This window comes from Micromonospora sp. NPDC050495 (genome assembly GCF_040655175.1).
In the GTDB taxonomy this organism is placed as follows: Bacteria; Actinomycetota; Actinomycetes; order Mycobacteriales; family Micromonosporaceae; genus Micromonospora.
In genome coordinates this window covers 1-97,441 of record NZ_JBFAJK010000024.1, presented here as the reverse complement: position 1 = coordinate 97,441, position 97,441 = coordinate 1, and the positions used below count along the sequence as shown (strand labels likewise).

The window sequence follows — 97,441 nt, the reverse complement described above, 5'->3', positions numbered from 1 at the left end:
ACCACGAGGGTGCTCCTTCGACCAGGCGAATCAATTGGTGTGGAAACCGTGATCCTCCTGCTCAGGAGCACCCTCATTCACTCGACACGCCCGACACCGAAGCCGAGTACCGGTGGATCCAGGCTGAGCCGCGGTCAGCGGGTGAGCGCGGCGGCGTGCCGGCCGGCGGCGGCCGCGGCCAGGAAGTAGGCGTGGTCGGCGTCCAGGCCGCGGCCCATCGTGGACAGCCCGACCGGGCTGGCCCGCAGCGCCGCGTCGAGGCCGTCGGTGGGCACCGTGACGATCCGGTGCCGGCCGGCCAGCGGGGCCAGCGCCGCCGCGACCTCTTCGGCCAGCGCCGGGTCGAGGTTGTCGGGGACCACCAGGTCCGCCGGGGCCAGGGCCACCCGCCCGTACGCGGTGAGGCTGTGGTGGGAGACGCCGCGGTGCCGGGGGCGGGGGTCGGCGGCGGAGAGGCGCAGCGAGCCGACCGGGCGCCCGCCCAGCGCGGCGACGGCGTTGACCGCCTCGCCGACGGCCACCCCGGAGAAGCCCCAGCGGGTGCCGGTGCCGAGGTTGCCCGGGCCCTGGGCGACGATCGCGATGTCGGCGCGCAGCACGTGCCGGGCGGCGAGCAGGCCGCTGTGCAGGGTGCTCGCCTCCAGGTCGCCGCCGAAGGCCTGGCCGACGCTGACCGTGCCGGCGAGCCGGTCGGCGAGCCCGGCCAGGGTGCGGGAGAACCAGGCGGGCAGCGCCCCACCGTCGGTGAGCAGGTAGGCCACCCGGGCGTCGGGGGCGTCGGCGTGCACGCCGGCGAGGATCGCCGGCAGCGCGGAGTGCAGGTCGGCGGTGACCACCGGCAACCCGTCCAGGCTCTCCGCGGCGGCGAGCAGCGCGTGGTGCGGGCTGGCCTCCTCGTCCACCCCGAGCAGGATCGGCTGCAGCGGCGTGTAGCGGGCCTTGACCAGGTGGCCGGCGGCCCGGGTGTCGGCGGGCTGCGGCGGGTCGGCGGGGAGCCGGTCGGGCAGGGCGACGACCAGGGCGTACCCGCCGGTGCCGAGCCCCATCAGCAGGGCGCCGGCGTTGAGCAGCACCCGGTCGCCGGGCTGCGGGTCGCCGACCAGCGCCGGGTAGGCCAGGGCGCGCATCCGGGTGCCGTCGGGCAGGTCGACGTCGAGTTCCACCGCGCCGGCCCATCGCCGCCGCACCGCCGTGACCGTGCCGGACCGCCATCGCACCATGCCCGGCACGCTATCGGCCCGCGCCGGGTCGGGGCGCGGCCGGGTCGAGGCGCGGCCGGGTCAGGGCACGGGGTCGGGTCGGGGGCACGGCCGGGTCGGGGCACGGCCGGGTCGGGGCACGGCCGGGTCGTCGAGGGCCGCCGGTCAGGGCGGGCCGGGGACGCCGCCGGGGCCGTCCGAGCGGCCGTCGTCCTCCTGGACCAGCCGGGTCCCGCGCCGGGCCGCGCCGGGCCGCGACCGGGTGGGGTCGAGGAAGACGTACCCGATCTCCGGGAACCGCTCGGTGAGCCGGCGTTCGGCCTGGTCGGCGGCGGCCTCGATGTCGGCGCCGCTGGCCTCGTCGTCGAAGTCGACCTTGGCGGCGACCAGGATGTCCGCCGGACCGAGGAACATGGTCATCAGGGTGTCCACCCGGTCGACGTGCGGCAGGGCGGACAGCTCGCGCTCGATCCGCCGGTGCACCCGGTCGGAGACCGCCCGGCCGACCAGCAGCGAGATGTTGCTGCGGGCCAGGATGCCGGCGACCACCAGCAGCAGCACGCCGATCAGGATCGAGGCGAGGCCGTCGTAGAGTTCCTCGCCGGTGAGGTGGGAGAGGGCCAGGCCGGCGGCGGCGAGCAGCAGACCGATCAGCGCGGCGCTGTCCTCCAGGAAGACCGCCTTGACCGTGGTGTCGGCGGTCAGCCGCAGGTAGCGGTGCGGGCTGGCGCGCCACCGGCGGGACGCGCGGCGGATCTGCCGTACCGCCCGGGCCAGCGAGATCGACTCGATGACGAAGGAGAGCGCCAGCACGATGTACGAGGCCAGGTAGTTGCCGGTGTGCTCGTGCACCAGGATGGTGGTCACGCCGTGGGTGATGGCGAAGCCGGCCCCGACCACGAAGGTGAACAGCGCGGCGAGGAACGCCCAGACGTAGCTCTCCTTGCCGTACCCGAACGGGTGCCGCCGGTCGGCGGGGCGGGCGCCCCGGCGCAGCGCCAGGTAGAGCAGCACCTCGGTGGTGGTGTCGGCGACCGAGTGGGCGGCCTCGCTGAGCATCGCCGCGGAGCCGGAGATCAGGCCGGCGACCAGCTTGGCGACCGCGATGGCGAGGTTCGCCGCGCCGGCCACCACGACCGTGCCGACGCTCTCGCTCCTGACCTCCGTCTCCGACATGCGCTTCACCCTATGGCGGCTCCCGCCGGCCCGCCCGGCGGGCGGGCCGGGCCGCCGGGCGGGGTGACCGGGAGCGCGCGCCCGCGCGCCGCGCCCGCGCGGGTGCGCGCTCGCGGCGTGCGGGCTGCTAGCGTTCTCCACGTGTCGCGGACCCGTACCGAACGCCTGGTCAACCTGGTGATCTGTCTGCTCTCCACGCGACGGTTCCTGACCGCCGCGCAGATCGCCGCGACCGTGCCCGGCTACGAGCACGATCCGGACGACGCCAAGGACCACGAGGCGTTCCAGCGCAAGTTCGAGCGGGACAAGGCGGAGCTGCGGGAGCTGGGGGTGCCGCTGGAGACCGGGACGGCCAGCGTCTTCGACGCCGAGCCCGGCTACCGGATCGCCCACCGGGAGTACGCGCTGCCGGACATCCCGCTGGAGCCGGACGAGGCGGCCGCCGTGGGCATCGCCGCCCGGCTCTGGCAGCACGCCGGGCTGGCCGCCGCCGCGTCGTCCGGGCTGGCCAAGCTGCGCGCCGCCGGCATCGCGGTGGACCCGCAGGCCACCCTCGGCCTGGAGCCGATGGTGACGGTCGACCCGGCGTTCGCCCCGCTGACCGCCGCCGCCCGGGATCGCCGGGAGGTCACCTTCGACTACCGGGTACCCGACCGGGACGCCCCGACGCGCCGCCGGCTGCAGCCCTGGGGCGTGGTCTGCTGGCGCGGCCGGTGGTACGTGGTCGGCCACGACCTGGACCGGGCGGCCACCCGCTGCTTCCGGCTCTCCCGGGTGGTGGGCGTGGTGCGCGCCACCGGCGAACCCGGCGCGTACCAGCCGCCCACCGGCGTGGACCTGATCAGTCACGTGGCCCGCTGGTCCGGGCCGGCGGAGCGGACCGGGCGGGCCACCGTGCTGGTGGCGCCCGGCCGGGCCGCCGGGTTGCGCCGCTGGGCGGTGGAGTCCACCGCCGGGCCCGACGGCGACCGGCTCGTCCTGCCGTACGCGGAGGCGGACTTCCTGGCCGGCCAGCTGACCGGGTACGGCCCGGACGTGCGGGTGCTGGACCCGCCGGAGGTGCGCGAGGCGGTCATCCAGCGGCTGAAGGAGATCGCCGCCCGGCACGACGAGCTGGCGGTGGCCGGGGGATCCCGGTGACCCGCCCGGCGGCGCGGGCCGGTCGCACCTCGGCGGACCGGCTGGCCCGGCTGCTCAACCTGGTGCCCTACCTGCTGGCCCGCCCCGGCATCGAGATCGCCGAGGCGGCGTCCGACCTCGGGGTGACCGAGAAGCAGTTGCGGGAGGACCTGGAGCTGCTCTGGGTGTGTGGGCTGCCCGGCTACGGTCCGGGTGACCTGATCGACATGGCGTTCGACGGCGACCGGGTCACCATCACCTACGACGCGGGCATCGACCGGCCGCTGCGGCTCACCCCGGACGAGGCGCTCGCGCTGGTGGTGGCGCTGCGGATGCTCGCCGAGACCCCCGGGGTGGCCAACCGGGAGGCCGTCGAACGGGCCCTGGCCAAGATCGAGGACGCGGCCGGTGACCTGGCTGGCGCCCCGGTGGAGGTGCGGCTGCCCGGCGACACCGCCCGGGCGCGCGAGCTGCGCGCCGCCGTGGAGCGGGGCCGGGCGCTGCGGATCACCTATTACACGGCGGCCCGGGACGAGACCACCGAGCGGACCATCGACCCGCTGCGGATGCTGATGGTCGGCGGCCGGGCGTACGTGGAGGCGTGGTGCCGCCGGGCCGAGGCGGTGCGGCTGTTCCGGGCGGACCGGATCGACGCGATCCGCGAGCTGCCGGAGGCCGCCGTGGTGCCGCCGCAGGCCCGCCCGCACGACCTCAGCGACGGGGTGTTCCGCCCCTCGCCCGACCTGCCGCTGATCACCCTGCGGATCGGCCGGGGCGAGCGGTGGATCACCGAGTACTACCCGTGCGAGCGGGTCGAGGCCGACGGCGAGCAGTGGCTGGTGTCGCTGCGGGTCACCGACCTGGGCTGGGCCCGGCGGTTCGTGCTGGGGCTGGGCGCGGACGTGACGGTGCTGGCCCCGGCGGAACTGGCCGAGCAGGTCCGCGCCCAGGCGGTGGCGGCGCTCGACGCGTACGCCACGCCGGGCCGCGCCGACCCGGCGGCGGCCGGCGTCCGGGAGTAGGGTGACCGCCGTGGTGACCTGGATCGTGCTCGGCGTCGTGCTGTTCGCACTCGTGGTGCTGGCCCTGGCCGTCCGGCCGGTGCTGGCCCGGCTGCCCCGGCTGCGCCGGGCGGCGCTGGCCCTGCAACGCCAGCAGGCCGGCGCGACGGCGCTGCAGTCCGCGGCCGAGGCGCTCCAGGAGCGGGCGGTGGCGTTGCAGGAGCGCGCGGCCGAGGCGCAGCAGCGCACGGCGCTGATCAAGGCAAAGCGCGGAAAGTGATCGACAACGGTCGGTTCCCTGCTCGGTAGCTGCGCGTTCCGCGGGGCTTCGCGCACGATCGCGCCGCCGCGGGTGGTTGACGGGACGCTGCGAGTTGGTCGAGACTTCACCGGCCGGTCCCGCACCGAGGGACCCGGCGGGGGTGGCAAGCCTCGTCGACGCACGTACGATGGGCTGCGACCATCCCTCACCACACCTGAGCGACTGGAGCTTTCCCATGGGTGCCCTCAAGCCGTGGCACATCGCCGTACTCGTGGTCGTGCTGATCCTGCTCTTCGGCGCGAAGCGGCTCCCCGACGCGGCCCGTTCGCTGGGCCGCTCGCTGCGGATCATCAAGGCCGAGACCAAGAGCCTGCACGAGGACGGTGACCTGGCCGAGAAGGCCGACGCGCAGGCCGGCTACCAGCCGCTCCCGCCGCAGGCCGCCCCGCAGCAGCAGTACGTGCAGCAGCCGCCGCAGCAGCAGTACGCCCAGCCGGTCGACCCGGTGCAGCGCATCCGCGAAAACTGATCCGAGAGGGCCTCACCACCGTGGCCTTCGGGTTGAAGAAGCGCGGCCCGAGCACCTTCGAACGGGCCGCCGATGGCTCGATGACGCTCATGGAGCACATCCGTGAGCTGCGCAACCGACTGTTCCGGGCGTCGCTGGGCATCGTCGTCGGTCTGATCGCCGGTTTCTGGCTGGCCGAACCGGTCTTCATGCTGCTCAAGCGGCCGTACTGCCGGCTGCCCGACACCACGAACGCCGAGGGGAAGTGTCAGGACCTGCTGGCGCTGGCGCCGACGACGGGTTTCCTGCTGACGGTGAAGCTGGCGCTCTGGCTCGGCCTGATCATCGGCGGGCCGGTCTGGCTCTACCAGCTCTGGGCGTTCATCGCACCGGGCCTGCACCGGCACGAGCGCAAGTGGGCGTACGTCTTCGTGGCGATCGCCGCGCCGCTGTTCGCGGCCGGCGGGGTGCTGGCCTACTTCGTGGTCGACAAGGGCCTCGGGTTCCTCATGGAGGCCGGTGTCGGTGGCCTGTCCAACCAGTTCGAGGTCAGCGCCTACATCGCCTTCGTGACGAACATGATCCTGCTGTTCGGGGTCGCGTTCGAGTTCCCGCTGATCCTGCTCATGCTCAACTTCACCGGGGTGGCCAGCGCGCGGCGGCTGCTCAGCTGGTGGCGTGCGGTGATCTTCATATCCTTCGCGTTCGCGGCGATCGCCACACCCGACCCGGGTCCGTTCGGCATGACGCTGCTCGCCAGCGCGCTCTCCCTGCTCTATTTCGTCGCCGTCGGAGTGGCCTTCCTCAACGACAAGCGGCGCGGCCGGGGCCGGGAGATGTACACGGGCGTCGCGGACGACGAGGTGTCGCCGCTGGACCTCTCCGTCGAGCCGGTCGAGGCCGCCGGGCGGGTCGAGGCGACCGCGCCGGTCGGTGCGCCGCAGCCGATCACCGCTCCGGCACCGATCGAACGCCGCTACGACGACATGACATGACCTGACCGGGTCCGGGCCGTACCGGCACGGAACGCCGCTCCCGCTCTCGGGGGCGGCGTCTTCCGTCTTCAGCCGGTGCGCCCGCCGGCCCGGCCGGGAGCCGGCCCGCCGGGCCTGGGCAGCCGGGCGGGCCTGATCGGCAGGTCGGGCGCGGCCCGGGTGACCGGGCCGGGCTCAGGCGATCCGGAGGACGCTGCCCGGCGGCGGGGCCGGCACCGCGTCCGGGTGCAGGACGGCCGCGATCGCCTCGACGCCGTCGACCAGGCGCGGGCCGGCCCGCACGATCAGGGCGTCGGCGTCCATGGCCCAGACCTGCGCGCCGGGGAGGTGCGGGGCCACCGACGCGGCCTGCCCGGCGGCCCCGTCCAGCCGGAAGCCGCACGGGGTCACCAGCACCACCTCCGGCCCGGCGGCGGCCAGGGCCGCCCAGGTGGTCGGCGTGGACCGGGCCCCGGGATGGGCGGCCACCGGCGCGCCACCGGCGGCCCGCACCAGGTCCGGGATCCAGTGACCACCGCCGAACGGCGGGTCGATCCACTCGACGACCGCGACCCGCGGCCGCGGCCGCCCAGCCACCGCCGCGTGTACCGCGGCGAGCCGGGCCCGCAGGCCGTCCACCAGGGCCTCGGCCCGATCGGGTACGCGGGCCGCCGCGCCGACGTCGAGAATGCTGCGCAGCACGTCGTCCAGGGTGTGCGGGTCGAGCGAGAGCACGTCGGCCCGGCAGCCCAGATGCGCCACGGCGTCCTCGACCTGCCCGGACGGCAGGGCGCAGACCCGGCACAGGTCCTGGGTGAGGATCAGGTCGGGGTCCAGCCCGGCCAGCGCGCCGGCGTGCAGTGTGTACAGGTCCGCGCCGGCGGCCACCTGGCTCCGGACGTACGCGTCGATCTCGCCCGGGCTCATGCCCCGGGTGTCCCGGCCGCCGACCACCACGGTGACGCCGGACCGGTGCTCGGCCGGCACCTCGCACTCGAAGGTGACCCCGACCAGGTGCTCGCCGAGGCCGAGGGCGTAGACGATCTCGGTGGCGGAGGGGAGCAGGGAGACCAGGCGCATCCCGACATCCTGCCCGCCCGCGCCCGGGCGGCCGCACCGGCCCCGCAGTTCCCTCGATCAGGCCTGCGCTTCGGGGGCCCGGCGATAGGCTGAGGCGGCGTCGGACCCGGGCATTTCCGGCTGATCACCCGGGCCGGCAGGGTGACGTCCCTGCTCGAGAGGCGGGTGCGGTGTCTGATCCGATCGAGGCGTTCTTCACGTCGCTCGCCGGGCAGGCCCCGGGACGGCTGCACCGCCGCACGGCCGGCACGATCCGCTTCGAGCTGACCGGGGGCGACGCGGTCGAGCACTGGCACCTGACGATCGCCGACGGCCGGATCGCGGTGAGCCGGCAGGAGCAGCCGGCCGACACGGTGATCCGCAGCGACCGCGACGTCTTCGACCGGATGGCGCGCGGCGAGGCCCGGCCCCTCACCGCCTGGATGCGCAACGACTTCACCGCGGAGGGCCGGTTCCGCTTCGTGGTGTTGCTGGCGCGGCTCTTCCCGCCGCCGGCGGTAGCCGGGCGACCGGGCGCCCGGCTACCGGGGCGGGCCGGTGACGCGACCGGGGCAGCGGAATGAAGGACAACCTGGTCCGGGTGCTGGACGGCAACATCTTCGTGCTCAGCGCGGACAACGGTGACCTCGAGGCGACCGTCGCCAACCCGTGCGGCTTCTTCGACTTCGACACCCGCTTCCTGTCCCGGTGGCGGCTCAGCCTCAACGGCGAAGCGCTGCACCCGCTCTCCATCGCCGAGCGGGACCACGTCATGCTCCGCTTCTTCCTGGTACCGGGGCGGCCGACGCACTACGTGGACGCCAAGTCCTCGGTGATCCGGGAGCGCACGATCACCGGCGGCGCCTTCGTGGAGCGGCTCACCGTGATCAACCATCACCACGAGCCGGTGGATTTCACCGTCCGGCTCGACGTGGCCAGCGACTTCGCCCCGCTGCTGTCGGTCGGGCACGAGCGCGTCCCGGCGGGCCGGTTCTACCGGCAGGTCGAGGACGGCCGGCTGCGGCTCGGCTACCTGCGCGAGCGGTTCCGGCGCGAGACGCTGGTGTCCAGCAGCGAGCCGGTCGGGGTCGACGAGCAGGGCCTCACGTACGCCCTGCGGCTGGGGCCGAAGGAGACCTGGACCACGAACCTGCGGGTGGAGGCGCTGGTGCTCGGCCCGGACGGCCGGGACGTGCGGGACCTGCTGGACCGGCCGCCCCGCCGCACCACCGCGCAGCGGCAGGAGGACCTGCACGCGTGGCTGGCCCGGGCGCCCACGCTGAGCTGCGACTGGGACGCGGCGGCCAGCACCTACCGGCGCAGCCTGGTGGACCTCGCGGCGCTGCGCTACTCGCCGCTGACCCTGCCGGACCAGGTCATCCCCGCCGCCGGGCTGCCCTGGGCGGCCACCATCACCGGCCGGGACAGCATCGTGACCAGCTTCGAGGCGCTGTCGGTGGCGCCGGAACTGGCCGCCGCGACGCTGCGGATGCTCGGCATCGACCAGGGCGCCGTGCGCGACGACTTCCGCGACGAGGAGCCCGGCAAGATTCTGCGCGAGTTCCGCTACGGCGAGACGGTGGCCTTCGAGGAGCACCCGGAGTCCCCGTACTTCGGCAGCGCCGACACCACCCCGCTGTACGTGATCCTGCTCGACGAGTACGAGCGGTGGACCGGCGACGCGGACCTGGTCCGCGATTTCGAGGACGAGGCGCGCGCCGCGCTGCGCTGGATCGACGAGTACGGCGACCTGCTCGGCGACGGCTACCTGCGGTACCGGCGGCGCAACGAGCGGACCGGGTGCGACAACCAGGGCTGGAAGGACTCGCCGGATGCGATCTGCCACGCCGACGGCCGGCTGGCCGAGCCCCCGGTGGCGACCTGCGAGTTGCAGGGATACGCGTACGACGCGAAGCTGCGCGGGGCCCGGCTGGCCCGGGAGTTCTGGCACGATCCCGGCTACGCCGACGAACTCGAGCGGCAGGCCGCGGCGTTGCGCGACCGGTTCAACCGGGACTTCTGGATGGCCGACCGGGGCCACTACGCGCTGGCCCTGGACGGCGCCGGCGAGCAGGTCGACGCGCTCGCGTCGAACATGGGGCACCTGCTGTGGAGCGGCATCGTGCCGCAGTCGCGGGCGGCCCGGGTGGCCGCCCACCTGATGGGCCCGGAGCTCTTCTCCGGTTGGGGGGTGCGCACGCTGGCCACCGGGCAGGCCCGGTACAACCCGCTCAGCCACCACCTGGGCGCCGTGTGGCCGTTCGACAACGCGCTGATCGCCTGGGGTCTGCGCCGGTACGGCTTCACCGAGGAGGCCGGCCGGATCGCCGAGGGGATCATCGCCGTGGCCGGGCACTTCCGGGGCCGGCTGCCGGGCTCGTTCGCCGGCTACGACCGCGACCTGACCGACTACCCGGTGCGCTGCCCGACCGCCAACAGCCCGCAGGCGATGGCGACCGGCGCGCCGTTCCTGCTGTTGCGGGCCGTGCTCGGGTTGGAGCCGGCCGGGCGGCACCTGCTGATGGCTCCCCGGGTGCCGGCCCGGTTCGGCCGGGTGGAACTGCTCGACGTCCCCGGCCGCTGGGGCCGCATCGACGTGATCGGCAGCGGACTGGACCGTGCCGCCCGGGACGGACGGTGAGCGGTACCGGGCCGGCCCGGGTGCCGGCGGTGCTCGTCACGTTCGGTGCCCGCCGTCGTCGGGCCCGGCCCGGTCCGTGATTGGATGGCGGTATGCGGTTGACGGTGACAGACGTGCCGGAGCGGGAGCGGTTCGAGGCACGGGACGAGAGCGGGACGACGGCCGGGTTCGTCACCTACCAGCTGACCGGCACGATCATCGCCTACACGCACACCGAGGTCGACCCGGCGTTCGAGGGCCAGGGTGTCGGATCGACCCTCGCCCGCGCGGTGATGGACGACGCCCGGGAGCGGGGGCGCACGGTGGTGCCGATCTGCCCCTTCCTCAGCGGGTGGCTGGAGAAGCACCCCGAGTACGACGGGATCGTGGCCCGGTCGACCCGCCGGGCCAAGTGACCCGGGGCGGCTCGCCGGGCGCCGGTTCGGGGGTCCGCACCATCTGGTGAGCGGGGCGGCCCGTGCCGTACGGTGCTCGCCGTGACCGCGCACGATCATGTCCCGGCCGGCCCCGTCGCCGTGCTCGCCAACCCGACCGCCGGGCGGGGCCGGCATCGTGGCCTGCTGCCCCGCGTGCTGGACCGGCTGGCTGACGCGGGCCGCCCGGTCCGGCTGCTGGAGGCGACCGGCCCGGCGGAGGCCGAGGCAGCCTGCCACGCGGCGGTCGCCGAGGGTGCCGGCGCGCTCGTCGCGGTGGGCGGGGACGGCACGGTGCACCGGGCGGTGCAGGCGGTCGCCGGCACGGCGGTCCCGTTCGGCCCGGTCCCGGCCGGTACGGGCAACGACTTCGCGGTCGACACCGGGTTCCCGGCCGACCCGCTCGACGCCGTCGAGGTGATCGCCGGCGCGTTGCGCGCGGGCCGGAGCCGCCCGGTCGACCTGGCCCGGATGGCCGGCGTCGACGGCGCCGACCGCTGGTACGGGGCGGTGCTGGCGGCCGGGTTCGACGCGATCGTCAACGAGCGGGCCAACCGGATGCGCTGGCCGCGCGGTCCCCGCCGGTACGACCTGGCGATCCTGGTGGAGCTGGCCCGGCTGCGGCCGCGCCGCTACCGGCTGACCCTCGACGGGGTGACGCACGAGTTGGATGCGGTGCTGGTGGCGGTCGGCAACGCGGCCAGTTACGGCGGCGGCATGCGGATCTGCCCGGACGCCGACCCGACCGACGGGCTGCTGGACGTGGTGGTCGGCGGCCGGTTCGACCGGCTCACCCTGATGCGGGTCAAGCCCCACATCTACCAGGGCACCCACGTCACCCACCCGTTGGTGCGCACGTTCCGGGCCCGCACTGTCGAGGTGGACGCGGCGGGCATCACCACCTACGTCGACGGGGAGCGGGCGCTGGAACTGCCGGTGCGGATCAGCGCCGTGCCAGCGGCGCTGCGGCTGCTGCGCTGAGCGCGATCTCCCCGTCCGGGTCGGGCGGGGTGTCGGACGGCGCCGGGGCGGGCGCGCCGGCCCGGACCGCGCCGATGCTCGCCGCGATCACCAGGCCGATGGCCAGCACCTCCACCGGGTGCAGCGCCTGGCCGAGCACGGACCAGCCGGCCAGCGCGGCGATCGCCGGGCCGAGGCTCATCAGCACCGCGAAGGTCGCGGTGGGCAGCCGCCGCAGCGCCAGCAGCTCCAGGGTGTACGGCAGCACCGAGGCGAGCAGGGCCAGGCCGGCGCCGAGCCCCAGCACCGCCGGGTGCCAGAGCCGCCCGCCGGCCCCGACCAGCCCGAACGGCAGGGTGACCAGGGCGGCCACGCCCAGCGCCAGGGCGAGCCCGTCGGCGCGCGGGAAGCGCCCACCGACCCGGGCGGAGCAGATGATGTACGCCGCCCACAGCGCACCCGCGCCGAGCGCCAGCCCGGCCCCGAGCGGGTCGAGCCGGTCGAATCCGCCCTGGCCGAGCAGGGCCACCCCGGCCAGGGCCAGCGCGGCCCAGCACCAGGCGGCGAGCCGCCGGGCGGTGACCACCGACAGCGCCAGCGGCCCGAGCACCTCCAGGGTGACCGCCGGCCCGAGCGGGATCCGCTCGATGGCCTGGTAGAAGATCGAGTTCATGCCGGCCAGGGCCAGCCCGAAGGCGACCACGGCGGCCCAGTCGGCCCGGCCGTGGCCGCGCAGCCGCGGCCGGCACACCGCCAGCATCAGCACCGCGCCGATGGCCAGGCGCAGGGTCACCGCCCCGGCCACCCCGGTACGCGGGAAGATCAGCGCGGCGACCGCCGAGCCGAACTGCACCGACAGCGCCCCGCCGAGCACCAGCCCGACCGCGCCCGTCCGGCTGGTCGAGAGGCGGCCCGGCGGGCGTGGGCGAAAGGAGCGGTCGGCCGGCACGTCCCTGACGCTATCCGTTCCCACCAGCGGCGCCGGCGGCGGGACCGCGGGTCGTCGGGCGGGTCCGCGCCGGGCACCGCGGGTGGTCAGGCGGGCCGGGCGCCGGCCAGCCGGTCCAGCCACTCGCCGAGCAGGGCCCGCTCGGCCGGGCTGAGCTCGGTGCCGAGCGTCGGCAGGGCGGTCCGCAGGGCGACCGCGTGCCGGACCGCGCCGGCGGTGGCGTGACCCTCGGTGCCGTCCGTGCAGACGGCGGCGAGGACGGCTTCCCGGGTGGCGACGGCGAGGGTGGCGTCGCGGTCCGCCGGCGGGGTCTCGATGAGGCTGAGGGTGACTCCCCGGGCGGCGGCGTGGAGCATGCCGGCGGCCCGCTCGACGGTGACGCGCAGCCGGCCCACCTCGGCCACCCGGATGACGAGCTGGCGGACGATGTCGCCGGCCACCCGCGCGGCGGTGGGCAGCAGACCGGGGCGGGGGTCGCCGTACATGAGGGTGTAGAAGGCGGGGTTGGCGAGCCCGAACTCGACGTGCAGGTCCCAGCCGTGTCGCAGGTCGTCCACCGGGTCGGCGGCCGGCTCGCGGTTCGACTGGGCGTGCAGGTAGGTCGCGAAGCCGTAGCTGGCGGCGGCGTCGAGCAGGCCCCGCATGTCGCCGAACTGCCGGTAGATGGTCGGCGCCTGCACCCCGGCCGCCCGGCTGACGGCGCGGGTGGTCACCGCCTCCCGGCCGCCCTCGGCCAGCAGCCTCGCGGCGGCGCGGACGATGCGGTCGCGGGACGAGTTCTCCACCCTGGCCACGATAGCCGTGTTATGCAGGTCATGTTAGCGGCGTTCCGTTATCTCGGATATCGTGCTTGCGTTATCACCGATACCAGGCCGGAGGTAGGACATGAACGAGCAGCTCAGGGTCGCGATCGTCACCGGTGGCTCGCGGGGCATCGGGCGGGCGGTGGCCCAGCGGCTGGCCCGCGCCGGACAGGCCGTGGTGATCGGCTACGCCGGCAACGAGGCGGCGGCCGAGCAGACCGTCGAGGCGATCCGGGCGGCCGGCGGCCGGGCCGTGGCGGTCCGCGGCGACGTGGCCGAGGAAGCCGACGTCCAGCGCCTCTTCGACCGCGCCGAGCACGAGTACGGCGGCGTCGACGTGGTGGTCAACTGTGCCGGGGTCATGGTCCTCGCCCCGGTGGCCGAACTGGACCTCGCCGAGCTGGAGCGGATGCACCGCACCAACGTGCGGGGCACCTTCGTGGTCAACCAGCAGGCCGCCCGGCGGGTACGCGCCGGCGGGGCGATCGTCAACGTCTCCACCTCGGTCACCCGCCTCAAGGCGCCCACCTACGCCGGGTACGTGGCGTCCAAGGCCGCCGTGGAGGCGATCGCCCTGGTCCTCGCCCGCGAGCTGCGCGGCCGGGACATCACGGTGAACACCGTCGCGCCGGGACCGACCAGCACCGAGCTCTTCCTCAACGGCAAGGACGCCGCCACCATCGAGCGGACGGCGAAGGCGAACCCGATGGAGCGGCTGGGCACGCCCGAGGACCTGGCCGAGGTGGTCGCGTTCCTGGCCGGCCCCGGCCGCTGGGTGAACGGCCAGACCGTCTACGCGAACGGGGGCGCCGCCTGAGCCGGACCGGTCAGCCGCGCAGCGCGAGGTCGAGCACCCCGCCGAGCCCGTTGGGGCGGCCGGCGTCGGCGCAGGGCAGCACCAGCACCGCGCAGCCGGCCCGTACCGCGCCCGCGTCGGCCGGCGTGTCGCCCACCATCAGCGTCTGCTCCGGGTCCACCCCGAGCATCCCGCACGCCCGCAGGAAGATCCCCGGGTCCGGCTTGCAGCGCCCGACCTCGTAGGACAGCGCGTACGCGTCGACCAGCCCGTCCAGCCCCCAGGCGGCGAAGAGGGGCCGGATGTCGAAGCCGATGTTGCTGACCACGCCGATCTTCACGCCGCCCTGCCGCAGCGCCTTCAGCACCGCCTCGGTGTCCGGGTACGGCACCCAGCCCTCGGGCACCAGCAGCCGGTCGTAGAGCGCGTCGGCGAAGCCCTCGATGCCCGCGTCGACGGTCTCCGCCAGCCCGGTGAAGGCAGCCCGGTGGGCGTGCGGGTAGAGGTCACGGTCGGCCCACAGCTCGGCCAGCCGGGGCGGCACCCGGGCGGGCAGCGGGCCGCCCGCCCGGCCGGCGGTGAGCAGCCGGTCAGCCAGCGACGTGGCCCGCGCCCGGTCCAGCTCCGCCCCGCAGGACCCGGCGGCGGCCAACACCCAGTCCAGGGGGTCCTCCACCTGGGCGAGGGTGCCGTGGAAGTCGAGGAGCACCGCCGCCACCGGCCGGCGGGACGGGCTCGGGCGGTCGGCGTCGTCGGCGCCGCTCGAGGCGATGGGCGGTTCGGCATGGTCCGGCACGTCGTGCACCCTACCGACCCGCTCCGACCGGCCTGCCGGACGGCCTTGACCGGTGGTCGTCGGCGGCACCGATTAATCTTGACCACATGTCGAGTCCCGCCGAGCGGTACGCCGCGGCGCGCCGCCGGGCCGCGCAGGCCTCCGCCTTCCCGGCCCTGGACGAGTTCGCCCGCGATCTGGGGTTCGACCTCGACGACTTCCAGCGGGAGGCGTGCGAGGCGCTGGAGCGCGGCAGCGGCGTGCTGGTCTGCGCCCCCACCGGCGCCGGCAAGACGGTGGTCGGCGAGTTCGCCGTACACCTCGCCCTGCGGGGCGGCCCCGGCGCGGCGGCGGATGCCGACGGCGGCGAGGGGGCGACCACCCGGCGCAAGTGCTTCTACACCACGCCGATCAAGGCGCTGTCCAACCAGAAGTACCACGACCTGGTCGACCGCTACGGCGCCGAGCAGGTCGGCCTGCTCACCGGCGACAACGCGATCAACGGCGACGCGCCGGTGGTGGTGATGACCACCGAGGTGCTGCGCAACATGCTCTACGCCGGCTCGGCCACCCTCAAGGGCCTGGCGTACGTGGTGATGGACGAGGTGCACTACCTCGCCGACCGGTTCCGCGGCGGGGTCTGGGAAGAGGTGATCATCCACCTGCCCGCCTCGGTCACCCTGGTCTCGCTCTCCGCCACCGTCTCCAACGCCGAGGAGTTCGCCGACTGGCTGGTCACCGTCCGCGGCGAGACCGCGGTGGTGGTCAGCGAGCACCGGCCGGTGCCGCTGTGGCAGCACATGCTGGTCGGCAAACGGATGTTCGACCTGTTCCACGACGCCGACGCCGCGCGCAAGCACGACGTGCACCCGGAACTGCTGCGCTACACCCGGGACACGATGCGCCGGCTGGAGCTGGGGGAGGGGCGCAGTGCCGGCCCCGGCGGCGGCCGGCGCGGCCCGCGCTGGCGCGGCCCGATGCGCCCGGACATCGTCGACCGGCTCGACCGGGAGGGCCTGCTCCCGGCGATCCTGTTCATCTTCAGCCGGGCCGGCTGCGACGCGGCCGTGCAGCAGTGCCTCGCCGCCGGGCTGCGGCTGACCTCACCCGAGGAGCGCGCCGAGATCCGCCGGGTGGTCGAGGCCCGGATCACCGCCATCCCCGGCGAGGACCTCTCCGTGCTCGGCTACTGGGAGTGGCTCGACGGGCTGGAGCGCGGCCTCGCCTCCCACCACGCCGGCATGCTGCCGGCGTTCAAGGAGGTCGTCGAGGAGCTGTTCGTCCGCGGCCTGGTCAAGGCGGTCTTCGCCACCGAGACCCTGGCGCTGGGCATCAACATGCCGGCCCGCTGCGTGGTGCTGGAGCGCCTGGTCAAGTTCAACGGCGAGGCGCACGTCGACCTCACCCCGGGGGAGTACACCCAGCTCACCGGCCGGGCCGGCCGGCGCGGCATCGACGTGGAGGGGCACGCGGTGGTGGTCTGGTCGCCGGAGACCGACCCCCGGCACGTGGCCGGCCTCGCCTCCACCCGGACCTACCCGCTGCGGTCCAGCTTCCGGCCGTCGTACAACATGGCGGTCAACCTGGTCGGCACGGTCGGCGCGGAGCCGGCCCGGGCGCTGCTGGAGTCCTCCTTCGCCCAGTTCCAGGCGGACCGGTCGGTGGTCGGCCTGGCCCGGCAGGTGCAGCGCAACACCGAGACCATCGACGCGTACGGCGCGGAGGCGGCCTGCCACCACGGCGACTTCGACGAGTACTTCGGGCTGCGGGTGGCCATCGCCGACCGGGAGCGCGCCATCGCCCGGCAGGGGCAGACCCAGCGCAAGGCGGCGGCCGTCGCCTCGCTGGAGCGGCTGCGGGTCGGTGACGTGATCCGGGTGCCGTCGGGCCGGCGCGCCGGCCTGGCCGTGGTGCTCGACCCGGCCACCGGCGGCTTCGGCGAGCCGCGTCCGCTGGTGCTCACCCAGGACCGCTGGGCCGGCCGGGTCAGCCCCGGCGACTTCACCAGCCCCGCCGAGGTGCTCACCCGGATCCGGGTGCCCAAGCACTTCAACCACCGCTCCCCGGCGGCCCGGCGCGACCTGGCCGCGGCGGTCAGCGGCACCGGGCTGGACCGGCACGGCGGGCGGCGGGGCGGGCGGTCCCGGCAGGCCGTCGGCGAGGACCACCGGCTCAGTCAGCTCCGCGCCGAGCTGCGCGCCCACCCCTGCCACGCCTGCCCGGACCGGGAGGAGCACGCCCGCTGGGCGGAGCGGCGCCGCCGCCTGGAGCGCGACACCGAGGAACTGCGCCAGCGGGTCGCCGGCCGGACCGGCTCGCTGGCCCGGACGTTCGACCGGATCGTGGCGCTGCTGACCGCGCGCGGTTACCTCTCCGCCGCCGGTGAGGTGACCGACGCCGGCCGGATGCTGGGCCGGATCTGGACCGAGGCCGACCTGCTGGTCGCCGAGTGCCTGCGTCGCGGGGTCTGGGACGGGCTCTCCCCGGCCGAGCTGGCCGCCGCGGTCTCCGTGGTGGTCTTCGAGGCCCGCCGGGACGTCGACGAACGGGCCTCCCTGCCGCGCGGCGCGGTCGGCGACGCGGTCGACGAGACGTTGAAGCTGTGGGGCGACATCGAGGCCGACGAGGCCGCCCGGGGGCTGGCCGTCACCCGCGAGCCGGACCTCGGCTTCGCCTGGCCGATCTACCGCTGGGCGCGGGGGGAGGCCCTCGCCAAGGTGCTGGCCAGCGGCCACCAGATCGACGGGGAGATGCCGGCCGGGGACTTCGTCCGCTGGGCCCGGCAGGTCGTCGACCTGCTCGGCCAGCTGGCCGACTCCGGGGGCGCGTCGGTGGAGCTGCGCGGCACCGCCCGGCAGGCGATCGCGGCGGTCAACCGGGGCGTGCTGGCCTACCACGCCGCCGCCTGACCGTCACCGCCGACCGGGCGTGGCGTCGGTGCCGCCCGGCGGGTGGTCAGCCGCGGTCGGCGAGGGCGTCCACCAGCCGCCGGCACGAGCCGGCGAGGTTCCACCGCTGCGCCAGCTCCAGCAGCCGGTCCGGGTCGGCCGGGGCGGCCGGCAGCGCGGTGCGCAGCGCCGGCAGGGGCACGTCGGTGGCGACCCGCACCACCTTCGGCGCCACGGCCAGGTAGTCGCGCGCGGCGGCCAGCTTGGCGCGCAGCCCGGGGGCGAAGCCGCTCTCGCCGTCGTCCAGGGCGGCGAGGATCCCGTCCAGCCCGCCGTACCGCTCGATCAGCCGGGCGGCCGTCTTCTCGCCGACCCCGGGCACCCCGGGCAGCCCGTCGCTGGGGTCGCCGCGCAGGGCGGCGAAGTCGGCGTACCGGTCGGCGGGGACCCCGTAGCGGGCCCGGACCGCGGCGTCGTCGCAGTCGTCGAGCTTGGACACGCCGCGCCCGATGTAGAGCAGCCGCACCTGGCGGGCGTCGTCGACCAGCTGGAACAGGTCCCGGTCGCCGGAGACCACCTCCACCGGGCCGGGTTGGGTCACCGACAGGGTGCCGAGCACGTCGTCCGCCTCGTAGCCGGTCGCGCCGACCGCGGTGATGCCGAGCGCGTCGAGCACCTCGAGGATCATCGGCACCTGGGGGGAGAGGGTGTCGGGGACCACCTCGCCGCCCTCCGGCGCGACCCGGTGCGCCTTGTACGTCGGCAGCAGCTCGACCCGCCACGCCGGCCGCCAGTCGTAGTCGAGCGCGCAGAGCATCCGGTCCGGCCGGCGGGTGCGGACGAGCTGGGCGAGCATGTCGAGGAAGCCGCGGACGGCGTTGACCGGCTGGCCGTCGTCGGTCCGCGCCGCCGACTCCGGGATGCCGAAGTAGGCGCGGAAGTAGAGGCTGGGGGAGTCGATCAACAGGATCGGGGGTTGCTGGGCCACCCCGACAGCCTGGCACAGCCGTACGACGGGGTGGGGGAGGCGGGTTGTGCCCGCGGTAACCCGCCTGACGTACCTCTCGGGCGGCGGGACACTGTCCGGGTGACCTTCGTACCCGGGCTGACGCTGGCCCACCGGTTCCACGACGAGGTCGTCGCGCCGCTGCTCGCCCGCCGGCTACCCGGCCTGCGGTACGCCGCCGCGCTGCTCGACGGCGGCTCGGAGCTGCTCGGCCTGGACACTCCACGCTCCACCGACCACGACTGGGGCCCCCGGGTCCAGCTCTTCGTCGCCGATGGCGCGGACGTCGAGCCGGTGCGGGCGGTGTTCGACGCGGCGCTGCCGGCGGAGTTCCTCGGCTGGCCGACCCGGTTCGCCGGCGCTCCCGATCTCCGCCTCGGCGTGGTCCGTGCCGACGGGGACCGGCACGGGGTGACCGTCGTCGAGCTGGGCGACTGGCTGCGCGATCGGCTCGGCCTCGACCCGCGCGCCGGGTTGGCGGCGGACGACTGGCTCGCCCTGCCCACCCAGCGGCTGGCGGAGCTGACCGGCGGGGCGGTCTTCCACGACGGGCTCGGCGGCGAACTCATCGCCGTCCGGGCCCGGCTCGGCTGGTACCCAGACGACGTCTGGCGGTACGTGCTGGCATCCGTCTGGCAGCGGGTCGGCCAGGCCGAGCACCTGGCCGGCCGGTGCGCCGAGGTCGGCGATGAGCTCGGCAGTCGGGTGGTGGCCGCCGGACTGGCCCGGGACCTGATGCGGCTCGGGCTGCTGCTGCGCCGGCGCTGGCCCCCGTACGCGAAGTGGCTCGGCAGCACCTTCGCCGCGCTGCCCGGCGCGGCGCCGGTGGTCGACGCCCTCGGCGCCGCCCTCGACGGCGGCGGCTGGCCGGCCCGGCAGGCCGGGCTGGTCCGGGCGCTGGAGACGGTGGCGGACTGGACCAACCAGACCGGGCTGGCCGCGCCGGTCGATCCGACCGTCCGGCCGTTTCACGACCGGCCGTTCCTGGTGCTGGACGCGGGCCGGCTCACCACCGCGCTGCGGGCCGCCGTCACCGACCCGGAGTTGCGGGCCCGCCCGCCGTTCGGTGCCGTCGACCAGTGCCTGGACAACGTCGACGTGCTCACCGACCCGCAGCGGGTGCACCGGGTGAGCGCCGCCGTCCGGGCGGACTGACCGGCCCGCCTCCCGGCCGCGGTCATCCGTTCCGGGTGCGGGCGCGGTGGCTCAGCCGGTCGGGACGCGCTGCCGTTCGGCCGGCTCGCCGACCCGCAGGTCGGCCAGGTCGCGCAGCCCGCGTACCGGGGAGAGCAGCAGCGCCAACGGGGCCAGCACGCTCGCCACGGCGAACGCGAACAGGGTGGACCGGGCACCGGCCGCGCCCGCGAGCGCCCCGGCGGCGAGCCCGCCGACCGGGATCGCGCCCCAGGAGACGAAGCGGACGGTGGCCATCACCCGGGAGAGCAGCTCCGGCGGGCTGGCGGTCTGCCGGTACGTCCGGGTGGTCACGCTCAGCACCACGACGCCGCCGGCGAAGACCACGTTGCCGGCGGCGAAGGCCAGGAACGCCGCCCAGCCGCCGCCCACCGGCACCAGGGCCGCGCCGGCGACGGCGACCAGGCAGGCGACCAGCACGGAGCGGGCGGTGCCCCAGCGGCGGGTGAACCACGGGGTCAGCGCCGCTCCGAGCAGCGAGCCGACCCCCTCGACGGCGAGCAGTAGCCCGACCAGTGCGGCGGGCGCGTGCAGCTCGCGGACCAGATAGAGCGGGTACACGGCGAGCTGCGCCCCGCAGACGAAGTTGACCGCGGTGGCCGACCACATCGTCGGACCCATCACCGGGTGCCGGGTGACGTACCGCCAGCCCTCACCGATCATCGAGCGCAGCGGCGGCCACCGGTCGGGTGTGTCGACCCGGCGGGCCGGCAGCGAGCCGAGCAGCACGGCGGAGAACAGGTAGCTGACCGCGTCGACCAGCACGGCGGGCACCGCCCCGAAGGCCTGCACCGCGAGGCCGCCCAGCGAGGGGCCGCTGAGCTGCGCGGCGGCGTGCGTGGCCGAGGTGAGGCTGTTGCGGGCGTGCAGCTGGTCCCGGCCGACGATGGCCGGCAGGAAGGTGGCGTTGGCGACGTCGAAGAGCACGTTGGCGAAGCTGACCACCAGCGCCACCACCACCAGCTGGGCGACCGTCAGCCAGCCGGACCACCAGGCCAGCGGAACGGACGCCACGGCCACCGCCCGGGCGAGGTCGGCGCCGACCTGGGCGCCGCGCAGCGGGAGCCGCTGCACGAGCACGCCGGCGGGCAGCCCGATCACCAGCCAGGCCACGTAGCTCGCCGCGGCGATCAGACCCATCTGGAACGCGGAGGCGTCCAGCACGGTCAGCGCGGTCAGCGGGAGCGCCACGCCGCCGACCGCCGACCCGACCAGGCTGGCCGTGCCGGCGGCCCACCAGCGCCAGAACACACCGGCCCCCCGTTCGACGGCCATGCCGTCACCCCCGTTCACCAGTGAGTTCCAATCTGAAACGGACTATAGTCGTGGGGGCCGTGGCGGCGGGAGGTGGGACGTGCGGCGTTCGGAACTCGGTGACGCCGACTGCGGGATCGCCCAGGCGCTCGGCGTGCTCGGCGACTGGTGGACCGTCCTGATCGTCCGCGAGGTCGCCGGCGGCACCACCCGGTTCGACGCGCTGCAGCGAGAGCTGGGGGTGAGCCGGCGCGCGCTCACCGAGCGGCTCGGTGGCCTGGTCGAGCACGGCGTCCTGCACCGCCGGCCGTACTCCGCGCACCCGCCCCGGCACGACTACCTGCTCACCGCCAAGGGCGAGGGGCTGCTGCCGGTGCTGGTCGCCCTGCAGGACTGGGGCACCCGGCACGTGATGGGTGACGGCGAGCTGACCGGCGGCGCCGACCCGGACTCCGCCGAGGCGCGGCGGGTGCGCGGGCTGGTCGGCCGCCGGGTGCCGGCGATGACGCTGCCCCGGCACGACGGCGGCGCGGACCCACCGGCCGTGCCGGGGCGGTGGACCGTGCTCTACCTCTTCCCGGGCGCGTTCGCCCCCGGCGGCCAGAGCCTGCCGCCGGACTGGGACCAGATCCCGGGGGCCGTCGGGTGCACGCTGGAGTCCCGCACGTACGCCGACCGGTACGAGCGCTTCCGGGCGGCCGGCGCGGAGGTGCGCGGGGTCAGCACCCAGCGCCCGGACCAGTTGGCCGCGTTCGCGGCGCACGCCCGGCTGCCGTACCCGCTGCTCGCCGACACCGACGGCCGGCTCGCCACCGCCCTGCTGCTGCCCACCTTCCGGGCCGGTGGGCTGGCCCGGTTCAAGCGGCTGACCCTGCTGGTGGATCCGGCGTCGGTGGTGCAGGTCGTGCAGTTCCCGGTGACCGACCCGGCCGGCTCGGTCGACGAGATGCTCGCCGAGGTGCGCCGCCGCCAGCCCCGGCCGTGACCAGGACGGCCGGTGGGGGTCGGGGCCGGCAGCTCGGCGGAGGCGGCCGGCGACAGACCGATTTCCGGAAGGTTTTCCGAAAACCTCGTCGGAAGTTGTTGGTGGACCCGGCCGTGGCGGCCTAGACTCCGAGCCGGGCAACTAGATCCGTGGTTGTCTATCTCGTCCCGAGGGTCCGGGCCGTCGTCGTGGCGCCTCGCCGGCGAGCGCGCAGGTGACCGGGCATCCCTGCGCGGCGTCCCACCACGTCAGGAGATCCCGGAAGGACCCTCCCGTGAGACACAGGATCAGACTGCTCGGCGCGGCCCTCGTCGCCGCCGGGCTGGCCGCGCTGGCGGCCCTCGCCGCCCCCGGCCCCGCCTCGGCGGCCGCCCTGACCGAGGTGACCAACTTCGGCACCAACCCGAGCAACCTGCGGATGTACCTCTACGTGCCGGACCGGGTCGCGCCGCAGCCCGCCCTCGTGGTGGTCATCCACTACTGCACCGGCTCCGGACCGGCGATGTATTCCGGCACCCAGTTCGCCTCGCTGGCCGACCGGTACGGCTACATCGTGGTCTACCCGTCGGTGACCCGCAGCAGCCAGTGCTTCGACGTCTCGTCCCCGCAGGCGCTGCGCCGCGACGGCGGCAGCGACCCGGTCGGCATCAACTCGATGGTCAGCTACGTCCGGCAGCGCTACAACGTGGATCCGAACCGGATCTTCGCCACCGGCACCTCGTCCGGGGCCATGATGACCAACGTGATGCTCGGTCTCTACCCGGACGTGTTCAGCGCCGGGGCGGCCTTCGCCGGGGTGCCGTTCGGCTGCTTCGCCACCACCAACGGCTCGGAGTGGAACAGCGAGTGCGCCAACGGCCAGGTCATCAAGACCGCCCAGCAGTGGGGCGACCTGGTCCGCAACGCGTACCCGGGGTACAACGGCCGGCGGCCCCGGATGCAGCTGTGGCACGGGACCAACGACGAGACGCTGCGCTACCCGAACTTCGGTGAAGAGATCAAGCAGTGGACCAACGTGCAGGGCCTGAGCCAGACCCCCACGTACACCGACAGTCCACAGTCCGGCTACACCCGCACCCGCTACGGCGGCAGCGGCGGCACCGCGCCGGTCGAGGCGATCAGCATGCAGGGCGTGACGCACAACCTGCCGGTCGACGCCGCGCAGGCGATCCGCTTCTTCGGCCTCGACGGCAGCACCCCGACGACGCCGCCGCCCACCACGCCGCCGCCGACGACTCCGCCGCCCACCACGCCGCCGCCGACCACGCCGCCACCGACCACGCCGCCACCGACCACGCCGCCGCCGACGACGCCACCGCCCACCACGCCGCCGCCGACGAGCGGGTGCCGGGTCGGGTACACCGTCAACGCCTGGAACACCGGTCTCACCACGGACGTGACGATCACCAACACGTCGACCGCCCCGGTCAACGGCTGGAGCCTGGCGTTCACCCTGCCCTCGGGGCAGACCATCACCGGGGGCTGGAACGCCACGTACGCGCCGGCCAGCGGCGCGGTGACCGCCCGCAACGTCTCCTACAACGCCACCATCCCGGCCAACGGGTCGGTCAGCATCGGATTCCAGGCCACCCACACCGGTAACCCCGGCAAACCCACCTCGTTCACCCTCAACGGCACGCCCTGCGCGATCGCCTGACCGGCCACGGTCGCCGGGCGCCCGCGCGGGCGCCCGGCGACCGTCGGGTTGGTGACACCCGGCCTGCCGGTGTGGCGGATGCGCCGGCCACCGCGGGCCTGATCAGCTCATCGGTGGTGCTGACCGACGGTCGTCCCCCGCTCACCGGCGGTGGTCGGCGGGCTCGGGCATCGTCGCCGACGAGCCGGATGGACCATGGTGCTCACCACTCGCCAGCTCCGCCCCACCGCCCGGGGCTGGAGCCTCTTCGTCAGCCTCGCCCTGGTCGCCGCCTCGGTGCTGGCGCTCAGCCTCGGCGGCCAGCGGAGCGCCACCGTGGCGGACTTCCTCAGCCGCACCCCGGTGGCCCACCGCGACCTGCGGGTCGGGGTGTTCGGCGACCAGCCGCTGCTCGGCAGCGTCGACTCCCGCGGTCGGCGGGTCGGCTTCGACGTCGAACTGGCCGCCGCCCTGGCCCGGTCCCTGGGCATCCGGCCGGTCTACGTGGCGCTGGCCCCGCAGGAGCGGCTGCGCGCGCTGGTCGAGCGCCGGGTCGACGTCGTGTTCGCCGGCCTGCTGATGACCGCGGAGCGGCGCCGGAGCATCGACTTCGCCGGCCCGTACCTGACCGGCGACATCGTCGCGCTCGCCCAGCGCTCCTGGTCGGGCCGGCTGGCCGGCGCCCGGGTCTGCACGGTCGAGGGTTCCACGGTGGACGACCTGCTCACCGGCCGCCGGGTGACCCTGACCCACCGGCGCGGCCAGCGCGACTGCGTGGACGACGTGCGCGCCGGCCGGGTCGACGCCACCGTCGGCGACGAGATCACCCTGCGTGGTCAGGCCCATGCCGCCGGCGGGGCGCTGCACGTCTTCCCGCTCGGCGGCGGGCTGCCGGAGCAGCGCTACGGGATCGGGGTCACCCCCGGCGACCGCTACCTCCGGGCGCTCGTCGACTCCTTCCTGCTGGCCAGCTACGGCAAGGGGGAGGCCGGCGCCTGGCAACGGGTCGCGGACCGCACCCTCGTACCGGCCGGTTACACCCGGGGCCAGCCACGTCCGGAAGGGACGTTGCTGCGCGGCGCCGACGACGGCGAGCCGGTGGCCGGCGCGGCGGTGCTGCCCGTCCTCGCGCCCGCCGCCAGCACACCGGCGCGACGGCGCCCGGCGCGCCGGCGCCGCGGGGCCGCGCCGCCCCGCCGGCCGTGGCCGCCGAGGCGCCCGGTCGCGGACCCGCCGGAGCACCCGGCCGGCACCACCGGGGTCGACCGCTCGCCGGCCTGGTCCCTGCTGCTGGGCGTGCCGGTGGCGGTGTCCGCGCTGTACCTGTGGATCCAGTCCGGCGGCGACCGGCAGTTCACGCTGATGCTGGCCGACAGCGTGAACCCGATCACCTTCCTGGCCACGGTGAGCCTCTCGGTGGTGTGGATCTTCTTCGCTGTGCCGGCCATGGTCTGCACCGTCGGCGCGGTCGTGCTGGCCAGCGCCACCGACGCCGCGGACCGGCGTGCGCTGTGCCGGCGGCATCCGGTGGCCCGGTGGACGGCGCGTACGCCCCCGTGGGCGATCGGCCTGAGCGTGCTCACCGCGGCGCTCAGCACGCCCCTGGTGCTCCTGCCGGCGTGGGGGTTCGCGCTGTACCTCGCCGTGCGGCCGGCCGCCGCCAGCCGGTGGCGCACGCCGCTGGCGGCGCTGCTGCTGGCTGTGCCGGCCGTCGCGATCGCCGAGGCGGCGTGGCGGGAGGGCGAGGCGGCGCTGGTGCTGATCGCCGGCTGGCCGGTGCCGGCGCTGCTGCTGGCCGGCGCGGGGACCGTGCACCGCGCCGCCGTGGCCACCTTCGTGCGGGCCGGCGGCGCGCTGGCCGCGGTGCTCGCCGCCGGCGTGCTGTACGCGGTGGTGACCACCCCGATCCTGCCGTCCACCGCGATCCAGGTCGCCCGCCCGGTGGCACCCACACCGACCGGCGCTCCCGCCGTCGACCCGGACACCGCCACCGGCGGCACCGCGGTCCGTCAGGTGCGCGGGTACGTGGTCTCGGTGGACGGGGAGACCACCACGATCCTGTCCGACCTGGGCGGTGTGGAGATCCTGCCCAACGCCGACATCGTGTCCCGGATCTCCTGTCCCAGCTTCACCGACCTGCCCGGCGACTCGGCGGCCCTGGCCGGGCTGTCGGTACGCGAGTCGCTGCTCAAGGCCCTCGCCCGCCGGCAACGGCCGGCCGCGTTGCAGGACCCGCGCTGCGTGGTCGGCCGGACCCCGGCACCGGACGAGGGCGCAGGCATGACGCCGGCCCCGACGGGTAGGCCAGGCGGGTAGCCGAGAGTCCAGCCGGAACGGGGTGAGTCTGCGATGAAGGTACGAAGCTCCCTGCGCGGACTGAAGCGGAAGGTCGGCTCGATCGTGGTCCGCCGGCGCGGCAAGCTCTTCGTGATCAACAAGGCCGATCCCCGGCAGAAGTCCCGGCAGGGCTGACGGCGGGCGGGGCGGTGGACATCCTGATCACCGGCGCGGGCAGCGGCCTGGGGCGGGGCGCCGCGCTCGGGCTGGCCCGGGCGGGGCACCACGTGATCGCCGGGGCGGAGATCTGGGACGGGTCGAGCGCGCTGCTGGACCGCCCGGACCTGAGCCACTACCTGGCGCACCAGGACGATCCACAGGAGATGGTCGACGAGATGGTGCGGGTCATCCCGGCCGCGCACCACCCGTACCGGACCACCCGTCCGGAAGGGCTCCGGGAGCGGTTGCGGGAGTTCGAGGCGCAGGTCTGGGACGCCGCCACCTGATCGCGTGCCGAAGCCGGCCGCGGGCTTCGTTCCGGACTTTTCACAAGCCGCGAAAAAAGGCCGTCGGGACCGGCGGTTTCATTGACATGCGTCACCGGCCGGGGAACCCTCCACCCGAACGGGCGGGTCACCCGACGCGGGCCCCGCCCGCCGTCCCGGCTCCCCACCCGTCCCGGAGAGACCCATGTCACCGGTCCCACCCCGCCCACCCCGCCCCCGCGCCCACCGCCTGCTCACCGCCCTGACTGCCCTGCTCACGGCGGCCGGACTGCTCGCACCGACCCCCGCCCGCGCGGCCGACCCGCTGCTGTCGCAGGGCCGCCCGACGAGCGCCTCGTCGGTGGAGAACGCCGGCAACCCCGCGACCAACGCGACCGACGGCAACGCGGGCACCCGCTGGTCCAGCGCCTTCGCCGATCCACAGTGGCTCCAGGTCGACCTGGGCGCCGCCGCCACCATCTCCCGGGTCGTGCTGACCTGGGAGGCGGCGTACGGCCGGGCGTACCAGATCCAGACCTCGACCGACGGCGCCGCCTGGACCACCGTCTACGCCACCACCAGCGGTGACGGCGGCACCGACGACCTCACCGTCAGCGGCACCGGCCGGTACGTGCGGATGTACGGCACCGCCCGGGCCACCGCCTACGGCTACTCGCTCTGGGAGTTCCAGGTCTACGGCAGCACCGGCGGCGGCAGCGGCTGCGACACCACCGGCAACGCCGCCCAGGGCCGCCCCGCCACCGCCTCCTCCACCGAGAACGCCGGCACACCCGCCAGTGCGGCGGTCGACGGCAGCACCGGCACCCGCTGGTCCAGCGCCGCCGCCGACCCGCAGTGGCTCCAGGTCGACCTGGGGAGCGTGCGGACCCTCTGCCAGGTCGTGCTGACCTGGGAGGCGGCGTACGGCCGGGCGTACCAGATCCAGACCTCGACCGACGGCGCCGCCTGGACCACCGTCTACGCCACCACCACCGGCGACGGCGGCACCGACACCCTGACCGTCACCGGCAGCGGCCGGTACGTGCGGATGTACGGCACCGCCCGGGCGACCGCCTGGGGCTACTCGCTGTGGGAGTTCGCCGTGCACACCTCCGGAGGGGGGACCATCCCCGGCGGCGGGTCGCTCGGACCCAACGTCATCACCTTCGACCCGTCGATGTCCGCCGCCACCATCCAGGGCCAGCTCGACGCGGTCTTCCGCACCCAGGAGTCCAACCAGTTCGGCACCCAGCGGTACGCGCTGATGTTCAAGCCCGGCGACTACTCCGGGATCAACGCGCAGATCGGCTTCTACACCTCGATCATGGGCCTGGGCCGGAACCCCGACGACGTCCGCATCCACGGCGACATCACGGTCGACGCGGGCTGGTTCAACGGCAACGCCACCCAGAACTTCTGGCGCTCGGCGGCCAACCTGGAGGTCTTCCCGTCCGCCGGGTTCACCCGCTGGGCGGTCTCCCAGGCCGCGCCGTTCCGCCGGATGGACATCCAGGGCGACCTCAACCTCGCCCCGAACGGCTACGGCTGGGCCAGCGGCGGCTACATCGCCGACAGCCGGGTCACCGGCGTCGTGCAGCCCTACTCCCAGCAGCAGTGGTACACCCGGGACAGCAACGTGGGCGGCTACCTCAACGCGGTCTGGAACATGACCAACTCCGGGGTGGTCGGCGCGCCGGCCACCAGCTTCCCGAACCCGGCGTACACCACCCTCGCCCAGACCCCGGTCAGCCGGGACATCCCGTACCTGTACCTCGACGGGGCCGGCGCCTACCAGGTCTTCGTCCCGTCCACCCGGACCAACGCCGCCGGCGCCTCCTGGCTGGGCGGCGCGACCCCGGGCACCTCGATCCCGCTGAGCCAGTTCTACGTCGCCCGCCCCGGCGACTCCACCGCGACCATCAACGCGGCCCTGGCCCAGGGCCTGAACCTGCTGTTCACGCCGGGCGTCTACCCGGTGACCGAGACGATCGCGGTGACCCGTCCGGGCACCGTGGTGCTCGGTCTGGGCTTCGCGACGCTGATCCCGCAGAACGGGGTCACCGCCATGTCGGTCGCCGACGTCGACGGGGTGCGGCTGGCCGGCCTGCTCTTCGACGCCGGCCCGGTCAACTCCCCGGTGCTGCTCCAGGTCGGGCCGGCCGGCGCGACCGCCCGGCACAACGCCAACCCGACCTCGATCCAGGACGTCTTCTTCCGGATCGGCGGCGCGGGCCCCGGCAAGGCCACCACCAGCCTGGTGGTGAACCAGCACGACGCCCTGATCGACCACATCTGGGCCTGGCGGGCCGACCACGGCAGCGGCGTCGGCTGGACGGTGAACACCGCCGACACCGGCCTGATCGTCAACGGCAACTACGTCACCGCGCTCGGCCTCTTCGTCGAGCACTACCAGCGGTACGAGGTGATCTGGAACGGCAACAACGGCCGGACCATCTTCTTCCAGAACGAGCTGCCGTACGACCCGCCGAGCGCGTCGGCCTGGATGAACGGCTCGATGGTCGGCTACGCGGCGTTCAAGGTGGCCAACCCGGTCACCGCGTTCGAGGGCTGGGGGATGGGCAGCTACTGCTACTTCAACGTCGATCCCACCATCGCCGCGTACCACGGGTTCGAGGCGCCGACCGCGGCCGGCGTCCGCTTCCACGACCTGCTGACCGTCTCGCTCGGCGGCAACGGTTCGATCACGCACGTCATCAACGACACCGGCGGCACCGCGCAGGGCACCGCCACGGTGCCGGTGAACCTGGTCAGCTATCCGTGACCCGGTCCGGGTGGCGGCGCGTCCCGCGCGCCGCCACCCGCGCTGTCCGACCGGACGGGCCTCCAGTCGCGTCGGTCGCGGGGCCGGACGACCGGGCACCGGCCAGCGGCCTGGTCGCCGCGAAGCCGGCCAGCGCCGCGTAGATCCGGGCGGAGTCGACCAGGGCGGAGAAGTGCGAGGCGGAGTTGCCGCCCCGGTAGCGGGTGGGAATCTCCACCTGTTCGATCGGCCACCCGTCGCGGACCGCGTGCAGCAGGACGTTCATCTCGTACTCGAAGCGGCTGCCCGGGATCGCGGCGAGCCGGTCGAGCAGCCGCGCCGGGTACGCCCGCAGCCCGGTCTGGGTGTCCCGCAGCGGGCAGCCGGTGGCCAGGTGGAACGCCTCCCGGGTGACCGCGTTGCCGAACCGGCTGCGCAGCGGCACCTCGCCGGCGAAGCGGCGCACGCCGAGCGTCAGCGCGCCGGTGTCCCGCATCCGCTGCGCGACGAGCCTGACGTCGCCGGCCCGGTGCTGCCCGTCGGCGTCCACGCACACCACGTCGCGGCCCGGGTGGTGGCTGGCCACGTACCGGAAGCCGGTCTTGAGCACCACGCCCTTGCCCCGGTTGACCCGGCGGCGCAGCACGGTGCAGCCCCGCTCGCGGGCCGCCGCGAGCACAGCCGTCGCGCCCGGGCCGCTGCCGTCGTCCACGACGACCGGATGCCCGTCCCGGCCGGCGTCGGCCAGGTCGTCGACCAGACGCAGCAGATCCTTGCCCGGCTGGTACACCGGCACCAGAACGATCACCGAACCTCCCGCGCGTCGAACGCTCCGGCGGCCCCGGCCGCCGTCGTGGATCAGCTCCACCGATCGACGTCCGTCCTACCCGGAGCGCCGGGCGGCCAATCACCGCGGCGCGCGGGCGCCCGCCGCGAGGTCTCGCCTCGTCCGAAGCCGCCACGCCGTCGACCGCCCGCAGGGGCGACACACCGGGCCGCCGCCTGTCGAGCTGACCGCTCACCCGGCCGGCGACCGGCGGCGGGCCGGGGCGCTACCGCCGGGTCCAGCCGCTGAGCAGCCGCGCGGAGCGGGCGATGCCGCGCTCCCGGCGCAGCAACCCGGCCGGGGTGTGCACGCCGAGGTAGCCGAGCCGGGCGGCGGCCCGGATCACCCGCTCGCGACGCCGGGCCCGACCGGTGGCGGTGTCCGCCGCCGCGACCTCCAGCAGCGCCGCGCCGGACAGGCGCAGCGCCTTGCCGGCGAGGAACCGGATCCGGGGCAGGTGCCAGGGGTGCGACACGAGGCCGAGGGGGCGCGCCGGGTCGAACTCGTGCCCGGCGAGCAGGCCGTCCTCGACGGTGTGGACCAGGTTCTGCAGGGTGGTCCGCGAGCGGGTCTCGGCGTGCAGGTCGGCGTACCGGTCCAGGCCGGCGGCGCGGGCCCGGGCCAGCATGAGGTCGGCCTCGCGGCACCCGGCCGGCGGGCAGGCCGCTTCGGGGATGCCCAGTGGCCACCCGCCGGTGAAGACGACGCGGGGCAGGGCGGCGCGGCGGAACTCGGCGGCGTGCGCCGTGACGTACGCGACGGCCGCCCGGGTGCGCGCCTCGCCCTCGGCGGTCAGCCGGTGACCGTGGCCGTCCGCCACCACGCCGCAGCCGAAGACCAGCAGCACCGTGGCGGTCGGTGAGGTCATCCCCCCACCGTACGTGCGGCTCAGTCCTCGTCCGCCTCGGGTGGCCAGGGTGGCTCGCCGACCCCGGTGATCCGCACGCCGCCCCACGGGTCGACCTCGGCCAGCCGGGCCCGGCAGACCCGCTCGCCGACGCGTACCGGCACGTCGCGGCGGCCGGAGCGGAGCAGCCGGACCATCCGGGGGTCCGGTTCGATCCGCCCGGCCCAGTGGTAGCGGCCGTCGACCGGTTCCCAGCGGGCGGCCGCGTGCAGCCGTACCGCGGTGTCGGCGACCCACGCCGGGCCGTGGTAGCTCACCGGTCGACCGGTTCGTGGGCGCGGGCCAGTTCGGCGGGCAGGTCGGCGCCGCGCCGCACCCCCTCGATGCCGCTCCAGAGCAGGGTGGTCAGGTAGTCGGTGAGGGCCTCCCGGCGGATCGGCTGGCCGTGCGTGGTCCACCAGTCGCCGACCGCCTGCACGAAGCCGACCAGCCCGTACGCCCACGGCTCCGCGGGGCCGGCGTCCAGGCCGAGCGCGCGCAGCCGGTCCCCGATGGCCCGGGCCAGCCCGGCGGCGACCTGGCGGCTGGTGCCGGCGACCACCTGGTGGATGCCGGGGTGGCCGGCCTGGTGCATGAGGAACCGGTAGAGCGTCGGCTCGGACTCGATCACCCGCAGGTACGCGTCGATGGTCGCCTCGACCAGCGCGCGCTCCTCGCGGACCTGCTCGATGGCGGGGGCGATGCTGTCCACGACGCGGGTCGCCACCACCTCGCTGACCGCGAGCCAGAGCTGCGCCTTGTCCGCGAAGTACCGGTAGAGGACCGGCTTGGTGACGCCGGCGGTGGCGGCCACCTGGTCCATGTCGACCTGTGGGCCGTGGCGGAGCAGCGCCTGCACGGCGGCCCCGATCAGCTCCTGCCGCCGCTGCTCGCGGTGGCCGGCCCAGCGGTCCCGCCGCCCGGCGCGGGGCTCCCCGCCGGGGTCCGGGGCATTGACATCAGTGGAGGTGGGTCGCATGCTACCACTCGTAACAGTTACCCGAAGTTACGTCAATGGGGAGGGGTCATGGAGGGCACGTCGACCGGCTTCCCGCGCGAGGCCGTCGCCACCCGGCTGCTCGCCGCCTCGGTGCGCACCAGCTACGACCCCACCGTCGACATCGACTGGACGGCGCCACCCCGGCCCGACGCGTACTGGCTGCCGCCGCAGCGCAGCAGCCTCTACGGCACGGCCCTGTGGGAGGGGCTCAGCGAGGCACAGCGCATCGAGCTGACCAAGCACGAGGTGGCCAGCGCGGCCAGCGCCGGGCTGTGGTTCGAGACGATCCTCATGCAGATGCTGATCCGGCACTACTACGACGCCGACCCGACCAGCCGGCACGCCCAGTACGCGCTCACCGAGGTCGCCGACGAGTGCCGGCACTCCATCATGTTCGGCCGGCTCATCGAGGCGACTGGCTGCCCGGTCTACCGGGCCGACCGGGTGGACCACGCGCTCGGCCGCTGGCTCAAGGCCACCGCGACCGGGCCGCAGATGTACGCGGCCATCCTCATCGCCGAGGAGATCCTCGACGCCTTCCAGCGGGAGATCATGGCCGACGAGTCGTTGCAGCCGCTGATCCGGATGGTGTCCCGGATCCACGTGGTCGAGGAGGCCCGCCACGTCCGCTTCGCCCGGGACGAGCTGGCCCGCCAGGTCGAGTCCGCCGGCCCGGTCACGCTCGGCTACGCGCGGCTGGTGATCGGTCGGGCCGCGTACTCCATCACCCGCCGCCTGGTCCACCCCCAGGCGTACGCGGCGGTCGGCATCGCGCCCGAGGTCGGCCGGGCCGCGGCCCGCGCGAACCCGCACTGGCAGGCGACGCTGCGCTGGTCCGCGCAGCGGATCGCCGACCACCTCACCGAGCTGGGCCTGGTGGCCGGCCCGGGCCGACTGCTCTGGCGCCGCGCCGGCCTGATCGAGGGCTGAGGGCGACCGGCGGCGACCCCGAGGCGCCGCCGCCGGTCGCGGCCGTCAGGAGGTGGGGAAGCTGTCCGGGGTACGGATGCGGTTGCGCATGAAGTTCCCCGAGTCGGTGAGCACCGCGGTGCCGGCGTAGCTGCCGCCGTTGCAGGTGCCCGGCCGGAACGCGGCGCTGCCCTCGCCGGCGTCGGAGTACGTCCAGTTCGCATAGCTGATCTTCAGGCGGTCGAGCAGGTCGAGCCAGGTGGTGCTGCTGGCGGCGTCGACCGCGCCGTCACCGGTGTAGGTGACCGTGCCGAACTCGGTCACGAACAGCGGCAGCCGGGAGGCCGCCCGCTGCAGCTCGTTGCGGTAGGTGTCCTGGTGCGACGCCGCGTAGAAGTGGAACGTGTACATGATGTTGTCGGCCCGGACCGGGTTGTTGACGATCTCGTCGGAGTTGCCGCCCTCGGAGACGCCCAGCGACGACCAGCCTCGGGTGCCGACGATGACCACGGCGTCCGGGTCGTTGGCCCGGATCACCGGGATGACCTGCTCGGCGTAGTTCTTGATGGTGGACCAGCTCACGCCGTTCGGCTCGTTGGTGATCTCGTAGATCACGTTCTTCTTGGCGGCGTTGCGGGCCGACACCGCGGCGAAGAAGGTCTTGGCCCGGTCCAGGTTGTACATCGGGTCGCCGGGGGTCAGCGTGTGGAAGTCGATCAGCGCGTACAGGCCGCGCGCCTCCGCCTTGTCCACCAGCGTGTTGACCTGGCTGGTGAAGCCGGCCGGGTTGGTCTCGTAGCCCTTCTCCTGCACGTACATCGAGATGCGCAGCAGGTCGGCCTGCCAGTCGTTGGCGAGCGCGTCGAGCGAGGCGTCGTTGTAGCAGTTCGCGAACCACTGCAACCCGTGGGTGCTCATGCCGCGCAACTGGATCGGCCGGCCGTACTGGTTGCAGAGGCTGACCCCGCAGACCCGGAGCTGGCCGTTGATCGCCACCGGCGTGGTGCCGGTCGGTGGCGGGGGAGTGGTCGGCGGCGGGGTGGTCGGCGGGGGAGTCGTGGGCGGCGGAGTGGTCGGCGGCAGGGTGGTCGGCGGAGCGGTGGTGGGGCTGATCCCGCCGGTGCAGGTCGTGCCGTTGAGGGTGAACGCGGTGGGCGCCGGGTTCGCGGTGGTCCACGCGCCGTTGAAGCCGATCGTGGTGCTCGCCCCGCTGCCGAGCGCGCCGTTGTAGCTCATGTTCTGCGCGGTGACCGCGCTGCCGCTCTGCTGCCAGGTCGCCGACCAGCCCTGCGTGACGCGCTGGCCCGAGTCGGGGAAGGTGAAACCCAGGGCCCAGGCGCTCACCGGGTCGCCCAGGTTCTGGATGGTGAGGTTGGCGGTGAAGCCGCCCGGCCAGGAGTTGGTGGTGTAGGTGACGGCGCAGCCGGTCGCCGCCGCGGCGGTGGTCATCGGCAGCACGGCGGTCGCGGCCAGGGCGAGCGCGCCGACGGCGCCGCTCACGAGAAGGGTGCGCCGGGGCGGGCGCGGAATCGAGGACATGCGGGTCGTCCCATCTGCGGGGTGGGGAGTGGACGGTGCCCGTCGCGAACTCGCCCGGTGAGTCGGAACGGCGGCAGCCTCGGGAGCGCTCCCACGACGATAGAGGGGTGCGCCGCGCGGTGCAAGCTCGTCGATGTCCGCCGGGCCGCCGCCTGGTGGCGTGGTCCCGGCCGAGCCCGGCGGCGGGGCGGGTGGTGTCCACGCTCACGGGCGGCGTACCGTCCCGGTCTTGCGGTTTCTCGTCCGTAATGCATACGTCTGGGCGATACATCCATCGGCCGTTCGGTTGATAAGGCCGCAACCTTTGGTCTAGGGTGACTGGCACGACCGGTGCTTGGGGAGCACCAGTTCTCCTCGGACAGGAAGGGCAGCATGACCACGACGACCATCGCGCCGACGACCACCGAGGCGCACCGTGCGGCGGTGACCGGCGAGGAGACCCGCGCCAGCGAGCTGATCGCGGCCCTGGCCGCGCTGCCCGAGGGACACCCGGAGCGGCCGGCGCTGCGCAACCAGGTCATCGAGGCGTGGCTGCCGCTGGCCAACCACCTCGCCGCCCGCTACAGCGGCCGGGGCGAGCCGACCGGCGACCTGGCCCAGACCGCCGCCCTCGGGCTGATCAAGGCGGTGGACCGGTTCGACGCCTCCCGGGGCGTGGACTTCGCCGGCTTCGCCATCCCGACCATCCTCGGCGAGATCAAGCGGCACTTCCGCGACCGCACCTGGAACATCCGGGTCCCGCGCCGCCTCCAGGAACTGCGGCTGCGCATCTCCGAGGCGAACGGCACCCTCACCCAGACCCTCAACCGGGCCCCGACCGTCGCCGACATCGCCGCCCACCTCGACATCACCGAGGAAGAGGTGCTCGAGGGCCTGGAGGGCGCCCGCGCCTACAACGCCGTCTCGCTCTCCACCCCGATCGGCGACGGCGACAGCGCCACCGAGCTGGGCGACACCCTGGGCGCCGAGGACAACGAGTACGAGCTGGCCGAGCTGCGCGCCTCGCTCGGCCCCGCGCTGGCCACCCTCGACGAGCGCGAGCAGAAGATCCTCACCCTGCGCTTCTACGGCAACCTGACCCAGAGCGAGATCGCCGCCCGGGTCGGCGTGTCCCAGATGCACGTCTCCCGGCTGCTCGCCCGCGCGCTGACCAAGCTGCGCGGCCAGCTCACCGAGGCCTGATCCACCCCGGGCGGACCAGCCGCCCGGCACCCGCCTTCCGGTCCGGCGAGCGCTACCGCCTCGCCCCGGGCCCCACGCACCGCCACCGGCTCCCTCCGGTGGCGGTGCGTTTCTGTCCACCCGCCCGACGGCCCACCGGCTACCCGCCCGGCGCGCGGCGCAGCGGCCTCCCCGCCCGGCCCACCGGCCCACCCGCCCGGCGCCCGGGCCCACCGGCCCACCCGCCCGGCTGACCGGCCTGGCTTCCGGCTGCACCCGCCCCGCCGTCCAGCGGGCCGGGGCGGGCTTGTGCATACTTGCGCGGATGCAATCATTGCCGGGGGCCATCCGCCGCTCGGCTGTCAGTTTCGAAGGCGGTAGTGGTGGTCGACCAGACGATCCCGCGGCGACGCGAAGCGGCTCCGACGACCGGGGCGCCGGTGGCCGATCCGGGCCTGCGCCAACTGCTGGCCGGGCTCACCGCGGTACGGGACGGCGACTTCGGCACCCGGCTGCCGGAGGACGCCGACGGGCTGCTGGGCGAGATCGCCACCGTCTTCAACGGGATGGTGGACCAGCTCTCCCTGTTCACCTCCGAGGTGACCCGGGTGGCCCGGGAGGTGGGCACCGAGGGTCAGCTCGGCGGCCAGGCGGACGTGCCGGGCGTGTCGGGCACCTGGAAGGACCTGACCGACTCGGTGAACGCCATGGCCGGCAACCTGACCGACCAGGTCCGCGACATCGCCGAGGTGGCCACCGCGGTGGCCCGGGGTGACCTGTCGCAGAAGATCACCGTCGACGTGCGCGGGGAGATCCTGGAGCTGAAGGTCACCATCAACACGATGGTGGACCAGCTGTCGTCGTTCGCCGACGAGGTGACCCGGGTGGCCCGCGAGGTCGGCAGCGAGGGCCGGCTCGGCGGCCAGGCCGAGGTGCCGGGCGTGGCCGGCACCTGGCGTGACCTCACCGACTCGGTGAACTTCATGGCCGGCAACCTGACCAGCCAGGTCCGCAACATCGCCCAGGTGACCACCGCGGTGGCGCGGGGTGACCTGTCGCAGAAGATCACGGTCGACGCCCGGGGCGAGATCCTCGAACTCAAGAGCACCATCAACACGATGGTGGACCAGCTGTCGTCGTTCGCCGACGAGGTGACCCGGGTGGCCCGCGAGGTCGGCACCGACGGCCGGCTCGGCGGTCAGGCGCAGGTCAGTGGGGTCGCCGGCACCTGGCGTGACCTGACCGACTCGGTGAACTCGATGGCGGGCAACCTCACCGACCAGGTCCGCAGCATCGCCCAGGTGGCCACCGCGGTGGCCCGGGGTGACCTGTCGCAGAAGATCACCGTGACCGCGCACGGCGAGATCCTGGAGCTGAAGAGCACCATCAACACGATGGTGGACCAGCTCTCGTCGTTCGCCGACGAGGTGACCCGGGTGGCCCGCGAGGTCGGCACCGAGGGCCGGCTCGGCGGCCAGGCCGACGTGAAGGGCGTCTCCGGCACCTGGAAGGACCTGACCGAGTCGGTGAACGTCATGGCGGACAACCTCACCGCCCAGGTACGCAGCATCGCCGAGGTCACCACCGCGGTCGCGAAGGGCGACCTCACCCAGAAGATCCGGGTGGATGCCCGCGGCGAGATCCTCGCCCTGAAGGAGACCATCAACACGATGGTCGACCAGCTCTCCGCGTTCGCCGACGAGGTGACCCGGGTGGCGCGGGAGGTGGGCACCGAGGGCCGGCTCGGCGGCCAGGCCCGGGTCTCCAACGTGGCCGGCACCTGGAAGGACCTGACCGACAACGTCAACGAGATGGCGAACAACCTCACCAACCAGGTGCGGTCCATCGCGTTGGTCGCCACCGCCGTGGCCCAGGGCGACCTGAGCCGGCAGATCACCGTCGAGGCCAAGGGCGAGGTCGCCGTGCTCGCCCAGACCATCAACACCATGGTCGGCACGCTCGGCGCGTTCGCCGACGAGGTGACCCGGGTGGCCCGGGAGGTGGGCACCGAGGGCCGGCTCGGCGGCCAGGCCCGGGTGCCCAACGTGGCCGGCACCTGGAAGGACCTGACCGACAACGTCAACTCCATGGCGAACAACCTCACCGGCCAGGTGCGCAACATCGCCCAGGTGACCACCGCGGTGGCGCAGGGCGACCTGACCAAGAAGATCGACGTCGACGCGCGCGGCGAGATCCTGGAACTCAAGACCACCATCAACACGATGGTCGACCAGCTCTCCAGCTTCGCCGCCGAGGTGACCCGGGTGGCCCGGGAGGTCGGCAGCGAGGGGCGCCTCGGCGGTCAGGCCGAGGTCGAGGGCGTCTCCGGCACCTGGAAGCGGTTGACCGAGAACGTCAACGAGCTGGCCGGCAACCTCACCCGCCAGGTGCGCGCCATCGCCGAGGTGACCAGCGCGGTTGCCACCGGCGACCTGACCCGCTCGATCACCGTGGACGCCTCCGGCGAGGTCGCCGAGCTGAAGGACAACATCAACTCGATGGTGGAGTCGCTGCGCGAGACCACCCGGACCAACCAGGAACAGGACTGGCTCAAGACCAACCTGGCCCGCATCTCCGGCCTGATGCAGGGCCATCGGGACCTGGAGGTGGTCGCCGGGCTGGTGATGAACGAGCTGGCCCCGCTGGTCTCCGCGCAGCTCGGCACGTTCCTGCTGGTCGACGACGGCCCCGACGGCCGAGGGCTGCGGGTGGTCGGCGGGTACGGCCACGACGCCACCCGCCGCCGGTTCGCCCTCGGCGACTCCCTGGTCGGCCAGGCCGCCCTGAGCAAGCGGGCCATCGTGGTCGACGCGGTGCCGGCCGACTACGTCACGGTCTCGTCCAGCCTGGGCGCCGCCGCGCCGCTGCACCTGATGGTGCTGCCGATCCTCTTCGAGGACCAGGTGCTCGGCGTCGTCGAGCTGGCCGGGATGGGCCGGTTCACCGAGATCCAGCGGGACTTCCTCGAGCAGCTCACCGAGACCATCGGCGTCAACGTCAACACCATCGTGGCCAACGCGCGGACCGACGTGCTGCTCACCGAGTCGCAGCGGCTCGCCGCCGAGCTGCGGACCCGCTCCGAGGAGTTGCAGGCCCGCTCGGAGGAACTTCAGCGTTCCAACGCCGAGCTGGAGGAGAAGGCCGCGCTGCTGGCCCGGCAGAACCACGACATCGAGACGAAGAACTCCGAGATCGAGCAGGCCCGCCAGGAGCTGGAGGCCCGGGCCCAGCAGCTCGCGCTCGCCTCCAAGTACAAGTCCGAGTTCCTCGCCAACATGAGCCACGAGCTGCGTACCCCGTTGAACTCGCTGCTCATCCTCGCGCAGTTGCTGGCGCAGAACCCCAACCGCAACCTCACTCCGAAGCAGGTCGAGTACGCCACCGTCATCCACTCGGCCGGCGCCGACCTGCTCCAGCTCATCAACGACATCCTCGACCTGTCCAAGGTCGAGGCCGGCAAGATGGACATCAACCTGGAGACGTTCGAGCTGTCCACGCTGCGCGACTACGTCGACGCCACGTTCCGCCCACTCACCACGCCGCGCGGCCTGGAGCTGGACCTGATCACCGGCGCGGACGTGCCGGACCGGCTGCACACCGACGAGCAGCGGCTGCGGCAGGTGCTGCGCAACCTGGTCTCCAACGCGGTCAAGTTCACCGAGCAGGGGCGGGTGCAGCTGCGCATCGAACGGGCCCGGCCCGAGGAGCTGCCGGCGGAGATGCCACCGGCGGAGACGGTCATCGCGTTCCGGGTCATCGACACCGGCATCGGCATCGCCGAGCAGCACCTGACCGCCATCTTCGACGCGTTCCAGCAGGCCGACGGCACCACCAGCCGGCGCTACGGCGGCACCGGCCTGGGGCTGTCCATCAGCCGGGAGATCGCCCGGCTGCTCGGCGGGCAGATCACCGCGGCGAGCGTCCTGGGCCAGGGCAGCACCTTCACGCTCTACCTGCCCAGCACGGTCACTGGCCCGCTGCCGGCCGAGGGCGTCAGCAGCCCGGCCCCGGTCAGCGAGGCTGCCATGGCGGTGGACGCCCAGCGCTGGGTGGCGCAGCAGCAGCGACGGGTGCTGGTGCTCGAATCGCACGAGAAGGGACTGCTCACCCTGCTGGCCCGCGGCGTGGCCGCGGAGACCGGCGGCCCGGTCGAGGTGACCACCGCGGTGGACGTCGAGTCGGCGGTCGGCATGCTCGCCCGGCACCGCCACCACCTGCTCGTGGTGCAGCTCGACCCGGCCGACGAATACGGCACGGCCCTGCTCAAGGCGCTGCACGAGCACCCCGGCCTGCGCGGCCTGCCGGTGCTGGCGTACCACGGGCAGCCGCTCGTGGGCGGGCAGGACACCCTGCTCCAGGGGATGGCTGCGGACCGCCCGCTGGAGCTTCTCGGCAGCCTGGACGAGCTGCGGGAGCGCATCGTGCTGCACCTGACCGCGGACGCCCCGGAGCGGGTGCCGTCGTTCCCGTCCCCGGCCGGCGACCGCAGCCCGATTGCCGACCCGGTCGTCCGGGAGCTGAGCGGCCGCAAGGTGCTGGTGGTGGACGACGACGCGCGCAACGTCTTCGCCCTGACCAACATCCTGGAGCTGCACGGCATGGACGTGGTCTACGCGGAGAACGGCCGTAAGGGCGTCGAGACGCTGATGCGGCACGACGACATCGACCTGGTGCTGATGGACGTGATGATGCCCGAGATGGACGGGTACGCGGCCACCGCCGCGATCCGCGCCATGCCCCGCTACGCCGACCTGCCGATCATCGCGGTCACCGCGAAGGCGATGCGCGGGGACCGGGAGAAGAGCATCTCCTCGGGCGCCAGCGACTACGTCACCAAGCCGGTCGACGCGGAGGACCTGCTCACCTGCATCCACCGCTGGCTGACCAGCTGACCCGGATCCGGCCGCACGGGGCTGGATTTGCGTCAATATTTGTGGTATTATGTCTGATTACCGCTGGTAGTGTGGCGGCGCTCCCGAGAGGGCGTCGCCGCGCTACCGGGAGCACCTCCCCGGCCGCGCCCACCGGCGCGGCAGCTCCCGGAAAGGACCAGCCCGTGCCCGAGGCCATCGATCTGCTCGACACCCGCGTCCGCGACTTCCTCGCCGCCTTCACCGGGACCGCCGATCCCGCCGCGCTCGGCGCCCTGCTCGCCGACCCGTTCCTGCTGGCCGATGAGGCCGGCGCCCGGCCGGTACCCCGCGCCGCGTTCCTCGCCGCCCTGCCCCGCCGGGCCCGGCTGTTCGCCGAGGCCGGGCTCGGCCGCGCGGAGCTGACCGGCCTCACCTGCCAGCGGCTCGACGAGCGGTACGTGCTGGCCCGCACCGAGTGGGACGCGCCGCGCCGGGACGGTGGCCGGCCGCTTCGGCTCGTGTCGTCGTACCTGCTCCGGGAGGAGGACGGGCGGTTCCACGTCGTTCTCTATGTCAACCACGAGGGCCTGCCCGCGGCCTGAACGCCGGCGCCAGCGACTACGTCACCAAGCCGGTCGACGCGGAGGACCTGCTCACCTGCATTCACCGTTGGCTGGCGAGTTGTCCCTGGATCGGTGGGACTGCGGCGTGCCGGGGTGGCGTCCCCGTGGCATGGCTGCCCTTGCGGTGGTAGCTGTCGGGCCGACTGGGGCGGGCGTCAGGAAGCCTGCTCCAGGGCGGCCAGTGTCTGGCGCAGCCACTTCAGCTCAGCATGCGTTGTCGCGGTCGCGATCGTGAACAGTCCTTGTCGGAAGGCGTCGTCGAAGTCGGCGGCACGCAGCGGCCGGTCGCCGTCCCAGAAGAAGCTGGCCGGCTGGGTGAGGAAGTGCAGCCTGCGCCGCAGCACGGTGGCCTGGGCGGCCGGGTCGTCGAGGTGGCGCAGGAAGGCGAGCATGGTGAACCACCGGTTCTCGTCGGTGATGAAGAGCTCGTCGGGTTCGCGTAGCCGGTCGTGCAGCGCCGTGGCGCCCGCCTCGGTCAACGACAGCATGTGCCGGGGTGCGGCCGCCTGACCGGGCTGCAGCTCGCGGGACAGCAGCCCGGCCGATTCCATGCGCTTGAGCAGGGGGTAGAGCGTGCCGTCCGCGATGGGGCGTACGTGTCCGGTCAGGGCGGCGATGCGTTTGCGCAGGTCGTAGCCGTGTAACGGGCCGTCCTGAAGGAAGCCGAGGATCGCGAGTTCCAGCATGATCGAGAGCATACCCTCTTGCCAAGATACCTCGGATCCGAGGTATGATGCCGATCATGCACAGCGCTCAGGTACTTCCCGACGGTTCCCGGGTGCGTTGGGTCGAGATTCCCGGCGCCGAGCCCACCCGTGTCTACCTCCACGGCCTCGGCGCAAGCTCCACGCCCTACTACGCCGCCGCCGTAGCGCATCCGGCCCTGGCCGGCCACCGCTCGCTCATGGTCGACATGCTGGGCTTCGGCATCAGCGACCGTCCGCAGGGCGCGTCCTACACCCTGCAGATGCACGCCGACGTGCTGGCCCGTGCGCTCGAGCAGGCCCAGGTGAGCGGCGCCGACGTGATCGCACACAGCATGGGCGGCACGGTGGCGACCACCCTGGCCGCGCGCCACCCCTGGCTGGTGCGCCGGCTCGTGCTGGTAGACGCGCCCCTCGACCCGGTGCGCGAGCTGCCCACCACCAAGCGACCGGGCAGCTCGGGCATCGGGGTCTACCAGACCGAGCGTGACTTCCTCGACCGCGGCTGGGACGAGACGCTCGAGTTCGTCGGGCCGGAGTGGGCGGCCACGATGCGCCTGGCGGGGCCGCAGGCCCTCTACCGCAGCGCGATGAACCTGCTGCGCGGCACCGAGCCAGCAACGCGCGAAAGCCTGGAAAAGCTACCGATACCTCGCACGTTCCTGTACCCGGCGGCCGACGGGCCACGGTTCGACGACGACCGACTGGCCGGCGCGGGCGTGGAGGTGGTGGCGGTTCCCGAGTGCGGACACAACATCATGGTCGACAACGTGCAGAGCTTCGCCCTCGCCGTACAGGCGGCTCTGCGCGACTGAGCCAGCCCCGGACGGCCGGTGGCCCGGCGGGCAGGTTGCCCGCCGGGCCGTCTCGGAGTGGATCACCTCACCACGGCGCCGGGGCGGGTGGTGGCACGACCGGCGGCCGGTCGTCGCAGGTGATGGTGTTCGGCAGCAGCCACGGGGCGAGCCAGCCGCCGTCGTTGCCGCCGAGGTCGGCCAGGGCGAACTCCGACCCGGCGGGGGTGAAGTGGAACGAGCCGCAGTTGTTGACGCCCACCGCGCCGACGTTGCGAGCGTCCACGTTGGCGAAGGAGGCGGAGCCGGCGGTCCGGGCGCTCACCACCGAGGTGCCGGTGCCGTCGACCCGGATGTCCCGGAAGTGCACGTTGCTGATCGAGTAGCTGTCCTTCACCGGCCAGTCGCTGACCAGCATGATCGCGTTGTAGGTGTTGTCGAGGAAGATGTCGCCGACCACCTGGATGTCGGCGTCGATGCTGCGGTCCAGCGCGTAGAACCAGATTGCGCCCAGGCCGATGTTCCAGTTCAAGTCGTAGGTGCCGGCCCGGACCGTGGTGTTGCCGGTGATCCAGAGGTGGCCGGTGAAGGGTTCGGCGCCGAACCGGGAGCCGACCTGGATGGCGCTGCCCTCGCGGACCGGGTCGGCGATCAGGTTGTTCGAGACGGTGAGGTCCGTGCCGCCGTAGAGGGCGATGCCGTTGGCCAGGACCGGCGACTGCACCGTGTTGTGGTCGAAGGTGTTGTGCGCGTTGCCGGTGCGCTCGGACCACATGGCCAGCGCGTCGTCGCCGGTGCTGCGGACGAAGGTGTGCGAAACCGAGGAGTGGGTGACGCCGGTGTGGAAGTTGAGCCCGTCGGCGATCTGGTCGGCGATGACCGTGTTGGTGACCCGCAGGTCGGTCATCGGGCCGTCGAACCAGAGGCCGACCTTGGTGTGGTGCAGGTAGAGACCGTCGACGGTGGACCGGTTGAGCGCCCCGCCGACGGCGTTGACCTGGTCGGTGTCGATCCGCTCCCGGACGTCGCCCTCGACGGCGAAGCCGGAGAGGTGCACGTCGCTGCTGCCGCCGTCGGCGGCGTCCCGGCCGTAGAAGCCGACGCCGGTGTGCACCGAGCCGTCCGGGGCCGGGGTGTCCAGGGCGACCTCGCGGCCCCGGACGATGGTGTACCAGCTGCCGGCCCCGGCGATGCTCACGTCGTCCACGACGATGTGCCGGTTCACCTGGTAGGTCCCCGGCGGCAGGTAGAGCGTGCGGTGCGCCCGGCGGGCGTACGCCACGGCCCGGTCGAACGCGTCGGCGGATTCCCGCCGCCCGGACGGGTCGGCGCCGAAGGCCAGCACGTTCACCGCGCCGGGCACCACCCGGGGCGGGCCGACCCGGTGCGAGTCGAGCAGGTCGATCACCGTCCACGCCGCGGCGGTGCCGGTCGGCGCGGTCAGCCGGACCACCTCGCCGGCCCGGTGGGTGCGGCCCAGTAGCAGCCGCTGCTCGTCGTAGAAGTGGTGCGGCCGGAACGGCTTGGTGACGGTGGGCGCCGGCGTGGTGGCGGCCGGCACGCAGCCGCACTCGGTGATCCACCAGTCGGGGTGCAACAGGTCGGCGCCCGGGTCGTTGGTGAACGGGTACTGGTTGTAGAGCCAGGCGTACTGCGAGGTGAGCGTCATGGTCCGGACCGGCTCCCGGCCGACGCGGACGTGCAGCGGCGCGGTGATGCCGCCGCCGCCGGGGGCGTCGGGGATGCTGTACCGGACGGTGAGCGCGTCGGTCGCCGCCGGGAGGGTGAACTCGACGTACTGGCCGGGGGAGAGGCGCACGGCGCGCCGCCCGGACGCCTCGCCGGCCAGGGTGTAGGCGGCCCGGTCCGGGCCGATCACGGTGCCGGTGGTGCGCGCGTGCTCGGCCTCCTGTTCGACGAAGTCGACGCTGGCCCCGCGCCCGGCGACCAGCGCGGGGTCGAGGCCGGCCCGGGTGATCACCGGGGCCGGCCCGGCGGGGCCGGCCGCCACGGCGGCGCTCCCGGCCGGTACGGCCAGCGCGAGGGCGGCGCCGGCCGCCGCGACGATCCGGACGATCGGCACCGACGGGCGACGGCCCGCCGCGCCTGCCACGCTCCGCTGCATGGACTACCCACTTTCCGGGGGACGGGGGAGACGGTGGTGGCCTCGGCGCGGGTGAGGGCGCGCCCCGCCGGAGGGTGCCCCATGTTATTCCCGTGGTTTGTCGATATTCAAGCGTCTACCTGTCCGAATCTTTCTGTCTCTCGATGGGCCTTCGCGGCGGCCGGGACCGGGTCCGGCGAGCCCGGCCGCCGGCCGCCCGCCCCGTCGCTGTTCATTTCTTGCAAGAACACGACGTACGATTGCCGCCGTGACGAAACGGTTGACGGAGGTGGCCCGCAAGGCGGGCGTCAGCGAGGCGACCGTGAGCCGGGTGCTCAACGGTCGGGGCGGCGTGTCGGAGGCGACCCGGACGGCCGTGCTGACCGCGCTCGACGTGCTCGGTTACGAGCGCCCCACGAAGCTGCGGGGCGAGCGCGCCCGCCTGGTCGGCCTCGTCCTGCCCGAGCTGCAGAACCCGATCTTCCCGGCCCTCGCCGAGGTGGTGACCGGCTCGCTCGCCCAGCGCGGGTTCACCCCGGCGCTCTGCGCCCGCACCATCGGCGGGGTCTCCGAATCGGACTACGTCGAGATGCTCCTCGACCACCAGGTCTCCGGGGTGATCTTCGCGGGCGGGTCGTACGCGCTGGCCGACGCCGCGCACGAGCACTACCGCCGGCTGACCGACCGTGGCCTGCCCGTGGTCCTGGTCAACGCGGGCGTGGACGAGCTGGGCTTCCCCCGGGTCTCCACCGACGACGCGGTGGCGGTGGAGCAGGCGTACGGGCACCTACGCTCGCTGGGGCACGACCGGATCGGCATGGTGCTCGGCCCGGAGGGGCACGTGCCGTCCCGGCGCAAGCTGGACGCCATGGTCCAGGCCGCGGGTTGGGCCGACGGCCCGGAGTTCGTCGAGCGGTCCAGCTTCTCCATGGAGGGCGCCCGGGTGGCCGCCACCAAGCTGGTGGAGCGCGGCGTGACCGGCATCATCTGCGCCAGCGACGTGCTGGCGCTGGGCGCGATCCGGGCCGCCCGGCGGCTCGGGCGCGTGGTGCCGACCGACGTCTCCGTGGTGGGCTTCGACGACTCCGCCTTCATGACCTGCACCGACCCGCCGCTGACCACCGTGCGGCAGCCGATCGAGACGATGGGGCAGGCCGCGGTGGACCTGCTGGTCACCCAGATCGAAGGGGCCGGCGTGCTCCACGACGAGTTGCTCTTCGAACCCGAACTGGTGGTGCGCGGCTCCACGGCGCCCGCGCCGCGCTGAACCAGGCCGTCCCGGCCGCCGACCGCGAACCGCGGTCGGCGGCCGTTTTCGTGCCCGGCGGCCGCCTGGTCGCGAGTCGTCGGCGCCCGCCTGGTCCGCCTCTTCCGTTCACAAGTCGTGTTCTTTCATCGCACGATCGGAACCTTGCGGAAACTAGTCCGGATAGCTACGGTGACTCCACTCACACCTGCCCCGACGCTCCACCAGGGACAGGTCCGGCGGCGGATGCGGCTCGACCGGCATCCCCGCGGTGACGTTCACCGCAGATCAGCGAAGGCCGTGGATACACCCGTTCCCGAAGGGATGGACAGATGTCCGTACCGCAGTACCGGAAGGCTGCGGCGCTAGCGCTCGTGGCCGGCCTGGGGCTCAGCCTCGCGGCTTGCTCCACGAAGAGCGACGACCCGGCGAAGGATGCCAGCGGCAAGGTCACCATCACGGTCGACTGCCAGCCGGTCGGCGCCCAGAAGGAACTGCTGAAGAACTGGAACGACGACGTCGCCGAGTTCCAGAAGCAGAACCCGAACATCGTCATCAAGAGCGTCAGCGTCGGCGAGCAGTGCAACAACCCGCCGGACTTCACCGCCCGCCTCGCCGGCGGCACGGTGACCGACGTCTTCTACGGCTACATGACCGACCTGCAGCAGGTGCTCGACTCCGGCCAGGCCATGGACATCACGGAGTACGCCACCAAGGACACCATCCCCACCTGGGACAGCGTCGACCCCGCGCTCAAGGAGGTCTTCACCGACGGCGGCAAGCTCTACGCCGTCCCGGTGAAGAACTACTCGATGGGCCTGGTCTACAACAAGGTCCTGTTCCAGCGGGCCGGCCTCGACGTGAACAACCCGCCCAAGACCTGGGCGGACGTCCGGGCCGCGGCGAAGAAGATCTCCGCCCTGGGCAGCGGCATCGCCGGCTACTCCGAGTACAGCGCCGGCAACACCGGCGGTTGGCACTTCACCTCCCTGCTCTACTCGCAGGGCGGCCAGGTGCTCACCGCGGACGGCAAGAAGGCCGACTTCAACAACGCCATGGGCAAGCAGGTCCTGCAGAACCTCAAGGACATGCGGTACGGCGACAACAGCATGGGCAGCCGCCAGCTGCTCCAGTGGGGCGACCTGCTGACCAACGCCGGCGCGGGCAAGGTCGGCATGTTCATCGGCGCGCCGGACACCACCCAGGCGATCGTCAGCCAGTTCCAGGGCAAGTTCCAGGACTGGGCGATGGCGCCGCTGCCCGGCCAGGACGGCCCGGCAAAGGGGACGCTCGGTGGCGGCGAGGGCTACTTCTTCAAGAAGGGCCTCACCCCAGACCAGGTCAAGGCCGGTCTGAAGTGGATCGCGTACCAGAAGCTGACGCCGGGCAAGGGCCAGCTCGACTATGTCCGGGCCAAGCCGCAGAACTACCCGGTGGGCCTGCCCCAGCCGCTGCTGTTCGCCAATGGCAGCGACGCGCAGAAGCAGGAGCTCGAACTGCGCAAGGCGAACGCGAACGTGGACACCGCCAACTTCGCGATCTTCGAGGCGAACCCGGTGCCGATCAAGGGCGAGCCGCGCAACGCGCAGGCGATCTACGCGGTGCTCGACGCGGCGATGTCCGGGGTCCTGACGAACCCGAACGCGAACATCGACGCGCTGCTCAAGACGGCTGAGGACAAGGTCAACCAGTTGCTGGCCGCCGCCAGCTGAGCCCCCGAGTGTGGGGGCCGGCGCGCCGGCCCCCACACCCCGCCCGTCCCGTCCGGTCACCGAACGTCCGCAGGAGAAGCCTTGGCGATCACCACCGTCCCGGGTACCACCAGGCAACCAGGTCGCCCCCAGACGCCGTACCCGCCCGGGTCCCGGCGTACGAGCCTGGGCCGCAAGGTACGGGACAACCTCAGCGGGCACGCGTTCCTGATCGGGGCGGTCGTCTGCTTCGCCGTCTTCTCCTGGTACCCGATGGTCCGCGGCGTCGTGATGAGCTTCCAACGCACCCGACGGGGCGAGACCACCTGGGTGGGCTGGGACAACTACGCCCGCATCGTCGCGGACCCCAGCTTCTGGACCGCGTGGAAGAACACCTTCTACTTCACGTTCCTCGCGCTGGTCCTCGGGTACGCGGTGCCGTTCTTCGTGGCGATCCTGCTCAACGAGTTCCGCCACGCCCGCGGCTACCTGCGGATCCTGGTCTACCTGCCGGTGATGCTGCCGCCCGCCTCGGCGCTCTTCCTCTTCAAGTTCTACGCCTACGACCCCAGCGAGGCCGGCCTGTTCAACGCGGTCCTCGCGGCCCTGCACCTGCCGACCTCGGAGTGGATGCAGTCGCCCGGGATGACCATGCCGGCCATGGTGCTCGCGTCGACCTGGATGAACATGGGCAGCGCGGTGCTGATCTACCTGGCGGCGCTGCAGAACATCCCCGGCGACCTCTACGAGGCGGCCGAACTCGACGGCGCCGGCATCTGGCGACGGATCCGGCACGTGACCATCCCGCAGACCCGGCTGATCCTCGCGCTGCTGGCGATGATGCAGATCGTCGCCACCATGCAGCTCTTCATCGAGCCGCTGATCCTCGCCAACGGCGCGGGCACCGGGGACTCGGCGACATCGGTGGCGTACCTCATCTACCAGCACGGCTTCTTCCAGAACGACCTCAACGGCGCCGCGGCGCTCGGCGTGATCATGCTCGTCGTGCTGGCCGGCTTCTCCGCCGGCTACCTGCGGCTGACCGCGAAACAGGACTAGGACGGACGACCCATGGCCCAGGACTCCGGGACCCGTACCCTCATCTCCTCCGCCCAGCTCACCCGGGGACGCGGCCGGGTGATCTACTGGACGCTGCTCGCCGTCGTCGTGGTGGTGTTCACGCTCGTCTTCATCGGGCCGCTCTACTGGATGGTCACCGGCGCGCTCAAGTCCGGCCAGGAGATCGCGCAGACGCCGCCGTCGCTGTTCCCGAAGGACCCGCAGCCGCAGAACTACGTCGACGCGTGGCAGAACCTGGACCTGGCAAAGCTGCTGTTCAACACCTTCTACTACGCGACCGGCGCGGTGCTGTTCCAACTCGTCCTGGACACGGCGGCGGCGTACTCGCTGTCGAAGCTGCGGCCGATCTTCGGCAACGCGATCCTCGGCCTCATGCTGGCGACGCTGATGATCCCGGCGATGGTCCTCATCGTCCCGCAGTACGTGACGGTGATCGACCTGCCGATCCTGCACCTCAACCTGCTCGACTCGCCGTTCGCCATCTGGCTGCCCCTGGTCGCCAACGCGTTCAACATCTTCCTGCTGAAGCGGTTCTTCGATTCGATCCCGGAGGACCTCATGGCGGCGGCCTTCGTGGACGGGGCCACCCCGCTGCGTACGCTCTGGTCGATCATCCTGCCGATGTCGCGCCCCATCCTCGGCGTGGTCTCGATCTTCGCGGTGACGGCGGTCTGGAAGGACTTCCTCTGGCCGAAGCTGGTCATGCCGTCGCCGGAGACCCGGACAGTCAGCGTGGGCATCTACGCCTTCGCCGGCGGCACCCCCATGAACGTGGTGATCGCCGCCTCGGTCATCGCCGCGATCCCGACCGTCGTCATCTTCCTGATCTTCCAGCGGAACATCATGTCCGGCCTGACCACGGGCAGCCTCAAGGGATAGCCCTCGGCGCGGCGGACGGTGCCCCTCCACCGGGGCCGCCGGCACCGGCCGCCGCGCCGGCGCACCACCCAGCGCGACCTCGCGGGCGAACAACGACCGTTCGACCGACACATTCAGGTCCGGCGACCCCGCCGACGTACCAACGCAGAAAGCAGGTGCTCGTGTCCACAGCAGACAGCGTTCCGTGGTGGCGTGGAGCGGTGATCTACCAGGTGTACCCGCGCAGCTTCGCCGACGGCGACGGTGACGGTGTCGGCGACATCGCGGGCATCCGGTCCCGGCTGACCCACCTGTCCGAGCTCGGCGTCGACGCCATCTGGTTCAGCCCCTGGTACCCGTCGCCGATGGCCGACGCCGGCTACGACGTGGCCGACTACCGCGACATCGACCCGGTCTTCGGCACCCTGGCCGAGGCGGAGGCGCTGATCGCGGAGGCGCACGCGCTCGGCATCCGGACGATCGTCGACGTGGTGCCGAACCACTGCTCACACCTGCACCCCTGGTTCCAGGCGGCGCTCGCCGGCGGGCCCGGCGCGCCCGAGCGGGAGCTGTTCTGGTTCCGTCCCGGCCGCGGCCCGGACGGCGACCAGCGGCCCACCGACTGGGTCGGCGAGTTCGGCGGCCCGACCTGGACCCGGACCGTCAACCCGGACGGCACCCCGGGCGACTGGTACCTGCACCTGTTCGCCCCCGAGCAGCCGGACTTCAACTGGGACCACCCCCGGGTGCGGGCCGAGTTCGAGGACATCCTGCGGTTCTGGTTCGACCGGGGGGTGGACGGCATCCGGATCGACTCGGCCGGGTTGCTGGTCAAGGACGGGACGCTGCCCGAGACCCGGCCGGACCGGCCGCACCCGTTCCGCGACCTGGACGGGGTGCACGAGGTCTACCGCGCCTGGCGGCGGATCGCCGACGGCTACCCCGGCGACCGGGCCCTGATCGGCGAGGTGTGGCTGCCCGACCGGCAGCGGTTCGCCAACTACCTGCGCCCGGACGAGCTGCACGCCGCGTTCAACTTCGACTTCCTCGGCTGCGCCTGGGACGCCGCGGCGCTGCGCGAGAGCATCGACGGGACGCTGGCCGCGCACGCGCTGGTCGGCGCGCCCGCCACCTGGGTGCTGTCCAACCACGACGTCACCCGGCACGTCACCCGGTACGGCCGGGCCGACACCACGTTCAGCTTCGCCGCCAAGCGCGAGGGCATCCCCACCGACCTGGAACTCGGCACCCGCCGGGCCCGGGCCGCCGCCCTGCTCTCCCTGGCCCTGCCCGGCGCCGCCTACGTCTACCAGGGCGAGGAGCTGGGGCTCTGGGAGGTCGAGGACATCCCCCACGAGCTGCGCCAGGACCCGATGTGGGAACGCTCCGGCCGGGTCGACCCCGGCCGGGACGGCTGCCGGGTCCCGCTGCCCTGGAGCGGTGACGCGCCGCCCTTCGCGTTCAGCCCGGACGGCGCCACCGCCGCCCCGTGGCTGCCCCAACCCGCCGACTGGAAGGACCGCACCGCGCGCGCCCAGGCCGGCGACCCGCACTCCATGCTGGAGCTGTACCGGGCCGCGATCGCGTTGCGCCGGCGCGAACCGGCCCTCGGCGACGGCACCTTGACCTGGCTGCCCGCCCCGGACCGGGTGCTCGCCTTCGGCCGGGACCCGGGCTTCACCTGCCTGGTGAACCTCTCCGACACCAGCGTGCCGCTGCCCCCGCACCACGAGCCGCTGCTGGCCAGCGCGCCGCTCGACGACGACCGGTTGCCGCCGGACACGGCCGTCTGGCTGCGGACCGGCTGATCCGCCGGGTGCCGGCGGCCCGTCCCGGCCGCCGGCACCCCTGAGGAAAGGAGGGGGAGGAGCAACCACCCACGGGGGACCTGGCCACCCGACGAAAGGGAGAACACCCCTCATGGCCGACCACACCACCCCGCACCTCGGCAGCAGCCGCCTCCGCGCGGCGCTGGCCACCCTGGCCGCCGCCGCGCTGGCCGCCACCTCGGTCACCGTGGTGGCGCTCACCTCCACCGGCACCCCGGCCCGGGCCGCCGGCCTGTCCCCGTTCGAGATCGCCGGTCGCGGCGCCACCGTCCCCTTCATCGAGCAGGAGGCCGAGCGGGTCAGCCACACCGGCACCCGGATCGGCCCCGACCGGCACTACGGCACCCTCCCGTCGGAGGCCTCCGGCCGGGAGGCGGTCACCCTCGACGCCCCCGGCGAGTACGTCGAGTTCACCCTCACCGCCCCGGCCGACGCCATCACCTTCCGGTACAGCCTGCCGGACAGTGCCGCCGGCACCGGCCGGGACGCCACCATCGACCTGCGGGCCAACGGCACGCTGGTCAAGACCGTCCCGGTCACCTCCCGGTACGGCTGGTACTACGGCGGGTACCCGTTCAACAACAACCCGGGCGACACCAACCCGCACCACTTCTACGACGAGGCCCGAACCCGGTTCGGCAGCACGTACCCGGCGGGCACGAAGATCCGCCTGCAGGTCTCCTCGACCGCGCAGTCGCCCACGTTCACCATCGACCTGGCCGACTTCGAGCTGGTCGGCGCGGAGATCCCCAAGCCGGCCGGGGTGCTGGACGTGGTCACCGACTTCGGCGCCGACCCGACCGGCGCCACCGACTCGACCGCGAAGTTCCAGGCCGCCGTGGACGCCGGCAAGGCGCAGGGGAAGGCGGTCTGGATCCCCGCCGGCACCTTCACCCTCTGGGACCACGTGGTGGTCGACGGGGTGACCCTGCGCGGCGCCGGGCCCTGGTACTCGGTGCTCGGCGGCCGGCACCCGACCGACCGCAAGCGGGCGGCCGGCATCTACGGCCGGTACGTCCCCGGCGGCGGCTACAGCGGCGAGATCCGGCCGCACGAGGCCGGCGGGCCCAGCCGCAACGTCACCCTGCGGGATTTCGCGATCATCGGCGACATCCGCGAGCGGGTCGACGAGGACCAGGTCAACGCCCTCGGCGGGGCGATGTCGAACTCGGTGGTGGACAACCTCTGGTTGCAGCACACCAAGGTCGGCGCCTGGATGGACGGGCCGATGGACAACCTGACCATCCGCAACAGCCGGATCCTGGACCAGACCGCGGACGGGGTGAACTTCCACTGGGGCGTCACCAACTCCACGGTGACCAACACCTTCGTCCGCAACACCGGCGACGACGGGCTGGCCATGTGGGCGCAGAGCGTGCCCAACGTCAACAACGCCTTCACGCACAACACCGTGGGCGTCACCATCCTGGCCAACAACCTGGTCACCTACGGCGGCCGGGACATCAGGATCACCGACAACGTGACCGCCGACTCGGTCACCAACGGCGGCGGCATCCACGTGGCGAACCGCTATCCCGGGGTGACCGGGCCGACCGCCGTCGCCGGCACGATCACGCTGGCCCGCAACACCCTGATCCGCAACGGCAACTCCGACTACAACTGGCGGTTCGGCGTCGGGGCGCTCTGGTTCTCCGCGCTCAACGAGCCGATCCAGGGCGCCACCATCAACGTCACGGACACCGACATCCTGGACAGCTCGTACGCGGCGCTGCACTGGATCGAGGGGCAGACCAGCGGGATCAACCTGACCAACGTGCGTATCGACGGGGCGGGCACCTTCGCGCTCCAGGTGCAGGCGCCCAGCCAGGTCAGCTTCACCGGGGTCCGGGCCACCGGCATCGCCCAGGCCAACCCGATGTACAACTGCGTCGGCAGCGGCTTCCAGATCACCCAGGGCGCCGGCAACTCCGGCTGGTACTCGGCCAGCCCGTACTGCGGGCCATGGCCGGAGCCGCAGTGGGGCAACGGGCCGACCACCACGCCGCCGCCCACGAACCCGCCGCCCACCACGCCGCCGCCCGGCGGCAACCTGGCCCTCGGCCGGCCGGCCACCGCGTCGAGCAGCACCCAGACGTACGCGGCCGCGAACGCGGTCGACGGCAGCGCCGGCACGTACTGGGAGAGTGCCAACAACGTCTTCCCGCAGACACTCAGCGTGGACCTCGGCGCGGCCCGCGCGGTCGACCGGGTGGTGCTGAAGCTGCCGCCCGGCTGGGAGCGGCGGACCCAGACCCTGTCGGTGCTCGGCTCCACCGACGGGTCGACCTGGAGCACGCTCAAGGCCTCGGCCGGCTACACCTTCGATCCGGCCACCGGCAACACGGTGTCGATCCCGCTGCCGGCCGGGGAGCGGCGGCACATCCGGGTCAGCGTCACCGGGAACACCGGCTGGCCGGCCGGGCAGGCCGCCGAGTTCGAGGTGTACGGCGGCAGCGGCACCACCACCCCGCCGCCGGCCAGCACGCCCCCGCCCACCACCCCGCCACCGACCACCCCGCCCCCGCCGAGCGGCAACCTCGCCGCCGGGCGACCGGTCACCGAGACCAGCCACGCCGACGTGTACGGCGCGGGCAACGCCGTCGACGGCAACCCCGGCACCTACTGGGAGAGCGCCAACAACGCCTTCCCGCAGTCGCTCACCGTCGACCTCGGCGCGACGTACCCGGTGTCCCGGGTGGTGCTGCGGCTGCCACCCGCGTCGGCCTGGCAGACCCGCACCCAGACGGTGGCCCTGCTGGGCTCCACCGACGGGTCGACCTGGACGACGCTCAAGGCGGCGACCGGCTACACCTTCGACCCGGCCACCGGCAACACCGCCACCATCACGGTCCCGTCCGCCGGGCGCCGGCAGCTGCGGCTGACCTTCACCGGCAACACCGGCTGGCCGGCCGGGCAACTCGGCGAGTTCGAGGTGTACGCCGGCTGACCGCCCCGGGGTCCCCGCGGCGCGGCGGGGACCCCGACCACCCCCACCACTCCACATCCCCGGAAGCAGGTGTTCCTCCACCATGTCCAGATTCCGTACCCGCCTGGTCGCGGTCCTCGCCGCGCTGGCGTTGGCCGTCACGGCCACGCCCCCCTCGCCGGCCGCCGCGGCCGGCGGCCCCAACCTCGCCCTCGGCCGTACCGCCACGGCCAGCAGCGCCAACGGGCCGTACACCGCCGGCAACCTGACCGACGGCAACGCCGGCAGCTACTGGGAGAGCGCCGGCGGCGGCTTCCCCCAGTGGGCCCAGGTCGACCTCGGCTCCGCCCAGTCGGTCGACCAGGTCGTGCTGAAGCTGCCGGCCGGCTGGGAGTCGCGCACGCAGACCCTGTCCGTGCAGGGCAGCACCGACGGCGGCAGCTTCGCCACCCTGCTCGCCCCGGCCGGTCACACCTTCAGCCCGGCGGCCGGCAACACGGTCACCCTGAGCTTCCCGGCCACCGGCGCCCGCCACCTGCGGATCACCGTCACCGCCAACACCGGCTGGCCCGCCGCCCAGCTCGCCGAGCTGGAGGTGTACGGCTCGGCCACCTCCTCCACCAACCTGGCCCTCGGCCGGCCGATGGCCGAGAGCAGCCACTCCGACGTCTACGGCGCGGGTAACGCCAACGACGGCAACCCGGCCACCTACTGGGAGAGTGCCAACAACGCGTTCCCGCAGTGGCTCCGGGCCGACCTCGGCGGCGCCGTCGCGGTCAACAAGGTGGTGCTCAAGCTCCCCGCCGGCTGGCCGGCGCGCAGCCAGACGCTCACCGTGCAGGGCAGCACCGACGGCGCGACCTTCGGCACGCTGGTCGCCTCGGCCGGGTACGCGTTCAACCCCGGCAGCGCCAACACGGTCACCGTCACCTTCGGCGCCACCACCACCCGGTACGTCCGGCTGCTGGTCACCGCCAACACCGGCTGGCCCGCCGCCCAGCTCGCCGAGCTGGAGGTCTACGGCCCGGCCACCGGCGACACCCAGCCGCCCAGCGCCCCCGGCAACCTGACCCTCACCGAGCCCGCCGCCGACCAGGTCCGGCTGGCCTGGACCGCCGCCACCGACAACGTCGGCGTCACCGGCTACGACATCTACGCCAACGGCAGCCTGCGCACCAGCGTCGGGGCGTCGACCCTGTCGTACACCGACACCCAGCCGGCCGGCGTCACCGTCTCCTACCAGGTCCGGGCCCACGACGCGGCCGGCAACCAGTCCGCCGCCAGCAACACCGTCACCCGCACCGGGAACACCGGCGACACCACCGCGCCGACCGCGCCCGGGAACCTCGCGTACACCCAGCCGGCGGCCGGGCAGATCCGGCTGACCTGGACGGCGTCGACCGACAACGTCGGCGTCACCGGCTACGACGTGTACGCCAACAACGCGCTGCGCGGCAGCGTCAACGGCACCACCCTGAGCTACACCGACAGCCAGCCGGACAGCGCCACCGTCTCCTACTTCGTGCGGGCCCGGGACGCCGCCGGCAACGTCTCGGCCACCTCCGCCACGGTCACCCGCACCGGCAGCACCCCGAGCGGGCGCAACCTGGCCGCCGGCAAGCCGATCACCGCCAGCTCGGTGGTGCACGTCTTCACGGCCGCCAACGCCAACGACGACGACGTGACCACCTACTGGGAGGGCGCGCCGGGGGCGTACCCGAGCACGCTGACCGTCGCGCTCGGCGCCAACGCCAGCGTCACCGCAGTCGTGGTGAAGCTCAACCCGGACCCGATCTGGGGGCCGCGCACCCAGACCTTCCAGGTGCTCGGCCGGGAGCAGTCCGCCGCCGGCTTCACCACCCTGGTCGGCGCGGCGACGTACTCGTTCAGCCCGAGCAGCAGCAACACGGTGACCATCCCGGTCAGCGCCACGGCCGCGGACGTGCGGCTGCAGTTCACCGCCAACTCGGGCTCGTCCAACGGTCAGGTCGCCGAGTTCCAGGTGATCGGCACGCCGGCGCCCAACCCGGACCTCACCGTCACCGCGCTCTCCGCGGCGCCGTCCGCGCCCGTGGAGACCGACGCCGTCACGCTCTCCGCCACCGTCCGCAACGCCGGCACCGCGCCGGCCGCCGCCTCCGCGGTCACCTTCTCGCTGGGTACGACCAAGGTCGGCACCGCGGCCGTCGGAGCGCTCGCGGCCGGTGCCTCGGCGACCGTCACCGTGGGCATCGGCGCGCGCAACGCCGGCAGCTACCAGGTGACGGCCACCGCCGACGAGGCGAACACCGTCATCGAGCAGAACGAGTCGAACAACAGCCGGACCACCGCGCTGACCGTCAGCCCGGTGCCCAGCTCCGACCTGGTCGCGGGCGCGGTGAGCTGGTCACCCGGCACGCCGAGCGCCGGCACCGCGGTCAGCTTCGCGGTGTCGATCCGCAACCAGGGCACGGTCGCCTCGGCCGGCGGGGCGCACGGCATCACCCTCACCCTGCTCAGTGACACCGGCACGGTGGTGCGGACCCTGACCGGCTCGTACAGCGGAACCCTGGCGGCCGGGGCGACCAGCCCGCCGGTCAACCTGGGCAGCTGGACGGCGGCGAACGGAAAGTACACGGTGCGGGTGGCCCTCGCCGCCGACGCCAACGAGCTGCCCGTCAAGCAGCAGAACAACACCACCGAGCGGCCGCTCTTCGTGGGCCGGGGCGCCAACGTCCCGTACGACACGTACGAGGCCGAGGACGGCCGGACCGGCGGCGGCGCGCAGGTGCTCGGACCGAACCGGACCATCGGCGACCTGGCCGGTGAGGCGTCCGGTCGCCGGGCGATCACCCTCAACACCACCGGCGCGTACGTCGAGTGGACCACCCGGGCGGCCACCAACACCCTGGTCACCCGCTTCTTCATCCCGGACGCGGCCGGCGGCGGCGGTGTCGACGCCACGTTGAACATCTACGTCAACGGGGTGCTGCACAAGCCGATCAACCTGACCTCGAAGCACATCTGGCTGTACGGGGCCGAGTCGGGCCCGGGCGACTCGCCGGGCGCCGGCGCGCCCCGGCACCTGTACGACGAGGCCAACGTGATGTTGAACGCGACGGTGCCGGCGGGCGCCACCATCCGCCTGCAGAAGGACCCCGCTAACACCAGCACGTACGCCATCGACTTCGTCAACACCGAGCTGGTGTCGCCGCGGGCCAACCCGGACCCGGCCCGCTTCGCGGTGCCGAACGGCTTCAGCCACGCCGACGTGCAGAACGCCCTGGACGCGGTGCGGATGGACAGCACCGGCGCCCTGGTCGGCGTCTACCTGCCGCCCGGCACCTACGACACCGCCCAGAAGTTCCAGGTGTACGGCAAGCCGGTCCAGGTGGTCGGCGCGGGCATGTGGTACACCCGGTTCCAGACGCCGACCAACCAGCAGAACACCGACGCCGGGTTCCGGGTCGAGTCGTCGGCGAGCGGGTCGACGTTCGCGCACCTGGCGTTCTTCGGCAACTACACCAACCGGATCGACGGGCCGGGCAAGGTGTGGGGCGAGCTGAAGGACGTCGACAACCTGACCTTGGACAGCGTCTGGGTGGAGCACACCGTCTGCGCGTACTGGGGGGTGAGCGTCAGCGGGCTGACCATCCGGGACAGCCGGTTCCGGGACACCTTCGCCGACGCGGTCAACATGACCAACGGCAGCACGAACAACCTGGTCACCAACTCGGAGGGCCGGTCCAACGGGGACGACGCGTTCGCCCTCTTCTCGGCCACCGACCAGGGCGCGACGACCGGCAACCACGGCAACGTCTTCGAGAACCTGACCGCCACGTTGACCTGGCGGGCGGCCGGCATCGCGGTGTACGGCGGCTACGACAACGTCTTCCGTAACCTGCACATCGCCGACCAGCTGACGTACTCGGGCGTGACCATCAGCTCGCTGGACTTCGGCTACCCGTTCGTCGGGTTCGGCGCCAGCCCACCCACCGTGGTGCAGAACGTCTCGCTGGTCCGCTCGGGCGGGCACTTCTGGGGCCAGCAGACGTTCCCGGCGATGTGGCTCTTCTCCGCCTCCAAGGAGTTCCGCGGCATCCGCGTGTCCGACGTGGACATCGTCGACCCGACGTACTCGGGGATCATGTTCCAGACGAAGTACACCAACGGGCGGCCGGACAACCCGGTCACCGACACGGTGCTGACCAACGTGTCGATCTCCGGGGCGAGGCGCAGCGGTGACGCCTTCGACACCAGGTCCGGGTTCGGTATCTGGGTCAACGAGCTGCCCGAGCCCGACCAGGGCCCGGCGGTCGGCTCGGCCACCTTCACCAACCTCCGGCTGACCGACAACTACCAGGACATCCGGAACACCACCAGCACCTTCACCATCAACCGCAACTGATCGCCGCGACCGCCGGGGGGACCGCCGCGTCCCCCCGGCGGAAGGCATAGATAAATGTCATTTGGATCGATAGGCTGGCGTGACGGACCGGATCGAGGGGAGGACCCGATGGGTCGAACACCACGGTTGCTGGCCGCGCTCGTCGTCGGGGTCTGCCTGGCGCCCGGGGGAGCGGGGGTGGCGCGGGCCGGGACGGTGGTGCCCCGCCACGCGGTCGTGGTCTGCCAGAGCGCCAGCTTCTACGCCAACTACGACTCCGCCAACGGGCCGAGCGGGCTCAAGCGGGTCCTCGCCTACGGCAACAAGATCGGCCACACCCCGGGGGTGCACCCGGTCTACAACGGCTGGGCGGCGTCCTTCGACTTCGGCCCCAACGACTGGGGCTACCTGCGGCTCGAGTGCATCGGGGGGTACGACTCGTGGTGACCGCCGTCCGTCTCGCCGCCGCCGCGACGGTCGCCGTGCTCGCGGCCGCGGCCGTGCCCGGCGTCGCGTACGCCGCGAACGGCACCATCGGCGTCCGGGAGACCGTCTGCGCCCAGGACCTGTTCGTCCGTACCGACCCCAACGGCGCCTGGATGGGCACCCTCTACCGGGGGCAGACCTTCCTGGTGGAGGGGCCGCGCAGCGGCGGCTACGTCTACGGCTTCGCCTACGGCCACATCAACCGGCACGGCTGGGTGCAGGACGGCTGGTTCTGCTGACTCCCGGCGGGGCCGGGCGCCGGCCGGTCACAGGCCGGCGCAGGGCGTGCCGTCGACGGCGCAACCGTCCGGGGCCGCGTGGAGCGGATCCCGGACGTCGAAGCGGACCGTCGCGGACGACCCGGCCGGCAGCGCCGCCCCCACGAAGGTGACCACCCGTCCGTCCTGGGTGAACTCGGCCCCGCTGACGTTGCCCAGGGTGGCGCCGTCGCCGAGCGTGACGGTGACGGTCCAGCCCGCGCTCGCCGCCTTGCTCGGGTTGTTCACCACCACCTCGCCCCGGTAGCCGAAGATGCGGTCGGCCACGGTCCGGTAGTCGGCGGTCAGCGTGGCCGTCGGGGCCGGGCGGGGACTCGCCGTCCGGCTCGGTGGGGCGCTCGACGTCGGTGCGGCCGTCGTGCTGCCGCGGACGGCGGGCGCGGCGGTGCGGGACGGCCGGGGGGTGGCCGGCTGGCTGCGCGCGCTCGGCATCACCAGCGGGGTCGCCGCGGGCGGCGGCTGCAGCGCCTCGGGTGTCGGGCGGGTCGCCCAGACCGCGGCCCCGGCGGCCAGCGCCAGGCCGGCCACCCCGGCGGTGATCAGCGCCCACCGGCGGCCGGCCCGCCGGTCGGGCCGGACCACCGGCAGCTCCGCGGTCAGCGCCCCTTCCGCGCGGCGCAGGTCCACCTGCTGGAAGGCGAGCCAGTCGAGGATCGCCGGCAGCCGCACCGCCAGCGCCTGCTGGTGCTGCTCCTCGCGGCGGGCGCGCTGCGCCTCGTCCCAGTCACCCTGCTCCAGGGTCTCCCGTACCGCCAGCCGGCAGCCGTGCGTGGTCGGCGCGACGGTGGCGGTGAGCCGGAGCAGCCGGTCGCCCTCCCGGGCGGAGAGCACCAGCCGCTCCGGCGCCCGCATCTCCCGCACCTCGACGGCGAGGTCGGCGTCGAAGCCGGGCAGGCCCGCCGTGCGCAGCACGAGGCGGTCCGACCCCGGCGCGACCTCGGCGAACCACTTGGCGAGCAGCGCCCGATCGGTGAGCGCCCGCCAGGCCCGGTCGACGGGGTGGAACAGCTCGACCTCGCTGTCGATCTCGATCACGCGGAGACTCTACGTCCCGCCGTCCGGGACCGGTACGTCACTCCACCGGGGCTTCGGCGTCGCCGTCGTGCCAGCGGGCCCGCCAGGCCGCCTCGCTCGCCTCGTGGCTCGCCCGCTCCTCGAAGACGGCCTGCCGCAGCGCGTGGCGGGAGTCGGCCAGCACCATCACCTCGACCGCGACCAGCGCCACGCAGATCGCGGTGAGCAGCGCCAACGCCAGCAGCGCGGACAGTTCCCGGGCGACCGGAAGCCCGACCGCCAGGACCACCAGCACGCCGATCCGGGTCCACGTCACGGTGCGCAGGGTGCGCCACTGGAACGCCAGGTCCGCGGCCAGGTACAGCATCACCCCGGCGAAGAGCAGCGGTACGGCCGGCCCGTGCCCGTGCTCGCTCACCCCGCCGGCCGGGTCGGTGATGGTCCGGACGAGTTCCTTGGCGCCGATGGCGAACAGGATGATCCCGGCGATCATCGGCAGGTAGAGGTAGGCGTACGCGTCGCGGGCCATCGCGATGCGGGGCGCGCCCTGGGCGGCGTGCAGCGCGATCCGGGCGGCCGGCCCGATCATGTCGAAGTGCGCCCACCAGAGCGCCGCGGTGAACAGGATGCCGAGCAGGGCCGCCGGAATGGCCGGCCAGGTCACCGGCTTACCGATCAGGTTGCCGCCCACGCCCACGGAGATGACCGACTCGCCCAGGGCGATGATGAGGATCAGGTCGTAGCGTTCCGTCCAGTGCTCGGCCGAGGTGACCTCCCAGCCGTGGCTGCCGGTCAGCAGGCCGCTGCTGTACTGGACCACCACCACGGCGATCCAGAGGCCGTCGCGTACCCAGAGGCCGACGTTCGGGTTCGCGATCGTCGGGGGGACCAGCGCGGCGACCAGCAGCAGGGTCGTGGTGATCGCGACCTCGGGGACGAACTGGTACAGCTTGCGGCGGGCCTCCGGCTTGCCCTCGGTGGCCCGCCAGTACAGCGCCGAGTGCACGCCCCGGATCACCACGTAGCTGATGGTGACCAGGATCGGGCCGGCGGCGCCCTCGTGCAGGCCGCCGAAGGTCTGCGGCAGGGCCAGCGCGAAGGTGAACAGCGCCATCATGCCGACCACCATGAGTACCGGCACGAAACCCTCGCCGAGGCGCAGCCGGCTGGCGACCACGCTGTGCGCGATCCAGCACCACCAGAGCACGGCGAGCACCAGCATCGCGTGCAGCAGTTCCCGACCGGTCACGTTGGCGGCGGTGGCCCGGGTGATGATGAAGAAGGACACCACGAAGACGAGGTCGAAGAAGACCTCGAACTTGTCCACCCGCGCGGCCGGCGCGATCTGAACGGCCGGGCCGAGCTTCCCGCGCCGCTCGCCGCCCACCGCCCGAGTCTGTCAGCGCCGGCCGGGCGGCGGGCGGATTCGGTGGCCATCGGCACCGCCGGGTGGGGGCTCACCGGGCGGTCCGCCGCAGCTCAGCCGGTGGCGCGACCCAGGTAGGTCAGCGGGCCGGGGTCGGGCACCGGGATGACGTGGAAGCCCAGGGCGTCGTAGAAGCGGCGGGCCGCCGCGTTGGCGGTGACCATGCCGACGTGCAGGGCGGGTGCGCCGGCCCGGGCGGCGGCGGACGCGAACGTCTCCAGCAGCCGCCGGCCGTGGCCGCGCCGCTGGTGGCCGGGGAGCAGGTCGATGTGCAGGTGGGCCGGGTATCCGGCCAGGTCCGGCAGGAGCAGCCGCTCCGGGTGGTGGTGCAGCGCGATCATCTCCTCGTCCGGGGTCCGGGGGGCGTGGGTCGGTTCGGGGTAGCGGTCGGCCAGCCGGGGGATCCACTCGCGGCGGTAGGCGCGGACGAAGGCCGGGGTGTCGGCGGTGCCCACCACGTACCCCACCACCCGGTCGGCGTCGGTGAGCACGAACGCCAGGTCGGGTTCCAGGTGCAGGTAGGGGCCGGCGAAGAGGTCGGGCATCAGGTCGTCGCTGGCGTAGCGGCCCCGAGCGTCGCCGCCGGCGTCGGCGGTGCGGACGCAGATGTCGTAGACCGCGTCGTGGTCGGCGGGCCGGTAGCGCCGGACGGCCGCCGTGGCCGGCGGCGGGGTGGTGCTGCTCATGCCCGGACGCTACGGCGTGAGACCGCTCTCACCGAAGCCCCGGGCGGCCGTCGCCCAGCCGCTCCCGGGCGAGGAACTTGGGCACCACCATCCGCCACGCCTCGGTCACCAGCTCGGTCATCTGCTCCGGGTCGAGCCGGTCGAGGTGGCAGCAGACCCAGTGGAAGCGCAGGTCGGACGGGCGGGGCAGGAAGAACAGGTCGGGTTCGGCGGCGATCAGGGCGTCCCGCTGCTCCTTCGGGTAGCCGAAGCCCATGCTCCGCTCGTCGCGGGAGAACGCGACGTAGACGATCCGCCCGACCCGGAACTTGATCCGGTCGTGGATGACGTGCTCGGTGGTGCGGGGGAGCGTCCGGGCGAGGGCGCGGACGTCGTCGACGGTGACCACCGGCCGACGGTAGCGGTCCCCTCCGACAGCCCGCGGTGGCGCCGCCGTCAGCCGGCCGGCGGGCGGGGGGCCGGCGGGGCGGCGGCGAGCGCCGCCCGGATGGTGTCCACCAGCGGCTGGTCGGGGTGCTCGATCCAGTGCTGGATGCCGACCCGCAGGGTGGCCAGGAAGGTGGCGGCCAGGATCCGGGAGCGCAGCCCGCTGTCCGGGCCGTCGAGCCGGCGGGCGATCTCGCCGGAGAGCTCCCGCTCGATCGCCGTGTACGCGACGACCTGGTGGGCGAGCAGGCCCGGGTGGCCGTGCAGTTCGCGGCGGCGGGCGAGCCAGGCCCGGGCCGGGTCGTCGTACACCTCGGCGGCGAGGTGCAGGGCCGCCGCGCTGAGCGCGGTCCACGGCGGCTCGTCGGCCGGGCGCTCGTGCAGCAGGTCGAGCATCCGGCGCAGCCGGGCGGTGTCGCCGTGGAAGAGCGCCTCCTCCTTGCTGGAGAAGTAGTTGGAGAAGGTGCGCCGGGAGACGTTGGCGGCGTCGGCGATGGCCTCGACCGTGATCCGCTCCGGGCCCTGCTCGGCGGCGAGACGCAGGGCGGCCTCGTGCAGCGCGAGGCGGGTGGCCGCCTTCTTGCGCTCCCGGAGCCCGGTCGTCTCCCGCATGGCGGCCAGCATACGTGATCCGTTTCTCATTCGGCAAAGTTGCGCACTGAGCAAGATTCGTTGATTATTGCTTGAGGCAACCAACGCTGGCCGGAGGAGGACCGTGCACACCGCCACCCGCGAACTCGGCACGCGGCTTCAGGAACTGCTGACCGGCGTCCGGCTGCTCAAGCAGCGGCGCAGCCACCACCAGCCGGCCGTCCCGCCCGGGCTGGTCGGGCTGCTGCGGCAGATCGACGGCTGCCAGGCGCGCGACCTGGCCGAGCGGAGCCGGCTCGACCCGTCCACCGTCAGCCGGGCCGTCGCCACCCTGGTGGCCGACGGCCTGGTCGAGCGGACCGCCGACCCCGACGACCGGCGAGCCAGCCGCCTCACCCTGACCGAGGCGGGCCGGACCGCCCTGGCCGACACCGAGGACTGGTACGGCCGGGTGCTCGCCGGGGCGCTCGCCGACTGGACCCCCGACGAGGTGACGGCGTTCTCCGTCGCGCTCGGTCGGTTCACCCGCGACCTCGAGGTCGCCCTCGCACACCACGACAACCTGGAGGACGCGCGATGAGCGCACCCACCGCAACGGCTGAAGCCGAGCCCATGAGCCATCGGCGGACGCTGGAGGCACTCAGCGGTCTGCTACTGGTGCTCTTCGTCGCGATGCTCAGCAGCACGGTGGTCTCGACCGCCCTGCCGAAGATCATCGGGGCGCTGAACGGGTCCCAGACCCAGTACACCTGGGTGGTCACCGCCACCCTGCTCACGGCCACCGCGACCACCCCGATCTGGGGCAAGCTGGCCGACCTGTTCAACAAGAAGCTGCTGATCCAGATCGCCATCGTGATCTTCCTGGCCGGCTCGGTGGTGGCCGGCTTCGCGCAGAGCACCGGCCAACTGATCGGCGCCCGCGCCTTCCAGGGCATCGGCGTCGGCGGCCTGCAGGCGCTCGTCCAGGTCGCCATCGCGGCCATGATCCCGCCGCGGGAGCGCGGCCGCTACAACGGCTACCTCGGCGGCGTGATGGCGCTGGCCACCGTCGGCGGCCCGCTGCTCGGCGGCCTCATCGTCGACACCTCGTGGCTCGGCTGGCGCTGGTGCTTCTTCGTCGGCGTTCCGGTGGCCGCCGTCGCGCTGATCCTGTTGCAGATCACGCTTAACCTGCCGACCGTCCGCCGGGAGAACGTCAAGATCGACTACCTGGGCGCCGGCCTCATCGCGGCCGGGGTCAGCGTGCTGCTGGTCTGGATCTCCTTCGTCGACGACTCGTTCGCCTGGCTGTCCTGGCAGACCGGAGCGATGGTCGGTGGCTCCGTGCTGCTGCTCGCCCTGGCGGTGTGGGTCGAGTCCCGGGCGGCCGAGCCGGTCGTGCCGCTGGCCATCGTCCGGGAGCGGACCACCGCCCTGGCCATCCTCGGCAGCCTCGCGGTCGGCATGGCCATGTTCGGCGGCGCGGTCTTCCTCGGCCAGTACTTCCAGATCGGCCGCGGCTACAGCCCGACCGAGGCCGGCCTGCTGACCATCCCGATGATGGCCGGCGTGCTGATCTCCTCGATCGTCGCCGGCCGGCTGATCACCTCCACCGGCCGGATCAAGCCGTACATCGTCGCCGGCTCGATCATCCTGGTCGCCGGGTTCGCCCTGCTCGGCACGATCGACCACCAGACCTCGCTGGTGCTGGTCGGCGCCGCCATGTTCATCGTCGGGGTCGGCGTCGGCATGACCATGCAGAACCTCGTGCTCGCGGTGCAGAACACCGTCGCGCTCAGGGACATCGGCGCGGCCAGCTCGACCGTCGCCTTCTTCCGCTCGCTCGGCGGCACCATCGGGGTGTCCGTGCTCGGCGCCGTCCTGGCCCGCCGGGTCACCGACCGGATCACCCACGACCTGGCCGCCGCCGGCATCCCCGCCGGCAGCGGTGGCGGCAGCAGCACCCTGAACCTGGCCGCGCTGCCGGCCCCGGTACAGGAGATTGTGCGGGCCGCGTACGGTGACGCCACTGGGCACATCTTCCTCATCTCGGCGGCCATCGCGGTGGTCGGCATCATCGCCGCGCTGTTGCTCAAGCCGGTGATGCTGCGGTCCAGCCTGGACCTGCCGGACACCAGCCGGTCGGTCGCGGTGGCGGCCGACGCGGTGGACGGTGCGCCCGCCTTCGACGAGGTCGCCATCGACCCCGGCACGAAGGATCCGGTACGCCGCTGACGCCGCACCCCCGGGCCAGGGCCGTCGCCGACATCGGCGCCGGCCCTGGTCCGTGCCAGAGAGGCCGGACACCCGGCCGCGACCCGAATCGAGGAACTGTGGACACCACGGAGGCGGCGTCCCCCCGTTCAGCCCCGGCCGGCCAGGGCCGGGCCGCGGCGGTGCACCGGGCGCTGCGCGAACTGGCGCTCGTGGCCGCGCTGTTCCTCGCGTACAAGGCGGGCCGGGTCCTCGCCGACGGCCGGGCGTCGACCGCGCTGACGAACGGCGAACGGGTCTGGGGACTGGAACGGTTGCTGCACCTGCCCGGCGAGGCCCTGCTGCAGGACCCGCTCCTCGCCCACGTGCTGCTGGTCAAGCTGGCCAACTGCTACTACGCCTACGTGCACTTCCCGGCCACCGCGCTCTGCCTGGTGTGGCTCTACCTCCGCCAGCCGGCGCACTACCGGTGGATCCGGCGCGCCCTCGTCGCACTCACCGGGGCGGCACTCGTGCTGCACATGCTGCTGCCGCTCGCTCCGCCCCGGATGACCGCGCTGACCGGCCTGGTCGACACCGGTCGCCGGTACGGTCCGGCCGTCTACGGGGCACCCGACGCGGACACCCTCAGCAACCAGTACGCGGCCATGCCCTCGCTGCACGTCGGCTGGGCGCTCGCGGTCGCCGTCGCGCTCGTCGCCGTCACCGCCGGCCGGCTGCGCTGGCTCTGGCTGGCGCACCCGCTGCTCACCCTGCTGGTGGTGGTCGGCACGGGCAACCACTACTGGCTCGACGGCATCGTGGCCGTCGCCCTGCTCGGGCTGATCCTGGCCGTGCTGCCCCGGCCCCGCGCGCTGCGCGGCCCGACGGCGGTGCCGGTGCCGGTCGTACGGCTCCGGCCGCACCTGGTCGAGCCGCCACGCCCCGGGATGCGCCGGCCCCCGCGGCCCCGCCGCCCACCGAGCCGGGCCGGCACGGTGGGCGACGGTCGACGCTAGGCCTGAGCCGGGCCCGCGCCGATCGGCGCGGGCCCGGTCCGACCGGCGCGGGGCCGCGGCGCCGCGGGCCGGTGCCGCCCGGTGGCGTCGCGGTCCGGAGAGCGGGCCGCTCAGCGCGTGGTGCAGAGCGTGCCGTTCAGGCGGAACGCGGTGGGCAGCACGTTCGGTCCGCTGTACGCCCCGACGAAGCCGGTGCTCGTGGCGCCGCCACCGGCGGCGAGCCGGCGGTTGTCGTCGGTGCTGGTGACCTTCACCGCGGCGCCGGTCTGCGACCAGGTCCCACTCCAGCCGCTGCTCACCTGCTGCCAGGGGGTCGGCCAGGTCCAGGTGAGCGTCCAGCCGTCGATCGGGCTCGGCCCGGTGTTGACCACGTCGACGGTGCCCAGGTAGCCGTTGCCCCAGTCGGTGCCCAGGGTGAAGCGGACCGCGCAGGCGCTCTCCGCCGGGGTGCCGGTGACGAAGGTCAGCGGCGGCGAGGACCAGGACACGTTGCCGGCGGTGTCCCGGGCCAGCACGTTCACGGTGTACCGGCGGCCGGGATCGAGGTTGCCGACGGTGAGGCTGGTGCCGGCCGTCTCGCCGAGCTGCTCGCCGATCGCGCCGTACTGCCGGTACACCTCGTACTTGGCGATCGGCGCGCCGCCCGGCGCGCGGGTGGCGGCCGGCCAGGAGATGGTGGCGGTCCGGTCGGTGACCGCGCCGGCGGTGGGCTGGCCCGGCGCGCCGGGCGCGACCTGGGTCGGGCCGGCCGGGTGCAGCACCAGGGTGGTCAGCGAGTACGGCGGCAGGGTCCGGCTGGTGGCGCTGCCGGACTGCCCGCTGGCGATGCCGGTGGCGCCGTTGGCGAGGGTGTGCACGGTCGGCGCCGCGCCCGACGGGGTGAACCCGGCGTAGTCGACGGTGACCGGGTAGGCGTTCTCCGGGTCCTTGTTCAGCAGCAGCACCGCGAGGTCACCGTCGGCCCGGCGGACCGCGTGCGCGCTGACCAGCGGCTGGTCGGTGCCGGCGCGGACGAACTGGTCACCGGCGCGGGTGAAGAGGTTCATCATGGCCAGCCCGTGGTACGGCGCGAACGGCGTGTTCAACGGCGGTTCGCAGACCGAGCCGTCGGCGGTGCAGCCGCCGCTGGAGAGCAGGCCGAAGTCGCCGTAGTCGGTCTGCCCGGCCACCTCGGAGACGGTGCCGATGCCGTTGTGCACGTTCCACCACTGGACCGTGAAGGCGCCGTTCTCCAGCAGCCCGCTGTACGCGTCGGCGAGGAACAGCGCCCCGGGCTGGGTGTTCTGGCCGGCGCCGACGTTCAGCTCGGTGAAGCTGATGCCGATCCGCTCGGCGTTCGGGCCGGCGTACCGGGCGAGCTGCTGGCGCAGCAGCCAGCTGGCGTCGGGGATGTGCGCGGTCCGGGCCAGCGAGTCGGCCGCGCTGCCGCCCGGGTACCAGTGCACGTCGACAAAGTCGATCTTCGGGCCGGCCAGGGTGAGCACGGTCTGGTTCCAGGGCCCGGGGTCGGCGCCGGCGGTCAGCCCGTCCGGCCAGTTCGCCGGCATGGTCAGCACCGCGCCGATTTTGATGCTCGGGTCGACGGCCTTCATCGCGTCGGCGTACTCGACGACCAGCCGGGCGTACTGGGTGGCGCTCTTGTCGGCGTGGTCGTCGGCCTCCCAGGCGGAGCCGTAGTGGCCGTTGCCGTAGTTCTCGTTGCCGATGGTCCAGTACTTCGCGCCGTAGCCCTTGGTCACGTTGGCGTACCGGACCCAGTCGGCGGCCTCGGCCGCGGTGCCGGTGCCGTAGTTGGCGATGATCATGGGCTGGGCGCCGACCCGGCGGGCCCCGGCCATGAAGGTGTCGAAGTCGGTCCCCGGGGCCACGTAGCCGCCGGGCGCGCTGTGGTCGCGCCAGTGGTAGATGTCGGCGTACGAGCCGCCGGGGTAGCGCAGCATCCGCACGCCGGCGGCGCGCAGCAGGTCCGAGGTCTGGGTGGTGCCGAGGTTGGCGTCCCAGATGGCGTGGTTGACGCCGAGCGCGGTGTCCGGCACCCGGGCCAGCCCGGCCCGCGCGTTGACGGTGACGGTGACCGGGGCGCCGTCCGCGGCCACGGCCGGGGCGTCGAGGCCGGTGAGGGTGCCGGCGGTGAGCAGCAGGCCGGCGGCGAGCGCGGTCCAGCGGCGCCGGCCGGACGCCCGGGCGGGGGAGCCGGGCGTGGTGCGGTTGGTCATGGGGGTTCCTTCGGTGGGCTGGGCGGGTCCGGCCGCGCCGCGGCGGACCCTGGACGTGGTGCTGCCGGTGATGTGTCGCCGCCCCCCGGGAGCCCTGTCGGGCCCCGGTTGCCCATCGGACGACGCTCTGCCCCGCGCGCGGCAGACCATCGGCCACCAAGAATTCCACAGCGGTCCGACCCGGCTCAAGGCACGACGGGGGCCGTACCGAAGGCATCGACAAGGGTCTTTACTGTTAACAAAGTTTAATTTATCTTCATGGGTACCTTCCCCACCCACGAAGGAGTTGCTCGCCATGCGTCGAAGAATCACCCTTCCGCTGCTCACCACCGGCGTCGTCGGCGCCAGCCTGGCCGTCGCGGCGCCCGCCCAGGCCCACGGCTACGTCTCCTCGCCCCCCAGCCGGCAGGCGCTCTGCGCGCAGAACCGGGTCCCCGACTGCGGCCAGATCAAGTACGAGCCACAGAGCGTCGAGGGCCCGAAGGGCCTGCGCAGCTGCCACGCCGGGATCGCCCAGTTCGCCGTGCTCAACGACGACAGCCGCAACTGGCCGGCCACCACCGTCGGCACCTCGGTGACCTTCACCTGGGTCAACACCGCCCGGCACGCCACGGCCAACTGGGAGTACTGGATCGGCGGCACCCGGGTGGCCGTGGTCGACGGCGGCGGCCGGCAGCCCGGGGCCACCGTGTCGCACACCGTCAACCTGAGCGGCTTCTCCGGCCGGCAGAAACTGCTGGCCATCTGGAACATCGCGGACACCGCCAACGCCTTCTACTCCTGCGTCGACCTTCAGATCGGCTCCGGCGGCGGCACGCCCAGCCCCAGCCCCACCCCCAGCCCCACGCCGTCGCCGACGCGCCCGTCGCCGACCCCCAGCCCCACCACCTCGCCCGCGCCGGGCGGCACCTGGACCGCCGGCCGGACCTACCAGGTCGGCGACCCGGTCACCTACAACGGCGTGACCTACCGGTGCCGCCAGGCGCACACCGCGATCGCCGGCTGGGAGCCGCCCAACGTGCCCGCCCTCTGGCTGGCGGTCTGACCGTCCCGGTGCGGCGCACCCCGGCCGTGCGCCGCACCACCATCCCGCCCCGATCGGAGGTACGACATGCGCCGCCCGCTTATCGCCGCCCTGCTGGCCCTGCTGGCCACCACCGCCGGCTGCGCCGGCGACCCCGCGCCGCCGCCCGACCCGGCCCCAGCCACGCCGGCCGCCGCGCCGGTGACCAGCGGCATCGACGTGCTGTACCTGACCATGCTGGCGGCGCACACCGAGCAGACCCTGCAGATCGTCCGGCTCGGCCTCGACCGGGCCACCGACCCGCGGATCCGTACCCTGATCGCCGCCGTCGAGACCACCGAGACCGACGAGTTGGCCACCGTGCGCGGCTGGCTGCGCGAGGCCGGGCCGTCGGCGGCGGCCGCCGCCGCCCGGCACGACCACGCCGGGCACAGCGACGCCGCCGCCGGACTGGCCCGGCTGGGCGCCGCGCCGCCCGGCACGGCCGACCGGGTGCTACTCGACGTGCTCAGCGAGCACCAGCGCACCGCCGCCGACCTGGCCCGGGCGCAGATCCGCGCCGGCACCAGCGAACGGGTCCGCGACCTGGCCCGGCGCGTGCAGCGGTCGCGCGCCGCCGAGGTGGCGCTGATGGCCACCTACCGAACGGAGCAGCGCTGAGCCGGCCGCCGCTCAGCCGGTCACCGGCCGGGCCACCAGCAGCGCCCAGCCGAGACAGCCCAGGGCCGCGGTGTTCAGCACCGCCCGCACCACGTTCCAGCGCACCCACGAACCCTCGAACATGACCCGCAGTCGCGCCGGATCCGCCACCCCGTCCGCGGCCGCGAGCCGGTCGTTGAGCGGCACGTTCACCGCGATCGTCACCACCAGCACCAGGCCGTAGAGCAGCAGGGCGGCCAGCAGCCAGGGCAGCGGTCCGCGCCGGTCGGCGGGCAGGTGCAGCAGGACGGCCGCCAGCGTGCCGATCAGCGCGCCGCCGAAACAGAGCGCGAACCAGCCGTTCAGGATGGCCGCGTTGATGGCGCGCATGCCGGCCACGAAGGCCCGGTCGTCCAGCCGGGACAGACCCGGCATCACCGCGTACGCGAAGCCGGCGAAGAGGCCGGCCATCAGTCCCGTGGTCACCATCGCCAGCAGCAGCGCGGCGTTACGCAGCCCGGTCATCGGGCCCTCCCGTCGGTCGATCCGATCATGGAGCCAGTCCAGCGCGGGCGGGGGCGCGCCGGCCATGGCCGAGACGCCCCGGCCCATACGCGCGCGTCTACGCTCGCCCGGTGGACATCCTCGCCGGCGTGCTCCGCGGGCTGCGCGCCCGGGACGCGTTCCTGCTGCGTACCGTGATGGACCCGCCGTGGTCGATCCGGGTACGCGACGCCGCCCCGCTGAGCGTCACCACGGTGGTGCGGGGCGGGGCGTGGGTGGTGCCCGAGGCCGGCGAACCGGTGCCGCTGAGCCCGGGGGACGTCGCGGTGCTGCGCGGGCCGGCCCCGTACACCGTCGCCGACCAGCCCGGGACGCCGCCACAGGTGGTGATCCACCCGGGCCAGCGCTGCACCACCCTCGCCGGCCAGGACCTCACCGACGTCATGACGCTGGGGCTGCGCACCTGGGGCACCCGGCCGGACGCGGCGACCGCCCTGCTCACCGGCACGTACGCCAGCGGTGGCGCGGTGGGCGCCGGGCTGCTCGCCGCCCTGCCGCCGCTGGTGGTGCTCCCCGCCGCCGACGGCGACCTGCCGGTCGTCGCGCTGCTCGCGGCGGAGCTGCACCGCGCCCAGCCCGGCCAGGAGGTGGTGCTGGACCGGCTGCTCGACCTGCTGGTCATCGCCGTGCTGCGGAGCTGGTTCGCCCGCCCCGAGGCCCGGGCGCCGGGGTGGTACCGGGCGGCCGGGGACCCGGTGGTCGGCCCGGCGGTGCGGCTGGTCCAGGGTGATCCCGCTCACCCCTGGACGGTCGCGGGGCTCGCCGCGGCGGCGGGTGTCTCCCGGGCCGTGTTCGCCCGCCGCTTCACCGACCTGGTCGGTGAGCCGCCGATGGCGTTCGTCACGAACTGGCGCCTCGCGGTCGCCGCTGACCTGCTGCGGGACACCGACCTGACGCTCACCGCGGTGGCCCGCCGGGTCGGCTACGGCAGCCCGTTCGCGCTCAGCGCCGCCTTCAAACGGCGGCGCGGGGTGAGTCCGCGGGCCTACCGGGAGACGGCCTGAGCCGTCCCGCGGATCGGGGGCAGCCCGGTAATCCCCGCGCCGGGCGTCGGAGGCGGTCGCTAGTCTTCCTGCGGACGTCACGCAGCGTGGCGTGCCACCGCGCGCCCCGGTGGGCGCCGCACCGCCACCGACCAGGGCCCAACCGGAAACTCGGGAGATTCTTCAGTGACCCAGCAAGCTGTCGCGACATCGGACAAACTCGACGCCGCGGTGCTCAAGGTGGCGGGCGTCGTCGTGCTCGGCGCGATCATGTCGATCCTCGACGTGACGGTCGTCAGCGTGGCGCTGCCGACGTTCCAGACCGAATTCGACGCCTCGTACGCCCGGGTGGCGTGGACCATGACCGCCTACACCCTCGCCCTCGCGACGGTGATCCCGGTCACCGGCTGGGCCGCGGACCGGTTCGGCACCAAGCGCCTCTACATGGCCGCGCTGGCCCTGTTCACCATCGGCTCCGGCCTCTGCGCCACCGCCGACACGATCACCGAGCTGATCGGCTACCGGGTGCTGCAGGGTCTCGGCGGCGGCATGCTCATGCCGCTGGGCATGACGATCATGACCCGGGCCGCCGGCCCGCACCGGATCGGCCGGCTGATGGCGGTCCTGGGCATCCCCATGCTGCTCGGCCCGATCGGTGGCCCGATCCTGGGCGGCTGGCTGATCGACACCGCGAGCTGGCACTGGATCTTCCTGATCAACCTGCCGATCGGCGCGATCTCGCTGGTCTACGCCGCGCTGGCGCTGCCGAAGGACAACCCCGAGCCGTCGGAGTCGTTCGACATCCTCGGCATGGTGATGCTCTCGCCGGGCCTGGCGCTGTTCCTCTACGGCGTCTCGTCCCTGCCGGAGGCCGGCCGGTTCGGCGCCACCACGGTGTGGCTGCCCATGCTGGTCGGCGCCGTGCTGGTCGTGAGCTTCGTGCTCTACTCGTTCAAGCCCAAGCACCCGCTGCTGGACCTGCGGCTGTTCCGCAACCGCAACCTGACCATCGCCTCGGTCACCCTGTTCGTGTTCATCATCGCGTTCATGGGCGCCGGCCTGCTCTTCCCCAGCTACTTCCTGCAGATCCGCGGCGAGTCGACGCTCACCGCCGGCCTGCTCATGGCGCCGCAGGGCATCGGCGCGATGCTCACCATGCCGATCGCCGGCATGCTGGCCGACCGGCTGCCGATCGGCCGGACGGTGCCGTTCGCGCTGGTGCTCATCGCCGCCGGGTTCTTCACCTTCACCCAGGTCGACCCGCACACCTCGTACTGGCTGCTCTGCGGCTCGCTGTTCGTGATGGGTCTGGGCATGGGCGGCACCATGATGCCGATCATGACGTCGGCGCTGAAGACCCTGCACGCGCAGGAGGTGGCCCGCGGCTCCACGCTGGTCAACATCCTCCAGCAGATCGGCGGCTCGGTCGGCGCCGCCGTGATGTCGGTGATCCTCACCAACGAGCTGAACGGCTCCCGCCCCATCCCGGGCGTGACCGACCCGGCGAGCGGCAAGCCGGTCACCGAGGCCGGCCTGGCCATCGCCACCCAGCAGCGGCCGGAGCTGCTCCAGCAGTTCCCGCTGCCGGGGGCGCTGGTCGAGCGGGGCCTGGCCTTCGCCGCCGACGCCTTCGCCAGCACCTTCTGGGTCGGCTTCGTGCTGGTGCTGCTCACCTTCATCCCGGCCGCGTTCCTGCCCCGCCGCCGGGAGCCGGTGCGGCTGGTCGACGACCAGGCCGGCGAGCAGCGGCCGCCGATGCCGGTCGGCCTGCACTGATTGCGCCCGGACCGGGCCGCCAGGCACCCCTGCCGGCCCGGTCCGCCGCAGCGGCCCGTGGCGGCCGGTCCCGCGCCGCGCCGCCACCGTCCCGGTCCCGGTCCGACCTGCCGGGCTCCGGGCGGAGTAGCCCGCCGCGCACCGGGTAGCCCGGACCGGACGGACGACACCGGGAGGGACGGCATGCGGCGGCGGCGCGAGGCGGAGGTGGCCGTGATCACCGGCGCGAGCGCCGGCGTGGGCCGGGCCACCGCCCGCCTGCTCGCCCGGCGCGGCATCGCCATCGCCCTGCTGGCCCGCGGCCGCACCGGGCTCGACGCGGTGGCCGAGGAGGTCCGCGCGGCCGGCAGCCGGGCGCTGCCCGTCGAGGTCGACATGGCCGAGCACGACCAGGTGGTCGCCGCCGGCCAGCGCGTAGCGGACGAGCTCGGGCCGATCGACCTGTGGATCAACAACGCGTTCAGCTCGGTCCTCGCGCCGTTCCGGGACACCCGCCCGGCGGAGTTCCAGCGGGCCATGCAGGTGACCTACCTCGGCTACGTGCACGGCACCCGGGTGGCGCTGCACCACATGACGCCCCGGGACCGGGGCGTCATCGTGCAGGTCGGCTCGGCGCTGGCCTACCGGGGCATCCCGCTGCAGTCCGCGTACTGCGGGGCGAAGCACGCCATCGTCGGGTTCACCGAGTCGCTGCGCTGCGAGCTGATGCACGAGCACAGCAACATCGCGGTGACCATGGTGCACCTGCCCGCGCTGAACACCCCGCAGTTCGACTGGCTGCTGTCCCGGCTGCCGCGCCGCGCGCAGCCGGTGCCGCCGATCTACGCGCCGGCCGTCGCGGCCCGGGCCATCGTGGCCGCCGCTGACCGGCCCGCCCGCCGCGAGTACTGGGTGGGCGCCTCCACGGCGCTGGCCATCCTCGGCAACCGCCTCGCGCCCGGTCTGCTCGACCGCTACCTGGCCCGCACCGGCTACGACGCCCAGCAGACCGACCGTCCGGCCGACCCCGACCGGCCCGCGAACCTCTGGCTGCCCGCCGACGGGCCGGGCGGGCGCGACCGGGGCGCCGGTGGCTCGTTCACCGACCGCGCCCACCGGCACAGCGCCCAGGCCTGGCTGTCCCGGCACCGGCTGGTCACCGCGACGGGGCTCACCGCCGCCGCCGTCGGCGCCCTGGCCTGGCGTCGCGCCGCGGGGTGAGGCCGGCCCACCCGACGGTGCCGGCCGGCGGCGGGGCCGGCCGATGGGCGGCTACAGGCGGTGCCGGACCCAGACGTTCGGCTCGACGTAGACGGCGTGGTCGTGCGCCACGTCGCAGAGCACCGGCGTCAGGGCTCCGGGCACGTGCACCGGCCCGCTGGCGTCGAAGGGCAGGCCGGTCCAGCGCCGCCAGTCGGCGAGCGTCCCGCTGATCACCATCGACCGGGGCGCCACCCGCTCGATCCGCCCGCCGGCGCGTACGTGCACCCGCAGCCACGGGTCGACGGGCAGGCCGTCGGCGCGGACCTGCCCGGCGTACTCGGTCATCGGGAGGTCGGGGCGGGTGTGCTTGCCGCTCGGGCGGACCGGCGCGACCAGGGTGTCGAAGCCGCGCTTCGCGGCGGCCTCCCGCATCGCGGCGAGCATCAGCCCGGACAGCCCGCCGCCCCGCCGGTCGGGCCGGACGCAGATCTCCAGCGCCGACACCATGGTCGGGGTGGCGCCGGTGAGCCGGTCGACGGCCGAGCGCTGGATCATCCGGTCCCAGCCGCCGTCGGGCAGCTCCGGCTCCGTCCACCGCACCGGCACCGCGTACGCCCGGGCGACGGCGCGTCCCGGCTCGGCCGGGTCGACGGCGGCGAAGACGAACTCGGGGTACAGCTCGTCGGCGACGGCGTAGTAGACGGCGCCCATCGGATCCCAGAGCATGAACGCCGGCCAGGCGCCGGCGAAGTCGTCGTTGCCGAGCAGCGGGGCCAGGTCGGGACGGTCGGCCAGGGAGACGATGTCGAGGGTCACAGCCGGGACGGTAGCGTCGGCCGGCGGGCGCCGCGCGGCATATTCGGTCAGCCGCCGGAGCGGCGGATCGCCAGCAGCGCCACGTCGTCGGCCGGGTTCTCCGCGTCCAGGGTGGCCATCACGGTGTCGCACACCGTGTCCGGCGAGGCCAGCGGGACGGCGGCGGCCAGCCGGGCGACCCCGGCGTCGAAGAGTTCGTCGCGGCGTTCCACGAGCCCGTCGGTGTAGGCGAGCAGGACGCCACCGGGCGGGAAGTCGATCGCCGTGGTGCGGCGCCGGATCCCGGTCCGGCCGATGCCCAGCGGTGGGTCGATGTGCGCCGCGACGGTGGCGGTGCGCCGGCCGGGGGCGGCCAGCACCGGCGCGGGATGCCCGGCCAGCGAGAGGTGGATGGTCGCGCCGTCGGGCGGGATCATCGCGTACAACGCCGTGGTGAGGCTGCCCGCCTCGAAGTGGACCACCTTGCGGTCGAGCAGGGTGAGCGCCTCCGCGGGGTCGTCGCAGACCAGCGCGTACGCCCGCAGCGCGCTGCGGATGCGGCCCATGATTATCGCCGACTGCAGGCCGTGGCCGGACACGTCGCCCATCACCACGCCCAACCAGCCCGACGGCAGGGTGAACACGTCGTACCAGTCGCCGCCGACGCCGGAGGCGTGGCCGGGCACGTACCGGCCGGCCATCTGCAGGCTCGGCAGGTCCGGCAGCTCGGCGGGGATCAGGCTGCGCTGCAGCGCCAGGGCCGCGGAGTGGTCGAGGGTGTTCTGCCGGACCCGACCCGCCAGCCCCACGTGGGTGGCGACCAGTTCCAGCAGGCGGACGTCGTCCGGGCCGAACCGGCGCGGGACGAGCGAGCCGACGTGCAGCACGCCGACCAGGCTGCCGCCGGAGAAGATCGGCACCCCCAGCAGGGAGCGCACCCCGGTCTGCAACAGCACCGGGTTCACCACCTTGTCCCGGCTGACGTCCTCGATGATCACCGGCCGCTGGGTGAGCGCGACCTGGCCGGCGAAACCCCGCCCGACGGAGACCCGGAAACCCTGCCGGACCTCCTCCTCCAGGCCCCGGGCCGCGGTGGCCACCAGGTGCCGGGCGCGCACGTCGAGCAGGAGGATGGCGGCGGTGTCGACCTGCAGCAGCTCGCGGACCCGGTCGAGCACCTCGTCGAAGAGGTCGGCGACGTCGAGGCGGGACAGCGTCGCCCCGGTGGCCGCCTCCACATGGCGCCACCGCTGCTCGTCCTGCTGGCTCTCCGCCCTGACCACCCCCGGATCGTAGTTGCAGTTTGGCAAGCTTCGCTTGGGGGCACCCCGGACCGCCGGCCCGGGCTCCCGAATCCGCATTCGGTGACCGTGAGGACACGCACCGTCGTGCCGGCCGCCGGGCGGGAGCGGGGCGGCCGAGCCCATCCCGGGCCGGTCCCGATCGTCCGGTCGGCCGCCGGTCGCCAGGTCCGTCATCCCGGCTGCGCCGCCGTGCCGAGCAGGTTCCGTCGGGCGAGCCGCATGCTCCGATCGTCCACCGCCAACGTTACGACACGGTCACCGGCGGGCCGGGCGGTCGCCCGGCTCGTGATCCACTGTCGGCAACCGGCCACCGGGCCTCCCGCGGCGGGGCCTGGGCAAGTACTCTCCGGGCGGAGAGGAACGCGATGATCACTCGTCGAAAGTTGATCGGCACCGGGTTGGGCGTCACCGCCGGCCTGGTGACGGCCGGTTGCAACGACAAGGCCGCCTCGAGTGCCGCCTGGTCACAGCCCGGTCAGGTGGCGGCGGAGGAGCCCGTCCCCGAGGTCACGGTGGCCGTCACGCCGACCGCCGGCGCCAAGCGGGTCTCCCCGCTGGACCCGGTGGTGGTGTCGGTGCGGGGCGGCACGCTCAAGGACGTCTCGGTGACCTCCGGGGGCAGGACCGTCGCCGGTGAGGCGGGCGCCGAGGACAACTCGTGGCGTTCCACCGGCCGGCTCGCCTACGGCAGGACCTACACGGTCACCGCCTCGGTGGCCGACGCCACCGGCGCGCTGACCCAGCACAAGAGCACCTTCAGCACGGTCAAGCCGGCCGGCGTCGCGTCGGTCACCTTCCAGGCCAACGCGCTGACCGCGCTGCGCTCCGGCGGCACGTACGGGGTCGGCCAGGTGGTGATGGTGAACTTCGCCAGGTCGGTGAAGAACCGCGCCGAGGCCGAGAAGTCCATGGTGGTGCAGACCACCCCGGCCGTGGCGGGGCGGTGGCGCTGGATCGACGGGCGGAACGCGCACTGGCGGCCGGCGAAGTACTGGACCCCCGGCACCAAGGTCTCCGTCCGGGTCGACCTGTTCGGCCAGGATCTCGGCAAGGGCGTCTACGGCGGCGCCAGCGCCAGCACGAACTTCACCATCGGCCCGTCCCGGATCGCCATCGCCGACGCGCGCAGCCACCGGATGAAGGTCTACATCGACGGGCGGATGGTGCGCGACATCCCGGTGAGCATGGGCAAGGGCGGCACCGCCGTCGGCGCGAACGGCCAGACCGTCAGCTACTGGACCCGCTCCGGGCCGCACGTGGTGATGACCCGGGAGCCCTCGCACCGGATGACCTCGTCCAGCTACGGCATCGTCGACCGCAAGGACCCCAACTACTACGACGAGGTCATCAAGCTCTGCCTGCGGATCTCGTACTCCGGCGAGTTCGTGCACCTGGCCGACTGGAACATCGGCGCCCACGGCAACCGGAACACCTCGCACGGCTGCATCAACGTGGGCCCGGCGCACGCCCGCTGGTTCTACGAGACGTTCCGCCTCGGCGACGTGGTCGACGTCCGCAACACCCCCCGGCAGATGGCGGTCAGCGACGGCAGCGCCTGGGCCGTGCCGTGGGACAAGTGGTGACCGGCCGCCGCGTCCGGCCTGCGGCGTGCGGGCCGACGGGCGGCGGTGCCGGCCGGCCGTCGTGACGCACGAGCGGGAGATCACCGAGCCGGTCGACCTGTGCCTGCCGAACGGCCGGCTCAACCCGGCCGCGATCGGCTGGACCCGCCGGCCGTTGCACCGGGCGAACCTGCGCGGGTGGGGGCGGGCCAAGCGGTGGGAGTACTGGGGGATCGTCACCCCGACCCACATCGTCGGGTTGGTCGCCTCGGCGCTGGACTACGCCGGGGTGCACAGCGTCTACCTGCTCGACCGCCGTACCGGGCTGGAGCGGAACACTGAGGTGGTGGTCCCGTTCGCCCGGGCCGCGGCCCTCCCGCCGCGCAGCGGGGCCGGCCTGGTGCACGCCGCCGGCCCCGGCCTGACGATCGACGTCGACCAGCGTCCCGAGGGCAGCACCATTCGGGCGGTGGCCCCGGGGGTGCAGATCGACCTGACGGTGCCGATGCCGCCGGGGCACGAGTCGCTCGGCGTCGTGGTGCCCTGGAGCAGGCGGCGGTTCCAGTACACCGTCAAGGACGTCGGCCGGCCGGTGCGCGGCACGCTGCGCGTGGACGGCACCGGGTTCCCGGTCGGTGCGGCGGACTCGTTCGCCGTGCTGGACCACGGCCGCGGCAAGTGGCCGTACGCGGTGCGGTGGAACTGGGCGGCCGGCAGCGGCGCCGGCCGGGCGATCCAACTCGGCGGGCGGTGGACCGACGGCACCGGCTCGACCGAGAACGCGCTCGTCGTCGACGGCCGGCTGCACAAGATCGGCGCCGAGCTGACCTGGCGCTACGACCGCACGGACTGGCTGCGGCCGTGGCACATCAGCGGCCCGGGGGTGGACGTGCGGTTCCACCCGTTCCACGAGCGGCGGGCGAGGACCAACCTCGGCGTGCTGGCCAGCGAGACCCACCAGTGTTTCGGGCACTTCTCCGGCTGGGCCGCCACCGAAGCGGGGGAGCGGGTCGACCTGGACGGCCTGGTCGGCTGGGCCGAGGAGGCGCGCAACCGCTGGTGACCGCGGGCGGCCGCCCGGGCCGTCCCACCGTCGTGTTCCGTTGACCCCGCTCGGCCTGGTGGAGCGCGAGCCCGGCCACGGCTACGACCTGAAGCGCGACGGCGACACGGCCCGCAACGAGTGAGGCGGCGGGCCGCCGGGTGTCCCGTGCCGGTGACGGGGGCCCGGCGGCCGGGGCGCGGCCCTCGCTACGCTCGCGGGCATGGCAGATCCGTTCCGGGTACGCGTCACCGTCCGCGGCTACGAGCTCGACACGCAGGGCCACCTGAACCAGGCCGTCTACCTGCAGTACGGCGAGCACGCCCGGTGGGAGTGCCTGCGCGCCGCCGGCATCTCCCAGGACCGGCTGCTCGCCGGCGGGGTGGGCCCGGTCGCGCTGGAGGTCACCGTCCGCTACCTGCGCGAGCTGCGCGGCGGCGACGAGGTGGACGTGTCCTGCGAGTTCCGCTGGGGCGAGGGCAAGACCTTCCAGATCGTGCAGGAGCTGACCCGTGCGGACGGCACCCGGGTCGCCGAGGTGACCGGGGTGGGCGGTCTGCTCGACCTGGCCGCCCGGCGGCTGGTTCCCGACCCGCGCCGGCGCTTCGCGGAGCTGGCCACCGACCCGGGCCCGCTCAACCTGTGACCCACCCGGGTCGCCCGCCGCGTCCGGGTCGCGAGCCGCGTCCGGGTCGCCCACCGCGTCCGGGTCGCGCATCCCGTGCGCGTCGTGCGCCGCGCCCGGATCGGCTCAGCGGGCGCCCAGGTAGGTGAGCACCGCCAGCACCCGGCGGTTGGTGTCGTCGCTGGGCGGCAGGTCGAGCTTGGTCAGGATGTTGCCCACGTGCTTGCCGACCGCCGCGTCGGTGACGTGCAGCCGCGCCGCGATCGCCGCGTTGGAGTGGCCCTCGGCGACCAGCGCGAGCACCTCCCGCTCGCGGGGGGAGAGGGTGGCCAGCGGATCCCGCGGCCGGCGCAGCAGGTGGCGTACCACGTCCGGGTCGATCGCCGTGCCACCGCCGGCCACCCGGCGCAGCGTGCCGGCGAACTCGGCGACGTCGGCGACGCGATCCTTGAGCAGGTAGCCGACGCGCCGGCCGTCGCCGCTGCCGAGCAGCGCCGCCGCGTACTCGGCCTGCACGTGCTGGCTGAGCACCACGACCGGGAGGTCCGGGCGTTCCTCGCGTAGCGCGACCGCCGCGCGCAGGCCGTCGTCGCGGCGGCCCGGCGGCATCCGGATGTCGGTGACGACCAGGTCCGGCGCGTGGGCGTCGACCGCGGCGCGCAGCTCCGGCGCCGAGCCGACGGCGGCGGCCACCGCGAAGTCGAACCGGGTCAGCAGGCCGACGAGCCCGTCGCGCAGCAGGACCTCGTCCTCGGCGAGCACGACCCGGATCACCGGCGGCACGGCAGCTCCACCCGCACCAGGGTAGGGCCCCCGGCCGGGCTGGCCAGCAGCAGCCGCCCGTCGGCCGCGCCGACCCGATCCGCCAGGCCGGTGAGCCCGGTACCGCCGGCCGGGTCGGCGCCGCCGCGGCCGTCGTCCTCGATCTCCACGAGCAGGGTACGGCCGGCCCGGCTGAGCCGGACCTGGGCGCGGGTCGCCCCGGCGTGCCGCGCGACGTTGGCCAGGGACTCGGAGACCACGTAGTACGCGGTGGTCTCCGCCAGTTCCGGCACCGGCTGCGGCAGGTCGGTGTGGACGGTGACCGGGACGGTGGCCCGGGTGGCCAGTTCCCGGACCGCGCCGGCCAGACCGAGCTCGGTGAGGTGCGGCGGGCGGACGCCCCGGACGATCTGCCGGAGCAGCACCATCAGCTCCTTGGCCTGCTCGTGCGCGGCCGCCAGCGGCTGCGCGGCGGGGGAGTCCTCGGGCACGTCGAGGCGGGCCATGCCGAGCTGGAGGGTGAGGCTGGTCAGCCGCGGCTGCGCGCCGTCGTGCACGTCGCGTTCGATGCGGCGCCGTTCCGCCTCGTACGCGTCGACCAGCCGGGCCCGGGAGCGGGTCACCTCGCGCAGCGCGACCTGCTCGGTCGCGCCGCCGAGCAGCCACCGGGCCACCGCGGCCTGCCCGGCGACGAGCAGGCCGGCGGCGTACCACAGCACCGGCACCAGCAGCAGCGCCAGCAGCGCGTACGGGACCGCCTGCCGGGGCGTGTCGACGGTGGCCTCCAGCAGCACGATCCGCTCGCCGTGCCCGGCCAGCCACGGGCCGGTCAGCAGTGCCACGTCGACCAGCGCGAGCAGGGCGAACATCCCGTATCCGGCGGGCACCACCGCGGCCAGGAAGCAGAGGTACGCGGTCTCCCGCCACGCCGCCGCGCCGGTGTAGCGGGCGGCCAGGCCGGCGGCGCGCGGGCCGGGCAGCGGGCGGGCGTCGACCAGACCGAGCCGCCACCGCTCCACGGCGGCGACCGGGACGCTCGCCAGGGGCGCGAGCGCCAGCACCAGCAGGGCGACGACGGTGAGGAAGGCGAGCACGGGCAACGCCACCGGACGGCCCTGGCGGGCCGCGCTGACGACCGCCAGCAGGGGAGCCGCGACGACGAACAGCCCGACGGCGAACGGCCCGGCCACCGCCGGGGAGGTGGCCGCGTACGCCAGGGCCCGCCAGGGCCACGGGGAGAGCGGATAGCCGCGCCGGCGCAGCGCCGCCGCGAGGTGGGTCGGTCGGTCCTCGATCATGCTGGTGACGCTAGCCAGGGCGGCCGGGCCGGCCCAGCCGGCTGGACCCCCTTCCCGGGTGGGCCTGGCCCTACCCCGGGGCCCGCGCGGGCGCCGGTCGGCTCCTATCCTGAGCCGGTGGAGCTGGAGTTCAGCGGCGAGATGTGGTTCTGGCGGGGCCCGGCGCCCTGGCACTTCGTCACGGTGCCGGCGGAGCAGTGCGGCGCGCTGGCGGCGGCGTCGCCCTCGGTGACGTACGGCTGGGGCATGATCCCGGTGACCGCGCGGATCGGCCGGACCAGCTGGCAGACCTCGCTCTGGCCGAAGGACGGCCGGTACATCGTCCCGGTCAAGGCGGCGGTGCGCCGGGCCGAGGGCCTGGAGCCCGGTGAGCCGGTGACGGTGCAGCTCACCGTGGCGCGGTGATCGCCACCGCCCGGCCCACCACCGCCCCGGCCCGCCACCCGGTCACCGCCCCGGCCCGCCACCCCGGCCGTCGGGTGCGCGGCGGCCGGGACGGCGGGGGCCCTCAGCCCGTGGTGGCCAGCGCGGCGGCCACCGGCCGCTCGCCGGGTGCCCGGGCCGGTCGTCCCGGCGGCCCGGTCCCGGTCGCGTCGCCCGTCGCGCGCCGGTAGGCGGCCGGCGGCACGCCGACCTGCTCGGTGAAGCGGGTGTGGAAGATGCCCGGCGACGGGCAGCCGACGGCCCGGCAGACCTCGGTGACGCTGAGGTCGCCGTGGCGCAGCAGGGCCGTCGCCCGCTCGACGCGCCGGACCATCAGGTACGCGTACGGCGACCGTCCGTAGGCGAGCCGGAACGCGCGGCTGAGCTGGCCGGCCGTCAGGTTCGCGGCGCGGGCGAGCGCCTCGACGTCCAGTGGCCGCGCGTACTCGCGGTCGATCCGGTCGCGGACCCGGCGCAGCCGCGCCAGGTCGCGCAGGCGCTGCGCGGCGGTCCGCGCGCGGGCCCAGGCGGGATGACACATGAGGGGTGTCCGTTCCTCGGCGGGCGGTCGGGTCAGCGCCGCTGCTGGATGCGGACCAGGTTGCCGGCGGGGTCCCGGAACGCGCAGTCCCGGACGCCGTACGGCTGCTCGGTCGGCTCCTGGACCACCTCCACGTCGCCGGCCTGCACCCGCTCGAACACCCCGTCCAGATCCGGCGTGGCCAGCAGGATCCATCCGTAGGTGCCCTTGGCCATCATCTCCGCGATCGTGGCCCGCTCCTCCTCGGTCACTCCCGGGTCGACCGCGGGCGGCGCCAGCAGGATCGACATGTCGGGCTGGCCCGCCGGCCCGACCGTGATCCAGCGCATCCGCCCCTGCCCCACGTCCCCCCGCACCTCGAACTCGAGGACGTCCCGGTAGAACGCCACCGAGGCGTCCGGATCGACATGCGGCAGCACACACGTGTGAATCGTCAGGTCCATGCCGACCACGCTAGTGGCGGCGCGGCGGCCCGCGCTTCTCGATTCCTGATCGGTGTCGGCCGACCTCAGGGCTTGCGGGCCACCGCCGCGTACATCGACGCCTGCGCGGCCGGTACCCGCTGCTCCGCCGGCTCCTCCGGGTGCCACTCGGTGATCGGGGTGATGCCCGGCTCGACGAGCTCCAGGCCCGCGAAGAACGCGCCGAACTCGTCCCGGTCGCGGAACGCCATGTCGATCATGCTGCTGGCGGTGGCCGGCGCGGCGGCCGTGGCGATCTCGCGCGGCACCAGGTCGGTGGTGGCGTGGGAGATCACCAGGCAACTGCCCGACGGCAGCGCGTCGACCAGTCGGCGGGTGATCGCGTACGGGTCGTCGGCCTGGGTGAGGAAGTGCAGGATCGCCACCAGCGTCAGCCCGACCGGCCGGTCGAAGTTGATCGTGGCCCGGACGTCGGGGTGGGCGAGGATCCGCTCCGGGTCCCGCAGGTCCGCGTCGACGTACGCGGTGGCCCCGGCGGGCGAGCTGGTCAGCAGGGCCCGCGCGTGCGCCAGCACGATCGGGTCGTTGTCCACGTAGACCACCCGCGACTCCGGCGCGACGCTCTGCGCGACCTCGTGCAGGTTCGGGCTGGTGGGGATGCCGGTCCCGATGTCCAGGAACTGCCGGATGCCGGCCGACCCGGCCAGGTAGCGGGTGGCCCGGTGCATGAAGCGCCGGTTCTCGATGACCGTCGTGCGGATCGCCGGGTAGATCGCGGCGATCCCGTCGCCGGACTTCCGGTCGGCCGCGAAGTTGTCCTTGCCGCCCAGCCAGTAGTCGTACCGACGGGCCGCGTGGGGCACCGACGGGTCGATCCGCGACGACGGCTGTTCCGGCACGGCTCGTACGCCCGATGTCGTCTCCGTCACCGCGACCTCCTTGATCCACTGTGGGCACGCACGCCGATCGTAGCCGCCCGAGCCGCGCGCGTGGGAGCACCGTCCCGAGCCGCGGGGCCGCGCGGCCGGTCCGGGCGAGGCCGCCCGGTGCCGCCGACGGCGCCGGGATCCGCCGGCGGTGGCTTGCCGTCCGGCCGGTGACCGGGCAACATGGCTCCCTGTCACCGGCCGGCTACGAAGCGGTGTCAGGCCCGGCGCGGCCCGCCCGTCGTCGCCGCCGGTGCCCGGCCCGTCGCGCGACCGACGCCGCACCCGAGGAGGCATCCGCATGGCCGACGTCACCGTCCCGGACCGGCCGCCCGCGCCGTCGCCGTCCAGCCCGGCCACCGAACCGGTCCTGCCCGAGCTGCGCGAGATGTACTGGGAGACCGGGGTGCGGGCGCGGGCGCAGGCGGGCCTGTTCGCCGTCTTCGCCGAGCTGCCCCAGCTGGTCTGGACGGCGCTGCGGATCAGCTGGCGGGCGGACCGGATGCGGACCGGGGTGGTGGGCGCCGCGACCGTCGGCTCCGGCGTGCTCGCGGCCTTCGGCCTGGTCGCCACCCAGCGGGTGCTGGTCGAACTCTTCGCCGGCGGGCCCACCCCGGACAAGGTGGTCGCGGCGGCGCCGGCGCTCGCCGCGCTGGCGGCGGCGACCGCGCTGCGGGCCGGCGCCGGCATCGTCACCGGGTACGCGCAGAACGGGCTGACGCCCCGGCTCGACCGGGAGGTGGAGCGGAGCCTGTTCGAGGTGACCACGGCCGTGCGGCTGGAGGCGTTCGACGCCGACGCGTTCGCCGACGACATGGAACGCGCGTCGCGGGGCACCGCCTCGGCGATCTCGCTGGTGCAGGCGTCGATGAACCTCTTCGCCGGCCTGGCCGGCCTGGTCGCGGTGGCCGTCGCCGTGCTGGTCATCCACCCGCTGCTGCTGGTGGCGCTGCTGCTGGCCACGTTGCCGAAGGCGTGGGCGTCGCTGCGCGCCGGTCACCTGCGGTACCAGACGTACACGGCGGGTTCGGTGCGGCGGCGCCGGGTGTGGCTGCTGCACCGGCTGATGGCCGAGCGGGAGTCGGCGCCGGAGCTGCGCTCGTACCGGCTGCGCCCGTTCCTGCTCGACCAGTACGACCGGGTGATGGCCGTGGAGACCGGCATCCAGCTCGCCCTGGCCCGGCGGGTCACCACGATGACCAGCCTGGGGGCGGTGGTCGGGGGAGTGGCCACCGGAGCGGTGTACGCCCTGCTCGGGCTGCTGCTCGTCGGCGGGCGGATCCCGCTCGCCGCTGCGGCGACCTGCGTGATCGCGTTGCAGTCCGCGCAACGGTCGCTGTCCGTGGCCACCATCCAGGTGGACCTGGTGTACACCGAGGGCCAGCACTTCGGCGACTACACCGGTTTCCTGGCCCGGGCCGAGGCGTACCTGCCCGAGGCCGCCCCGCCCCGGCCGGTGGCCGGGCCGCTGCGCGAGCTGAGCGTGCAGGACGTCCGGCTCTGCTATCCGGACCGGGACACCCCGGCGGTGGACGGGGTGACGCTGACCATCCGGGCCGGGCAGACGGTGGCCTTCGTCGGGGAGAACGGCTCGGGCAAGAGCAGCCTCGCCGCGGTGCTGGCGGCCCTGCGCCGGCCCACCGCCGGGGTGGTCCGCTGGAACGGGCGGCCGTTGGCCGACTGGGACGTCGACAGCCTGCGGTCCCGGATCGCCGTGGTGACGCAGGAGTACCACAAGTGGCCCTTCACGGCGGCCACGAACATCGCCATCGGCGACGTCGACGGCGAGGCCCGGCAGGACCGGATCGAGGCGGCCGCCGCCCGCGCGGTCGCCCACGACATGATCGAGAGCCTGCCGTACGGCTACGAGACGCTGCTCGACCGCACCTTCGCCCACGGCCAGGACCTCTCCGGCGGCCAGTGGCAGCGGATCACGGCCGCCCGCGGGTTCCTCCGCGACGCCGATCTGCTCGTCATGGACGAGCCGTCCTCGGCGCTCGACCCGCGCGCCGAGGACGCCCTGTTCCAGGCGATCCGCGACCGGCAGGGGCGGGCCACCACCGTCCTCATCACACACCGGCTGGCGAACGTCCGGCACGCCGACCGGATTTTCGTCCTGCACGACGGCGCGCTGGTCGAGGCGGGCGGTCACGACGAGCTGATGGCCGCCGGGGGCCGCTACGCCGAGCTGTTCACCCTCCAGGCCAGCGGCTACGACGTGACCCGGGGCGGCCCGCCGAGCCCGCGTCAGCCGCCGGTCGCCGCGCCCTGATCCCCGCCGGCCCGCGAGCCGGCCTCCGACGCCGCGCCCTGATCTCGCCACCCGGCGAGCCGGAATCCGACGCCGCGCACCGCGACGACGGTGACGCCGCCGTCGAGCCGGTCGAGCTTGCGCCGCAGCCGCTTCACCACGGACTGCACGTCGGCGCGGCGCTCCCGGTCCGGGTCACCCCAGACCGAGCGGTGCAGCTCCGGGTAGCTCCAGGCGCGTACCGGCTCGCTGGCCAGGCAGGTCAGCAGGTCGCGTTCCAGCCGGGTGAGGGCGACCTCGCGCTCCCCGGCCCGGGCGGTGGACCGGGCGGGGTCGATCAGCAGCGGGCCGGCGGCCAGCGGCGGCTCGGCGGCGGGGTGGGTCGCCGGGGCGCGGGCCGCGAGCAGCCGGCGCAGCTCGTCGAGGTCGGCGACCACGAGCAGCGGCGCGACCCCGTCGAGCAGCTCGGCGATCCGGAGCCGGTCCGCGGGCACCGGGGTCACCGCGATCACCAGCGGCGACGGCGGCTCCGCCCGGCCGGCCGGTCCCGTGTCGTCCCCGGTCACGCATCCCCACCCGCGCCGATCGTGGGCGCAGCCCGCCCGACGTGCGTGTCCCGCTGCCCGAAACTGTCAAAACCACCGCCCGGCGGCAAGCTGTTGGTGACAAGTTGCTCACCGGGCGTGCTTGATCGTTCTCTCCCGGAGATCCTACTGTCCACTCAGGTTGCCGGCGTGACCCGCACGGCGCCCTGGGGGCTGGGGGGTTCGTACATTCCGCTGTGGATCCGACGGGAGAAGAGTCGCCTGCACCCTTCGACCTGGCTCGATGATTCGCGGGTCGTACCTGGAGGAGGCAGCAGCGATGCTGAGACGTCCACATCGGAGACCGCTGGCGGGCCGCCTGGTCAGCGCCGGCGCGGCCCTGGTCCTGGCCGCCACGAGCCTGGCGGTCACCGCCACCGGCGCGCAGGCGACGCAGACCGCGACCGGCGCCGGCACGGCCGCGTCGGACAAGATCCGCCCGGAGCTCACCCGGCAGTTGCAGGGCAAGAGCGAGGGCGACTTCTGGATCCACTTCGCCGACCGGGCCGACCTCGGCCGGGCCAGCGCGATCAAGGACTGGACCGAGCGGGGCGCCGCGGTCGCGGACGCGCTGCGCCGCACCGCCACGGCCAGCCAGGCCAAGGTCCGGGCCGAGCTGGACGGCTCCGGCACCAGGTACCAGACGTTCTGGGCCACCAACGCCATCAAGGTCAGCGGCGGATCGCTGGCCATGGCCCAGAACGTCGCCGCGCACGCCGAGGTCGACGGCCTGTACGCCGCGACCGGGTACAAGGTGCCCGAGGTCACCAAGGGCAGTGACGAGAAGACGGTCAACGCCCTCGAGTGGGGCATCGCCAACATCAACGCCGACGACGTCTGGTCCCAGTACGGCGTCAAGGGCGCCGGCATCACCGTGGCCAACATCGACACCGGCGTGCAGTTCAACCACCCGGCCCTGGTCAACGCCTACCGGGGCAACAACGGCGACGGCACCTTCGACCACAACTACAACTGGTTCGACGCCGCCGGCACCTGCCCCACCGCGCCCTGCGACACCAACGGGCACGGCACGCACACCATGGGCACCATGGCCGGCGCCGACGGGGCCAACCAGATCGGCGTCGCCCCGGACGTGAAGTGGATCGCCGCGAACGGCTGCTGCCCCTCCGACGACGCCCTGATCTCCTCCGGGCAGTGGATGCTGGAGCCCACCGACCTCAACGGCGAGCACCCGGACGCCAGCAAGCGCCCCAACATCATCAACAATTCGTGGGGCACTGAGCTGCCCTCCAACGAGCCGTTCATGGCGGACGTGACCGCGGCCTGGACGGCCTCGGGCATCTTCGGCGCCTGGTCCAACGGCAACAACGGCCCGTCCTGCCAGACCAGCGGCTCACCGGGCAGCCTGGCCAGCAACTACTCCGCAGGCGCGTACGACGTCAACAACAACATCGCCAGCTTCTCCTCCCGGGGCGCCGGGCAGAACGGCGAGATCAAGCCCAACCTCTCCGCCCCCGGCGTGAACATCCGCTCCAGCGTCCCGGGCAGCGGCTACGCCAGCATCAGCGGCACCTCGATGGCGGCCCCGCACCTGGCCGGCGCGATCGCCCTGCTCTGGTCGGCGGCGCCGACGCTGGTCGGCGACATCACCGCGACCCGCGCGCTGCTGGACAACGCGGCCGTCGACCAGGCCGACAGCCAGTGCGGCGGCACCACCGACGACAACAACGTGTTCGGCGAGGGCCGGCTGGACGCCCTCGCGCTGCTCAACGCGGCCCCGATCGGCGACAACGGGACGCTGGCCGGCACGGTCACCGACGCGGCCACCGGCGGCCCGATCGCCGGGGCGACGGTGGCGCTGACCGGCGCGGCCACCCGCGAGCTGACCACCGGCGCCGACGGCACCTTCTCCTCACTGCTGCCGGCCGGCGCCTACCAGGTCGCCGTCAGCGCCTTCGGCTACCAGACCCGGACCCTGTCCGCCACGGTCACCAAGGACGGCACCACCCGGCTCGACGTCGCGCTGACCGCGGTGCCGAGCGTGACGGTCAGCGGCGCGGTCACCGACGGCTCCGGGCACGGCTGGCCGCTCTACGCGAAGGTCAGCGTCGACGGCCTGCCGGTCTCCGACTACACCACCCCGGCCAACGGCCGCTTCCGGCTGACCCTTCCGGCCGGTGCGACGTACCGGCTGACGGTCGAGCCGCAGTACCCGGGCTACCTGACGGTCACCCGGGAGGTCGTGGTCGGCTCCGGCAACGCCGTGCAGAACATCGCCGTACCGGCCGACCCGGCCGCCTGCACCACCGCGCCCGGCTACACCAACAGCTCCGACGGGGTGTACGAGACCTTCGACGGCGCCTCCGTGCCCGACGGCTGGTCCGTGGTGGACCACGCCGGCACCGGCCAGGTGTGGGAGTTCACCGACAGCGGCGACCGGGGCAACCTGACCGGTGGCGACGGCCGCTTCGCGATCATCGACAGCGACAACTACGGCAGCGGTGGGCGGCAGGACACCTCGCTGGTCAGCCCGGTGGTCGACCTCAGCGGCGTCACCGCGCCGGTGATCCGGTTCAACCAGGACTACAACTGGCTGAACTCCGACCGCGCGGACGTCGACCTCAGCCTCGACGGCGGCACCACCTGGAGCAACGTGCTACGGCAGGCGGCGGACGTGCGCGGGCCGAAGGTCACCGAGGTGGCCATCCCGCAGGCCGCCGGCCAGGCGCAGGTCCGGGTCCGGTTCCACTACTACGACGCCTCCTGGGAATGGTGGTGGCAGGTCGACAACGTGCTGATCGGCAGCAAGCTGATCTGCAAGCCGACCAACGGCGGCCTGGTGCTCGGCCACGTCCGGGACAAGAACGACAACGGCTACGTCAACGGCGCCACGGTCACCAGCGACGACCGCCCGGCGGAGCGGGCCACCACGGTCGCGACCCCGGACGACACCGGGTTGCCGGACGGCTTCTACTGGATGTTCTCGTCGTTGACCGGCCAGCACCCGTTCACCGCGAAGGCCGGCAACTACGTCGGGCAGACCAAACAGGTCGACGTGGAGACCGACTGGGCGACCGCGGCCACCTTCCAGCTCGCGGCGGGCCGGCTGGCGGTGAAGCCGACCTCGGTCACCGGCACGGTCCGGATGCCCACCGGCAAGGTCAGCAAGACCTTCACGGTGACCAACACCGGCGGCGCGCCGGCGACGGTCGAGTTCAGCGAGCGCGACGGCGGCTTCGTCCTCCAGCGCGCGGACGGGTCCCGGATGTCCCGGCAGGAGATCCTCGGCTCCGCCGGGGCGCCGACGCAGCGGCTGACCGCGCCGACGTCGTTCGCGGCCCGACCGACGGGCAAGTCGGCCACGGCCGTCGCGGCGGTCGCCCCGCAGGCCGAGCCCTGGACGACCATCGCCAACTACCCGGCGAACGTGATGGACAACAGGGTGGTCAACCTCGACGGCAAGATCTACTCGATCGCCGGTGGCGACGGCACCGCGTCCAACGCGAAGAACTACGTGTACGACCCGATCGGCCAGAGCTGGACGGCGATCGCCGACCTGCCCGGGGCGCGTAACGCCATGACGGTCGGGGTCGTGGGTGGTCGGATCATCGCCACCGGCGGCTGGGGCGCGGCCGGCCCCGACGGCGCCACCTGGTCGTACGACCCGGCCGCCAACACCTGGACCAGGAAGGCCGACAACCCGACGCCGCGGGCGGCGGCCGGGCAGGCGGTCGTCGCCGGCAAGCTGTACGCGATCGGAGGCTGCACCACGGCGAGTTGCCTGCCGATGGCGAACGACGTGGTCCGGTACGACCCGGCCACGGACCGCTGGGAGACCCTGCCGGCCTACCCGAAGTCGGTGGCGTTCCTGTCCTGCGGCGGGATCGACGGCGCCGTCTACTGCACCGGCGGCAACGACGGCACCCTCGCCCAGAAGGCCGGCTACGCCTTCGACCCGGACGCGAACAGCTGGAGCGCGATCGCCGACGCGCCCTCGGACAGCTGGGCCAGCGCGTACGCGGTGGCCAGCGGCAAGCTGCTGGTCGTCGGCGGCTCGCAGGGCGGGGCCATCACCAACGCCGGCTTCGCCTACGACCCGGCCACCGACTCGTGGTCGAACCTGCCCAACGCCAACACCGCCCGCTACCGCGGCGGCGCGGCGTGCGGCTTCTACAAGATCGGCGGCTCCTCCGGCAGCTTCACGGCGACCAAGGACAGCGAGGCGCTGCCCGGCTTCACCGAGTGCGCCGAGGGTCCGGCGGACGTCAGCTGGCTGACCGTCGACAAGACCAAGGTCACCCTCGCCCCGGGCGAGCAGGTGACGGTCACCGTCGGGATGTCGGCCGCCGTCGACCAGCCGGGCACGTACACGGCCTCCGTGGCGATCAAGGAGAACACGCCGTACGCGATGCCGCCGGTGGCGGTCACCATGGTGGTGAACCCCCCGACGACGTGGGGCAAGCTGATGGGCACGGTCACCGGCACGAGCTGTCAGGGGGCCGTCGCGCCCCTGCCCGGCGCGGTCGTGCAGGTCGACTCGTGGGCGATGTCGTGGACCTTCGCCACCGACGCCGACGGCGGGTACGCCTACTGGCTGGACCGGCGTAACAACCCGCTGACGATCATCGTGGCCAAGGACGGCTGGAAGCCGCAGACCCGGCAGGCGAGGATCAACACCAGCACGCCGACCGTGGAGGACTTCGCGCTCGCCCCGATCCGCTGCTGATCCCGCTCGACCGACAGGTCCGGCCCGCCCGGTGCAGTACCGGGTGGGCCGGACCGCGTCACCGCCCGCTCACCGGATCGCCCGGGGCGCCGCCCGTCCGTGGGTGCGGGTGCGGTCAGGAGGGCGCGAGGCGGAATCCGACGCCGCGTACCGCGTGGATGGTCGGCGCGGCGCCCAGCCGGGCGAGTTTGCGCCGGATCCGGCGCACCACCGAGTGCAGGTCGGAGCCGCGCCCCAGGTGCTCGTTGCCCCACACCTGCCGGTGCAGCCGCTGGTAGGTCCAGACCTGTCCGGGCGTGCCGACGAGGCAGAGCAGCACGTCGTGCTCCAGTGGGGTCAGGCCGACCTCGCGCTCGTGCCAGCGCAGCACCCGGCGGTCGGAGTCGACGCTCAGCTCCGGCGTCGGCGGGTCGCCCGGGACCGGACCGGCGTCGCCCGCCGGCGCGCCGGGCGCTGCGGTCGCAGCACCGGGCGCTGCGGTCGCCGCGCCGGGCGGTGCCGTCGCCGCGGCGCCCGCCCGGCGGACCAGGTCGAGGAAGCGGCGCGCCTCGTGGACGCTGGACACGATCACGAACGCGTCGGCCCCGCCGAGCACCTGCGCGAGCTGGCGGCGCTCCGCCGCCGAGGTGGCGATGCCGATGACCAAGGACGGGATCCCCATATTCCGCCCCTTCTGCTGTTTCCGCGGTTCCGCGGACCTGTTCGAGGCCGTCGACTCTCGTTCGACGGCACGACCGTCCGGCCCGTCCGGAGGAACCGGAGCAGGCTGCCGAGGGCTCGACGTGGCGCGGGGAGGGTGGTGGAGACGTGAGGCTGCGGATCCCCCCAGGCGAGATCCTAGCGCCGCCCCCGGCCACCGGTACAGCAGTTCACGTCAATGTAACGACCGCCATCGCCATTCATGGCGGTCGTTACCGGCCGGTGCCGGCCGCGACCGGCCCGGGCGTCGGTGGCCCTCCTGCCCGCGCCGTCCGCGGCCGGGGCGGGGCTGCGGCGGATAGGCTCGGTGCCCATGCGGACCAAGCAGGAGCTGACCGAGGCCGTCCGCCACGATCGGCGTGCCGCGCTGGTCGTCAACGCCCACTCCCGCCGGGGCCGCCGGCTCTACCACGCCGTGCGCGCCCGGCTCGTCGAGGCCGGCTTCACCCTGCTCGGCGCGTACCCGGTCGAGCGGCCCGGCGACCTCGACGGGGTGCTCGCCGGCGCCGCCGACCTCGGTCCGGACCTGCTGGTCGCCGGCGGGGGCGACGGCACCATCGGCACCGCGGCGCGGGTGCTCGCGCACCGGGACATCGCCCTCGGCCTGCTGCCGCTGGGCACCACCAACAACTTCGCCCGCACGGTCGGCGTGCCGCTGGACCTCGACGCCGCCGTCGGGGTGCTCACCGCCGGCAAGGTGATCGACGTCGACCTCGGGCTCGTCGGTGACCTGCGCTTCACCAACCACGTCGGCATCGGCTTCTCCGCCGACATCATGCGCAGCGCGCCGCCCCGGCTGAAGCGGGTCGCCGGCCGGCTGGCCTACCCGGCGACCGCCCTCGGGCTGCTCGCCCGGCACCGGCCGCTGCGGGTGCGGGTGCGCGCCGAGGCGCGCGAGCACGACTTCCTGACCCATCAGCTGTACGTCGCCAACGGCGGTTTCCACGCCGGCCGGCCGATCACCGCCGACGCCAACGCCGACGACCGGCTGCTGGTCGCGTACCCGGTGGGCGGGCCCAGCCGGCGCGGCCTGCTGCGCGCGACGGCGCGCAACGCGGCCACCGGCCACCGCCGCAGCCTGCGGGAGCAGCCGTTCCTCGCGGTGCGCCAGCTCTGGGTGGAGACCGACCGGCCGGCCCGGATCGAGGTGGACGGCGAACCCTACGGCCTGACCCCGGTCCGCATCGGCCTGGACCCCAACGCGCTGCGGCTGATGGCGCCGGCCGACAGCCCGGACCGCTGACCGGCCGGCCCGCGGCGGTCAGCCGGCCCGGCGCGCCCCGAGCGCCCGGGCGAGCCCGGCCCGGCTGCGCAGGCCGAGCTTGACGTACGCCCGCTGGAGGTGGTTCTCCACGGTCCGCACCGACAGCACCAGCTCCGCGGCGATCGTGGCGTTGTCCCGGCCGGCCGCGGCCAGCTCGCAGATCTGCCGCTCGCGCGGGGTCAGCTCGTCCCGCCCGTCGCGGTGGGGGAGCAGCGGGGGCCAGTAGCCGCCACATCGGTCCCGCAGCAGCTCCGCCCGCCGGGCCAGCAGGTTCGCCCGGCGGTGCTCGCCGCGGCGGCCGCAAGCCGCCTCGGCGGCGATCACCGTCTCCAGCGCCAGGGCGAGGTATCCGCTGGCCTCCAGCGCGGTGCCGACCCGCTCCAACCCGGCCGGGTCGTCGGCGGCGAGCGCCCGGGCGTACGCGGCCCACAGGTCGAACAGCGGGCTGTCGCAGCCGGCCGCCACCTCCGTCAGCCGCTCGGCGGTCTCCGTCGACGGGGCCAGCCGGGACAGCAGGTGCAGGCACTCCACCGTGATGGTCGCCGCCTGCGCGCCGGCCCGGCGCAGCTCATGCAGCCGGCCGACGGCCGTGGCGAGCTGACCGTCGACCGCCGACAGCCAGGCCTCGGTCAGCTCGGCGTCGGTGGCCAGCAGGCCACCGGCGTCGCCCCGGCCGGCCTGCTCGGCCCGCAGGCTCGCCAGCAGCCGGCGGCCCTCGGCCGGTTCGCCGCGCTGCGCCGCCACGTACGCGTTCGCCGACAGCACGTAGTCCCGGATCGGGAAGAGCGCCCGTTCGCCGACCAGCGTGCGCGCCTCGTGCAGCCAGCGCACCGACTCGCTCAACTGGCCGCCGTGGTAGGCGCACTTGCCCCGGGCGAAGGCCAGCAGCCCCACCGCGTCCGGCGCCCGCCGGCCCACCGCGTCCTGGTAGTACCGCTGCGCCTGCCGGGTGGCCTCGGCGAGCCGGCCGGACATCAGCAGCGACTGGACGTGACAGGCCTGCGCGGCGGCCCGCATCGTCGGCCAGGTCTCCGGCAGGTCCACCTCGCCGGTGTCGAACATCCGGGCCGCCCGCCCCGGCTGCCCGGCGAAGAGCAGCAGGTACGGCTCGAGCGCGGCGACCGCGGTGGCGAGCAGCGGATCCCGGGGCCGGTCGGTCGCCAGCCGGGCCATCGAGTCGCGGGCCCCGTCCAGGTCGCCGCCGAAGACCGCGATGCCCACCTCGGCGGCGAGCAACCCCGGCCGCGCCTCGACCGGCAGCTCGCGGCGCGCCGCGTCGAGCACCTCCCGGGCCCGGTCCGGCCGGCGGTCACCCCAGAAGGCGTGCAACGCGCGCAGCGCGGTCGCCTCGGCGCGGTCCCGCGGCTCGGTCAGCTCGGCGGCGGCCCGCCGCAGGCACCCGCCCGCCTCGTCGCCGCGCCCCTGCGCCAGCAGCGCCCGGGCGACCTGCCAGTCGCCGCGGGCGGACCGGATCCGCCGCCCGAGCCGCTCGGCCAGCACCGGGTCGTGCCGGCGCAGCGCGTGCTCCGAGGCGCTGAGCAGGTCCTCCGGGCTGACCGGCAGGTCCGCCTCGCAGCGCCAGGCCACCACCCGGGCCAGGTCGTCCGCGCCGCCGCCGCCCAGCTCCGCCAGCGCCGCGGCCAGGTTGCGGCGCAGCCGCCGGGCCCGCAGCTCCCCGGTGTCGTTGCGGACCGCCTCGGCGTACAGCGGGTGCCCGGACTGGACGAGGACCGCCGCGTCGTGCCGCAGCAGCCGGATCAACCCGCGCTCCTCCAGCCGCTCGGCGATCCGTGGCTCGACCACCCGGTCGAGCACCGCCAGCGGCACCGGCTCGGCGTGCGCGACGTAGCGCATCGCCTCGGCCTCCTCCGGGGTGAGCGTGCCGAGGGTCTGCTGGATCAGGTCGGCCAGGTGGGTGGGGCAGAGCGACTCCGCCGGCCAGGTCCACATCCCGTCACGCCGCACCAGCCCGCCGTCGCGCAGCCCGCAGCGCAGCGCCTCGCGCAGGAACAGCGGGTTGCCCTGGCTGATCCGCCACAGCGCGTCGAGGGTCAGACCGTCGACCGGCCCGCCGAGCGCCGCCCGGATGACCCCGGTGCTCTCCTCGGCGTCCAGCGGCGGCACGTGGATCCGGTCGACCGACCGGGCCCGGCGTACCGCGGCCACCGGCGGGGCGTCCAGCCAGTCGGTCCGTACGCTCGCGACGACCTGCACCGCGTCGCTCGCCACCAGGCGTTCCAGCAGCGCCGCCGAGGCGTCGTCCAGCCAGTTCAGGTCGTCCACGCCGACCACCACGCCGCGCCCCGCCGCGACCTCCCGCAACCGCCGCTCGACGTCCCGGAACACGTCGGCCACGTTCGCGTCCGAGGCCTGCGGGACGCGGTTGGCCAGCACCCCGAACGGCACCGCCTGCCAGCCCGGCGTGGCGGTCACCCGCAACGTCACCCGCTGCCGCCGCAGCGCCTGATCGAGCACCTCGTCGAGCAGCCGGCTCTTGCCCACCCCCGGGTCACCGGTGAGCAGCACCCCCGCTCCGGACGCCGCGGTGAGCGCCTCGACCGCCCGGTCCCGCTCCCGGGCCCGGCCGACGTACGGCCAGCTGTTTTCCACCACACACCCTGGCGCAGACACTGAACCCCTTCACCCCCGGCCGGGCCCGCCGCCCGGTCGCCTCGCCGCCCTCGGCACCCTGCCGGGCGGGTCGGTGCGCGCGGCGGCCTGAGTGACCGCCGCCCCACCCTCACACACCCCACCCGGCGTCGCCGTCGGCTTCTCGACACGTCCGTCCACTCGACGCGGTGGGCGGCCGGATCGGTTGTCACCGTCGTGACAGGAGTGCCGCGCAGTGAGGTAGCGGCTACTCATGTGCCGGCCGTCCGCCGGACCGCAGGCTGGATCCGCAAGCGACCGCCGGGCCGTCCGGTCGGTCGACCTGAAGGGAGAACCGCATGTCCATCACCGACATCGTCGCCAGCTGGAAGGACGAGTACGCCCGGGCCGCCGCGCCGGAGGGCGCCGAGGCCCACCCGGCCGGTGTCGTCGAGCTGGACGGCGACCAGCTGGAGACCGTCGCCGGCGGCGCCGCCGCCACCACCGGCCACACCACGGCCTGCTGCCACTGCGTCTGCTGAGTCGCCGCACCGACCCGACGGGTCGGTCGGGGTGACGATCCGACACGCGAACTCCCGGCGTTTCAAATCGTCATAATTCGTTAAAGATATCGCATACTTGATTCACCTTGGCGACTCCCGGGATCGC

At 74.0% G+C, this 97,441-nt stretch carries 80 protein-coding genes; 48 read left to right on the top strand and 32 right to left on the bottom strand.

Going from position 1 to position 97,441, the window contains the following annotated elements:
• Window positions 1-134 precede the first annotated feature (134 nt).
• A complete protein-coding gene (locus tag AB0I11_RS22325; protein WP_357323563.1) occupies window positions 135-1,220 on the bottom strand; it encodes a DUF3866 family protein in 1,086 nt (361 codons plus the stop codon).
• A gap of 144 nt (window positions 1,221-1,364) precedes the next feature.
• Window positions 1,365-2,375, bottom strand: a complete 1,011-nt coding sequence (locus tag AB0I11_RS22320) for a cation diffusion facilitator family transporter (RefSeq protein ID WP_357323560.1) — start codon at window positions 2,373-2,375, stop codon at window positions 1,365-1,367.
• Window positions 2,376-2,516: 141 nt separating this feature from the next.
• Between AB0I11_RS22320 and AB0I11_RS22315 the strand changes: the two genes are divergently transcribed.
• From AB0I11_RS22315 to tatC, 5 genes are all read left to right on the top strand, one after another.
• Window positions 2,517-3,515, top strand: a complete 999-nt coding sequence (locus tag AB0I11_RS22315) for a WYL domain-containing protein (RefSeq protein WP_357323558.1) — start codon at window positions 2,517-2,519, stop codon at window positions 3,513-3,515.
• Window positions 3,512-4,516: a YafY family protein gene (locus tag AB0I11_RS22310; RefSeq protein ID WP_357323555.1), complete on the top strand. Its 1,005-nt coding sequence runs from the start codon at window positions 3,512-3,514 to the stop codon at window positions 4,514-4,516. Before AB0I11_RS22315 ends, AB0I11_RS22310 begins: the two co-directional genes overlap by 4 nt.
• Window positions 4,517-4,526: 10 nt before the next feature.
• The gene (locus tag AB0I11_RS22305; protein WP_357323552.1) at window positions 4,527-4,775 is read left to right on the top strand and encodes a hypothetical protein; all 249 of its coding nucleotides are present in this window, start codon (window positions 4,527-4,529) and stop codon (window positions 4,773-4,775) included.
• A 217-nt stretch (window positions 4,776-4,992) separates the two neighbouring features.
• On the top strand, window positions 4,993-5,286 hold the full coding sequence (gene tatA, locus AB0I11_RS22300; RefSeq protein ID WP_357323549.1) for a Sec-independent protein translocase subunit TatA: 294 nt from the start codon (window positions 4,993-4,995) through the stop codon (window positions 5,284-5,286).
• A gap of 20 nt (window positions 5,287-5,306) precedes the next feature.
• Entirely contained in the window at window positions 5,307-6,260 is a 954-nt protein-coding gene (gene tatC / locus AB0I11_RS22295; protein ID WP_357323546.1) for a twin-arginine translocase subunit TatC, read from the top strand.
• A 174-nt stretch (window positions 6,261-6,434) separates the two neighbouring features.
• On the opposite strand, the gene AB0I11_RS22290 is transcribed toward tatC, so the two are convergent.
• Entirely contained in the window at window positions 6,435-7,319 is an 885-nt protein-coding gene (locus AB0I11_RS22290; RefSeq protein ID WP_357323543.1) for an ABC transporter substrate-binding protein, read from the bottom strand.
• A gap of 170 nt (window positions 7,320-7,489) precedes the next feature.
• Between AB0I11_RS22290 and AB0I11_RS22285 the strand changes: the two genes are divergently transcribed.
• The 4 genes from AB0I11_RS22285 to AB0I11_RS22270 all read left to right on the top strand — a co-directional run bounded on the left by AB0I11_RS22285 (window position 7,490) and on the right by AB0I11_RS22270 (window position 11,333).
• Window positions 7,490-7,882: an SCP2 sterol-binding domain-containing protein gene (locus tag AB0I11_RS22285; protein WP_357323541.1), complete on the top strand. Its 393-nt coding sequence runs from the start codon at window positions 7,490-7,492 to the stop codon at window positions 7,880-7,882.
• The gene (locus AB0I11_RS22280; protein WP_357323538.1) at window positions 7,879-9,939 is read left to right on the top strand and encodes a glycogen debranching N-terminal domain-containing protein; all 2,061 of its coding nucleotides are present in this window, start codon (window positions 7,879-7,881) and stop codon (window positions 9,937-9,939) included. The genes AB0I11_RS22285 and AB0I11_RS22280 overlap by 4 nt, the downstream gene beginning before the upstream one ends.
• Before the next feature lie 104 nt (window positions 9,940-10,043).
• Window positions 10,044-10,334: a GNAT family N-acetyltransferase gene (locus AB0I11_RS22275; protein WP_357323535.1), complete on the top strand. Its 291-nt coding sequence runs from the start codon at window positions 10,044-10,046 to the stop codon at window positions 10,332-10,334.
• Window positions 10,335-10,406: 72 nt separating this feature from the next.
• The gene (locus AB0I11_RS22270; protein ID WP_357323532.1) at window positions 10,407-11,333 is read left to right on the top strand and encodes a diacylglycerol kinase family protein; all 927 of its coding nucleotides are present in this window, start codon (window positions 10,407-10,409) and stop codon (window positions 11,331-11,333) included.
• Here the strand turns inward: AB0I11_RS22270 and AB0I11_RS22265 are convergent.
• Together AB0I11_RS22265 and AB0I11_RS22260 are read right to left on the bottom strand one after the other, a co-directional pair.
• Entirely contained in the window at window positions 11,296-12,261 is a 966-nt protein-coding gene (locus tag AB0I11_RS22265) for an EamA family transporter (RefSeq protein WP_357323529.1), read from the bottom strand. The genes AB0I11_RS22270 and AB0I11_RS22265 overlap by 38 nt on opposite strands.
• Window positions 12,262-12,347: 86 nt before the next feature.
• Window positions 12,348-13,046: a helix-turn-helix domain-containing protein gene (locus AB0I11_RS22260; RefSeq protein WP_357323526.1), complete on the bottom strand. Its 699-nt coding sequence runs from the start codon at window positions 13,044-13,046 to the stop codon at window positions 12,348-12,350.
• 100 nt (window positions 13,047-13,146) lie between these two features.
• Between AB0I11_RS22260 and AB0I11_RS22255 the strand changes: the two genes are divergently transcribed.
• Window positions 13,147-13,881, top strand: a complete 735-nt coding sequence (locus tag AB0I11_RS22255) for an SDR family oxidoreductase (RefSeq protein ID WP_357323524.1) — start codon at window positions 13,147-13,149, stop codon at window positions 13,879-13,881.
• A gap of 10 nt (window positions 13,882-13,891) precedes the next feature.
• Here AB0I11_RS22255 and AB0I11_RS22250 read toward each other — a convergent pair whose 3' ends face one another.
• Entirely contained in the window at window positions 13,892-14,578 is a 687-nt protein-coding gene (locus AB0I11_RS22250) for an HAD-IA family hydrolase (protein WP_357323567.1), read from the bottom strand.
• 164 nt (window positions 14,579-14,742) lie between these two features.
• Here AB0I11_RS22250 and AB0I11_RS22245 point away from each other — a divergent pair, with 164 nt between their 5' ends.
• Entirely contained in the window at window positions 14,743-17,544 is a 2,802-nt protein-coding gene (locus AB0I11_RS22245) for a DEAD/DEAH box helicase (RefSeq protein ID WP_357323521.1), read from the top strand.
• A 46-nt stretch (window positions 17,545-17,590) separates the two neighbouring features.
• Here the strand turns inward: AB0I11_RS22245 and AB0I11_RS22240 are convergent, their stop codons facing one another.
• Window positions 17,591-18,511, bottom strand: coding sequence for a 5'-3' exonuclease (locus AB0I11_RS22240; RefSeq protein ID WP_357323518.1), 921 nt, complete (start codon window positions 18,509-18,511; stop codon window positions 17,591-17,593).
• 99 nt (window positions 18,512-18,610) lie between these two features.
• Here AB0I11_RS22240 and AB0I11_RS22235 point away from each other — a divergent pair, with 99 nt between their 5' ends.
• Window positions 18,611-19,684, top strand: coding sequence for a DUF4037 domain-containing protein (locus AB0I11_RS22235; RefSeq protein WP_357323516.1), 1,074 nt, complete (start codon window positions 18,611-18,613; stop codon window positions 19,682-19,684).
• Window positions 19,685-19,735: 51 nt separating this feature from the next.
• On the opposite strand, the gene AB0I11_RS22230 is transcribed toward AB0I11_RS22235, so the two are convergent.
• On the bottom strand, window positions 19,736-20,998 hold the full coding sequence (locus tag AB0I11_RS22230; RefSeq protein WP_357323513.1) for an MFS transporter: 1,263 nt from the start codon (window positions 20,996-20,998) through the stop codon (window positions 19,736-19,738).
• Between the two features lie 79 nt (window positions 20,999-21,077).
• Between AB0I11_RS22230 and AB0I11_RS22225 the strand changes: the two genes are divergently transcribed.
• From AB0I11_RS22225 to AB0I11_RS22200, 6 genes are all read left to right on the top strand, one after another.
• Complete coding sequence (locus tag AB0I11_RS22225) at window positions 21,078-21,962, top strand: winged helix-turn-helix transcriptional regulator (RefSeq protein ID WP_357323510.1); 885 nt, start codon at window positions 21,078-21,080, stop codon at window positions 21,960-21,962.
• Between the two features lie 274 nt (window positions 21,963-22,236).
• Window positions 22,237-23,619: a PHB depolymerase family esterase gene (locus AB0I11_RS22220; RefSeq protein WP_357323507.1), complete on the top strand. Its 1,383-nt coding sequence runs from the start codon at window positions 22,237-22,239 to the stop codon at window positions 23,617-23,619.
• A gap of 195 nt (window positions 23,620-23,814) precedes the next feature.
• Complete coding sequence (locus AB0I11_RS22215) at window positions 23,815-25,914, top strand: transporter substrate-binding domain-containing protein (RefSeq protein WP_357323504.1); 2,100 nt, start codon at window positions 23,815-23,817, stop codon at window positions 25,912-25,914.
• 33 nt (window positions 25,915-25,947) lie between these two features.
• Complete coding sequence (locus AB0I11_RS22210; RefSeq protein ID WP_357323501.1) at window positions 25,948-26,070, top strand: 50S ribosomal protein L36; 123 nt, start codon at window positions 25,948-25,950, stop codon at window positions 26,068-26,070.
• 14 nt (window positions 26,071-26,084) lie between these two features.
• Window positions 26,085-26,381 (top strand): hypothetical protein, encoded by a 297-nt coding sequence (locus AB0I11_RS22205; RefSeq protein WP_357323498.1) that lies wholly within the window; start codon window positions 26,085-26,087, stop codon window positions 26,379-26,381.
• Window positions 26,382-26,565: 184 nt separating this feature from the next.
• On the top strand, window positions 26,566-29,142 hold the full coding sequence (locus AB0I11_RS22200; protein ID WP_357323495.1) for a discoidin domain-containing protein: 2,577 nt from the start codon (window positions 26,566-26,568) through the stop codon (window positions 29,140-29,142).
• On the opposite strand, the gene AB0I11_RS22195 is transcribed toward AB0I11_RS22200, so the two are convergent.
• From AB0I11_RS22195 to AB0I11_RS22180, 4 genes are all read right to left on the bottom strand, one after another.
• A complete protein-coding gene (locus AB0I11_RS22195) occupies window positions 29,129-29,929 on the bottom strand; it encodes a glycosyltransferase family 2 protein (RefSeq protein WP_357323492.1) in 801 nt (266 codons plus the stop codon). The genes AB0I11_RS22200 and AB0I11_RS22195 overlap by 14 nt on opposite strands.
• 244 nt (window positions 29,930-30,173) lie before the next feature.
• The gene (locus AB0I11_RS22190; RefSeq protein WP_357323489.1) at window positions 30,174-30,815 is read right to left on the bottom strand and encodes a YdcF family protein; all 642 of its coding nucleotides are present in this window, start codon (window positions 30,813-30,815) and stop codon (window positions 30,174-30,176) included.
• Between the two features lie 20 nt (window positions 30,816-30,835).
• Entirely contained in the window at window positions 30,836-31,111 is a 276-nt protein-coding gene (locus tag AB0I11_RS22185; RefSeq protein WP_046563948.1) for a DUF4873 domain-containing protein, read from the bottom strand.
• Window positions 31,108-31,812 carry a TetR family transcriptional regulator gene (locus tag AB0I11_RS22180; protein ID WP_046563947.1) on the bottom strand — a complete coding sequence of 235 codons (705 nt, stop codon included), beginning with the start codon at window positions 31,810-31,812 and terminating at the stop codon, window positions 31,108-31,110. Before AB0I11_RS22180 ends, AB0I11_RS22185 begins: the two co-directional genes overlap by 4 nt.
• A gap of 48 nt (window positions 31,813-31,860) precedes the next feature.
• Between AB0I11_RS22180 and AB0I11_RS22175 the strand changes: the two genes are divergently transcribed.
• Window positions 31,861-32,763, top strand: a complete 903-nt coding sequence (locus AB0I11_RS22175; RefSeq protein WP_357323484.1) for a diiron oxygenase — start codon at window positions 31,861-31,863, stop codon at window positions 32,761-32,763.
• A 45-nt stretch (window positions 32,764-32,808) separates the two neighbouring features.
• Here AB0I11_RS22175 and AB0I11_RS22170 read toward each other — a convergent pair whose 3' ends face one another.
• A complete protein-coding gene (locus tag AB0I11_RS22170) occupies window positions 32,809-34,281 on the bottom strand; it encodes a cellulase family glycosylhydrolase (protein ID WP_357323481.1) in 1,473 nt (490 codons plus the stop codon).
• 372 nt (window positions 34,282-34,653) lie between these two features.
• On the opposite strand from AB0I11_RS22170, the gene AB0I11_RS22165 reads away from it, so the two are divergent.
• The 3 genes from AB0I11_RS22165 to AB0I11_RS22155 all read left to right on the top strand — a co-directional run bounded on the left by AB0I11_RS22165 (window position 34,654) and on the right by AB0I11_RS22155 (window position 40,897).
• Window positions 34,654-35,463 carry a SigB/SigF/SigG family RNA polymerase sigma factor gene (locus AB0I11_RS22165; protein WP_357323479.1) on the top strand — a complete coding sequence of 270 codons (810 nt, stop codon included), beginning with the start codon at window positions 34,654-34,656 and terminating at the stop codon, window positions 35,461-35,463.
• 362 nt (window positions 35,464-35,825) lie between these two features.
• Complete coding sequence (locus AB0I11_RS22160) at window positions 35,826-40,334, top strand: HAMP domain-containing protein (RefSeq protein ID WP_357323476.1); 4,509 nt, start codon at window positions 35,826-35,828, stop codon at window positions 40,332-40,334.
• Window positions 40,335-40,498: 164 nt separating this feature from the next.
• Window positions 40,499-40,897 carry a DUF4440 domain-containing protein gene (locus tag AB0I11_RS22155; RefSeq protein ID WP_357323473.1) on the top strand — a complete coding sequence of 133 codons (399 nt, stop codon included), beginning with the start codon at window positions 40,499-40,501 and terminating at the stop codon, window positions 40,895-40,897.
• Between the two features lie 176 nt (window positions 40,898-41,073).
• Here AB0I11_RS22155 and AB0I11_RS22150 read toward each other — a convergent pair whose 3' ends face one another.
• On the bottom strand, window positions 41,074-41,604 hold the full coding sequence (locus AB0I11_RS22150; protein WP_357323470.1) for a PadR family transcriptional regulator: 531 nt from the start codon (window positions 41,602-41,604) through the stop codon (window positions 41,074-41,076).
• 56 nt (window positions 41,605-41,660) lie between these two features.
• On the opposite strand from AB0I11_RS22150, the gene AB0I11_RS22145 reads away from it, so the two are divergent.
• On the top strand, window positions 41,661-42,437 hold the full coding sequence (locus AB0I11_RS22145) for an alpha/beta hydrolase (RefSeq protein WP_357323467.1): 777 nt from the start codon (window positions 41,661-41,663) through the stop codon (window positions 42,435-42,437).
• A 67-nt stretch (window positions 42,438-42,504) separates the two neighbouring features.
• Here the strand turns inward: AB0I11_RS22145 and AB0I11_RS22140 are convergent, their stop codons facing one another.
• Window positions 42,505-44,541 (bottom strand): glycosyl hydrolase family 28-related protein, encoded by a 2,037-nt coding sequence (locus AB0I11_RS22140; RefSeq protein WP_357323464.1) that lies wholly within the window; start codon window positions 44,539-44,541, stop codon window positions 42,505-42,507.
• Window positions 44,542-44,788: 247 nt separating this feature from the next.
• Between AB0I11_RS22140 and AB0I11_RS22135 the strand changes: the two genes are divergently transcribed.
• From AB0I11_RS22135 to AB0I11_RS22095, 9 genes are all read left to right on the top strand, one after another.
• Window positions 44,789-45,787: a LacI family DNA-binding transcriptional regulator gene (locus AB0I11_RS22135; protein WP_357323461.1), complete on the top strand. Its 999-nt coding sequence runs from the start codon at window positions 44,789-44,791 to the stop codon at window positions 45,785-45,787.
• Window positions 45,788-46,098: 311 nt separating this feature from the next.
• Complete coding sequence (locus AB0I11_RS22130) at window positions 46,099-47,478, top strand: extracellular solute-binding protein (protein WP_357323457.1); 1,380 nt, start codon at window positions 46,099-46,101, stop codon at window positions 47,476-47,478.
• A gap of 81 nt (window positions 47,479-47,559) precedes the next feature.
• Entirely contained in the window at window positions 47,560-48,516 is a 957-nt protein-coding gene (locus AB0I11_RS22125; protein WP_357323454.1) for a sugar ABC transporter permease, read from the top strand.
• A gap of 12 nt (window positions 48,517-48,528) precedes the next feature.
• Window positions 48,529-49,416 (top strand): carbohydrate ABC transporter permease, encoded by an 888-nt coding sequence (locus AB0I11_RS22120; protein ID WP_357323451.1) that lies wholly within the window; start codon window positions 48,529-48,531, stop codon window positions 49,414-49,416.
• 161 nt (window positions 49,417-49,577) lie between these two features.
• Complete coding sequence (locus AB0I11_RS22115) at window positions 49,578-51,203, top strand: glycoside hydrolase family 13 protein (RefSeq protein WP_357323448.1); 1,626 nt, start codon at window positions 49,578-49,580, stop codon at window positions 51,201-51,203.
• A gap of 112 nt (window positions 51,204-51,315) precedes the next feature.
• On the top strand, window positions 51,316-54,171 hold the full coding sequence (locus tag AB0I11_RS22110) for a discoidin domain-containing protein (protein ID WP_357323445.1): 2,856 nt from the start codon (window positions 51,316-51,318) through the stop codon (window positions 54,169-54,171).
• An 82-nt stretch (window positions 54,172-54,253) separates the two neighbouring features.
• On the top strand, window positions 54,254-58,537 hold the full coding sequence (locus AB0I11_RS22105; protein WP_357323442.1) for a discoidin domain-containing protein: 4,284 nt from the start codon (window positions 54,254-54,256) through the stop codon (window positions 58,535-58,537).
• A 108-nt stretch (window positions 58,538-58,645) separates the two neighbouring features.
• On the top strand, window positions 58,646-58,963 hold the full coding sequence (locus AB0I11_RS22100) for a hypothetical protein (protein ID WP_357323439.1): 318 nt from the start codon (window positions 58,646-58,648) through the stop codon (window positions 58,961-58,963).
• Complete coding sequence (locus tag AB0I11_RS22095) at window positions 58,960-59,241, top strand: hypothetical protein (RefSeq protein WP_357323436.1); 282 nt, start codon at window positions 58,960-58,962, stop codon at window positions 59,239-59,241. The genes AB0I11_RS22100 and AB0I11_RS22095 overlap by 4 nt, the downstream gene beginning before the upstream one ends.
• A 27-nt stretch (window positions 59,242-59,268) precedes the next feature.
• On the opposite strand, the gene AB0I11_RS22090 is transcribed toward AB0I11_RS22095, so the two are convergent.
• The 5 genes from AB0I11_RS22090 to AB0I11_RS22070 all read right to left on the bottom strand — a co-directional run bounded on the left by AB0I11_RS22090 (window position 59,269) and on the right by AB0I11_RS22070 (window position 63,444).
• Complete coding sequence (locus AB0I11_RS22090; protein ID WP_357323433.1) at window positions 59,269-60,315, bottom strand: SRPBCC domain-containing protein; 1,047 nt, start codon at window positions 60,313-60,315, stop codon at window positions 59,269-59,271.
• Window positions 60,316-60,352: 37 nt separating this feature from the next.
• Window positions 60,353-61,681: a low temperature requirement protein A gene (locus tag AB0I11_RS22085; protein WP_357323430.1), complete on the bottom strand. Its 1,329-nt coding sequence runs from the start codon at window positions 61,679-61,681 to the stop codon at window positions 60,353-60,355.
• 92 nt (window positions 61,682-61,773) lie between these two features.
• Window positions 61,774-62,406: a GNAT family N-acetyltransferase gene (locus AB0I11_RS22080; protein WP_357323427.1), complete on the bottom strand. Its 633-nt coding sequence runs from the start codon at window positions 62,404-62,406 to the stop codon at window positions 61,774-61,776.
• A 28-nt stretch (window positions 62,407-62,434) separates the two neighbouring features.
• Entirely contained in the window at window positions 62,435-62,794 is a 360-nt protein-coding gene (locus AB0I11_RS22075; protein WP_357323424.1) for an MmcQ/YjbR family DNA-binding protein, read from the bottom strand.
• Between the two features lie 47 nt (window positions 62,795-62,841).
• Window positions 62,842-63,444 carry a TetR family transcriptional regulator gene (locus AB0I11_RS22070; RefSeq protein WP_357323421.1) on the bottom strand — a complete coding sequence of 201 codons (603 nt, stop codon included), beginning with the start codon at window positions 63,442-63,444 and terminating at the stop codon, window positions 62,842-62,844.
• A 103-nt stretch (window positions 63,445-63,547) separates the two neighbouring features.
• Here AB0I11_RS22070 and AB0I11_RS22065 point away from each other — a divergent pair, with 103 nt between their 5' ends.
• The 3 genes from AB0I11_RS22065 to AB0I11_RS22055 all read left to right on the top strand — a co-directional run bounded on the left by AB0I11_RS22065 (window position 63,548) and on the right by AB0I11_RS22055 (window position 66,614).
• Window positions 63,548-64,003: a MarR family transcriptional regulator gene (locus AB0I11_RS22065; RefSeq protein ID WP_357323418.1), complete on the top strand. Its 456-nt coding sequence runs from the start codon at window positions 63,548-63,550 to the stop codon at window positions 64,001-64,003.
• Entirely contained in the window at window positions 64,000-65,637 is a 1,638-nt protein-coding gene (locus AB0I11_RS22060) for an MDR family MFS transporter (protein WP_357323415.1), read from the top strand. Before AB0I11_RS22065 ends, AB0I11_RS22060 begins: the two co-directional genes overlap by 4 nt.
• Before the next feature lie 98 nt (window positions 65,638-65,735).
• Window positions 65,736-66,614 carry a phosphatase PAP2 family protein gene (locus tag AB0I11_RS22055; protein WP_357323412.1) on the top strand — a complete coding sequence of 293 codons (879 nt, stop codon included), beginning with the start codon at window positions 65,736-65,738 and terminating at the stop codon, window positions 66,612-66,614.
• Between the two features lie 110 nt (window positions 66,615-66,724).
• On the opposite strand, the gene AB0I11_RS22050 is transcribed toward AB0I11_RS22055, so the two are convergent.
• Entirely contained in the window at window positions 66,725-68,830 is a 2,106-nt protein-coding gene (locus AB0I11_RS22050; RefSeq protein ID WP_357323409.1) for a cellulose binding domain-containing protein, read from the bottom strand.
• A 295-nt stretch (window positions 68,831-69,125) separates the two neighbouring features.
• Here AB0I11_RS22050 and AB0I11_RS22045 point away from each other — a divergent pair, with 295 nt between their 5' ends.
• Window positions 69,126-69,875, top strand: a complete 750-nt coding sequence (locus tag AB0I11_RS22045; RefSeq protein ID WP_357323405.1) for a lytic polysaccharide monooxygenase — start codon at window positions 69,126-69,128, stop codon at window positions 69,873-69,875.
• A gap of 66 nt (window positions 69,876-69,941) precedes the next feature.
• Complete coding sequence (locus AB0I11_RS22040) at window positions 69,942-70,514, top strand: DUF305 domain-containing protein (protein WP_357323401.1); 573 nt, start codon at window positions 69,942-69,944, stop codon at window positions 70,512-70,514.
• A gap of 12 nt (window positions 70,515-70,526) precedes the next feature.
• Here AB0I11_RS22040 and AB0I11_RS22035 read toward each other — a convergent pair whose 3' ends face one another.
• A complete protein-coding gene (locus tag AB0I11_RS22035) occupies window positions 70,527-71,018 on the bottom strand; it encodes an anthrone oxygenase family protein (protein WP_357323398.1) in 492 nt (163 codons plus the stop codon).
• 110 nt (window positions 71,019-71,128) lie between these two features.
• On the opposite strand from AB0I11_RS22035, the gene AB0I11_RS22030 reads away from it, so the two are divergent.
• From AB0I11_RS22030 to AB0I11_RS22020, 3 genes are all read left to right on the top strand, one after another.
• The gene (locus AB0I11_RS22030) at window positions 71,129-72,061 is read left to right on the top strand and encodes an AraC family transcriptional regulator (RefSeq protein WP_357323394.1); all 933 of its coding nucleotides are present in this window, start codon (window positions 71,129-71,131) and stop codon (window positions 72,059-72,061) included.
• A gap of 165 nt (window positions 72,062-72,226) precedes the next feature.
• On the top strand, window positions 72,227-73,816 hold the full coding sequence (locus AB0I11_RS22025; protein WP_357323391.1) for a DHA2 family efflux MFS transporter permease subunit: 1,590 nt from the start codon (window positions 72,227-72,229) through the stop codon (window positions 73,814-73,816).
• A gap of 183 nt (window positions 73,817-73,999) precedes the next feature.
• Window positions 74,000-75,016, top strand: coding sequence for an SDR family oxidoreductase (locus AB0I11_RS22020; protein WP_357323388.1), 1,017 nt, complete (start codon window positions 74,000-74,002; stop codon window positions 75,014-75,016).
• A 51-nt stretch (window positions 75,017-75,067) separates the two neighbouring features.
• Here AB0I11_RS22020 and AB0I11_RS22015 read toward each other — a convergent pair whose 3' ends face one another.
• A complete protein-coding gene (locus AB0I11_RS22015; protein ID WP_357323385.1) occupies window positions 75,068-75,814 on the bottom strand; it encodes an N-acetyltransferase in 747 nt (248 codons plus the stop codon).
• Between the two features lie 47 nt (window positions 75,815-75,861).
• Window positions 75,862-77,076, bottom strand: coding sequence for a GAF domain-containing SpoIIE family protein phosphatase (locus AB0I11_RS22010; RefSeq protein ID WP_357323382.1), 1,215 nt, complete (start codon window positions 77,074-77,076; stop codon window positions 75,862-75,864).
• A 386-nt stretch (window positions 77,077-77,462) separates the two neighbouring features.
• On the opposite strand from AB0I11_RS22010, the gene AB0I11_RS22005 reads away from it, so the two are divergent.
• The 3 genes from AB0I11_RS22005 to AB0I11_RS21995 all read left to right on the top strand — a co-directional run bounded on the left by AB0I11_RS22005 (window position 77,463) and on the right by AB0I11_RS21995 (window position 80,347).
• Window positions 77,463-78,680, top strand: coding sequence for an Ig-like domain-containing protein (locus tag AB0I11_RS22005; RefSeq protein ID WP_357323379.1), 1,218 nt, complete (start codon window positions 77,463-77,465; stop codon window positions 78,678-78,680).
• A 61-nt stretch (window positions 78,681-78,741) separates the two neighbouring features.
• A complete protein-coding gene (locus AB0I11_RS22000) occupies window positions 78,742-79,722 on the top strand; it encodes a DUF2804 domain-containing protein (RefSeq protein WP_357323377.1) in 981 nt (326 codons plus the stop codon).
• 202 nt (window positions 79,723-79,924) lie between these two features.
• Window positions 79,925-80,347 (top strand): acyl-CoA thioesterase, encoded by a 423-nt coding sequence (locus AB0I11_RS21995; protein WP_357323374.1) that lies wholly within the window; start codon window positions 79,925-79,927, stop codon window positions 80,345-80,347.
• Window positions 80,348-80,452: 105 nt separating this feature from the next.
• Here the strand turns inward: AB0I11_RS21995 and AB0I11_RS21990 are convergent, their stop codons facing one another.
• Entirely contained in the window at window positions 80,453-81,109 is a 657-nt protein-coding gene (locus AB0I11_RS21990) for a response regulator transcription factor (RefSeq protein WP_357323371.1), read from the bottom strand.
• The gene (locus AB0I11_RS21985) at window positions 81,097-82,386 is read right to left on the bottom strand and encodes a histidine kinase (protein ID WP_357323368.1); all 1,290 of its coding nucleotides are present in this window, start codon (window positions 82,384-82,386) and stop codon (window positions 81,097-81,099) included. Before AB0I11_RS21985 ends, AB0I11_RS21990 begins: the two co-directional genes overlap by 13 nt.
• Before the next feature lie 117 nt (window positions 82,387-82,503).
• On the opposite strand from AB0I11_RS21985, the gene AB0I11_RS21980 reads away from it, so the two are divergent.
• On the top strand, window positions 82,504-82,791 hold the full coding sequence (locus AB0I11_RS21980) for a DUF1905 domain-containing protein (RefSeq protein WP_357323365.1): 288 nt from the start codon (window positions 82,504-82,506) through the stop codon (window positions 82,789-82,791).
• A 103-nt stretch (window positions 82,792-82,894) separates the two neighbouring features.
• Here the strand turns inward: AB0I11_RS21980 and AB0I11_RS21975 are convergent, their stop codons facing one another.
• From AB0I11_RS21975 to AB0I11_RS21965, 3 genes are all read right to left on the bottom strand, one after another.
• Window positions 82,895-83,350, bottom strand: a complete 456-nt coding sequence (locus tag AB0I11_RS21975; RefSeq protein ID WP_357323362.1) for a helix-turn-helix transcriptional regulator — start codon at window positions 83,348-83,350, stop codon at window positions 82,895-82,897.
• 32 nt (window positions 83,351-83,382) lie between these two features.
• Window positions 83,383-83,793: a VOC family protein gene (locus tag AB0I11_RS21970; protein WP_357323359.1), complete on the bottom strand. Its 411-nt coding sequence runs from the start codon at window positions 83,791-83,793 to the stop codon at window positions 83,383-83,385.
• Between the two features lie 65 nt (window positions 83,794-83,858).
• Window positions 83,859-84,701 (bottom strand): SAM-dependent methyltransferase, encoded by an 843-nt coding sequence (locus AB0I11_RS21965; protein ID WP_357323355.1) that lies wholly within the window; start codon window positions 84,699-84,701, stop codon window positions 83,859-83,861.
• Window positions 84,702-84,999: 298 nt separating this feature from the next.
• Between AB0I11_RS21965 and AB0I11_RS21960 the strand changes: the two genes are divergently transcribed.
• The gene (locus AB0I11_RS21960; RefSeq protein ID WP_357323352.1) at window positions 85,000-86,970 is read left to right on the top strand and encodes an ABC transporter ATP-binding protein; all 1,971 of its coding nucleotides are present in this window, start codon (window positions 85,000-85,002) and stop codon (window positions 86,968-86,970) included.
• Here AB0I11_RS21960 and AB0I11_RS21955 read toward each other — a convergent pair.
• Window positions 86,946-87,515 carry a winged helix-turn-helix domain-containing protein gene (locus tag AB0I11_RS21955; RefSeq protein WP_357323349.1) on the bottom strand — a complete coding sequence of 190 codons (570 nt, stop codon included), beginning with the start codon at window positions 87,513-87,515 and terminating at the stop codon, window positions 86,946-86,948. The two genes, AB0I11_RS21960 and AB0I11_RS21955, sit on opposite strands and share 25 nt — an antisense overlap.
• Before the next feature lie 298 nt (window positions 87,516-87,813).
• Between AB0I11_RS21955 and AB0I11_RS21950 the strand changes: the two genes are divergently transcribed.
• Window positions 87,814-92,220: a S8 family serine peptidase gene (locus AB0I11_RS21950; RefSeq protein WP_357323346.1), complete on the top strand. Its 4,407-nt coding sequence runs from the start codon at window positions 87,814-87,816 to the stop codon at window positions 92,218-92,220.
• Window positions 92,221-92,335: 115 nt separating this feature from the next.
• Here AB0I11_RS21950 and AB0I11_RS21945 read toward each other — a convergent pair whose 3' ends face one another.
• The gene (locus AB0I11_RS21945; protein ID WP_357323344.1) at window positions 92,336-92,881 is read right to left on the bottom strand and encodes a winged helix-turn-helix domain-containing protein; all 546 of its coding nucleotides are present in this window, start codon (window positions 92,879-92,881) and stop codon (window positions 92,336-92,338) included.
• A 351-nt stretch (window positions 92,882-93,232) separates the two neighbouring features.
• Between AB0I11_RS21945 and AB0I11_RS21940 the strand changes: the two genes are divergently transcribed.
• The gene (locus AB0I11_RS21940) at window positions 93,233-94,162 is read left to right on the top strand and encodes a YegS/Rv2252/BmrU family lipid kinase (RefSeq protein ID WP_357323341.1); all 930 of its coding nucleotides are present in this window, start codon (window positions 93,233-93,235) and stop codon (window positions 94,160-94,162) included.
• 18 nt (window positions 94,163-94,180) lie between these two features.
• Here the strand turns inward: AB0I11_RS21940 and AB0I11_RS21935 are convergent, their stop codons facing one another.
• Window positions 94,181-96,793, bottom strand: a complete 2,613-nt coding sequence (locus AB0I11_RS21935) for a LuxR C-terminal-related transcriptional regulator (RefSeq protein WP_357323338.1) — start codon at window positions 96,791-96,793, stop codon at window positions 94,181-94,183.
• 338 nt (window positions 96,794-97,131) lie between these two features.
• Between AB0I11_RS21935 and AB0I11_RS21930 the strand changes: the two genes are divergently transcribed.
• Window positions 97,132-97,314, top strand: coding sequence for a mersacidin/lichenicidin family type 2 lantibiotic (locus AB0I11_RS21930; protein WP_357323335.1), 183 nt, complete (start codon window positions 97,132-97,134; stop codon window positions 97,312-97,314).
• Window positions 97,315-97,441 lie beyond the last annotated feature (127 nt).

What these genes read in the sequence shown, in the direction of transcription:
- AB0I11_RS22325 (WP_357323563.1), bottom strand. Translation starts at nt 1,220, where the DNA reads ATGGTGCGATGGCGGTCCGGCACGGTCACGGCGGTGCGGCGGCGATGG.
- AB0I11_RS22320 (WP_357323560.1), bottom strand. Translation starts at nt 2,375, where the DNA reads ATGTCGGAGACGGAGGTCAGGAGCGAGAGCGTCGGCACGGTCGTGGTG.
- tatA (WP_357323549.1), top strand. Translation starts at nt 4,993, where the DNA reads ATGGGTGCCCTCAAGCCGTGGCACATCGCCGTACTCGTGGTCGTGCTG.
- AB0I11_RS22290 (WP_357323543.1), bottom strand. Translation starts at nt 7,319, where the DNA reads ATGCGCCTGGTCTCCCTGCTCCCCTCCGCCACCGAGATCGTCTACGCC.
- AB0I11_RS22280 (WP_357323538.1), top strand. Translation starts at nt 7,879, where the DNA reads ATGAAGGACAACCTGGTCCGGGTGCTGGACGGCAACATCTTCGTGCTC.
- AB0I11_RS22255 (WP_357323524.1), top strand. Translation starts at nt 13,147, where the DNA reads ATGAACGAGCAGCTCAGGGTCGCGATCGTCACCGGTGGCTCGCGGGGC.
- AB0I11_RS22245 (WP_357323521.1), top strand. Translation starts at nt 14,743, where the DNA reads ATGTCGAGTCCCGCCGAGCGGTACGCCGCGGCGCGCCGCCGGGCCGCG.
- AB0I11_RS22230 (WP_357323513.1), bottom strand. Translation starts at nt 20,998, where the DNA reads ATGGCCGTCGAACGGGGGGCCGGTGTGTTCTGGCGCTGGTGGGCCGCC.
- AB0I11_RS22215 (WP_357323504.1), top strand. Translation starts at nt 23,815, where the DNA reads ATGGTGCTCACCACTCGCCAGCTCCGCCCCACCGCCCGGGGCTGGAGC.
- AB0I11_RS22210 (WP_357323501.1), top strand. Translation starts at nt 25,948, where the DNA reads ATGAAGGTACGAAGCTCCCTGCGCGGACTGAAGCGGAAGGTCGGCTCG.
- AB0I11_RS22200 (WP_357323495.1), top strand. Translation starts at nt 26,566, where the DNA reads ATGTCACCGGTCCCACCCCGCCCACCCCGCCCCCGCGCCCACCGCCTG.
- AB0I11_RS22190 (WP_357323489.1), bottom strand. Translation starts at nt 30,815, where the DNA reads ATGACCTCACCGACCGCCACGGTGCTGCTGGTCTTCGGCTGCGGCGTG.
- AB0I11_RS22180 (WP_046563947.1), bottom strand. Translation starts at nt 31,812, where the DNA reads ATGCGACCCACCTCCACTGATGTCAATGCCCCGGACCCCGGCGGGGAG.
- AB0I11_RS22175 (WP_357323484.1), top strand. Translation starts at nt 31,861, where the DNA reads ATGGAGGGCACGTCGACCGGCTTCCCGCGCGAGGCCGTCGCCACCCGG.
- AB0I11_RS22170 (WP_357323481.1), bottom strand. Translation starts at nt 34,281, where the DNA reads ATGTCCTCGATTCCGCGCCCGCCCCGGCGCACCCTTCTCGTGAGCGGC.
- AB0I11_RS22165 (WP_357323479.1), top strand. Translation starts at nt 34,654, where the DNA reads ATGACCACGACGACCATCGCGCCGACGACCACCGAGGCGCACCGTGCG.
- AB0I11_RS22150 (WP_357323470.1), bottom strand. Translation starts at nt 41,604, where the DNA reads ATGCTGGAACTCGCGATCCTCGGCTTCCTTCAGGACGGCCCGTTACAC.
- AB0I11_RS22145 (WP_357323467.1), top strand. Translation starts at nt 41,661, where the DNA reads ATGCACAGCGCTCAGGTACTTCCCGACGGTTCCCGGGTGCGTTGGGTC.
- AB0I11_RS22140 (WP_357323464.1), bottom strand. Translation starts at nt 44,541, where the DNA reads ATGCAGCGGAGCGTGGCAGGCGCGGCGGGCCGTCGCCCGTCGGTGCCG.
- AB0I11_RS22130 (WP_357323457.1), top strand. Translation starts at nt 46,099, where the DNA reads ATGTCCGTACCGCAGTACCGGAAGGCTGCGGCGCTAGCGCTCGTGGCC.
- AB0I11_RS22120 (WP_357323451.1), top strand. Translation starts at nt 48,529, where the DNA reads ATGGCCCAGGACTCCGGGACCCGTACCCTCATCTCCTCCGCCCAGCTC.
- AB0I11_RS22110 (WP_357323445.1), top strand. Translation starts at nt 51,316, where the DNA reads ATGGCCGACCACACCACCCCGCACCTCGGCAGCAGCCGCCTCCGCGCG.
- AB0I11_RS22105 (WP_357323442.1), top strand. Translation starts at nt 54,254, where the DNA reads ATGTCCAGATTCCGTACCCGCCTGGTCGCGGTCCTCGCCGCGCTGGCG.
- AB0I11_RS22100 (WP_357323439.1), top strand. Translation starts at nt 58,646, where the DNA reads ATGGGTCGAACACCACGGTTGCTGGCCGCGCTCGTCGTCGGGGTCTGC.
- AB0I11_RS22080 (WP_357323427.1), bottom strand. Translation starts at nt 62,406, where the DNA reads ATGAGCAGCACCACCCCGCCGCCGGCCACGGCGGCCGTCCGGCGCTAC.
- AB0I11_RS22070 (WP_357323421.1), bottom strand. Translation starts at nt 63,444, where the DNA reads ATGCGGGAGACGACCGGGCTCCGGGAGCGCAAGAAGGCGGCCACCCGC.
- AB0I11_RS22060 (WP_357323415.1), top strand. Translation starts at nt 64,000, where the DNA reads ATGAGCGCACCCACCGCAACGGCTGAAGCCGAGCCCATGAGCCATCGG.
- AB0I11_RS22050 (WP_357323409.1), bottom strand. Translation starts at nt 68,830, where the DNA reads ATGACCAACCGCACCACGCCCGGCTCCCCCGCCCGGGCGTCCGGCCGG.
- AB0I11_RS22045 (WP_357323405.1), top strand. Translation starts at nt 69,126, where the DNA reads ATGCGTCGAAGAATCACCCTTCCGCTGCTCACCACCGGCGTCGTCGGC.
- AB0I11_RS22040 (WP_357323401.1), top strand. Translation starts at nt 69,942, where the DNA reads ATGCGCCGCCCGCTTATCGCCGCCCTGCTGGCCCTGCTGGCCACCACC.
- AB0I11_RS22035 (WP_357323398.1), bottom strand. Translation starts at nt 71,018, where the DNA reads ATGACCGGGCTGCGTAACGCCGCGCTGCTGCTGGCGATGGTGACCACG.
- AB0I11_RS22020 (WP_357323388.1), top strand. Translation starts at nt 74,000, where the DNA reads ATGCGGCGGCGGCGCGAGGCGGAGGTGGCCGTGATCACCGGCGCGAGC.
- AB0I11_RS22005 (WP_357323379.1), top strand. Translation starts at nt 77,463, where the DNA reads ATGATCACTCGTCGAAAGTTGATCGGCACCGGGTTGGGCGTCACCGCC.
- AB0I11_RS21995 (WP_357323374.1), top strand. Translation starts at nt 79,925, where the DNA reads ATGGCAGATCCGTTCCGGGTACGCGTCACCGTCCGCGGCTACGAGCTC.
- AB0I11_RS21985 (WP_357323368.1), bottom strand. Translation starts at nt 82,386, where the DNA reads ATGATCGAGGACCGACCGACCCACCTCGCGGCGGCGCTGCGCCGGCGC.
- AB0I11_RS21975 (WP_357323362.1), bottom strand. Translation starts at nt 83,350, where the DNA reads ATGTGTCATCCCGCCTGGGCCCGCGCGCGGACCGCCGCGCAGCGCCTG.
- AB0I11_RS21970 (WP_357323359.1), bottom strand. Translation starts at nt 83,793, where the DNA reads ATGGACCTGACGATTCACACGTGTGTGCTGCCGCATGTCGATCCGGAC.
- AB0I11_RS21960 (WP_357323352.1), top strand. Translation starts at nt 85,000, where the DNA reads ATGGCCGACGTCACCGTCCCGGACCGGCCGCCCGCGCCGTCGCCGTCC.
- AB0I11_RS21950 (WP_357323346.1), top strand. Translation starts at nt 87,814, where the DNA reads ATGCTGAGACGTCCACATCGGAGACCGCTGGCGGGCCGCCTGGTCAGC.
- AB0I11_RS21945 (WP_357323344.1), bottom strand. Translation starts at nt 92,881, where the DNA reads ATGGGGATCCCGTCCTTGGTCATCGGCATCGCCACCTCGGCGGCGGAG.
- AB0I11_RS21940 (WP_357323341.1), top strand. Translation starts at nt 93,233, where the DNA reads ATGCGGACCAAGCAGGAGCTGACCGAGGCCGTCCGCCACGATCGGCGT.
- AB0I11_RS21930 (WP_357323335.1), top strand. Translation starts at nt 97,132, where the DNA reads ATGTCCATCACCGACATCGTCGCCAGCTGGAAGGACGAGTACGCCCGG.